We start from the raw sequence: 115,343 nt of genomic DNA, 5'->3' as shown, positions 1-115,343 counted from the left end.
GTAAACTATGGGTGGTAAGCCGGAGCCAATCGAGTATTTTCGTCGCAAATTCACTTTTCCATTCTTATCCACGATGAAAAGATTGTTGATTCTGCTTGTGCTGGTAGCCATGGTGGCCGGCGGCTACTTCTACTACCAAAGCCTGAAATCGGGCCCGAAATACTCGTTGATGCAGGCCGCTAATGCCGTACGGACCCATGATGTAGCGGACTTTGAGCGGTACGTGGATGTAAGCAGCGTGACGGGCAGCCTGGTAGATCAGGTAACGAACCAGGGCTCCGCATTGGGACTACTGAATCCGGGCGGCATGGTGTTCAAGGGGGCACTCCGGCTAATGAAGCCTCAACTGGCCCAGGCGGCACGCAAAGAGCTGCAGCACTACATCGAAACGGGCTCCGTGGAAGCAGCAACAGCCGCGCGGCCCGATAAGCTCGTGAACGTATCGATGCTGGGTCTGGCCGGCAAGGTGGTGAACCCTGACAGCCAGTTCAAGGATATCAAGTACGTGAATGAGCAGGGCGAGCAGGCACTGGTTGGGCTGGAATTCACGCAGCCCAAATACGACACCACCCTGGTAGTGGAGCTGAAGATGCTGAACCGGGGCGACCATTGGCAGGTCACGGAAATCACTAATTCGGGTGAGTTGCTCAAGCACGTGGCGCGCCTGGAAAAAAAGAAGATTTTCGGCGGCAAGTAGGCAAACCCATCAACAACAAAAAGCCCCGGCACGAATCCGTGCCGGGGCTTTTTGTTGGGTGCTACCGAAGACTATCTACGACCGGAAAACAGGAAGTAGATGATGGAGCCACCGAAGGGGAAAAACCAAATGATAAGCCCCCAGATGATCTTTTTGCCAATCGACCAGTCCTGCTTAATAAGGCTCAGGAAAGCCATAACTGCTACAATCAGGTAGATGACACCAAAAATGGTGATGCTACCGTTGCTGCTACGGCCTGAGCAGCTGCTCAGAATTATGGAAAACGTCAGGGCCAGGGAGAGCAGCGCAACCGGCAGGCGGCTGACCAGGGAAGTCAGTTTGTTCATGGGAGTAGAGAGTATTAGTGTGAGTGACGTTTACGGTGTACACTCAGGAATAGATATCAATATTCAAGTATTTACAGTATAACTATTTGATTTACAGTAAATTAAACAAATAATACTGTACTTGTTGCCAGAAATCAATGGCGGCAGACGGTACCAACAGCAACGAAAGCACCACGCCGTAGAGCGCGCCATAGAAGTGAGCATCGTGGTTGATGTTGTCGGCGTTGCGGCGGCTCATATAGTAGGAATAGCCCAGGTAGAGGAATCCGAAGATGAACGGCTGGATAGCAACAGGCAGCGGGAAAATGTAGATACCGCCGCCGCCGGGCGCCACCGGAAAGAAAAGCACGCTGGCAAATACCACCGACGACACCCCGCCCGAAGCCCCCAGGCTATGGTAGCCGGGGTCATGGCGGTGGCGGAAAAAAGTCGGGACTGAAGACAGAACAATTCCGCCCAGATAGAGCAGCAGGAAGAACCCAAGACCTGCTCCCGCCCCATAGTTGGCCATGTATTCGCGCAGCACGATGGGGCTGAACGAGTAGAAGGCAAACATATTAAACAGCAAATGCGTCAGGTCGGCGTGCAGGAAGCCGGAGGTGAGGAACCGGTACCATTGCTGCCGCTGCAGCATCAGGTAGGGGCTCATGATCCATCCATCAAGCAAGGCACGGTTCGACCACGCGTACATCGAAATACCAGCCGTGAGGGCTATCAGAATCAGAGTAGGATTGAGCAAGGACATAAACAGGCAGCGGGGCGCGAGAAAAGGTGTTTATAAGGCCTCCACACGCCTCAAAGCAGGTGAAACGCCGAAGGACATTCCTGAAACTATCTGCGAGGCGTAGAGGGGCTGAAATCGAATAGCAGCCGGTTGGTTTAGCTCTCGCGCTCCAGCAGCTGCAGAGCCAAGTGGCGCAGGGGCTCCTTGCGGGCGGCGGACACGCTCACACGGTCCAGGTGCTGCAGGGCATCCTCGAAGTAGTGGTTGATGCGGGCCTCGGTCTGGGGGCGGATATCAAGCTCGTCGTAGAGGGCGCGCACGGCTTGCACTTTGGCATCGGCATCGGGTACGGGCTGGCCGATATGGCGGGCCAGCTGGGCGCGCTGCGTGTCGTTGGCCTGGGCTTGGGCCGTGAGCAGCAGGAAGGTTTTCTTGTCGCTGAGGATGTCGCCGCCCACGCGCTTGCCGAAAGTGGCCGCGTCGCCGTACACGTCCAACAGGTCGTCACGGAGCTGGAATGCTACGCCGATGCCTTCCCCGAACAGACGCAGGTGCTCGGCATCCTCCTCGGAGCCGCCGCCCAGCCGGGCGCCCAGCTCCAGCGCAAAGCCCAGCAATACGGCCGTTTTCAGCCGGATCATATCGATGTACTGATCGATGCTGACTTCGGTTTCCGTCTCGAAGTTCATGTCCCACTGCTGGCCTTCGCACACCTCGGCGGCCGTCTGGGAGAAGCGGCGCAGCATGGGTGCCAGCAGGGCGGGCGGCATATCAAACAGCAGCTCGTAGGCCCGCACCAGCATCACGTCGCCTGATAGGATGGCCACGTTGGGGTTCCACTTTTCGTGCACCGTGGGCTGGCCGCGCCGTAACGGAGCCTGGTCCATGATGTCGTCGTGGAGCAACGTGAAGTTGTGGAACACCTCCACGGCCAATGCAGGCTTCAGGGCCACATCCAGCGCATCGGTGTAGAGCTGGGCACCCAGCAGCGTGAGCAGCGGCCGGATGCGCTTGCCACCCAGCGCCATGATATAGCGGATGGGCTCGTATAGGGCGGTAGGCTGGTCGCCATAATGCAGCTCAGCCAGAGCCGTGGTGAGTTTGTTGGAGAGGGCAGTGAGGTCCACAGAAACGGGTAAAGGTTCGGGAGGAAAGGTACGGCGCAACAGATTGTCATTGCGAGGAGGAACGACGAAGCAATCCTACCTCTCAATGCTGAAAACTACCCTTACAGACAAGCCCTCCGGCATTAGGTTACGAACCTACTGCCGGAGGGCTTTGCTATGAGGAAAGTGTCTGCCACGAGAGGAAGGATTGCTTCGCTCCGCTCGCAATGACAGCTACCGGCGGCGCTTGCCTTTATTGTCGCCACCACCGCCGGGGCGCCCGCCGCCGCTGCTACGCTCGGGGCGGTAGCCACGGGGCTTGCTGTTCTCGCGGCGCTCCTGTAGCTCGCGCTGCTTCACGGCGTCGGGGCGGTTGTCTACCAGTTCGAAGTCGATGGTGCGGTCGAGCAGATTGGCCGATTTGACAATCACCTGCAGTTCGTCGCCGAACTGGATGATGCGCTTGCTGCGCTGGCCCACGATGCGGTAGTTGTCGCGGTCCAGCTCGAAATGGTCGCCGGGAATCTCGCTCAGGCGCACCATGCCTTCGCACTTATTCTCTTCGATTTCCACGTACATGCCGCGCTCCGTGAGGCCCGACACCACGCCGGTGAACGTCTCGCCGATGACCTCGGACATGAATTCCACCTGCTTGTACTTGATGCTGGCGCGCTCAGCGGAAGCCGCCACTTTCTCGCGCTCCGAGGAGTGCTTGCACTCTTCTTCCACGGGCTCCACATCCACGTTCTTGCCACCTTCTAGGTAGTGCTCCAGCAGGCGGTGCGCCATCATGTCGGGGTAGCGGCGGATAGGCGAGGTGAAGTGCGAGTAGTGCTCGAAGGCCAGGCCGAAGTGGCCCAGCGGCTCGGTGGTATAGATGGCCTTGCTCATGGTGCGCACAGCTAAAGTCTGCAGCACGTTCTGCTCGGGCCGGCCCATTACTTCCATCGAAAGGTCGTTCAGCTCGGTGCTGATCTTCTTCGGGTTGGCCAGATCGAGGTTGTGGCCGAATTTCTTGGCGAACAGCGCGAAGGTCTGCAGGCGGTCCGGGTCGGGGGCTTCGTGCACGCGGTACACCATCGTGAAGCGCGGCTTGCGGGTTTTGAGCTTGAACACGAACTCGGCCACCTTGCGATTGGCCAGCAGCATGAACTCCTCAATCATCTTGTGCGCGTCCTTGCGCTCCTTCACATACACGCCCAGCGGCTTGCCGTTCTCGTCCAGCTTGAACTTCACCTCCTGCGTCTCGAAGCTGATGGCTCCCTGCTTGAAGCGGGTTGCGCACAGCTTCTTGGCAATGCTGTTCATAAGCTGGATTTCGGTGGTGTAGTCCGAGTCCAGCCCTTCGATGCGCTCCTGCGCTTCCTCATAGGCGAAGCGGCGGTCGGAGTGAATGATGGTTTTGCCGAACCACGACTCGTAGAGCTTGCCGTTTTCGTCGAGCTCAAACACGGCCGAGAAGGTCAGCTTGTCCTCGTTGGGACGCAGCGAGCAGAGGCCGTTAGAGAGGCGCTCTGGTAGCATCGGAATCACCCGGTCTACGAGGTAGACCGATGTAGCGCGGTGCTTGGCTTCCTGCTCCAGGGCCGTGCCGGGCCGCACGTAGTGCGTCACGTCGGCGATGTGCACCCCGATTTCCCAGTGGCCGTTTTCCAGCTTCTGAATGCTCAAAGCATCGTCGAAGTCCTTGGCATCGGCTGGGTCGATGGTGAAGGTGGTGATGTGGCGGAAGTCGCGGCGGCGCTCAATCTCAGCAGGCGGGATGACATCGGAAATAGCTTCCGACTCCTCCTCTACCTCAGCCGGAAATTCAAACGGCAGCCCGAACTCGGCCATGATGGCATTTATCTCGGCTTCGTTGCCGCCGGCCTGCCCGAAGCTGCGCACCACTTCACCTAAGGGCGAACGGCCGGCATCATCCTCCGGAAACTCCGTGACGCGCACCAACACTTTCTCGCCATCTACGGCGCCGTGCAGGTTCTCGAAAGGCACAAACACGTCGAAGTACATCTTGCGGTTGTCGGGCTTCACGAAGCCGATGCCGCCGCGCACCTGCAGGCGGCCTACCACCTCGGGGCGCACCCGCTTGAGTACTTCTACCACGTCGCCGACAGGGCGACCGTCGCGGGAGCCGCGCAGGCGCAGGCGCACGGTGTCGCCATGCATGGCAAATTTCAACCGGTCCGTGAACACGCGCACGTCACTTTCGCTTTCCTCCGAAATCACGAAGGCAAACTTGTCGGTAGCCAGCGCCACGGTCCCGACGATGGTTTCGGCGTGGGAGTCGCGGCGGCGGCGGGTTTCGGTGGTACCGTCGGCATCGGGAAAGTCGAAGCCGGCCTCGCGGCGGCGGTGCACCACAGGGTCCTGGCCAAAGTCGGCTTCGGGGGGCCGGATGCTGCGGCGGGCAGGCACCGGCGTGTTATCGGCGTTACGGGCCCGGCGGCTACTGGCAGGTACCGTAGCTTCGTGAGCAGCGGCAGAGTCCGTGAGGCGGTACTCGTCGTTTTGCAGCAGCGTGAGCATGCCGGCGTTTTTCAGCGCTTTCAGGTGGGCAAATATGTCTTCGCGCTGCTCCTTGGTTGTCACGCCGAGGCGGCGCGAAATCTGGCGGTAGGCGAAGACCTTGCCGGGGTTGTCGCGGAAAATGCGAAATATGATGTCTTTGGTAATTGGGGCAGCATCAGGGCTGCCAGCGGCTGCCTTCGCGCGGTCGGCGCGGGGGGCGGCGGAGTCGTCTTTTCTTTTCATTTAGAAAATGGGAGCCGCCAGTGGTTGTCTTTTTCGCAGGCGGCGGGGTTGATAGGAATAGCCGTTTTACGAGGCTTTCCGGGTGAAGTATACAGGCCCATAAAGGGCTTCGGGAAGATGATACGGAATATAGCAGGGAATAACTATTCCCGGCGGCAAATGGGCGGTTATTGTTAGGTTACGCAGCGTAAGGCTTAGGCCCGGCTGGCCACGGCCGCCCGGATATCGGCGGGCTCGTCTTTGGGAATGGCGGCCAGCAGCGTGCGGGTATACTCGTGCTGTGGGTTGGCATACACCTCGGCAGCCAGGCCGCTTTCCACTATCTGCCCCTGGCGCATTACCAGAATCCGGTCGGACATAAAGCGAGCCACGGACAAGTCGTGGGTGATGAATAAATACGTAATACCGAACTCACGTTTGAGGTCGTTGAGCAGGTTGAGCACTTGGGCCTGCACCGATACGTCGAGGGCCGAAACGGACTCGTCGCAGATGATGCATTTGGGCTGCAGCGCCAGGGCCCGCGCAATACAGATACGCTGGCGCTGGCCGCCGCTGAACTCGTGGGGATAGCGCAGGTAGTGGTCCTCTTTCAGGCCCACAGTGCGCAGCAGCTCCAGTACGCGGTTTTTTTGCTGCTGCCGGGTGCCACCTACCCCGTGCACCCGCATGGGCTCCAGAATGGCTTCGCCCACGGTCATCATTGGGTTCAGGGCAGCGTAAGGGTCCTGAAACACCATCTGAAACTCGCGGCGGCGGCGGCGGAGCTGCTCAGCCGGAAGCGTAGCCAGATCAACTCCTTCGAACAGGATACTGCCCGAAGTTGGTTCCACCAGCCGCAACAAGGTCCGGCCCAGCGTGGTCTTGCCGCAGCCCGACTCCCCTACCAGTCCTACTGTCTCGCCCGGATAAATATCAAAGCTCACGCCGTCCACGGCCCGCACATATTCCTTCTTCCGGTTGAAGAAACCCTTGCGAATCGGGAAGTGCACGTTCAGGTTCTCAACCCGGAGTAGGGGCGCCTGGAAATCCGGAAAGACACTCGCTTCCTGGGTAACACCTGGTGACGCAACGGGCAAAATGCTCGGCTCTGCCATGTTGAAATCTGATTCCGTCTGCATCGGAGCCAAGGGCTCGTTTCCTAGCAGCAACGGCTGGCCCGACTCCATGCCCGGTGCGGATTCCAGACCAAACGCGGGTTCTGCAGGTCGTGAAACAGAATGTTCCACGGGGAACGTTTTGGCGGTTTCAGGTATGCTTTGAGAGCCTAGTATGGCTACCTCACTAATTTCAGTAGCAGGCAGTTGCACGAAACCCGTTTCAGTAGCCGAAAAGGTGCCATCGGCGTTTTCCTGCATAAAATCGGCTACTACTGGAAGTTTTTTCCGGCCAACCGAAAGTTTTGGGCGGCACGCCAGCAAGCCTTTGGTGTAAGGATGCTGCGGGTTCGTGAAGATGTCGAGCACCGGGCCCTGTTCTACCACACGGCCCCGGTACATCACCAGAATCCGGTCGGCAATTTCGGCCACCACGCCCAAGTCGTGGGTAATAAAGATGACGGCCGTGTTGTGCTGGCGGCGCAGGTCATCTATCAGGCGAAGCATGCGGGCCTGCACCGTCACATCTAGGGCAGTGGTGGGCTCGTCGGCAATAAGGATGGCGGGGTTGCAGGCCATGGCCATGGCAATCATGACGCGCTGCTTCTGGCCGCCGCTGATTTCGTGCGGGTAGCTGCTGAAGATTTTCTCGGGGCGCGGCAGCTGGGCCATCGTGAACAGCTCCACGGTGCGGGCCTCGGCCTGCTTCTCTGTGAGTCTGGTGTGCAGGCGCAGGGCTTCCACTACTTGGCTGCCGCAGGTGTACACGGGGTTCAGGGACGTCATCGGCTCCTGAAAAATCATGCTGATATCGTTGCCGCGCACCTTCCGCAGCTGCTCGTCCGAGAGCTTCAGCAAGTCCACCTCCCCTAGCGCCTCACTCTGAAACCGCGCCTCGCCGGACGTAATCTGGCCGGGCGGCAGCGGAATCAGGCCCATCAGCGCCAATGACGTGACGGATTTTCCCGAGCCCGATTCGCCTACAATAGCCAGCGTTTCGCCCCGCCGCAGGTCGAAGGAAATATCGGCCACGGCCCGCGTGTTGCCGCGGTGGCTGTGGAAGTCGATGGTGAGGTTGCGAACGGAGAGAATGGGCTGAGACATAGCAGGCATATAGGCAAGTCGGTAAAGATAGGCGCTGCTGTAGAGACGCAATATTTTGCGTCTCGCCGTTGAACGGCCAGACCCGCCTGGTCAGAACATCATCGGCAAAGCCGAGACGCCAGGTAGGGCGTTCCTACAAACACAGCGGCCCGCCGGAACGATTCCAGCGGGCCATTGCAAACACACAATACAACCAGCAAATACTACCAAATGCTAAAGCGTAGTCCGAGAAATTATGGCAGCCGGCGCCATATAACCTAGCGGCTTCAAATCAACGCTCACAAGAGAATGGTAGCGCAATGCTAAATCTATGTGGTTATAATTTTAAATTTCTACCAAGACCATTATCTATAATTGCTTTTTACCATAATACATTGACCAAGAACCGCCTCCACTACCACCATAACCACTGTAATAAATCAAGCTGTCTGTCCCCAGTTTGAAGTATGCTTCATCTCTATTACTAGCTGATGTACCTCTAAAACCAAAGTATCGGAAATACAGATTGCCAGGATTTGCACTCGAAAACAATGCCGACGAGCTAAGTAACCTCATATCAGGCTCATTACTATCTATTTTTATATTCATATTATTCCTCGTGACTACAAGAACTATATCACACGGAGTAGTTTGAGTAGAAGAAGTATAAGGATAGAGAAGTGCATATTGATGATAGACTTTTTTCGTCATTCTGTAATTACCTGTCAGAGAAGTGGCTATTATGGACATTGTATCTGCTAATGCCAACGGTATAGATTTCGTAGTAGTGCCTATCCCGGTCGGACCGGTTACCTGCAATTCTACAGTACGAACACCGGATTTACGGAAGGTGTGTATCGGATTTCGTTCCGTTGAGGTGCTACCGTCACCAAATTTCCAGTTGTAAGTATCAGCTCCTACCGAGGTACTTGTGAAGGCGATGGGAGTCATATTCTGTAGCACACCTGAGTAGGTGAAATCAGCTGTCGGTGCCACCGCAGGAGTTGTTGGTGCTGGTGCTACTACGTTCGAAGACTCTTTCTTACAAGCCATAATGGACAATGCTATGCCTATTATTGGGACTAGGTTTTTGCTCATATTAAGTAACTTTTACGATGCGTTTTAGCATATTCCATGAGCGTCTAATATACTCTATACAGTTTTGATTTTAGCTTCTTTTCTGTTTTTCTTTAGTGTGAAACGAAGGACATTGTAGAAGTATGTGCCTGTAGAACATGCTGACGAAGGAAACCAAGCTCTAATTGTAAAATGAATGTAGCACGAAGTGCTTGCTTGATGTGTCGCAGCAGAAGTTGAGCACAACGCGCCAACCACATAGCGGGAACGTGAAACAAAGACTTCACGCTACAACAAAAACGGCCCGCCGGAACGATTCCAGCGGGCCGTTTTCAGGCAGAAACGCAACTGCTACACAACTTCCGAAGCTTCAGCGTCCTGGCGGGCCTGGGCGGCGGCGGGGTCGTCGGCAGCTACGGGGTGGGCTTTTTGATCTTCTTCCGTGCTGTAAAAACGGTTCTGGAACAGCAGAATCAGGACTACTCCAATAAAAATGCAGGAATCGGCAATGTTGAAGATGGGGAAATCCGGTATGATCTGCCCTCCTACCCACGGCCAGGAAGCCGGGAAAAACCCGTCGGGAAAGTCCACAAACAGCATATCAATCACCTGGCCGTGCAGCCAGGGCGTGGGGGCATTAAAAGGGGCATTGTCGTAGAGCACGCCGTAGAAAATGGAATCTACGAGGTTGCCGATGGCACCACCCAGAATCAGGGAAATGCAGAAAATGAGGCCGCTGGGTGCGTGCTGCTTCCAGAGCCGGTAGATGTAGCAGCTGATACCCGTGACGGCCAGCAGCCGAAACAGCGTGAGAATGACTTTGCCATACGGTGCCGGCAGCTCTACCCCGAAGGCCATACCCGGATTCAGCGTGTAATGCAGCTTGAACCAGTCGCCTAAAACAGGGACTTCGCCGGGCATTCCCATGGGCATATAGCGGTGCACCGCCCACTTCGACAGCTGATCAATGACGATGACCAACAGGGCCACCAGGTAGTATTTCCAGTACTTCATTCTATAGAGGTGAGAGGCTAGAAGTGAGAAGTGAGACGCTGGGCTGACGTCTTGTCAGAACTTGTCCCTCTCCCCTCTCGTGGCACAAAGTGACGAAGATTTTTAGACTTGGCTGCTGGGTGGCAGACCGCTGCTTCGGACCGGTGGTATATGTTTGGAAGGGCGGTTTGTGCCGTTTTGGGCGGAATAAAGATCCTTCGAAAACTCTTTGTGCGCCGGTGTGCCAACCGCCGTTTCTGAGGCGGCGGTTGGCTCCTGAGGCTTAGGCAGTTGCCACGTTCAATAACACGGGCACAGAAAACTCGTCAAATTCCAGTACCGAGCCGCCGCTGATTTCCGGCGCGAAATCCAGGGCCAGGGCCTGCACTTCCTCGCGGATATAGCTGCCGAAACTTTGCACGGCGGCTTCCAATTCAGGCTGCTGGCCCAGCGTCACCCGGATTTTGTCCTGCACTTCCAGGCCGCTGTCTTTGCGCAGGTTCTGGAGACGGTTCACCAGCTCGCGGGCCACGCCTTCCTGGCGCAGCTCGTCGGTCAGGGTCACGTCGAGGGCCACCGTGAGGGGGCCGTCGGTGGCGACCAGCCAGCCGGGCAGGTCCTGGGTACGGATTTCCACGTCGTCGGGGGCCAGGGTGTAGGCTTCGCCGTCGATTTCCACGGCCAGCTGACCGGTTTTTTCGAGGGTGCTGATTTCCTCGGCGCTCATCTGCTGGATGCGGGCCCCTACGGCTTTCAATTTGGCGCCGTATTGCTGGCCCAGGCGCTTAAAGTTGGGCTTCACCGACTTCACCAGCACGCCGCTGGCATCGTCGAGGAACTCCACGTGCTTCACGTTCACCTCGGCGCAGATCAGGTCTTCCACCAGCGCTACCTGAGCGCGGGTGGACTCGTTGAATACCGGCACCAGGATGCGCTGGAGCGGCTGGCGCACCTTCAGCACCGACTTTTTGCGGAGCGAGTGCGTGAGCGAAGAAATGCGCTGAGCCAGCTCCATACGCTCTTCCAAAGCCTTGTCAATGCGGGCCTCATCGGCTTCCACCAACAGTGTCAAATGCACCGATTCGGCAGCCAGCGGGGTGTTGCGCTCAATGGCTTCGGCGCGCATGCCGTTGGTCATGTTCTGGTAGAGCCACTCGGCGAAGAAGGGCGCAATCGGGGCCATCAGCTGCGACACTACCACCAGGCATTCCTGCAGGGTTTCGTAGGCGGCGCGCTTGTCGGCGGTCAGCTCGCCCTTCCAAAAGCGGCGGCGCGAGAGGCGCACGTGCCAGTTGGAGAGCTGGTCGGTCACGAAATCCTGGATGGCGCGGGCGGCCTTCGTGGGGTCGTAGCTGTCGTAGTGGCCGCGCACTTCCAGAATCAGCGACTGAAGCTTGCTCAGAATCCAGCGGTCCAGCTCGCTCAGCTCGGCGTGCGGCGTGCGGTCGAATTCGCGGGCCTGGAAGCCGTCGAGGTTGGCGTAGAGGGCGTAGAACGAGTAGGTGTTGAAGAGCGTGCCGAAGAAGCGGCGCTGCACCTCCGTGATGCCCGCCACGTCGAACTTGAGGTTGTCCCAGGGCTGGGCATTGGCAATCATGTACCAGCGCGTGGCGTCGGGGCCGAACTGCTGGATGGTGGCAAACGGGTCCACGGCGTTGCCGAGGCGCTTGCTCATCTTGTTGCCATTCTTGTCCAGCACCAACCCGTTGGCCATCACGTTTTTGTAGGCCACCGAGTCCTCCAACATCACGGCCAGCGCGTGCAGGGTGAAGAACCAGCCGCGGGTCTGGTCCACGCCTTCGGCAATGAAATCGGCGGGGAAGTTCTTCTGGAACTGCCCTTCGTTTTCAATCGGATAGTGCCACTGGGCGTAGGGCATAGCGCCGCTATCAAACCACACGTCGATGAGGTCGGTTTCGCGGTACATGGGCTGGCCCGAGGGCGACACCAGGAAGATGTCGTCCACGTAGGGCCGGTGCAGGTCGATTTTGGCGGTTTGGTCCGTCGAGCCGTTGGCCATCACCCAGTTACCATCTACCAGCTGGTAGGGGTTCTGGGTCATGACTTCAGCGGCCACGGCCTTCTCGATTTCGGCGTTCAGCTGCTCGATTGAGCCGATGCAGATTTCCTCCGAGCCGTCCTGGGTGCGCCAGATGGGCAGGGGTGTGCCCCAGTAGCGCGAGCGGCTCAGGTTCCAGTCGACCAGGTTTTCCAGCCAGTTGCCGAAGCGGCCGGTGCCGGTGCTGGCGGGCTGCCAGTTGATGGTTTTGTTGAGCTCGATGAGCCGGTCTTTCACCGCCGTGGTTTTGATAAACCAGGAGTCAAGCGGGTAGTAGAGCACGGGCTTGTCGGTGCGCCAGCAGTGCGGGTAGGTGTGCTCGTACTTCTCCACTTTGAAGGCCGTGCCGTCGCCTTTCATACGGATGGCAATGCTTTCGTCGAGGGTTTTGTAGTCGGCGCCCGACTCGTCGTGGCCGTCGTAGTTTTTCACCCAGCGGCCGCCGAATTCGCCCATCTGGGCCACGTAGCGGCCCGTCCGGTCCACGATGGGGCCGAGCTTGCCTTCTTCGTCGGCTACCAGCAAAGCGGGCACGCCGGCCAGCTGGGCAGCCCGGAAGTCGTCGGCGCCAAACGTGGGCGAGATGTGCACGATGCCGGTACCATCTTCAGTGGTTACGAAGTCACCGGGAATCACGCGGAAGGCGTTTTCCTCGTTTTCAAACGCCGGGAAGCCTTTTTCGTGACCGAAGAGACGTTCGTAGTTGATGCCCACGAGGTCGGCACCTTTGAAGGTGCTTTCGATGCGCCAAGGCAACACTTTGTCCCCAGCTTTAAAGTCTTCCAGCGAAGCATCTTTCCCTTTTTCCGAGAAGTACTTGCCTACCAGCGCTTCGGCCAATACCACTCGAATCGGCGTGTAGGTGTATGGGTTAAAAGTGCGCACCAATACGTAGCTGATATTCTTACCCACGGCCAAGCCTGTATTTGCGGGTAACGTCCAGGGCGTAGTCGTCCAGGCCAGAATGTACACGTCCGGCTCCAAGGCATTGTCGCCGTAGAGGGCCGCCAGGGGCACTTCATCAAGCTGCACGTTGCCGAACAACGGCTCCGACTTCTCGTCGCGCTTCACCTTGAACTGCGCCACCACGGTGGTGTCCTTCACGTCGCGGTAGGTGCCGGGCTGGTTCAGCTCGTGGGAGCTCAGGCCGGTACCGGCGGCCGGGGAGTACGGCTGGATGGTGTAGCCTTTGTAGAGCAGGCCCTTGTCGTAGAGCTTCTTGAGCAGGGCCCAGCAGCTCTCGATGTACTCGGGTTCGAAGGTGATGTAGGGGTCGTCGAGGTCCACCCAGTAGCCCATTTTCTCGGTGAGGTCGTCCCACTGGGCTTTGAAGCGCATGACAGTCTCCCGGCAGCGCTGGTTATACTCCTCGATGCTGATTTTCTTGCCGATATCCTCCTTCGTGATGCCAAGCTCCTTTTCTACCTGCAGCTCGATGGGCAGGCCGTGGGTATCCCAGCCGCCTTTGCGGTGCACCTGCTTGCCCAGCAGCGTCTGGTAGCGGCAGAAGATGTCCTTCACCGTCCGGGCCATCACGTGGTGAATACCGGGGGCGCCGTTGGCCGAGGGCGGGCCTTCGTAAAACACGAACGTGGGCTGCCCTTCGCGGGTGCTCACGCTTTTCTCAAAGATGCCGTTCTGCTTCCACCACGCCAGGATATCGGTGCCGACCTGGCCGTAGTTGAGCGGCTGCTTGAATTCGGGGTAGTTCATTTGTGGGGAGGGTCGTTGTATCAGAACGTCATGCTGAGCTGGCCGAAGCATCTCTACCTCAGACTAACTCAGTCGTGAGAACGAAGCGGTAGAGATGCTTCGGCAAGCTCAGCATGACGGTGGAATTGAGTGGTAAAGGCTTGTTAACCGTTCAGTTTTGGCTGCATCTGCATGCGGCTTAGGTTCAGCTCCAGGTCGTCGTCTTCCTCGTGGTAGTTGTCGTCATAATGCTTGATGCCCGACTGGTCGATGACGTCCTCGTCCTTACCGTGCTCGAAGGTAACCAGCAGGCAGGGCAGCAGAATCAGGTTGGAGAAGTTGGTAATGAGCAGGCTGGCCGACATGAGCAGCCCCAGCGCCTTGGTGCCACCAAACTCCGAGAAAGCAAACACCAGAAACCCCAAAAACAGCACAATGCTGGTGTAAATCATGCTGGTACCGGCCTCCGAAAGCGTAGTACTGATGGCGGCCTTCACCCGGCGGCCGTTGGCGGCCATTTCCTGCCGAAACTTCGCCAGCAAATGGATAGAGTTGTCGCCATCAATGCCCAGCGCGATACTGAAAATGAGGGCCGTACTGGGCTTGAGCGGAATATCAAAGTAGCCCATAATACCGCCTGTGAGCAGCAGCGTGAAGAAGTTGGGCAGCAGCGTGAAGAACACCGCCCGGATGCTGCGGAACAGAATCAGGACGACTGCCCCCACCAACAGAAACGCGTGCAGTAAGCTCGATTTGAGCGTGCCAATCAGAAACTCGTTGCCTTTAGTGAAAATGATGGTGGTGCCCGTCAGCTTCACATCGGTGCCCGTACCGTTGAAAATCTTGTTAATCTCGGGCCGGATGCGGTTGTTGATCAGCGTATCAAGGTTGTGCGAGCCGATATCAGCAATTTTGAGCGAGATGCGCGCCTTCTGCATGGTGCTGTCGGTGAAGGAGCGCAGCAGCTTGCTCGTCAGCTGCCCTTCGCTGCCTTCCGTGGACTGCGAGCGGGCCAGGTAGCTGAACACGTAGTTCTTCTCGTCGTTGTCGGGCAGGCGGTAGTACTGCGGGTCGCCGTTGTAGAACGCCTGCGTGGAAGCCTTTAGAAACGTCACGACGCTAACCGGTGACGTAAGCACGGGCTGGGTGCGCAGGTAGTTTTCCAGCCGGTCTATCCGCTCCAGATTCTTGAGTTTGAGCAGGCCTTTGGGCTTGCCCGTATCCACCACCAGCTCCAGCGGCATCACGCCGTTGAAGTGCTGCTCGAAGAATTTCAGGTCCGAGTTTACCGACGAATCTTTGGGCAAATCGTCCACCATGTAGCTCACTGAGCGCACTTTGCTTACTCCAACCGAAGCCAGCACGGCCAGCGCCAGCGCCGTGAGGTAGACGGTCCGGCGGCGCTCCAGCACCACGTAGTCGAAAAACTCAAGCAGCTTCATGAGCGGCTTGGCTTCCAGGTGCTCCAGCTGCTTGGGAGTGGGCGGCGGCAGAATGGTAAACACAATCGGCATCAGGATGAACGATACCGCAAAGGCCACGAAGATGTTGAGCGTAGCCACCGCCCCAAACTGGAACAGAATGGCAATGTTGGTGAAGCAGAATACCACGAAGCCGATGGCCGTGGTCGTGTTGTTCATGAGCGTTACGAGGCCGATTTTGCGCACTACCCGCGCCATAGCCAGTACCTGGTTGCCGGATTTGCGGTAGTCGTAGTGGTAGCGGCTGAGCAGGTAGGTGCAGTTCGGGATGCCGATAACGATGATAATACTCGGTATCAGGCCCGTAAGCAGGTTGATTTTGTAGCCCAGCAGCACCATGCTCCCGATGCACCACGTCACCACAATCAGCACAATCAGCAGCGGAAACACCACCGCCGACCACGTGCGGAAGAACATGAGCAGCGTGAGGGCCATCATCCCGATGGTCAGGCCCACGAACAGCTTCATTTCCGAAGCTACTTTGGTGGTCATGGTGGCCCGCACGTAGGGCAGGCCGGCGTAGTGCATTTTGATGCCGGTCTTCTTCTGAAACCGCTCGGCATGGCCCAGGATTTCCTGCATCACGCCTTCGCGCTTGCTGGAATTCAGGAACTTAGGGTCCATGGTAAGCGCCAGCAACGTGGCCCCGGTAGTAGGCGAAATCAGCTGGCCTTTGTAGAATTCCTGCGCATTCACTACCCGCATCAGCGAGTCGAGTTCGGGCTGCGTCTGCGGGAAGTTGCGGAAGATAGGCACCGCCCGGAACGTCTGGGTGGCTGTGTCCTTTTCCAGCTTGGGCAGCCGCGTAACGCCCAGAATGCCGCTCACGCCCTGCACTTTGCTGAGCGTATCGGTAAGAGCACGCAGCTCGTTGAAGTTGCCAAGCCGGTAGACAGAGCTGTCCTGCATGCCCAGCACCAGCACGTTGCCATCCTCGCCGAAGGTCTGCTTGAACTTCTGGAAGTACACCATGTCGGGGTCGTCGGGCGACACCACCTGGGCGAAGTCGTAGGTCATTTCGACTTTGCGGGCTTCCCAAGCCATGAACACGGTGATGGCCGCCAGCAGTCCAATCAGGAGTCGGCGGTTCTTGATGACAAACAGGGCGAGGTTTCTCCACATAGGCTGCTAAAATGCAGCAAAGGTACGCAACCCGCCGCAGGTAAGGCGCTGTGAGGCACAAACCTGCTACCTGCCCGGCAGAGCGCTAAGCCGCTATTTTTTGGAAAAGCGGAAATATTTAACAGAATATAGACAACTCACAATGCTAAAATCAGCGTAAACAGCCGAAATTCAAGCACTTGGCAAAATACAAAATTGTGTTTTAGTCCAGATATAGTAGAAATTTTTCTGGTTAATCTATGAATCTATTCCACACGCCCGAAGTGTCGCTGACGTACCATCCGACCTCCGAAATTCTGCAGCTGAGCTACAATGCTACCCAGCTTTCCGTTTCGTTCGGCATGGCGTACCAACAGGCGCTGGAACAGATGGTGGAACACAATGTGGGCAAGCTACTGCTGGATCTGAAGCGGAACGCCCCCCTACCGATGATGAGTTTGAGCAGTTGCTGCCACCGTTGGCCAGCGTGCTGCCAGCTTACGAGACGCGGCCTCTGTTTATTGCGGCTGTCGTGTCGGAGGGGCAGTATCAGTACCAGATTGGCAATTCACTGGCCGCCAGTGCCACTACGCTCCCACCGGCCCATGTGGAGTTCAACTATTTCACCTCGCGCCGTGAAGCGGCCGACTGGCTCGGCAACAGCTAGCTGCCGCATATGACAACAAAAAGCCCCTGAACAATGCGTTCAGGGGCTTTTTGTTGGATGGAAGAATCAGGAGAGCTAGCGGACTACTTCCACCCAGCCTTTCCAGGTTTCGCCGGTGCTGCTTTCCAGCAGGTAGTAGTACACGCCACCGGGCACGTTGCTTTTGCCCCAGCCATCGGTGTAGTTGCTCTGCTCGAATACCTTTTTGCCCCAGCGGTTGAAAATCTGAATGTTCACCGGCTGGAAGGTCAGGAATGGGCGGAAGGTGTCGTTTTTGCCGTCGCCGTTCGGCGTAATGACGTTGGGCTTCTGGATGCCCCGCACCAATACGGTCAGCGTCCGGACTTCCTCACAGCCGCCATCGGGGCCGTATTTGGCCGTCAGGCGCACTTGGTAAGTAGTCCCGTTTGGCTCGGCCGAGGTGTAGGAATGCGTGGCCGAAGCGCCGGTGCCGGTGGTACCGTCGCCGAAGTCCCAGGTGTAGCTGCTCACAGTGCCCCCCGTAGCGGAAGCCGTAAACGTGACGGGCGCACCTACCACTTCGTTAGGCGTGCTGGCAATAGCCGTTACCTGCGGGCGCGGAGACACGTTCACGATAACCGTATCGGTGCCGGTGCAGTTGTTGATGTTGCTGGCCGTTACGACGTAGAAGGTGGTGGCCGCAGGCGAGGCCACTACCGTCCGGCCGGTAGTGGTATTCAGGCCCAGTGGCGGGAACCAGGAGTACGTAACGCCCGGACCGGCATCGGGCACCGACAGCGTTACGGAACCGCCGCCGCAGATGGTTTTATCGGGGCCGGCCGCCGCGCGAGGCAGGCCATAGACCACAATGGTATCAGTGGCCGTGGCGCTCTGCACGCAGTTGGATGGGTCCGTAACCGTCAGGCGCACGATGTAGCGGCCGGGCGTGGTATAAACGGTGTTTACGATGGGTGTCGCGCTGCTGGAGGTCTGGCCATTGCCAAAGTTCCAGGTGGTGGAAGTCCCACTAACGGAAGGCCGGGTGAAGAACACCGTGAGCGGCGCACAACCCGTCCGGAGTCGTGAGCCACCGGGAATATTAGACGGCGTGAACGTGGCATCCAGCTGCAGCACGTCAATTTTGAAGGCGGCATTGTTCCAGCTGGAGCTGTTGGTGGCCGACCAGCCGTTGGGCGTTGTTGGCAGAGTAGTGGAGCCGCTTCCCACGCACATCGACTGGTAGATGATGCCCTTTTTATCAAAGCGCGAGGTGCCGCCGTCTACGTGGCAGCTGCCGTTGCCGAAATAGGTGCCGTACACAAGCCCGCCAGCATTGGCCGAGAGCTGCATGATATAGAAGTAGCCAAAGTCGCCCGACGAGCCCGTGGAGCTCGTTTGAATAGCGTTAGGCGTGATGGGCATGTTGGCAATGTTGCCGCCGAAGCCGGACAGCAGAATCTGACCGCAGTTATCAACCAGGAAAGCCGTGGGCGAAATATTGGAATTGCCCGTGCTGCCATTTCCTATTACCGTCGAAAACAGCGTAGAAGTAAGAGTCCGGTTGAGCTTGTGAATGAACTGCGGGCTGCCCGGGTTGGAATAGACCCCGGTAGTCACTGGGTACGTCCCGTCCGTCTGGCCAAACAGGTATACATCCCCCTGCCGGTCCAGCTGCAGGAAATAAGCCTGGTCGTAAGCCGTTGTGCCGATGTAGGAGGCCTGGAACAGGTCGTTGCCGGCGGAGGAAAGCCGGGCCACAAAGCCGTCGGCGCTGCCGCCCCGGTACTGCGGGTGCAGGCCGCCAATGGTGCCGGGGAAGTTGGTGCTGGTGGTGCCACCGCTCACAAACACGGTGCCCGTGCTGTCTACCTGCACCGAGTAGGCGGCGTCTTCGCCGGAACCACCCAGAAACGTGCTCCAGGTCAGGCCGGTCAGGCCGGAGTTGAATTTGGCAACTACGGCATCCGAAGCGCCGCTTTTCGTCGTCTGAAAGCCATTAACAGCCGGGAAGTTGGTAGAAGCCGTCAGGGTGGCCAGGTAGATGTTGCCCTGCGGATCGGTAGTCACGTCGCCGCGGTAGGTGTCGTTGTAGTTGTTGTCGAGCGAGCTGGTAACCTGCCCATCGACGCCGCTTCCGCCGAAGAAAGTGGAAGCCAGCAGCTGCGTACCCGTCGGGTTCAGCTTCGAAACCACGATATCGGCCCCGGAGTTGAAAGTCCTGTCGTAAGCCCCCGTGGTAGTAGGAAAGTCCGAGGAGCTCGTGGTGCCGAGAATAACAAGGTTGCCAGCCGGATCCACCACCATGCTGTGCGGGTGGTCGTCGGAGGCACCGCCTACGTAGGTGGCATACACGCGCGACGCAGCCCGGGTAGTAGCGGTGGGGTTAAACTTCATAATACCGTAGTCCTGGCTGCCGCCAAAGCTGACGTCATAGGCGCCGGTGGTGGTGGGGTAGCCCGTGCCAAACACCACGCCTCCCGCATACAGGTTGCCCTGCGCATCGTAGGTGGCCGTGTAGCCGTAGTTGCTGGCCGAAGAGCCCGAGTAGGAAGAGTACACCAGAATCGGGTCGATGATGAGCGGCTGGGTACGGTTGTAGCCTTTCGGGAAGGCGAAGGACAAGGTATTGTCCTTGCTCAGGGCATACTCACAGGGCACGCCTATTTTCTGCCCATTCACCAGCTGGTAGGCTATGGGGCTTTGCTCCACCACGTTTCCCACCGAAGTGGTAATCTGCAGCGCGCCTTTCACGATGCTCAGCTTCTGCTGGCCTTCGTAGCGCAGCTTTATCAGCTTGGCATCGGCTCCGGGGGCCAGCTCAAAATCGTACTCCAGGTGCTTGTCGTTGGTATAGAACCGCAGGTTGGTACCGGGATAGAGCCCTTGGTAGCGCACCTCCCCAAACGACGGCACATTCGTTGCCCACTTGCTCTGGTCCTTGCCCAGAAAGTAGTTGCTGATTTCGCCGGTTTCGGCCTCTCCCTGCACTGTGGCTTGCTGGTTGGCCCCCACAAACGTCACGGAATACGCGTGGGCCTTTATGCGGTGGTCCTTGCCATCGGGCTTGTGGTGGTGAAGCTCTTCCACGGCTTTTGTGTCGTAGAGCGCCTGCAGCAGACGGCCGCGCTCCAAGAACAGGCGGCCACCAGGCACGTCCGTCGCGAATAGCACGGGCTTGGCCCACTGGTTGCGGTTGGCCACAAACTGCAGCTGGCGGGTTTCGGTAGGCGCAGCCACTTTAGGAGCCACCGATTGGGCTGTAGCCGGCGCAGCGGCCAATAAGCTCAGGGCAGCCAGCACACGCGGCAAACTGAGCGGCCGGCGCTCAGAAGGGGTAGAGAAGGGCATAGAGAAACTATAAAGTGGAAGAAGAAAAAGTCAGACCGAAAAAATATGCGAACCGATAGGGCGCTGATACCGCACCAAAACGCAATAAAATTCTCCGGCCTCAGTAAGCAAGAATCTTACCGAAACCGGAGAATTATTATATCCGATACTAAAAAAATTATTCTACTTCTGCTCTATGCAGCGCGGCGGACTCTACAGGTTTTCGAAAATCCGCGAGAAGCTCACGGCCTCGCCAATGTAGCCGCGCAGCTCCGAAATGGGCATACGGGTCTGCTCGCGCGAGTCGCGGTGGCGCACGGTCACAGTATTGTCTTCCAAGGTCTGGCCGTCTACCACGATGCAGAACGGCGTGCCGATGAGGTCCTGGCGGGTGTAGCGCTTGCCTATGGCGTCGCGCTCCTCCATTATCACGCGGAAGTCGTGGCGCAGGCTGTTGAAGATTTCTTCGGCCTTTTCGGGCATGCCGTCCTTCTTCACCAGGGGGAAAATGGCCGCTTTAATGGGGGCCACGGCCGGGTGCAGCTTCAGGAAGGTGCGCGTTTTGGTCTGCTCCTTTTCGCCTTCGCCTTCCGTAATAGTTTCCTCAGTGTAGGCCTGGCATAGCGTAGCCAGAAATAGGCGGTCGGCGCCCACGGACGTTTCTACCACGAACGGTACGTAGTTGCCGTATGCCTTGCCGGTTTCGGGGTCAATATCGGCATCAAAGTACTGCTGCTTCTTTTTCGATAGGGCCTGATGCTGCATCAAGTCGAAATCGGAGCGGGAGTGGATGCCCTCAATTTCCTTGAAGCCAAACGGGAATTCATACTCGATATCCACGGCGGCCTTGGCGTAGTGGGCCAGCTTGTCGTGGTCGTGAAAGCGGAGCTTGTCGGCGGGCAGGCCCAGCGCCTCGTGCCAGCGGCGGCGCGTGGCTTTCCAGGTATCGTACCACTCGCCTTCGGTGCCGGGGCGCACGAAGAACTGCATTTCCATCTGCTCAAACTCCCGCATGCGGAAGATGAACTGCCGGGCCACAATCTCATTGCGGAAGGCCTTTCCGATCTGGGCAATGCCGAACGGCACCTTCATCCGCGCCGATTTCTGCACGTTCAGGAAGTTCACGAAGATGCCCTGGGCCGTTTCGGGCCGCAGGTAAATCTTGCTGGAGTCTTCGGCCACAGCTCCTACCTGCGTCGAGAACATGAGGTTGAACTGGCGCACATCGGTCCAGTTGCTGGTTTTGGAAACCGGACAGATGATTTTCTCATCAATGATGAGCTGTTTCACGCCAGCCAGGTCTTCGCTGGTGAGCAGGCGGCCCATTTCGGCCAGCAGGGTTTCGGCGCGGGCCAGCTCGTTGTTCTTCTCGTATTCGGCAGCCTTGTCTTCCAGCAGCACATCGGCGCGGTAGCGCTTCTTGCTGTCGAGGTTGTCAATCATGGGGTCCGAGAAGCCGTCGACGTGGCCGGATGCTTTCCAGGTGAGCGGGTGCATGAAGATGGCCGCATCAATGCCCACTACGTTCTGGTTGAGCTGCGTCATGGCCTTCCACCAGAGCTGCTTGAGATTGTTTTTCAGCTCCACGCCGTTGGGCCCGTAGTCATAGACGGCGGCCAGCCCATCGTATATTTCAGAGGAGGGAAATACAAATCCGTATTCCTTGGCGTGCGAAACGATAGTAGCCAGGGTGCCTTCGGTGGTGGCAGCGGGCGCTTTCTGGGGAGTGGTGCTCATGGAAGAATAAGGAATGTAGATGGGAAAACCGGAACACAGCCTCTGGAAGCCGCAACCGAAGCGCCGGACTTCTATGCGCTGCTCTCAGGCTCTCCGTTACTACGATGAAAGGCAAAAGTAGCGCATGCGCGGGCTTGTGCTGCCACTTAACTCAACTTGTTGAATATTCCTGCGTTTAGCGCCTCAATACCGGAGGCGGTGGGCGCTCCGTAACAATTTCATAATCTTGCCCCGCCTCTGGTAGCTCTACCTTTGGATGATGAAAACCGAATACTCACCAATTTCCTTTTTATGTTTGGCTTAGAGCCTCACGTGCTGCTGCTGCTAATTCTCTGTCTGGTAGCGGCCTGCGCGTTCGAATTTGTCAATGGCTTCCACGATACGGCCAACGCCGTAGCGACAGTCATCTACACCAACTCGCTGCGGCCCTGGGTGGCCGTGGTCTGGTCGGCGTTCTGGAACTTCATTGGCGTACTTACCGGTGGCATTGCCGTGGCCATGGGCATCGTGTATCTGCTGCCCGTCGAAAGCCTCGTCGATCAGAACGTGTATCATGGCATTGCCATGGTAGGCGCCCTGATTATTGCGGCCATCATTTGGAATGTGGGCACCTGGTACTACGGACTGCCCTCGTCTTCCTCGCATGCCCTGATTGGGTCTATCCTGGGTGTGGGCATTGCGTTTTCGCTGCTACCCGGTGGCCAGAACGCAGCCGTGAACTGGAGCAAAGCCGGTGAAACCGGTATTGCCCTGCTTGTAGGCCCATTGTTGGGCTTCTCGCTCACCATTGGGCTGATGTTTCTGCTCAAGCGCTTCGTGCGTTCCAAAGCTATTTTCAAGGAGCCGCACAAGCGCAAGCCGCCACCCATCTGGATTCGCCTGATTCTGATTTCTACCTGTACGCTGGTGAGCTTCTTTCACGGCTCCAACGACGGGCAGAAGGGCGTAGGCCTGATTATGCTCATCCTGATTGGTATTGTGCCGGTGCATTTTGCGCTTAACCACAACCTCAACCCGCTGGACATGCGCGACTCGCTGGGCCGGGTAGAGCAGGTGATGCAGAAGCTGAATACCACCGAACTGAGTGCCGCCGACCGGAAGCTGCTCACGGAAGTGCAGGCCCAAACGGCTACGCTGGACCAGATTTTTGCGGGCAAAACCAACGTAAAACAACTGCCGGAGCAGGCTCGGTTCGAAATCCGTAAAGCTATTTTGCTGCTGTATAACCGCGCCAAAAAACTGGTAGCAAGCGAAAGAATTCCTCTCAGCGCCGCCGACCGCAAGACGTACGAGGACAGTATTGCCCAGATGCGCACCTTCACGGACTATGCCCCCTGGCAGGTGTCGCTGATGGTAGCTATTTCGCTGGGCCTGGGCACCATGATAGGCTGGCAGCGCATCGTGAAGACGATAGGTGAGCGTATCGGCAAGGAGCACCTGACCTATGCACAGGGCGCTTCCTCGGAGCTCGTAGCCGCCGTCATGATTGGGGCTACTACCGGGTACGGCCTGCCCTCGTCTACCACGCACGTGCTGTCGTCGGCCATTGCCGGCTCCATGGTAGCCAACCGCGGCATCAAGAATCTGAACCCGCAGATGGTGCGCAACATTGCGCTTGCCTGGGTGCTGACACTGCCCGTCACCATGGCCCTGTCAGGTGGGTTGTTCCTCCTATTCCGAGCCTTCGTAGACTAGTTTAGTGCATCGAATCCTGAACGCAGTATCTTAGCTGAATACAAAAAGCCGCTCTTTTGCAAGAGCGGCTTTTTTTTATGGCTTTGTTTTCCTAGACGCAGAGAATGAGGATAACTCCTGCTCTTCTGTTGCCTTATGCAGCTAAATACGTACCAAATCAGACACTTATCCACTTATCCACAGTAATTTCTGCAGTTTTTGTGGATAACCGTGCGTTAGGCAGGCCACTGCACGTCCAGGTCCTCAGAGATGAAGACGCCGAAATTCACGAATTGCAGCTCATCCTCATCAAAGTAAAGGTCAATCATCTCCTTCTCGTAGGAGATGCGCATTTCGCCGGTATCCATCTTCTCTACTTCGCTGGACTCGTGGCCGTGGCGGCTCATCAGTTCCTGAATCTGCTCCGGTGATTTGCCGTGAATGTTCTCGCCGTAAAGGCGCATGCCGGGGTGGTCGGTTTCGATGCAGCTCAGGCGGAAGTCGTCTTCCCGGTCGAAGTACAGCGAGTAGCCTTCCTCGAGGTAGTTCCAGGCTTGGTGCTCGAACTCGTCATCGTCTTCAGACTCTTCAATTTCTTCAGGCTCCCCCATCAGGGCGCGCACTTGGTCCATGGTAGCTCCAAAGCGCAGGGGGCCCATGCCGGTACCCAGAATGATTTCGTTCTCGTCGGTGCTTGAAGGCGTCGGGGTAGTGGGGGTCATATCTCTGGGGAATGAGGTGATGCTTGGAGAGAGTAAAGGTAGCCAATGCGGGGTCACTTCCCGTAGCGGGCTTCAAATTCGGCACGTTGCCGCAGGTACTCCGGATGCTGCTTAGCCTCATCCCACTTGCGCTTAAAGATGGCTGCAGCCTCCGCTTTCTCGGGGTCTTCAGGAGTGCGAGGCAGCTCGGGGCGGCCGTGAGCTCCGCTCTGGCCTTTTTTATCCGCCGGCACAGGACCATCGTATTTTTTGCCGCCTTGGTGGTTGGCATAGCGCCGGGCCCGCGTGAAGCCCATCTGCAGAAACTTGCGGGCCATATCGGCACCCACAAAATCGTTTGCCTTCAGATAGGCCTCAAATAGCCCGTAAATTGTTTCGGAAGACTCCCGGGCCACAGCCGGGGTCCGGAAGCGCCAGTGGGGTAGAATCTCGCCTTTATAAGGCTGTACCAGTAGCACGCCCTGCTCACCTTTGCCCACGCGGTACAACTCGGGGTGCTGGCGCAAGTTGAGAGAACGGAAATCCTGGTTGTAGTTGAATGGCATACGAAGCGGGAGAGGCGCACGCTGTGTACGCCAAATTGGTCCGCAGGATGGCCGCACTGTTTCGCTAGCTTTTCCGGAGTACCTGCGGCGCTTTGCTTTTTGCGGCGCCTCTTTTTTTTTGAGGCCTGACTTGTCCACAGGGTTAATAACTTTTTAAAAGAAGAAATTTTAAGAAATCTTTTTAATCTCTGTCGTTAGGGCTGTTTATAAGTGGACAATCCGAAAGAGTAATCCACAGGGCTGATAACTTGTGTACAGCTCTTGGTTTATGCACCGTCTATCAACAGGGTATGTTGATAGTAAAGTAATGTATAAGAGATAGTTAAATAGGTTTTTCACAATCCACATAGCTTATCCACTAATCCACAATTCACAGCATAGGGGCTATGTGGATTGTGGTGAAAACGGGTGTGGATTGTCCACGTGTATCCACACGCTGTGGACAGAGAAAAGGGGGTGCGGCAGCCCGGAGAATCCCAAAAAAACTTATCCTATTTTTCTCCACGGGTTATCCCCAGGTTGTGGCAGTATTATCCACAGATTAAGCCCATTGGCCAACTAAGAGTGGAAAAACCTGTGGAATAGGTGTGGAAAGATGCCTAAAACCCTTCTCAGTAACCGGAAACCGCTCATCAGGAATGTGGAAAGCCGTGAAAACTGCGCCTGCGGCCTCTGTTCTCTGGTGTATGGCGTAGCCGGATAGGAATCCGTGGAACATGGTGTGCAGCTTAAAACAGCCGTTGCAGCCCGTATTCGTGGATTTTGGTTCGAGTAAGTAGCTTTCAAAAATGTTCCACGGCCCTGGACTCGTCCCTTTGAAGGCAGAAACCAAAACACAATCAGAGGAAGAAAGCATGAGTAGCTCTAGGCGGACACTCTACTAGAGGCCGCAGACTACAGCGCAGCAAAAAGCCCTGCGACCACCGAATACGGTAATGGCAGGGCTTCTTGCGAAGAACGTTTAGCTAAAATGCGAGGCGTAGATCTTCTACTTCCCAGTTGGCGCGCACTTGCACCGGCTGGGGCAGCAGATATACCGGCTCAGGAGGCAGCAACAACTTAGGATCGGCACCCCGCCAGCGGCCATCGGCATCGGCATCAATCAGGACCCGGATGGTGTAGGCGCCTGGGGCCATCCGGTCGAAGCGGAAGGTGGCGCGGGGGCTGTTTAGAGTGGCGACGATGGTACCCTGCGCATCAAGCAGCTGTACATCGTAGCGTTTGTACTTGGTTTGAATGGTACCTGCCAGACTGCCCGTTCCGGATTGTTCCGTGACACGCAGCCGCAACGGTTTTGCGGCCAGCCGCTGCCCCGATATGGTGGTGAGGTTGACTGTATCGAGGCGCAGCGTGAGGCTGGATTTGGCCTTGGTATTGAGCTGTACCGTCAGGCGCGACCGGTCGGGGTTCAGGGTGCCATCAGTACCGAGCACCAGCGGCCGGCGGGCCGTGGAGTCTTCCTGCAGAGTTGCGAAGGACTTGCCCGCAGCAATGCGGACAGGCTCCGTGAAGATGTAGCGGACTTCACCCTGCCGGTACACTTCGCGCGGATTGCCTTCTACCGAATAGATAGGTGGGCGGCGACTTGGGGCAGTTCCCTGAAACTTCACGTTGATAGTGTCGCGGCCGGTGTTGCCGGCGCTATCGGTGGCAGCCAGCAGGTAGCGGCCTTCCGTGAGAGCTGCAGTCCGGAAAAGCGCGACGGTGCGGCCTGCTTCTGCTAGCTGGATGGTTTCAGACAAGGCCGGCGTAGTTGCGCCGCCCAGGGGGGCCAGCACCGCGGTACGCAACCCTTCGTTGTAGCTGACACGGTATTGAGTAGGAGCTGCCTGCTGCCCGCTCACCAATGGCCGGCGGGCATCGGGGCGTACCAGTTCCAACTGAACCGTATCGGGGCGTGGACCGATGGTGACCGGCTGGGGCAGGTAGGCTATTTTCTCCCCTTCATCGTAGCGGGTGTTCTGGTTTTTATCGGCCAGAGCATAGAGACGGTAACGGCCGGCTTTCAGGTTGCGCAGTTTGTAAGCGCCAGCCTTGTCGGTGCGGGCCAGATAATAGGGTTTGCCCTTGCGCAAGGCTGCCGTATCAGCTTCCGGATAGAGGAGTACCGCGGCGGCATCAGCCGGTTTCTGGGTCAGCAGGTCGCGGACGGTGCCCTGTACCGCGCCCGAGTCCAGTACGGCCCCGGTACTGAAACTCACCGTGGCCTCGGCTGCGGGCAGGCTCTCCGTAATATCGGAAATAGAGGTGCCGAAGTTGAACGAGTACGTGGTGTTTTCCTCGAGCGGTTTCTCAAACAGCAGCGTTATGGCGTTGCGCTCCTCGCGTACCTTGTACTTGTTGTCTTCGGCAATGGTGGGCGCAATGATGAGGTTCTTCTGCAGATCCTTCACCTGCACAGGCTCCGAAAACACCAGTCGTATTTCCTGCGTGCGTGCGTTGCGGGCACCATTGGCCGGCGAAGAACTGACCAGCTTAGGCGGCGTCACGTCGCGCGGGCCACCCTGCGGCGAACTGATAGAGGCACAGCCCGCCACACCAGCCGCCACCGAAAACAGGAGAAAAAGATTAGCGCGAGCGGACATTGTAGAGCAGAAGCGTGGAAATAGTCAGCACCGCAATGGCCAGCGCCGTAAACAGCGCTGTTCTGCGGGTTGGCTTGTCCTCATCCACCACAGGGGTAGTGTCAGGAACAAGCGCAGGGCGTTGGGCCAGCGTATCGGGCGCGGCGGCGCGGCGGCTGGTATCTGGCAGCAAGTACGTAGCAACGCCGGAAATAACCGCAGGCGTATGTACGGTGCCATTTGCAGAAGTAGCCGGCATTACGCGCCAACTACTCCCCTCCTCCCCTGTCCCGGCCGTCGGCGCTGGAATCCGCAGCTCGGCGGCCAGCAGTATTCCCAGTATCCAGGTGGCCGGCGTAGGCATAGAATCAGCGTTTGGCCGCTACGTAAATCAGGCTCGAATACTGGCCCTCGTGCTGCGCGGCGTATTGGTTGGACTTGTACCCCGCCTTCAGCACCGACAGCATACCGCCGTTGCGCTCGGCCCGGTGCTTTTCGCTGAGCATGCTCACGTAATACGCATCCAGGGCCATGGGCAGCGTTTCCAGCACCGTGAGCTTGTGCTTTTTGAGCAGCTGCGTCATGGTTTTGGGGCTGAAATGGTAGAGGTGGCGCGGCACATCGTAGGCGGCCCAGTCCTGGCGGTAGTGCTGGGCATCGAGGCTTTCCACGTTCGGCACTGCAATCAGTAGCACGCCATCAGGCTTCAGCAGGCTGATAAGCTGCGTCAGGGTTTCGTTGAGGGTGTGCACATGCTCGAGCACGTGCCAGAGCGTAATGGCATCGAAGGAACCGGGCTGATACGACACCAGGCTTTCGGTACCTACGGGCTGCCCTACCCGCTCGGTGGCCTCTTCGCGGGCGCGGGCGTTGGGCTCCCAGCCCGCTACCTGCCAGCCGTTGCCTTTGGCTGCCGCCAGAAAATGACCGGTGCCGCAACCGTAGTCGAGCAGCTTGCCCTTGCGTGGCGACAAGCGGTTGAGCAGGCCCACCTTGCGGCGCATCGTGAAGAAGCGCGCCACCTTGTAGGCTTGGTTGATGAGCCCGCCCGCCCCACTGTTGTGCGACACATATTCGTCCGACTCGTAGTAGCGGCCGATATGCGCCGCGTCGGGGCGCGGGTTGGTGAACTGGAAAGAGCAGGCCACGCACTGCTGAATGGCGAAACTCTCCTTGCTGACGGACTTATCTTCTACGACCAGCTTGTTGCGAAACTCCGTTTTGCCACAGACCGGGCACTTCTCCAAACGCTCGTAAACCACAGACTCGGATTGATTATACTGATTGGGCCACGACAAGGTGCCGCCGCCCGGCGAAACACGAAGGTACGAAACCAAAGCGGCCACAGAATCACGAAGAAACTGTGGCCGCGGCCTGCATCACAGTAGGCGGTCTGCCTCAGTTCGCTCCGGGCTTCTTACCGCAGGGTTCGGCTGGTTGATAAGTGAGTCCAGGCCGTCAGCATCGAGTCGTATGAGAAGTGAGTCTACACGTTCTGCCTCTATTGCCCCTGGGCTGCCAGGAGGCGGCTCACCTATTGAGGTGCCGAGTCCGTTGAGCACCAGCACCGGGACCAGAGCAACAGCGCAAAGCCCCAAGCCGAGGGTAGCCCACAGCAGCCAGGCCAGGGCCGGGCCCCACCGCCGCTGGAGGAGCCTGCGAACCATAACTACAAGGGCAAGCAACCCTTGTGCTACCAGCAGCAGCCAGCAGCCCGTCAGCCAGAAGTGAGCCTCCGCATACTGGCGGTTAATGAATAGCTCGATAAGCAACCCACATACGACAAGCCCATTCAGCAGACCCGTCCAAAACAAGGAACGGGACCAATAACTGGCTACCGTCCCGGTTTTCACCGCCCCAGATACACCATCAGCACCGACACGTCGGCGGGGCTGACGCCACTGATGCGGCTGGCCTGGCCCAAGGTTTCGGGCTGGATTTTGAGCAGCTTTTCACGGGCTTCGTGCGAGAGGGCCGGCATGGCGGTGTAGTCGAGGCGGCCCTGAATCACGAAGTTTTCCAGCTCCTGCACGCGGGCGGCCTGCTGGTGCTCCTTCTCCAGGTAGGCCTCGTACTTCACCAGAATTTCGGCCTGTTCCAGCGCGTCAGAGCGGTACGGGGCCAGGGCCAGGGTGAGCTCGGGCAGCACGCGGGCTAGGGCCGGCAAATCAATGCCGGGGCGGCGCAGCAGATTCACGGCGCGGGTTTTCTCGCTGATGACGGCCGAGCCGATTTCCGTGAGCCAGGGGTTGATGTCCTGGGGCTCGATGCCGAAATTCTTCAGCAGCTTGGCTACTTCCTTGGTCTGCTGCTCCTTTTCGCGCACCAGCTGCATGCGCTCCTCCGAGGCCAGACCCAGTTCGTAGCCCAGCGGCGTGAGGCGCAGGTCGGCGTTGTCCTGGCGCAGCAGCAGGCGGTGCTCGGCGCGGCTCGTGAACATGCGGTAAGGCTCGTCGGTGCCCTTGTTCACAAGGTCGTCGATGAGCACGCCGATGTAGGCCTCGCTGCGCTTGAGCACGAAGGGTGCCTTGCCGTGCACCTTGTTGTGGGCGTTGATGCCGGCCATCAGGCCCTGGCAGGCGGCCTCCTCGTAGCCCGTGGTGCCGTTGATCTGGCCCGCGAAGTACAGGTTCTGGATCAGCTTGGTCTCCAGGGTGAGCTGGAGCTGGGTCGGCGGGAAGAAGTCGTACTCGATGGCGTAGCCGGGGCGGAACATTTTGGCGTTTTCGAAGCCGGCAATCTTGCGCAGGGCACGGTACTGCACGTCCTCCGGCAACGAAGAGCTAAAGCCGTTCACGTACACTTCCACCGTGCTCCAACCTTCGGGCTCCACAAAAATCTGGTGGCGGTCCTTGTCGGCGAAGCGGTTGATTTTGTCCTCCACCGACGGGCAGTAGCGCGGCCCTAAGCCCTTGATGCGGCCCTGGAACATCGGCGACTTCTCGAAGCCTTCCTTCAGGATTTCGTGAACTTCGGAGTTGGTGTAGGTGATGTAGCACGGGCGCTGGTTGCGCAGCGCGGGCGTGTCGAGGTACGAGAACTTGCTGGGTTCGGCGTCGCCGGCCTGCTCCTCCATCTTGCTGTAATCCAGGCTGCGGCCGTCCACGCGGGGCGGGGTGCCGGTTTTCATGCGGCCGGCCTCGAAGCCCAACTCAATCAGCTGCTCCGTGATGCCGGTGCTCCCCTTCTCGGCCGCCCGGCCGCCGCCAAACTGCTTCTCCCCGATGTGGATGAGGCCGTTCAGGAACGTGCCGTTGGTAAGCACCACCGACTTGCCCCGGAACTCGATGCCGAGCTGGGTTTTTACGCCTACGCACACGCCGTTTTCCACCACGAGGCCCGTAACGGCTTCCTGCCAGAAATCCACGTTGGGCGTCTGCTCCAGCGTCAGGCGCCACTCCTCGGCGAAGCGCATCCGGTCCGACTGCGCCCGAGGGCTCCACATGGCGGGGCCTTTCGAGCGGTTCAGCATCCGGAACTGGATCATGGTTTTGTCGGTGATGATGCCCGACTGGCCGCCCAGCGCGTCCACCTCGCGCACAATCTGGCCCTTGGCCACGCCGCCCATGGCCGGATTGCACGACATCTGCGCGATGGTGTTCATGTTCATCGTCACCAGCAGGACCTTGGAGCCCATGTTGGCAGCCGCGGCGGCAGCCTCGCAGCCGGCGTGCCCGGCTCCTACTACAATGACATCGTACTCTTCTTGCTGAAACATGAATTCGCGGATTTAAGCCAATAGGACGGTCTGAGCGGGAAACTGACGGCGGCTAGCCAATTCGGCTGACCGACGCTACGTTGCGCAGACCGTTTGCAGGAAACAGGTTGCACCGGCGGGAAAGTTCGTGTTACGGTTAAACAGAAAACGCCCGCAGGTGGCAGGCGCTTTGTCAGGGAAACCGTGGCCGAATGCCTCACGCAACACGCTCAAAACGTGCGTAAAGATACGCAGCGCGCCGCGTTTTTGCGCGGCCGGGGCTTACGCCTCGTCGATGGGCGCGAAGTCGTCCTCGTTCCAATCGGCCAGTAGTTCAGTTGCTTGCCGGTTCACTTCGGGCCAGGAAAACGGCAGCCACTGCCCGGTCAGGCAGTCGAACACTTCCGTGGCGGCCGGGCACGGGAACAGCTTGTAGTCGAACTTGGGGTAGTTGTGGACCACGTAGCCGGGATAGTAGTAGTGGTGGCCCAGGGCGCGGGCGTGCTCCAGCTTCAGCAGCATGAGTACTTTGCCGAGGCTGAATTTGCGGTATTCGGGGTGGTAGAAGTTCATGATGCCGGCCAGCGTGCGGGCTCCGTTATCGAAGATGCCGGCCGCTACCAGCCGCGCCCCGTCCCGGATTTCCAGTACCTCGGTGCTGAACACGTTGTGGGTGGAGCCGGCCAGCAGAAAAGCCTCCACGGTAGGTGGCGCATCAAAGGTGATGGAGGCCCGGTAGGCGGCGTACAGCTCCTCCAACTCGGCCGTGAGCCGGAACGGCCGCCGCCGCACCGTAAACCTCTCCGCTAAACGCAGCAGGCGGCGCTGCTCGGGGCCGTAGTGCACGCGGGCCAGTTCCAGCCGTAGCCAGTGTACCGTGTACAGCTCGTTTTCGATGGGTAGAAACCGGCAGGTAAACAGGTCCTGGTGCATCCGGTAGTAACCTTGCCCCAGGTAGTAATCCAGCGCCGGGCCGGGAATAATGCGGATAGGATGCGGGGTAGCGGACATAGTAGGAAGGAGCAATCAGGGCAGTCGGGGATAATGAACGTCATGCTGAGCTTGCCGAAGCATCTCTACCGCTTTGTCCGCATAATTGAGTTAGCCAGAGGTAGAGATGCTTCGGCAAGCTCAGCATGACGTCCTTTTATCAAACGGTAATAGTCCAGTCAACAAAAAACGCCCACCGGATGGCAGGCGTTTTAATGTATTAAAGAACAGCACAGGCTAAAACGTGCGCAGCGAAAGGCAGTCGTCTTCCTTTTTGCGCATGGCAGTCTGGCTGAGCAGGTCCTTATCGGCGTAGCCGAGCAGGTGCAGCACGCCGTGAATCATCACGCGGTGCAGCTCGTCGCGGAACGTGACGCCGTGAGTCACGGCGTTTTCGCGCACCCGGTCCACCGAAATGAAGATGTCGCCCTCGATGATGTCGGCGTCGTCGGCGTTGTCGAAGGTGATGACGTCGGTATAGGTATCGTGGTCGAGGTACTCCACGTTTACCTTGTGCAGGTACTCATCGGAGCAGAAGATGTAGGTGAGCTGCACGATTTCGTACTCGTGCACTTCAGCCACTCGCTCAATCCAAGACGTCAGCTCCTCGGCATCAGCGACTTTGAAGTCGACATCCTCCACCAGAAACTCGATGCCCGTGCCTTCGTCGCGGCCGAAATCATCGTCTTCCTGGTCGTCGTGCTCGGTAGACAGGTCGCTCATGCTGGCAAAGGCAGGCTAGTGAGAGTTGGTTTCAGCGCCATTGATGGCCGACTCGGACTCAGAAGGCGCAGGCAGCAGAAACGTGAGCTGCACGTTGCGGCCATCCTTGTGGAACTCCACTTCATCGGCCAGGTGGCGGATGAGGAAAATGCCGCGGCCACCTGGGTTCTCCAGGTTTTCGGGTGCCGTAGGATCAATCAGGTTGGTATAGTCGAAGCCCGAGCCTTCGTCTTCTATCTCAAACTTCACCTTGTCCTGCTCCACGAACAGCGACAAATAGACGTTTTTGTCTTTATCGAACTTGTTGCCGTGGCGGATAGCGTTGTTGACGGCCTCGGTGACGGCCACCATAATGTTGCCGTAGATGTCGTCCTCGATGTGGAAAGTGTCTTTCGAATTATCGATAAAACTTTCAACCACACGAATATTCTCAACAAGAGAAGGAATCTGAATTTTAACCTGCTTCATTAGGTAGTGGTGAGGGGCGGCGGGGCGCAAACTTAGCGAGTCGCTATTTCATTTTCTGAAAATATTCACTTACCTCCCGCTGATAGTAGGGCGTGAGGGCTGGCGGCACGGTACGGAGCAGCTCAGTCTGGCGGTCTTTCTGGCGTTTGTATTGGTCAAAGGCAGGCGGAAAAACAGGTGGGCGATTTTGAGCCGACTGTGCCTCACGTTTATCGTCCTGGTCCCGTTCCCGGGCCGATTTCTCGGCTTCGAGCAGGCGGGTCAGGATTTGGCGCTGGCGCATAATAGTCTGCTCCGTCAGCCGCTTGTTTACGAGGTCGGTTTCGGTTTGTTCCATTAATTTTTTCAGCTCGCCGGAGCCACCGCCACCCATTTCGCCCTGGCCATTTTTCTGCCCGGCTTTGGTGCCTTTCTGCTGTTTTTCCAGTTCCTGCAGGGCCTGGCGCAGCATTTGCTGCTGGGCCGCTAGCTTGGCCAAATCCTCGGAGAGGCCGCGGCCGGTTTTGCCGCTCTGCTGCAGCTGCTGAATCTGCTGGTTGAGCTGCTGCTGCATTTTGCCGAGCTGGCCTTCGCCGGCGGCGCTGCCTTTTTTCTTTTTCTTGCCGGGCTTGCCGCCACCTTGTTGTTGCTGGCTCTGGCTTTCGCGCTGCTCCTGCTGCATCTGTTGCAGCGCCGAGTTCAGCATCAGGGCCAGATTGTTCATGCTGGTCATGGCCTGCTGCTGGCTGGCGGTGGCACGGCTCACGTCGCGCTGCCGGATATGGTCGAGGCTTTCGTCCATGCGGCCGTTCATCTCGCCTACTTCCCGCGTCACAAAGCTCTGCAGTTGAAATACGCGCTTGGCTAGGGCATATAAGGAGTCCTGCACCACGCGGGCATCGTCCTTGAGCTTGCGCTGGGTTTGGCCGAGCTGCACGAAGCGCGGGTCAGACTGGTCGACGCGGCGGAAGTCTTTGGCCAGCCCTTCCTGATCGAAGCTGAGTTTGAGCAGATTTTCGAGGATGTCGCGCAGGTCGTCGATGTTTTCCTGCTGTTGGTCCTGTTCCTCGTCGCTCATCTGCTGCTTCATCTTCTGAGCCATCTGTTTCATGCTCTGAGAAGCTTTCTGCTGGCTCTGGCTGGCTTTCTGGTTCTGGTTTTTGCCTAGCTGCTGCTCACTGTCCTGCATCTGCTCGTCCACCTGCTGCTGCTCAGGCTTCATTTCGTCGGCGCCATTCTCGTTGCCGAGCTGGTCATCCATCTTCTTCAGGTCCTGCAGGTCTTTCTTCAGCTCCTCGAATTGCTGCTGCTTCTCCTGCTGCTGTTGTTTGAGCTGGTCCTGTTTCTGCTGCTGGCTTTGCTTACTGTCTTTGTTTTCGGGGTTGTCCTTGTCGTTTTTCTGGGTTTCCTCCGCTAGTTTCTCCTGCTCTTTCGCCAGTTGCTCCAGTTTCTCCAGAGCAGCTTCCTGCTTCTGCTCAAACTGCAGCTGCTTGAACATTTCGAGGGCGCGCTCTAGCTCTTTTTGGAGGGTGTTTTCTTTGTTTTCGAGCTGCTGCAAGAGTTTTTGCATCTCGGGCTGGTCCATGTCCTTCTGCTGTTCCAGCAGCTTCTGCAGCTCGTCGTAAAGTTTCTTGGTCTCAGGGTCGAGCAGGCTTTCCATCATCTTCTGCAGCTCCTTCGCCTTTTCGGCCAGCTCCTGGCTTTTGGGGTCCAGCTCGTCCTGCTTCTGGGTTAGCTCGTCGAACATCTTTTTCATGTCGGCCATCTGCTGGTCCATCTGCTGCTTCTGCTCCAGCATGTCCTGCAGCTGTTTGCGGTCCTGGAAGTTCAGTTCGCGCTTGGTCTTGAGCTTGTCCTGGCTTTTGGCCAGCTCACGCTCCAGCTTCTTGCTCTGCTCCGCCGATTTGCTCAACTGACTCTGCACCGACTCCGACTGCGAGTTCAGCTGCTCGCGCAGCTCGGTGCGGCTGGGCAGGCGGAACTCCGCGGCCCGCGTGCGGGTAGCTTTCGGACCGTGTACGCCGTCGTTGTCCCACACCTGCACGAAATATTCGAGCCGGTCGCCGGGCTGCATTTTCAAGGGGCGCAAATCCCACTGGTAGGCATACGACTGCACCGGCCCAGCCCCCAGCGGCAGCGCCCGCGCCTGAAATGCGGCGTTGGGGCGCGCCTTGCTGGTCACGCGGTAGTGCAGCTGCAAGCGCGAAAGGCCATAGTCGTCGCGCAGGTTGCCGCCCAGTGCGAGGTAGCGCAGTGAAGTGGTATCGGGGAACGATTCGAGGCTGATTTCCGGGCCTTGGTCGGGAATGGCCGTGAGCTGGTACTCGATTGGGTCGCGGTTGAGACTGGCCGGATTCTGTAGGCGCACGGCGTAGCTCTGGGTGCGGCTCACTACCCGCGAAGCCGTAAACTGCTCGTCTTCGGAGGTGGCCGTCAGGGTTTCGTCGGGGCTTTTGAAGATGAGCTGCAGTTGCTCGGTGGCTTGCGTGGCGAAGCGCCAGCGCACGGTACTGCCCTCCGGTACGGTGAGGTTGCCGGTGTTGCGGATAATTTCGCGGGGCTTGCCGAGGTAGGCCGGATACGTCACGTCCACCTGAAAGTCGCGCAGGTTAGGGCGTTGGCGCAGGCGCAGGTCGTAGTCAGCGGACGTCACGTCGGCAGCGGCCAGCTGGAACTCCACGTCCTTCTGCAGCTGCTGAAACTGGTAGCTGAAGTGGCCGGGCCGGTCCTGCACGAGGTGCCGTTCTTGTCCGCCGTACTGAATGGTTACATCGTTGGGCAAGGCCTCCCCTTCTACCGTCACTTGCAGCTTAAAATCTTCGCCCTGAAACGCAGTAAGATCTTTGTTTTCAACAATAAACTTAAACGGCGCGGGCGGCGCATACTTCTGGCGGTAGTTGAGAATGCGCGCGGTACCCTGCACGAAAAAGGCCGGATATATCAGCAGTACGGCCATGATGACGGCCGCCGGCACAGCCACATATTTCCACAGCGGCCGGGTTTGCTGCCGGATGTTGATGCCGTTTTCGAATTGCACGCCCGCCAGCTGGCCGGCGCGCTGCTCCAGGCTGGCCGCAATCAGGGCGTTGCCCTGGGCTTTATCCTGGAGTTGCAGCGCGTTCAGCAGCTTGTCCTGCACATCCGGAAACAGCTCCCCGATGCGCTGCGCCGCCTGCTCGTCGCTCAGCAGCCGGCGCAGATTGGTGAGGGCCGCCAGCGGCTGCCAGATCCAGCGCATGAAGGCGTAGGCAGCCAAGCCCAAGAACCCGAACAACAGCCCGCCACGCACCCAGGTGGGCAGGTACAGGAAGTATTCGAGCAGGTTGAGCACCAGGAACAGACTCAGCAGCAGCGCCCCGGCTACCAGTGCGCCACGTACCAGCAACGACAGGTAAAATTTGCGCTTGAAGGCCTCCAGGCGGGCCAGCACTTCGCGCAAAGCAGAAGATGTAGAAGACGTTTCTTGCGATACAGGCATATCCAACGGCCATAGTGGCCTCCGGGGAAAGATACGGATTAAGCGGTGCGGGCTGCACGCCCGCCGCCGATAGAACCGGCGCAGTTGCTGGGCGGTTCCGAACGAAATAACCAAGTGGTGCAAAAACCGTGCGGCAGCTAAGCTCCTAGGCGTTCAGGCGGTTTGCTCCAACTTCACTAAGCCAGAAAATTAACCTAGGTAGAAGGGCAGCAAAAAGCCCTGGCTGATAGACCAGGGCTTCTTCGTGATTCTTGTTTTGGATACTGGCTGTTCCTGACTGCTACTGTAAAGCAGGTAGAGCAACAGCAGCATCAGAGCAATATAGCCCGTGGTTTGGAGCAGGCGCCGGGTATGACCTGACGGAAGGGGACTCTCCTCGGTAAGGGTGTTCCAGTCGTTTGATGGAGGAGTAATCAGGGTCATATAAAGGAATTGAGGCCACAAAGGCACGCGTAAACCGTTTCGTATCCGCCATAAGTTCCCTCAGGCAGAAATAGGCTAAAAACCGATTAGCCCCTGACGACACCTTTGCCCGTTTCCAGGCCTAAGCCATTCTTACTCCACTAATAGTCGTTGGCTAGTGCCCGCGCTTCTAACCAGATAGAGGCCGGCCGGTAGCGTAAGCGGCAATGGGCCTTGGCTGGGCTGCGTGTGCGTTGACAAGTGTTGCCCCAGCGCCGTGAATACTTCCACCTGTTGGCCGGGCTCCGGGCCCAGCAGCCAGACGGTGCCGGTAGAGGGGTTGGGCCATAGTGTAAAGGAGGGCTTCGAGGAAGCAGAGTTAGAGGAAAGCGGGCTGGCAGTCAAACGGGCCAGAAACCCTGTTGGCAGCGACCCAGCGTTGTTGATGAGGCGTAGCGAGCCAAAATCGGCCGGGGCATCGGCAAAATTACCGGTCAGGTACAGCGTATTGCCGGGACCACTGGCCAGGTGCTGTACCTGGTCGGAGCCGGTGCCGCCGGCTGTTACTGCTCCTTGCCATGTTCCAGTAGTCGCACTTAGTCGGCCCACCAGCGCGTCGAAACTACCCGCCGAAGTTAGGCTGCTGCTACCCAGCGTGAGAGTGGCGCTATTGAAAGAAGCGCCTACGTACACGCTGCCCATACCGTCGAGGGCCATGCCATGTCCTATTTCGGTGCCGCCACCACCACCCGCCGTAGCCCAAACAAAGGCTCCTGTGTTGTCGAGCCGGGCTACTACCATATCTGTATTCGTGGCACCGTTGCTAATTAAGCGCGCCGAGCCAAAGGTGGCAGTACCGAAGAATTGACCTGCCACGAAGGAGTTGCCAGCGGCATCTACCGTGAGGTCGTAGCCGTTAACCCGGCCTGTGCCGCCGCTGCCAGTGGCCCATTGCCAATTACCAGACGTGCTAAGCCGAGCCACCAGCAGCCCCGAGTTCGGGCTGGTGCGCGCTAGGCCCACGGAGCCGAATACGGCGTTTAGGCTGTTGGTTGAGCCCGTGATATAGGCATTGCCGCTGCCATCCAGTACGATGCTTTCAGCGAAGTCGGCCCCACTGCCGCCACCACTCACGGCCCACTGCCAGCTACCAGCGTCATTCAGCTTGGCCACAAATATTTCTGCCGAGCCAGTAGGGCCAGTATTGGTAAGGGCTGTGTTGCCGAAGGTAGCGGAGGCCGAGCTGTATGTCCCGGTAATGTAGGCGTTGCCAGTTCCGTCCACGGCTAAGCTTTGGGCGTACTCTTCGCCGCCACTGCCGCCCCCGCCCTGCACTGCCCATAGCCAAGTGCCGCTGGGGCTGAGCTTGGCTACATATATATCAAATAGGCCGCCGTTGGAGGCCCGTAGCGTGGTAGAACCGAAGGTAGCGGTGGGCCCAGCAAAAATACCCGTGACGTACACGTTGCCGGCCGCATCTACCCCAATGCCCCGCCCATAGTCAGTGGTGGAGCCGCCCCCGTTCAGGGCCCATACCACGTTGCCGGCCGCATCCAACTTGGCCACAAAAGCATCGGAGCCGCCGTTGCTGTAGAGCGTGGTGGTGCCCAGGCGTAGCGTGCTCCCGAATGTGCCCACGATGTAGATATTGCCCTGCGCGTCCACCACGGTTTGGTCTACATCGGAGCCGCCCGGCGTGCTTAGGTTGCCGAAGGCCATAGCCCGGTCGAAGGTGGGAGCCTGGGCCGCCGCGCTGTAGAAAGCTAGGCTGCCCACTGCGGCAAGCATAAACCGGCGAAAACGGTAGAAAAGGAGCATCGGCAGAATAGAAAACGAGTAGGACTGAAGACAAACAAAGGTAGCCGGCGCACCGGTTGGTTGCCGCCCTTCGTTCGGACTTTTTAGCACCCAAAAAAGCCCGGCCTGAAAACCAGGCCGGGCTTTTTACCCAGTTTTATGCAAGAAAGCGCAACGGCTATTCGCCTTTGCCGGCGGTGCCGTCTTCGTTGGTTTTCTGCTTGCGCTTCTTCTTGCCTTCCTTGTCTTTCTTCACCATTTTCATTTTCTCAGCAGTGGCCGGAGCGACAGCCGGAGCCGAAGGAGCGGCTGCGGCCGGAGCCGTCAGGGTGGCTACTTTATTGCCGTTGAGGTCCAGCTCCACCACTTCGTAGCCCAGTTCCGAGAGGCCGGGGAAGGCCTTGGTCCGGTCGCCAACTACTACGATGTACATCTGGTCGATGGGCAGGTATTTCTGGGCGCTGGTCTGCAGGTCTTCGCGCTTCAGGTTTTTCAGGATTTCGCTCTGCTGGCTCACGTAGTTGGTGGGCAGGTCATACTCGAGCAGGCGGCCCAGGAAAGCGGCTTTCTGCTGGCCGGTTTCGTACTTCAGGGCGTCGCTCTGGCCCACGGAAGCCTGCAGAAACTGCAGCTCCTCGTCGGTAGCACCGTTGCGGTAATCCTTAATTTCCTTCACAAATTCTTTCACCGAAGCCGCCGTAGCATCGGCGCGCACGCCGGCCTGTGCCGTGTACGGACCAACGTAGCGCGTGCTCTGGAAGCCCGAGCGGGCGCCGTAGGTGTAGCCTTTGTCTTCGCGCAGGTTCAGGTTGATGCGCGAGTTGAAGGCGCCGCCCAGAATGTAGTTGGCCAGATACGCGCGGTAAAAGTCGCCGGTGGCATCATAGGTGAGCGGCGTGAGGTAGCCCACCCGGATTTCCGACTGCGCGGCCCCATCCTTGTTCACGAAGTAAATGCGCGTCTTGTCGGGCTGTGGGTTTGGGTCGCTGGCGGGCAGCGTCACGGCTTTGCGGCCCCAGGTTTTCAGAAAGCCCAGGCGCGGCAGCACATCCTTCTGGTCCACATCGCCTACCACGGTCAGGTAGCTCACGTTGGGGGCGTAATTCTGCTGATAGAACTGCTTCACATCGTCGAGCGTGAGGCCCTGCACCGATGTAGTCGAACCCGATGTCGGGATGCTCATCACGTCGCCGGGACCGTAGAGCAGGCGGGCGTACGTGTTGTTGGCAATAGCTACGGGCTGCGTGCTCTGGTTGGCAATGCCTTCCAGCGTCTGCTTCTTCAACCGGTCGAAGTCAGCCTGTGCAAAACGGGGGCGCATCAGCACCTCTTCCAGCAGTGCTAGCGTGGCGGGCAGGTTTTTGGTGAGGCTGCGCACCACAATCGTCGTGTTGTCGTCGCCGGCATTGGTCGAAATGTCGCTGCCCAGCTTCTCCAGCGCGGCAGCAAACTGCTCGCCGGTGTATTTCTGGGTGCCTTCTTCCAGCATGGCGGCCGTGAGCGAGGCTACGCCGGCTTTGTTGCGGTTCTGCTGCTCCAGGCGGTGGCCGCCCCGGATAGTGAGCAGCATGGTCACGGTTGGAATTTCCGTGTTGCGGTTGCCGATGATCTTCAGGCCATTATCAAACTCCTGACGCCATACGGCGGGCACCTGAATGACGGGGTTAGCGCCACCTTTCGGCTGCACACTCCTGTCGAAGCTGTCGGTGGCTTTGGCGTATTTCAGGCCGGCGTACTCGTCGGTAGCAGGGGCTTTGTAGCCGTCCTTGCTCACCGTGAAGTTGTCGGCTTTGGCCACCAGGGCCGTGCTGCCCTTAGGCACCACGCTCAGTACCACGGCTTTTTTGCCCTTGATATATTGATTGTACACGCGCTGCACATCGGCTTTGGTGAGGCTGCGGATGCGCTGCAGCTCCTGGGGCAGGCGGTTGGGGTTGCCGGCAAACGTCTGGTAGGCAGCCAGCTGGCTTACTTTGCCGCTCACACTGGCCAGGCCGTTCACCACGTCAGCCTCCCGCGTCGCCTTGAAACGGGCCACGTCGTCGTCGGTTACGCCGCGCTTCTCAAATTCGGCCATCGTGCGGCGCACGATAAGCTCAGTGCTGTCGAGGCCTTTGCCGGGCAGGCTCAGTGCCATGATGGTGAACTCGCCGCCCAGCTCCGACGTGGGGTGGTAGGCGCGGGTCTGCACCGACTTCTGCGTCTTGATCAGGTTTTTGTAGAGCAGCGAGTTTTTGCCGCCCCCGATAATTTCGGCCAGCGCATCAATGGCTACCTCGTCGGGATGGTACTGGGGCACCGTCGGGAACACCATCTGCAGCATCGGGAAGCGCACATTGTCTTCGTAGTGCACGTAGCGGTCCTGGGTGAGAGTGGGCGCGGGCAGCTTCATGTTCTGCACGGCCGGGCCCCGGTTGATGGAGCCAAAGTATTTCTCTACCAGCTTCACTACTTCGGCTGGCTTCACGTCGCCGCCTACCGTGACGGTAGCGTTGTTGGGGCCGTACCAGCGCAAGAAGAAGTTTTTCAGGTCGTCTACGTTCGACCGGTCCAGGTCTTCGAGGTAGCCGATGGTGAGCCAGCTATACGGGTGGCCATACGGATAAAGCGCCTTGGCTACGTTTTCGGAAGCCAGGCCGTAGGGGCGGTTGTCGTAGTTCTGGCCCCGCTCGTTTTTCACGGTGGAGCGCTGCACCTCAAACTTCTGCTGCGTCACGGCGTCCAGCAGGAAGCCCATGCGGTCCGACTCCAGCCACAGCGCCGTTTCGAGCTGGTTGCTGGGCACGGTTTCGAAGTAGTTGGTCCGGTCGCGGTTGGTGGTGCCGTTCAGCGTGCCGCCCGACGACGTCACGAGCTTGAAATGTTGCTCATCGGCCACGTGGTCGGAGCCCTGGAACATCATGTGCTCGAAGAAGTGCGCGAAACCCGACTTGCCGATCTGCTCCCGCGCCGAGCCGACGTGGTAGGTCACATCAACGTGCGCAATGGGGTCGGAATGGTCTTCGTGGATGAGCAGCGTGAGGCCGTTGGGCAGCACGTATTTTTCGTACGGAATCACCAGCTCGGTGCCCTTGCGGGTCACTTTCTCAACGAGTTTGGTGCCGGTAGCCGAAGTGGCGGCAGGTTTGGCGGCGGTGTTCTGCTGAGCGGCGGCCGGCTGCAGGGCCAGCGTCAGGCCCAGGCTGAGCAGCCAAAGCGGTTTAAAAGTCATAGAAATGGAAATGTGGGAAATGAAGTCGTGAATATAGGGTACAGACGTTCGCGCAACCGCGCAGGACGCATTGGTGGTTCCGCTACAGCCGCGCGTGGCAGAGTGGAAGCCGCTAGCGGGTCAGCAGAATCCGCTGCCGCGCCACACCATCAGCTGTGCGCAGCACCAGCACATAGAGGCCAGCCGGCAGCGTAGCGGCCCGTAGCGTCAGCTCATGGCGGCCAGCCGTGTGGGAGCCGGAAGCCAGCACGGCCACTTCGCGGCCCGTAAGGTCGAGCAGGCGCATTTCGGCCAGGCCAGCGGTGGGCAGCGTGAAGGCCAAGCGGGTTTCGGAATGGAAGGGGTTGGGAAACGCCGGTTCCAGCAAGGGAGCTGGCCGCACGGCCGCCGTGGTGGATAGTAGAATGGTCAGGGTAGCCGGGGCGCTTTCGTTGTGCAGGCGGTCTAGGGCCGTGAGGGCATAGCGGAACGGCGTGCCCGTGGCTGGCTCGCGGAAGAACGTGGTATCGGTAATGGCCCGGATGTTGGCGGGGTTGGCCAGGTCGGCGGCCGTAATGGGGCCAGTGCCGCCGGGCACGCGGTACACCACATACTGGCGGGCCAGCTGGCCGTCGGCAGCGGCGGGGCCGGGCTGCCAGCTCATTTCCACAAAACCGGTGTTGGGGTTGTTCCAGAGGCCCGCCTGCCCGGGCGCGGTGGGTGGCGTGTTGTCTTTCCAGGGCATAGTGGGCAGCAGGGCCGGGTAGCGGTAGAAATTCTGCCGCAGCGAGTCGGCGAAGCCCAGCGGGTTGGCACGCAGCTCGGTGGTTTTGTAGAACATGCTGCCCTGCACGTTGAGCTGCTGTCGGAGCAGCCGGATCTGGCTGGGCAGCTGGCTGGGTGAGCGGAAACCCGGCTCGGTGGCCGTGGCGCTGATCCGGTACACGCCCTGCCCGATGTAGACGTGGCGCACGGTGTCGGGATTTACCTGCTGGCTCCACCAGGGTACAATCAGCGAGTAGTTGGCCGCCGTCTGGCCGATGGCGAAATACACCTGCGGGGCCAGATAATCGACCCAGCCGCGGCGCAGCCACTTGCGCGAGTCGGCAAAGATGTCGGAGTAGCTCTGGAAAGCGGTGGTAGCGGTGCCACCCACGCTCGTGCCGTTGCGCCACACGCCGGGCGGCGAAATACCGAATTTCACCCACGGCTTCACGCTCCGAATGCTGTCCGACACCATTTTCACGAAGATATCCACGTTGTTGCGGCGCCAGTCGGCCCGGCCCGCCGTGGTAGCCGCGAAGCCGCGCGGGTCGGCGGCAAAGGCCGCGTCGTCGTTGAACACCACGCCGGTTTGCGGGGCTGGATAGAAGTAGTCGTCGAAATGAATGGCGTCCACGTCGTAGCGGCGTACCACGTCCATCACCACCAGCGTCAGGTACTGGCGCACGGCGGGCAGGCCGGGGTTCAGCACACGCAGCGTCCCGAACGGCACCACCCAATCGGGGTGCTGCACCGTGACGTGGGTGGGCGCGACGCTGGCCGTAGTGGCGTTGGTGAGGGCACGGTACGGGTTCAGCCAGGCATGAAACTCCAGCTCGCGGCGGTGTGTCTCGCGCACCATAAAGGCCAGCGGGTCGTAGGGCGGGTTGGGGGCCACGCCCTGCGTGCCGGTCAGCCACTCGCTCCAGGGTTCCAGCGTGCTGGGGTACAGGGCATCGGCGGCCGCCCGAATCTGCACCACTACGGCGTTCATGCCGTTCTGCCGGTGGCTGTCCAAAATGCTCACAAACTCCTGGCGTTGCTGCGCCGGGGTGCGGGTACGGGCGCTGGGCCAGTCGAGGTTGAATACGTGGGCTACCCAAGCCGCGCGTAACTCGCGTTTGGGTGGCGAAGTGGACTGTGCCTGGCTGGCTATGGCGTTCATAATCAGCAGCAGAACCATGCTCAGGCCGATTAGGGGCCGCTGGGGGTAGCGTTGAAGCATAAGTGAAAAGTATACGGGTGAGGATTATGAGTTGGAAGATAAAACTTCCCCCTCCTCTTTTCATTATTTGTTCATCGGCACGATGTATGTTGCGCAGCCGCCAGTGCCTACCTTTACGTTGCTTTCCACCCCCTGCTGATGCTCGTTGCCAACCTAGAATACCTGTTGCTTACGCACCGCGCCGATTTGGGGCAGTTGCTGCTGCGCTGGACCCGGCCGGCTACGTCGGAGGAGCACCGCACCGGTTATCAGGTAGCCCTGAGCCTGGCCGAGCGGGAGAAGATAAACCGCTGGCTCATTGATTTGCGCAGCCGTGGCCTGGCCGAGCCAGCCGACTTCCGCTGGGTAATGCAGAATTTCCGGGCGTCGCTGGCGGCAGCATTGCCCGGCACCCGGGCCCGCCTGGCCTACCTCGTCACACCCTACCATGCGGAAACGCTGAACAAGCGCCTGGCCGAAGAAATGGCCACCGACCAGTTGGACACGGTAGCGGTGCGCGTGTTTACGGAAGAGCAAACGGCACAGGAATGGCTACAGGCCACCCGCTAACCAGGCGCCATATATTCCAAAAAAGCCCTGCCTGATAGTTCAGACAGGGCTTTTTTGATGCTGACTCAGCGGGGCTATACGCGCGGGTTTGATTCGATGGTAGTATCGTAGGCCGGGGAGCTGGTGTGGATAGTAGCTTCTGCGGCCGGCAGCCGAACGTCGTCATCGTCGTTGACTCGCAGCGTGAGCAGGCCCGATATAATCATGGAGCAGCCGCCCAGCACCAGTGTCAGCACGGATTCGCCGTGAAAAACACTTTTTGTGAAGAAGCCCAGAATCAAGCCGGCCACTACCTGTGGAATCACAATGAAGAAGTTGAACACGCCCATGTAGTAGCCCATCTTGTTGGCAGGCAGTGCGCCGGCCAGCATGGCGTATGGCACGCTCAGAATCGATGCCCAGGCAATGCCCACTCCTACCATGGAAACCAACAGCATTTTGGGGTCGGAAATGAAGTAGATGGAAATCAGGCCAAGACCACCAGCAACCAGGCAAATCAGGTGGGTGAAGCGGCGGCTGGTAGCACGGGCAATAACGGGGAGCAAAAGGGCTGCTACGGCCGATACGCCATTGTACACAGCAAAGCACACGCCTACCCAGTCCGCGCCCTCGTTGTAGAGCTTAGACGTGGTATCGGTCGTGTGGTAGATGTGGCTGGTAACAGCCGGGGTAGTGTAGATCCACATCGAGAACAAGGCCAGCCAGGAGAAAAACTGAACAATAGCCAGTTGGGCCATCGTTTTGGGCATGTGGGTTATACCGGCAAACGACTCGCGGATACCGTTCCAGAAGCCCGCCGTCCGCCGCTTTTCGTCCTCAAAGGCATCCATATTCTCGGGCGGATATTCCTTGGTATTCAGTACCGTCCAGAGTACAGCAAGAAAAAACACTACCCCTCCTATATAGAAGGCATACTTCACGGAAGGTGGAATCTGCCCGGCCGGAGCCGTATTGGCAATACCGAACCAGTTGGTAAACATCCAGGGCAGCGACGAGGCCACTACTGCCCCAACCCCGATAAAAAAGGTTTGGGCGGCAAAGCCCGTGGTGCGCTGCTCAGAAGGCAGCAAGTCGCCGACCAAGGCCCGGAAAGGCTCCATGCTGATGTTGATGCTCGAATCCATAATCCAGAGCATGCCCACCGCCATCCATAGCGCCGACACGTTGGGCATGACCAAGAGCGCAAACGAAGCCAGCACCGCCCCTATCAGGAAAAACGGGCGTCGCCGTCCCCATTTCGGGCTCCAGGTCCGGTCCGACATGTAGCCGATGATCGGCTGCACGAGCATACCAGTAAGCGGAGCAGCCAGCCAGTAAAGCGCAATTTCGGTGCCACCGAGAGTCTCAAAAATGCGGCTGACATTGGCGTTCTGTAGCGCAAAGCCGAACTGAATGCCCAGAAAGCCGAAGCTCATGTTCCAGATCTGCCAGAAGCTCAGGCGGGGTTTTTCGCGGGTATCGTGGGGGGCGGCCGCTACGTTGGTTGCCATAAGGTAAGAGTGTGGGAATTAGGGGAATAGGAGGTCAAGAGAAGCAGCAGTGCGACAGGGATTTCATCCGCCGCCAGTGCGTCACTTCTTGGGGTTGATTTCGAACACGTAGGCGCTCAGCGGGGGCAGCGTGAGGTTGAGAAACTCAGTAGGCGGCGTGTTGTTGAGCAGGTCGGTGTAGGTGCAGAACGTGTTCGGGTCGAGGCCCATGCGCTGCCGCACCGGGGCCGGAATGCTGATGGTGGGGCGCAGCGTTTTGTCGCGGCTGAAGTTGACGACGATGAGCAGGCGCTGGGTATCGGTGTAGCGCAGGTAGCTGTACACCACCTTCTGGTCGTACTCCTTACCCAGGTTGTTGGCGTCCTGCAGCTCGTAGAACTTGCCTTTGCGGATGGCTTCGCTCTTGCTGGCCAGATTGAGCAGGCGGCTGTAGAAGTCGCGCAGTTGCTTCTGGCTATCGTCGAGCTTGCCGCCGTCGAACTTGCCGCCGTTCATCCATTTCTGGTGTTCCGGCACGCCCCAATAGTCGAAAATGGTGGTGCGCCCGTCCTCGCCCGAAAAGCCTTCTGACTTCAGGGCCGGCTCACCTACTTCCTGGCCCGAGTACAGCATCACGGGGCCAGAGGCCAGCGTGGCCGTCACGGTCATGGCCGGAATAGCGGTGCGCGGGTCGGTGGCGAAGTCTTTGGAGGCAATACGCTGCTCGTCGTGGTTTTCCAGGAAGCGCAGCATCTTGGACGAAAAGCCCCGGCTTTCCTTCTGCCACACCTGCGTAATTTCTTCGGTGTTGCCGCCGGTCGTCATCAGGCGGCGCAGGCCGTCGTAGAGACCTACTTTATCGTAGAGGAAATCAAACTTGCCTTCGTTGAGGTAGCGGCTGTAGACTTTGGGGTCGTAGGCTTCGGCAATGAAAATGATGTCAGGCTTTACCTTTTTCACCTCCGGAATCACCCAGGTCCAGAACTCCACGGGCACCATTTCGGCCATGTCGCAGCGGAAGCCGTCCACATCCTTTTTGGCCCAGAACACTAGAATGTCGCGCATCTTTTTCCACGTGTCGGGCACGGGCGAGAAGTACGGCTTGCGGCCGTTCTGGTAGTCGACGCCGTAGTTGAGCTTCACGGTTTCGTACCAGTCGTTTACGCTGGGCGAGGCCGAAAACACGTCGTTGCCGGTGGCTTTGGCGGGTATTTCCAGGAATTTGCCGTCTTCTTTCGGGCCCAGAGCTGCCGCCAGCGGGTTGCCGCCTTTGGGCACCACCAGGCTCTGGCCGGGCAGGTAGTAGAAGTTGTTGTTGGGCGCAAAGGCCTTGGTTTTATCGTCCTGGGTGCCCAGGTCTATCACGCCGGCCGGCTTGCCATCCGACTTGTAGCTGCGGGCCACGTGGTTCGGAATGAAGTCCATGAGCACCTTCAGGCCGTTTTTGTGCGTGCGCTGAATCAAGGATTCATACTCCTGCATGCGGGTTTTCACGTTCACGGCCAAGTCCGGCGCCACGTCGTAGTAGTCCTTGATGGCGTAGGGCGAGCCGGCGCGGCCTTTCACGACGTCGGCATCATCGGGCCCAGGGCCGCCCTGCTTGGTGAAATCCGTCATGGTGGCGTGCTCAATCACGCCGGTGTACCAAACGTGGCTGACACCCATCTTCTTGATTTCCTGGAGCGCCTTGTCGGTGATGTCGTTGAACTTGCCCACGCCGTTTTCCTGCGCTGTGCCATAGGGCTTGTTTACGGCCACCTTATTGCCAAACAGGCGGGTCATCAGCTGGTAAATAACCAGCTTATTGTCCTGCGGTACCTCGTCGGTGGTGTTAGGGTCGGCGGTAGCAGTAGTCTTAAAATCGGACACAGAAACGGGGGTGTGCGAGGTCAGAAGGAAAGAAGAGAGCGAAGCAAGCCCCAAAGAGAGGGCCACGGTGGGCAGTAGCAGGTTTCTCATATCAGGCAAGATAGTAATTAGGGGCCGGGGTGATGAAGTAATGATGTTCTTCTCATTTCACCCTATCACTGTTCACTCCATCACTGTTCACTCCATCACCTCATCCCCTGCTTACCATTCCTGCGTCAGCGGGTGCAGCATGAGCTCATCCACTACCACATGGGCTGGGGCTTCCAGCACGTAGCGGATGGCCTGCGCCACATCAGAGGGCTTTAGATGGGTTTTTTCGGCGTCGGGGCTGCCCGGCAACGAGTCGTTGAAATAGGTGTCGACGAGGCCCGGATAAATAGTGCTGACTTTGACGCCGTGTGGGCGCACTTCCTTCCGCAGACTGGCCAACACGGCATCTTGGGCAAACTTGCTGGCTCCGTAGGCGGTACCGTGCTCGAAGCTGCGCCGTGCTACATCAGAAGCCACTCCTACAATATGTCCGCTCCGCTGTGCCTTGAAGTGCGGTACTACGGCCTTGCACATCAGGAAAGTGCCTTTCACATTCACATCAAACATCCGGTCCCATTCGGTGGCCGAAAAGTGCTCCAGCAGATTAAACGAGCCTACGCCGGCGTTGCAGACCAGAATATCGAGCCGCCCAAAGTGGCGCAGGGCCTCATCAGCCACGTTCTGCGCATCATCAGGGTCCGATACGTCGGCTGGAATGGCAAGGCCCTGGGTTTTGTTCGCCACTTCTTCGAGTTCATCGGCGGAGCGGGCTACACATACCACTTTGGCGCCTTGCATGGCCAGCAGCAATGCTGTGGCGCGCCCAATGCCCCGGGACGCCCCCGTGACGATGGCAACTTGGTCGGTGAGGTCAGTCATGGCAATACACTTCAGAGGAAAGCTTATCTACAAGGTATAGCAAACGCAGGTTGTTCCTTTCCGCCCCCTGTTTTTACTTCTGCAGTTCCACTACCCACGCCGTGCGGCCCGGCAGCTTCACCGTTTTCAGGTCCGCAACGGCCGCACCCGTCGTGACTTCCGTGCCAGAGGAGAAGCCGTTGAGGCGCTCAGCAAACCGGGTCATGTCCACGGTTTTCTCGTCCTTGTTGGAGTTCATCATCACCATCACCGTGCCCGCATCGGAGTAGCGGAAGTACGTGTATACGCCGTCGTTGGGGATGAAGTGCTGGTATTTGCCGGCGTGCAGGGCCGGGTGGGTTTTGCGGTAGTTGGCCAGCTTGCTCACGTAGTTGAAGGCCTCGGCCTCCTGCCCCGTGCGGTTCGTGAACAGGTTTTTCTTGTCGCCGGCCCAGCCGCCGGGGAAGTCTTCGCGCACCTTGCCGTCGGGGTTGGTATAGTTCTTCATCAGCACCTCGGTGCCGTAATAAAGCTGCGGAATGCCGCGCGTGGTCAGCAGCCAGGCCAGCCCCATCTTGTACTTGGCAAAGTCCTCCCCTATCACCGAGTAAAACCGGCTCACGTCGTGGTTGTCGAGGAACACCACGTTGCGCATGGCGTCCTCGTAGAGCCAGTCGGCCTGTAGCGTGTAGTACATCTTGTTGATACCTTCGGTCCAGCCGGCGTCCTTGGTCAGGGCCTCGTTGATGGCGTACTGGCTCTGGAAGTCCAGCACTGAGGGCATGTTGCTCTTGAAGCCATCAATTTCGGGCAGCACGTTGCGGGCGAAGTAGGCCTGCTGCTGCGTGCCCTGCACCCAGGTTTCGGCAAACATGCCCAGCTTGGGATACTCATCCAGCACGGCCTTGCCCCAGTCCATCAGAAACTTACGGTCGGAGTAGGTATACGTGTCTACGCGGTACGCGTCGAGGCCAGTGTACTCCACCCACCAGATGAAGTTCTGGATCAGGTAGGTGCTCACCAGCGGGTTGCTCTGGTTGAGGTCGGCCATGGTGGTGTCAAACCAGCCTTCGCCGAACTGCTTCCGGTCGTAGCCGGACACGTACGGGTCGTTGAAGGCGGCGTCGCGGAAGTTGCTGCGCGTGAAGGCCGGCCACTGATGAAACCAGTCTTTGGCCGGCGCGTCCTGCACGAGGTAGCCCTGGGTGCCCATGTGGTTGAGTACCACGTCGTGCACCACTTTCAGCCCCTGCTGGTGTGCCTGCTGCACGAAGGCCACGTAGTCGGCGTTGGTGCCGTAGCGGCGGTCCACGGCGTAGAAATCGGTGAGGGCGTAGCCGTGGTAGCTGGCTTTGGGCTGGTCGTTTTCCACTACCGGCGTGGGCCAGATAGCCGTGACGCCCAGCTCCTTGAGGTACCCGAAGTGGTCGGCAATGCCTTTCAGGTCGCCGCCGTGGCGGCTGTACATCGAGTCGCGGGCCACGGCCGGCGCCTTCATGCCCTTGATGTTGTCGTTTTTCGGGTCGCCGTTGGCAAACCGGTCGGGCATAAGCAGGTAGATGAAGTCAGCCGTCGTGACGCCCTGCACTTTGGTGGGGTCCTGCGGGGTGGTGCGGGCGCGCAGCTCGTAGCTGTAGCGCACCGTTTTCTTGCCCTTAAACTCCAGCGCCAGCTGCCCCGGCTTGGCGGCGGGGCTGATGGTGAGGTTGACGAGCAGGTAGTTCGGGTTTTCGAGTGGCTGCACGCCGTCCAGCGTCACGCCGTCGTACTTCAGGCTCACTTTGCTACTCCCGATGCCGGCACCGTGCACCAGCAGCTGCAGCTTGGGGTTCTTCATGCCCACCCACCAGAACGTGGGGTCGATGCGCTGGATAGGCGCGGTTTTCTGGGCGTTGGCGGCCAGTAGGGCCCCGTTGGTAGCCAGGCGGGCGAGCGCCGGGTTGATCTGGGCCTGGGCAGCCGGCGTCAGCAGAGAATTAGCCAGCAGCGAGCCGGCCAGCAGCAGAATACGGGAAGATGTCATGAGCGCAGTGGGAATTCCGTCAGAAAGGCTGCCAAGTTACGCCCGGAAGCCACCGAGAAGATAATGCTGAACTGCGCGGAAATAGTGTTGTGTTGACCAATTTTACCACAATGTTTGCCTGTAACGCTACAATAGCAGCGTAGCAGCAGGAAAATCCGATATTTGAATCCGCCGGACCCCAGAGGCCGGCTTTCTTTCCTTCCCGACTTTTTCTTTATGGCTTTCGATTTCAAACCGTACACGCCGGCCCCCGAATTCACGACTCAGGCTGCGTATTTTTCCATGGAGTTTGCCCTGGACCAGGCCCTCAAAACCTATTCCGGCGGCCTGGGCTTCCTGGCTGGCTCGCACATGCGCTCCGCCTACGAGCTCAAGCAAAACCTCATTGGTATCGGCATCCTCTGGACGTTCGGCTACTACGACCAGGGCCGCAACGAGGACCAGACCATGCGTTGCGACTTTCGCCACAAGCACTATTCTTTCCTCGAAGACACCGGCCTGATTTTTCCCATCACCATTCACGGGGCCGAAGTGAAGGTGAAGGCCATGTACCTGGCCCCCGACACGTTCGGCACGGCCCCGATGTTCTTCCTGACCACTGACATCCCCGAAAACGACTACATCTCGCGCACCATCTCGCACCACCTCTACGACGCCGACACGGCGGCCCGCGTGGCGCAGAGCATTCTGCTGGGGGTAGGCGGCGGCAAGCTGCTGGATCTGCTGGGCGTGAAGATGGACGTGTATCACCTCAACGAAGGCCACGGTCTGCCACTGGCGTTCTACCTCTACGAAAAGCACGGCCGCAAGCTGGAAGAGGTGCAGAAGCGCCTGGTGTTCACGACGCACACGCCCGAGCTGGCCGGCAACGAGGAGCACCCCATGAAGCTGCTCACCGACATGACCTTCTTCGGCTCGGTGCCCGCCGACGAAATCCGCCGCGTGGCCGGCGTGGAGCACGATGTGCTCAACTACACACTCACGGCCCTGCGCTTCTCGCGCAAGGCCAACGCTGTGAGCAAGGTGCACGGCACCGTGGCCAACCAGATGTGGGGCGCCAACAAGGGCATCTGCCCCATCATTCCCATCACCAACTCGCAGAACGGCCGCTACTGGCGCGACCAGCAGTTGCACGAGGCCCTGGAAGCCAACGACGATAAGGCCCTGCTCGCGCGTAAGCGCAAGCTCAAGAAGCAGCTCTTCGACATCGTGGCCGACCAGACTGGCACCCTCCTCGACCCCGAGGTGCTGACCGTAGTGTGGGCCCGCCGCTTTGCCGGCTACAAGCGTGCCGACCTGATTCTGCGCCATTTCGAGCGGTTCCAGGAGCTGGTGAACCGCACCGACCGGCCGGTGCAGGTTATCTGGGCCGGCAAGCCCTATCCCAAGGACTACGGCGCCATCGGCCTGTTCAACGACATCATCCAGAAAACCAAGCACCTGAAAACCTGCGCCGTGCTCACCGGCTACGAGCTGGCCCTGTCCGGCTACCTCAAGCGCGGCTCCGATGTGTGGCTGAACACGCCCCGCTTCCCGCGCGAAGCCTCCGGCACCAGCGGCATGACGGCCGCCATGAACGGCAGCCTCAGCCTGAGTATTGCCGACGGCTGGATTCCGGAGTTTGCCCAGCACGGCCACAACGCTTTCCTGATTCCGCACACCGACATTCACCAGCCCGACCAGGTGAAGGACGACATCGAGGCTACCAGCCTGCTCGATGTGCTGGAAAACGAAATCGTGCCGCTGTACTACGGCCAGCCCGACAAGTTCCTGGCCGTGGCCAAAGCCGCCATGCGCGAAGTAGAGCCCGAGTTTGAGTCGGGCCGCATGGCTGCGGAGTACTACCAGAAGCTGTACAAGGCGTAATTTCTTAGTAAGCTGCCGCTAGGTGTTTGCATATAAAACGTCCTGCTGAACTCTCTTCGGCAGGACGTTTTTCTCTTCCAGCTACTGCTGCAGCACACCGTTCAACACCGCCCACACGTTTTCGGCCAGCAGCTTGTGGCCGGCGGCGTTGGGATGCACACCGTCGGCCAGGTTCAGCTCGCGGCGGCCCAGCACACCCTGCAGCAGAAACGGCACGAAGGGCAGGCTGTTCTTCTCGGCCAGCAGGCGGAACGAGGCTTTGAACTCGGCGGCATAGCGGCCGTATTGGTGGCCGCCCAGCGCACTCAGGTCGAAGGGGAACTCCAGGCCCACCAGCACAATGCGGGCCTCCGGGTATTTCAGCCGTACCTGGTCGATGATATTCTGCAGGTTCTGGGTGGTTGCGCGCACCGGAATGCCGCGCAGACCGTCGTTGGCACCTAGCTCCAGCACAAACACATCTACCGGCTGGCGGGCCAGCACGGAGGCCACGCGCTGCCGGCCACCGGCGCTAGTTTCGCCACTCACGCCGTAGTTGAAAGTTTTGTAGGGTAAGTTCAGCGAATCGAGGCGCTGCTGGAGCAGGCTCGGGAAGGCGGCACTGGCAGGCAGTTGATAGCCGGCCGTGAGGCTGTTGCCGAAGAAAATGATGTTTTGCATACGAGGCGGCGGCGCGGTAGTGGGCAGAGCGGCTGCGGAATCGGGAGTTCCGCAGGCGGCCAGCAGCAGGCACACGCAAATCAGGAGATACTGCATAAAACAGTCGCCCGGCAAAAGGCTAGGCACGCAGCGTATACTTGCCCGCCCCAGTTAAAAGTTGCCAGCCTCATCAGCAATTTGCGGCGGAGCAAACTTTTTTACCGGTTTCCGGCTTTACCTTTGCTGCAGATAAGAATCATTCTTATCTGAGTATCTCGCTGATTTTCACGAAAACCTGATCTAATGCCCGTTATCAAAGCCACGGACGCCGAATTTGCCGAATTGCTCGAACAGAACGAGAAAGTAGTAGTGAAGTACTACGCCGATTGGTGCGGCAACTGCCGCCTGTTTTCTCCGAAATACAAGCGTATGGCTATTGCCATGCAGGAGCAGGGTATCAAGTTTTTGGATGTGAATGCCGAAACCAACCCTGAAGCCCGTAAGCTGGCCAACGTTACGAACCTGCCTTTCTTCGCTGTTTTCCGCAACGGCGAGTTGCTGGAAACGGTAGCAGCCAGCAAGGAAGAAGCTGTTGCGGCCCTGATTTCGCGCCTCAACTAAGTCTGCCGTCCATGAAAATGCCCGTTATTAAGCGCTTAGTAGAAACTCAAACGCTGGAATCCCTAGTAGCCGCCGAAGAAGCCCTACTGGAAGAACAGGAACTAGCTTTTGAGGTAGAAGGGGAAGACGAAGGCGAGAAACTGACACACGTGTTTGCCGCCATCTTTATCCTCAACCACATGCAGGACCATGGCTCCCAGTTCAAGGATGCTCTTCGCGAGTACACCAAAAAAGTACGCGTCTCCATCAGCTAAGATGGCTGCCACGCGCCTCATGAAAAAGGCCGGCCCTATTAGAGGCCGGCCTTTTTCATTTTTGGAAAAACCAAGCGTCTAGTTTCCCCACATTTTACCAAAGTGTACTGCCGTCAGGCGCATTCCCTCCTCGGTGCAAAGGCCCCGGACGTAAGGAAAGAAAATGTTCCGATAGACATCGGCGAGGTTGGTGTGCTCAGGCGGGAAGTAGGTTTCGTTCAGTACCAGACTGAATTGCGCCACAATGATTCTGGCAATGAACGACGCGTCGAGGGCGGCACGAAGCTGACCCTCCTGAATGCCTTCCTGAATGAGCCGGGTAAGCAGCGGATAGGCATATTCGTGCATGTGTTCCTGCATGGCATCCCAAACCAGCGGAAGCTGCTCCCGCACAATATGGTATTCGTGGTGGGAATTGCGTAGCTCCTGCACACTGTGGTGCAGTAAGGCCAGCAGGCATTCTATAGGCGTCGCCAGATTGGAGAAAAGCTCCTGGTGCTCATGGCGTTGCCGGGCTAGGTTATGGCGCGTTACCTGCAGCATCAGTTCAGCTTTGGAGCCAAAAACGGTGCGAAACGTAGCGGGTGTCATGTCCAGAGCTACTGCCAGCTGTTCTTCATGCAGGAGGCGTATTCCCGCGTCGCGGAAGAGCTGGTTTGCCCGTTCAAGTAGTTGATGGAGTAGTACTTGCTCCATAAGGTGGAAGTAGAGAGTTGATCGGAGGAATGGAATTTATTCAAGAACGATGATAGGTATAACAAATAGTATTCCAAGACACCAATATTTCTAGCGAATCAGGCTTAATCCAAAAAAGAAAAGGAGCTGCAGCATGAACACGAACGGTGCCAACACATTACGCTTTTCGAAACTGGTGCGGTTGAAGAACACCTGTAGAATGAGCGACACAGCAAACCAACCCTTGAAGTTCTGCAGCGGAATAACATCGAAGCGCCACTGCCAGAAGTCGTAGCGCACGGCTACGGGCTCCAGGCACGCATCGAGGCCTACCATGAGCAGGGTGGCTACCACGGCTCGCAGGAAATCCGGGATGGGCAGATAGCGGGCCAGCACTCCGGTCGTGTATACCAGCATCAGCCAGTTGACGCCTATCATCAGGGGCACACCCAGCCACTTTGTGCCCAGCGTGGGGCCATACTGGTAGAACCCAAACAGCAGCCCGGTGCGAATACCGACAACCTCCACAAAGAAGCCTACGGCCATTGTTACGAGGCAGAACCACCAGAACGTCGAACTCCGCTCAGTCTGAAAGGCCAGCAGCAGGCCCACCGTCAGCAGCAGGTTCAGGGGCACAAACTGCAGATAGAACGACGGGTCTTCGGAAAAGCCCAGACCCAGGAAGCCCGTGACGTGAAACAGCAGTAGAATGCCCTGGGCCACGCGTAGCCGCCGGCGCTGGGTTACCGTCCGCTCAGCAGCGGCAGCTTCATGCGTTGGAGGTGCTTCAGTGGGAAGATGTTGGATGGATTCGGGCATTATTAACCAATTAACAGTATGGAATGAGAATCAGATGCTTATAGGCTGCCGGGCAGGCGTATAGCCACCGCCAGCTCTCTACGTACACCTGTTTATTCATTCTCAATCAACTCAGACACGATACGGGCCGAAAGCAGGCAAAGCGGAATGCCGCCGCCCGGATGCACCGAGCCGCCGCAAAAGTACAGCCCTTCCAGCTTCCGCGAGAAGTTGGGGTGGCGCAGGAAAGCCGCCAGCAGATTGTTGCTGGAACTGCCATATAGTGCCCCTCCAAACGACGAGGTACGCCTTTCAATTCCCGGCGGGTCCCAGACCTGCTCGGCCCGTATCAGCGGCGCAATATCGGTGCCCAGCGCTTGGCTCACGCGGGCCAACACAGCCGCGCGGGTACGGGCCACCAGCGCCGGCCAGTCCTGGCCCTGGTCGTGGGGCACGTTCATCATCACAAACCAGTTTTCGTGGCCGGGCGGCGCATCAGTGGGCGTGTGGCCGCTCGTGATATTGACGTACACCGTAGGGTCGTCGGCAATGGTTTTTTGCTGGAAAATGGCTTCAAACTCACGCTTATAATCAGCCGAGAAGAAGATGTTGTGCACGCCCAGTTCCGGAAAGCGCCGCGAAATGCCCCAGTAAAAAATCAGGGCCGAGGACGAGCGGGGCTGGGCCAGGGTGCTTTCCGGCGCGGGCTGGCTGGGCAGCAGTCGGCGGTAGGTAGGCACCACATCCATATTGCTGACCACCAAGCCAAAATCGTACACGTCCTGCGGCGTCCGCACGCCCGTGACGTGGCCGCCGGCCGTCAGAATTTCCTCCACCGGCTCGTGGTAGCGGAACTGCACGCCCAGCTCTTCGGCCAGGCGCACGAGGCTTTGGGCAATGGCATAGATGCCGCCTTCGGGGTAGAAAGCGCCCAGCCCGTGCTCCAGGTGCGGAATGAGGCTGAGCGTGGCGGGAGCCTGGTAGGGGTCGGAGCCGTTGTAGGTGGCAAACCGGTCGAAGAGCTGCACGAGGCGCGCATCCTGCGGGAAGGCTGCCGCGTGGCGCTGGTGCATGGTGCTGAGCAGGCCCAGCTGGGGCAGCGCCGCCAGCGCCTTCAGCACTTCGGGGCTGAGGTAGGTGCCGGCTTTGTGCAGCGACTTGTGCAGAAACGTGCCCGCCGTGCCTTCATAAGCCTGCCCGCTGCGGCGCAGAAACTGCAGTACCTGCGCCGCCGGCACGTTCAGCTTCTGCTCCACTTCGTGCGCAAACTTTTCCTCATCGGCCCAGGCCGTGAGGCGGGTACCATCGGCGAAGAAGTACTGCGTGATGGGGTCGAGGCGCTGGTAGCGGAAATAGTCCTGGGGGTTGCGGCCGGCCAGCCGGAACAGTTCATCTACCAGCTCGGGTAGCGTAAACAGCGAGGGGCCGCCGTCGAAGCGGTAGCCGCCGGGTAGTTCCAGCTGGTGCATCTTGCCTCCGAAACTCTCCTGCGCCTCAAACACCGTGACTTTGTGCCCGCGCACTGCCAACCGCACGGCGGCCGCAATACCACCAATACCGGCCCCCACAATGGCTACAGGACGGGAAGATGCAGAAACGAACGTCTTTTTTCGGGCCACAGGGCAATATAAAGGGTGTGCGCTAGCTACAACTCCAAAACCGGCCGGATGGCTTCAGGTTGAAGCTGAAAAAGTAGTGGGACCGGGCTGTGCGCACATCTGGCAGTGCTGGCAAGTGCCAGAAAGCCAGATGTACGCGTGAGAATGATCCGGTAATTCTTTTCCGAAGCAACACACGCAGCTCCCGGAAATATAGTCCACGGTTCCGACCTTTTCCGGCAGCCGGCGGGGCGCCATAGCATAGACGCAGATGTTGTGCCGGAAGGTGCAGATATTGACGCCAACATCAGTAGATTTGAATGCTCTATTATGGCTGCAAAACACGTTTCTTATCTGTGGTTGGGGGTCTGGCTGGTGTTCTACGCCGTGGTGCTGCCCTACGCCGTGCCCCTCTGCCTCGAGTGGCTCAGCAGCCCCTCCGACTGGTGGCTGATCTGCGGGCTGCTGGGCTTTCTGGTGCTGGCGGCAGGCGTGGCCTGGTCGTTGTATCAGGCGGGCCGGGCCATTCTGCGCTATTTCTCCCCTTCTTCTCCTACTCCGCCAACTACTCCCAATGGCCGAATTTCAACTAAACCCTAGCCGCAACTGGCTGAAGCCACTGGTATTTATCGGGTTGCTGCTGCTGGCCCTGATAGCGGGCTGCAGCCTGATAAAAGTGGAGCGCATTGATGCCGGCAACGTGGGTATCAAGGTGAATCTGGCCGGTTCCGGTCGGGGCGTCGACGATATTACCTACACCACCGGCTGGGTGTTTTACAGCCCGCTGAGTACGGCCGTGTATGAGTTTCCGGTGTACACGCAACATAAAGAATATGAGGAGTTTGAGGTGCAGAGCAAAGACGGCTCCGGTTTTGGCGTGGCACCCAGCCTCAACTACTTCATTCAGTCGGATAAGGTGGACGACATCTTCCGGCAGTACCGGCGTCCGCTGCCGGCTATTGAGGACGGCTTTCTGAAAACGGCCGTGTACGAGGCCTACCGCGTGGCTACCAACCGCTACACCGCCGACAGCCTTATCAGCAACCGAGGCAGCTACGAGGCGCAGGTGAAAGCCAACCTCATTGGGCAGTTGCAGGCCATGGGCTTCACCGTGCAGCAAATAACCACCAAGCTGGAGCCGCCGGCCAGCCTCAAAGCCGCCATCGACGCCAAAAACACCGCTGTGCAGACTGGCCTGCAAACCGAAAACCGCATCCGGCAGGCCGAAGCCCAGGCCCGCATCAACATTGCCGAAGCCGAGGGCCGGGCCAAAGCCATCCGCATTGCCGCCGATGCCCAGGCCTATGCCAACGAAAAGCAGCAGCAGTCGCTCACGCCGCTACTGGTACAGATGCGCTGGATTGAGGCCTGGGAGAAAGGCGGCAGCAATGTGCCCACTTATACTTCCGGTAGCGGAGGAAGCCAGTTTCTGATGCAAATGCCCACCCCGGGCGCTAAGTAGCTGCATAAACAGCTGTTATCTGAGCAACGCGAAGGACCTTATCACGCCGAAACGAACCGTTATTACGGTTGACGTTTCGGCGTGATAAGGTCCTTCGCGTTGCTCAGGATGACAGGCCAAGCAAGGTTGGCGGTTACTCTACGGCCAACACCAGTCCTTTCAGATACTCCCCCTCTGGGTGGAACAGGCTCACGGGATGGTCGGCGGGCTGGGTGAGGCGGTGCAGGATGCGGGCAGGGCGGCCGGCTTCGATGGCGGCTGCCAGCACCGCGCCCTCAAACAGCTCGGCCGAAACTACCTGTGAGCAACTGAATGTGAACAGCAGACCGCCGGGCGCAATCTGCCGGATGCCGGCCGCATTGAGGCGCTTGTAGCCCATCAGGGCGTTGTGGCGGGCCGAGAGGTGCTTGGCAAAAGCCGGTGGGTCCAGCACAATCAGGTCGTACTGCTCCTGGCTGTTTTTCATGAAGCTGAATACGTCCTCAGCATAAGCGGCGTGCTTGCTTTCGAGGCCGGTGAGGGCGGCGTTGCGCTCCGTCAACTCAATGGCTTTCTTGCTTGAATCGACGGAATGCACCAGTTCGGCGCCAGCCTGCAGGGCGTAGGAGCTGAAGCCGCCGGTGTAGCAGAAGGTGTTGAGCACGCGGCGGCCGGGCGCGTAGCGGGCCAGCAGACTGCGGTTGTCGCGCTGGTCGATGAAGAAGCCGGTTTTCTGGCCCGTTTCCCAGTCCACGGCAAACGGGTGGCCGTTTTCGTGCACCACGTGCTCCTGTCCGCTGCCTTCCCCAAACAGATAGCCATTCTGGGCGCCGGGAGCAGCTTTGGCGGGCACGGTTTCGGCACTCTTGTCGTAAATGGCACGCAGGTTTGGAATGACCGCCTGCAACGCCTCGGCAATGAGCGGGCGGGCTTTATACATGCCTGCACTGTGCGCCTGCACCACGGCTGTATCACCGTACACATCAATAATGAGACCGGGCAGGCCGTCGCCCTCGGCGTGGGTGAGGCGATACACGTCGGTGCTGCCGGTGCCGGTCAGGCCCAGGCCCTGGCGTAGCTGGTAGGCGTTGCGCAGGCGGTTTTCCCAGAACGTGGCGTCGGGCAGCTGCGCGTCGGGGCCGAAATCGAGCATCCGCACCGCAATGGAGCCCGGGGCGTAATGTCCCACGCCCAGCACCTCGCCGTTGGCGGCCTGTACGGTCACTACTTCTCCCTCTACTACTTCGCCCTGCATCCGGCCAATAGCGCCCGAAAACACCCACGGATGGCGGCGGCGCAGGGATTGGTCTTTTCCGGGTTTGAGCGTGACGATGGCAGCAGTCATAGAGGCAACGAAATGAATTGGACTACAAAGGTAGACCACGGATTTTTCGGATTAGCCGGATGTCTCGGATTTTGTGGCTGAACCGAACGGCCGGCGTATGCCAGACGAGCTACCAAGCCCGGCGCATAAGCTGGTTAGCCGAATGGGTCGAGGTAGGCAATAAGCACGGCCAGCGCTGCCAGGCCCGCCAGCACGGCCCACACCGGCCCGCCCCAGATCAGCAGGCCCAGCAGTGCAATGGGCAGCACCAACAGCCCCAATACACCCAATACCGTCGTGCCTAGTCCAACTTCCGACGGCCGCTGCGACGAAGATGCCTTGGTGGCTTCTCGCTGCCGGGTTGGCTTCGCCAGCAATTGCTTGTGCGGCGCCTTGGTTTGCTGAACAAGCTGTGCTACTGCTTGCTGCGGTTTCCGCTTTCCTTCTTGCCTGTGAAGGTGCAAGGAAGGTGTAGAAATTCTTGCTGCCGAAACGGGAGCCGGCGCAGCTGCTGCTACTGGAGCCGCCGCAGAATCGGTGGCGAAGACAGGCCGCTTGGCCGCTACGGTGGCTGCCGGCTGGAACTGGTAGGCCAAGCGGCTGCCACTGCAGCTGGCCACAACGCTCAGGATGAGCAAGGCATTCAGCAAACGGAAAACGGCCCGCAGGCTGTGAAACGGAGTAGGAATATGCATGGGCAGGGCCGGATTCGGGGCAATATACGCGGGTTGGCTGGGGCATATACGGCTACTATGGTTTCAGCGCTGCCTCAGGGAGTGCCCGGTTCCGAAATACGTGCGCCAGCGCCCGGCCGGCCGAAATAGCGCCGGTAGATGGGGCGTCGCCAGGCAAACTGCGCCCACATGGCCGGGTACAGCAGCGCGTCGAGCCACCGGAACGGGCTGCTGTACTCCAGGTCTTCCACGATGAATGTGCCGCCATCGGGGGCGGGCTGCAGCAGGTGGCGGTGCCGCCAGAAGCGCAACGGCTTTGGCAGCGTCTGGCCTTCATCCACAAAGAAATACGTGCCATCGGGCTGGGTGCCGTGGTCGGTGATGAGCGAGGTCCAGAGTTGACGGAGCGGCCCCGCGCCCAGCTCCAGATGCACCTCGTCGCCGCGGTGGCAGCCATCGAAACGAAGCAGATGAAACGGCGGAAACGGGGGTGCCAGATCCAGAAACAGCTCCCGGGTGAATCCAGCCCACACCTGCGCAGGTGTAGCCGCCACGTGGGTGCGAAGGAGAAGGTGCATAGTACAGGCAAACGCGCAACTGTCGGGTTTGTTCGGAAGCCAATTGCGCTTTCGAAGCAGATTATGCAGATTGAATGGTAGCCAGTTACGGCACCTGCCAGATGCCTTATTTCTCAGTTCTTCACATTCAGAAGCTCATATGGATCAAGTATGGGAAACCGACCAGTTGCCCGGGCGCTGGCTTCACCATGATGGCCGACGCTACCTCTACTGTAGCGGCACGGGCTACCTGGGTATAGCCCACAACCCGGATTTCGCGGCTCTGCTAGCCGAGGGGTTGGCTCGCTACGGCACTAACTATGGCAGTTCCCGCAACTCCAACCTGCGCCTGCGCATCTATGCCGAGGCGGAAGCCTATCTGACCCGCTGGACTGGTGCAGTGGCGGCCCTTACGGTGTCGTCGGGGTATTTGGCCGGGCAAATGGCGGTGAAGGCGCTGGCCCTCGCCGGCCGGTTTGAATATGCGCCCGGCACCCACCCCGCTGCGTGGCTCACCGACCTGCCCGGGCTGTCCTCCGCACTGCGCTTTGATGATTGGGCTGAAATGCTACTTGAAAAGCTGCACGCTAGCCCTCCAGAACCAGCCGTTATTGTCAGCAACTCACTGGATCCGCTCCGGGTGCAGCACTACGATTTCAGCTGGACCCGACATCTTCCTTCCGATAGGCCGCTCACGCTGCTCATCGACGACTCCCACGGGTTTGGGGTCACGGGGCCCAACGGAGCGGGCATATTTCCGCAGCTGCAGGTGCCCGATTCAGTGCGGGTAGTAGTGGTATCGTCGCTGGGGAAGGCATGCGGCATTCCGGGCGGGGTCGTGCTGTCATCAGATGCCGATTTTATCACTGGCCTGCAGCGTAGTGCGTATTTCGCTGCCAGCTCCCCCATTGTGCCCGCGTATCTGCACGCTTTCGTGCGGGCGGCTCCGGTTTATACGCAGGCTCGGCAGCAGCTGGCAACGAATGTCCGGCAGTTTAGTGAAGCGGTAGCAGCCTTAGATTTGTTTCAGATGGCCGAAGACTTTCCGGTGTTCTTTACGCCCAGCAACACGCTGTGCGGGTTCCTGCAAGCGCAACATATCCTGATTTCTAGCTTTGCTTACCCCACTCCCACCGATGCACGCATCACCCGCATCGTGCTGAGTGCTCTGCATACGTCCCAGGATGTAGCGCAGGTAGCAGAAGCGGTAAGGGCTTTCGCTGACCACATGGCGTAGGCTTAGCCCTGCGGCATGAACCAGTGGATATAGCCGCAGTTGTCGCACTCGTAGCAGACGGCAGTTGCATCGAGCCACTCCAGCTGCAAAAACCTGGACGAACCCGTGTGCAGTTGTGCATCGCGCCGCCAGAACCGGTTATGACGGCATATCACGCAATGCAGAATATTGCCTTTTATCTCTACGCCAACCGGCTTGGCCGCATCAAATAAGCCCATTGTGTATGCTACATAACACAGCCCGACTGCGGAGCATACTCTCCATAATCGGGCTGTCGGTATGTGTTCAAGAAGTAGCTGGTTATCAGCCCAGCAGTTCCTCTATGTCCTCTTTGGTCAGGCTCTTGATAATGGCTTCGTCAGTAGTAATCAAGTCCGTGACGAGCTGGATTTTCTTGTTTTGCAGGGCCAGGATTTTCTCTTCTACCGTGCTCTTGGTGATGAACTTGTAAGTAAATACCGTCTTCTGCTGCCCGATGCGGTGGGCCCGGTCAATGGCCTGCGCTTCCACGGCCGGGTTCCACCATGGGTCCAGAATGAACACATAGTCGGCGGCAGTAAGGTTGAGTCCCACGCCGCCCGCTTTCAGCGAAATCAGAAACACGCGCAGCTTCTCGTCTTCTTGGAAGCGGTTCACCACTTTGTGCCGCTCCCGCGTGTTGCCATCGAGATAAGCGTAGTCAATCTGGCGCTCATCGAGCGAAGCCCGCACGATGTCAAGGTGTTTCACAAACTGGCTGAATACCAATACTTTGTGGCCTTCCGAAACCACACTCTTAATCATTCGGATGACCTCACGCAGCTTGCCCGATTCGTGCTCATAAGTCTCATCGGCCATGCGCGGGTGGTTGGCAATCTGCCGCAGCTTGGTCAGGCCCTGCAGCAGCATAAACTGGGTGCTGGCGGTGCCATGCTCCTCAATGTTGCGCAGAATTTTGTTGCGGTAGTAGCTCTTGGTTTCCTCGTAGGCGTGGGTCTGCTCCTCGGTCATGGGGCAGTAACTGAGGTGCTCAATCTTGTCGGGCAACTCGCGGGCCACCTGGGCCTTGTGGCGGCGCAGAATGAAGGGCTTGATTAGCGCGTGCAGCTTGCGGGTGCGTCCTTCATCCTTGCCTTTCTCAATGGGCTTAAGAAATTCCTTGCGGAAAAACGTCTGGGTGCCCAGCAAGCCCGGATTAATAAACGACATCTGCGACCAGAGGTCCATCGTGCTGTTTTCGACGGGCGTGCCAGTCAGAATCAGGCGGTGGCGCGAGTGCAGCCCGCGCACGGCGTGCGAAGTGGTAGAGCCCGGATTCTTGATAGCCTGCGACTCGTCCAGAATCACGTAGTCGAACTTGTAGGTCTTCAGCAGTTCGGCATCCAGCCGCACGATGCCGTAGCTGGTCAGTACCACATCGTAGTCAGCAAACTGGGCCACATTTTTGTCGCGGTAGGTACCGGTGTAGGTCAGGATGCGCAGGTCGGGCGTGAACTTTTGCGCCTCGCTCAACCAGTTGTATACCAGTGAGGTAGGCATGGCCAGTAGGGAGGCTGCACCGCCGGCTTCGCCGCTTTCCTTGCGTTGCAGCAGCAGTGCCAGCGTCTGAATCGTTTTGCCCAGGCCCATATCATCGGCCAGGCAACCCCCGAAATGGTAGTCCTTTACGAAGTGCAGCCAGTTGTAGCCCGCCTTCTGGTAAGGCCGCAGCTCACCCCGGAACCCCACCGGCATCGGCTGGTCCTCCACCGACTCAAACCCGCGTAGCTTCTCCAGCTTGCGGCTGATGACGACGGTTGCCAGGTTGCCGTTCTGCAGGTCTGATACCAGCGCCAAATGGTGTTTGCGTAGCGTGAGGCTGTGCGGCTGCTCCTCAGCAAAAGCAAACAGCTCCAGATACTGCGTAAACCACTCATCCGGGATAATGGCAATCTGCCCATTGGGCAGCCGGAACTCGTGGCGGCGCTGCAGAATATAGGGCCGCAGCTTGATGAACGGAATTTCGAATTCGCCAAAACGCACCGTCCCGCGTACGTCAAACCAGTCGGTGGCCTCTGTAATGCCCACTTCCACGCTCACCGACCCAATGAAGTAGTCTTTGCCGGACGTGCTGCCCTGGTGTACCGTAAAGCCCATGCGGGCCAGCTCGTCGGCGTGGTGGTGCAGCCAGCGGAAGGCAGTAGCTTTTTCCAGCACCGCCCGGCCGTTGCGCACTTCCAGCGCCCGGTCGGCCAGCTCCCGGATAATCTCCTGCTCCCGGTCTAGGTTGCGCACGAGGCGGTGGAAGATGTAGTTATCCTCTTTCTTCTCCAGCTTCACGCACACCCGCTTGTCGTAGCCGTTGTGGACGGTATGGTCGCCGTAGCGGAAGCTGAGGTCGAAGTGGATGTGGTCGGAAATGGCGGCCGACGCCACGGCTACGCCACCCGAATCGGCGAGGGTCCGGCGGGTAGGGCGCACTTCCTCTACAATAGTGGCGGTAGGTGCGTCTGAGAACGTAAGCTGCGGCCGGGCAACGTAGCGCTCCGAACGAATATCGAAGCCGCGCGCGTGCACGTCAAACGACTCGACCAGCGGCGCGACGAAGCGCTGAAAGTAGCTTTCTTCTACCTGGCGCGGAATAACAATAAATTTCTTGTTGAGAAAAGGCTTGATTTTCCTGCCATCCACATCATTGCGGAAGTGGTAGAGTACGTTGTTCAGAAGCAGCCAGGCTGGCTGTTCGCATATGATAACGGCATTTTTATATTGGAAATCGAGCTTCTGGTTCTGGTACTGAATCGTGGGGAAATAGTGTGTGCTGTCTTCGTTGCGGCGGAAATGGAACAACACTGAAGCGGGCTCTGGCGCCAGTTCCATCTCGCGCCACGTTGGCTCGCCGTCTTTGCCCATAATGAAGACGTACTTGCCCTGCAGCCGGGCCAGAATCTGGCCCATTCGCTCCTGTACGTAGCGGCAGATGACGTCCTGGAGGGCTTTGTCGCCCTTATCCGGGTCGTATATTTTCAGGAAAAAGTCGGTTGGGGTAGTTTTTTTCGGCCAGAACTCTTTAATGACGGCATCCTGCTGGATCTGGTCGGTGAGAGCTACCAACTCAAAGTCCGTCTCATCCAGACCGTCCGCAAATTCCGGGGCATTTTTGGCCGAAACGGTTTGATGCTGCAAGGTGAGCTGGCCCTTAGGATTACGCTGAACTACATAAGACTCAAATAAATATCCTAAATACTCGTGCTCAAGCAACGAATAAACAATTTGAAAAGGTTGAGAAGTTGAAACCTTCATGAGGATAAAAATCGGCCAAAATGCAGTGTTGAAAGTAAGGACAAATGCTAAATACTATATTTTTTGCCAAAAAGTAAAATTTATTCTACAAATAGTAATATTTATAAGACGAATCATATATTCCAGTATGCCTGAAGTTGCTTTCAGGTAGATGGAATACTCGACAGTGCTGAAGAATGTTACAGGTTTTCGCGCACGTCGAGCTTGGCGGCGTTCAGCGCGGGCCGTATCGAAACGGCAATGGTGATGACGATAATCGCCAGACCGGTGAGCACAATATCCGTGAATTGCATCTTCACGGGGTAGGAGTCTACCACGCTCGTGGCCATGCCCATGCTCACGATGTGGAACGTCTGCTGGAGCCAGCAGATGGTGATACCCAACGCTAGGCCCGTAACGGCCCCTACCAACGCTACAATGGCACCTTCGAGCAGGAAAATGCGGCGGATGTCGCGCGGGGTAGCGCCCATAGCCAGCAGGATGGCCACATCCTTGCGCTTATCGATAACCAGCATCGACAGCGAAAAGAAGATATTGAGCGAGGCAATCAGCAGGATGAAGGCGAAGGTGATGAACACAAACATCTTCTCCACCTTAATGGCTTTGAGCAGGCTCACGTGTTGCTCATCGGAGTCGAGCACCTTGAACTTCGGCCCCAGGTGCTTCTTGATGACTGCCTTGACCTCCTGAATGTCGTGCTGGTCACCAACGTTTACTTCCAGCGCCGTACGGCGGTTTCCATAGTTAAGAAGCTCCTGCGCAAACTCAATCGGCACAAAAATGTAGCTGTCGTCGATATGCTGCTCAATCAGAAAGACGCCGCCGGCCGTGATGGTTTTCTCGGTGAAAGCGGTTTCCGGATTCAGCGAAAGGGTTTTTTTGCCGGTGTTGCGCGGGTAGAGCAGGTGTAGCGGCGCAAAACGGTTGTTGAGCGCAATGCTGAGCTCGTGCTGCACGCCGGCCCCAAGCAACGCATACGGCTCGCCGCCGCGGCGCAGGCGGTGGTCGCCTTCCACAATGGCCGAGTCGATATTGCTCTGGGTGTAGTAGTTCTCCGAAACACCCTTCATCTTCACCACCATCTGGCGGTCATGGTACTGCAGTAGGGCATTGTCCTCAATAACCTCGGTGAGCAGACCAACACCGCGGATTCGGCGAAGCTCTTCCAGCGTTTTTTCATCCACCGGAAACGACTTGCCCTGCACAGCTGTCACCAGCAAATCGGGGTCCGATTTGCCGTAGAGTGTGCGTACCAGATCCTCCAGCCCATTGAACACCGACAGCACAATAATCAGCGCCATCGTGCCCACCGCCACGCCAATCATGGAGATGTTGGAGATGATGCTGATGATGTTGCGCTTCTTCTTCGAGGAAAAGTAACGCCGGGCAATGAGCAACGGAACGTCCATGCGGGGCGTGCGAGGTGGAAAGCTTACGGGTGGATGGTTGGCTAAAGGTAGTTAACTGGCGCGGTGCAAGCACTGGCACCTACCGGGTAAGTATCTGCTCAGATTCGGATTGGCTGGCCATAAACTGAATAGACAGGAGGAGCCCCAAGATACGCCACTCGCCGAAAAAGGTAACGGCCGGTGGCGGGTTACTTCCAGGCTTTCACGATGAGGCCGGTGCCGGAATCATGCATCGTGCGGGCATCAAGCCAGTTGAGCAGCAGGCAAAACGGGAACGTAACGAGGTAGTAGAAGGGCAGCAGCACAAAAAACAGCTTCGACTGGCCCAGCATCAGAATAGGATATTTCATGCTCAGGCGCCATGAAATCTGGCCCGGCTCGCCGTAGCTGTAGCGGGCTTCGATTCGCTCGAAACCGGCGGTACGCAGCTTCTGCTGAATCTCATGGATGTTGTAGCCGTCGCGCACGTGCTCCTCAATGAACGAGGTTTCGCCGTCGGAGTGCACATCGGAGCCGCCCTGGTCGGAGGGCGTGGAAATGAGCAGCATGCCGCCATCCTTAAGCGACGCGTGGATATTACGGAACACTTCCACGTCTTCCAGAATGTGCTCCATCACGTCTACGGACAGGGCCAGATCGAACGTGTTGGGCTCCTGATACAGCACCAGGTCCTGCACGGCAAACTGCACGTTGGTGCGCCCAATCTCACGGAAAAATTTGTTGGAGTCGGCAATCTGCTCGTCCTTCACATCCACGGCCAGGATGTTCCACTTCGTACTCATCCCCGACAGCCAGTAGGTATACTGGCCGTAGCCGGAGCCGGCGTCCAGAATATTCAGCGCTTCACTGGTCCGGCCTTTGGCCCACTGCCGCAACTCGCGGTGTACGTGCCAAGTGCGGAGCAGCAGCAGATCGAGCAGATGATAGAACAGGCGGCGCAGCAGCGGCGTCCGGTTAAAAACTTCGCCCAGAGAGCGTTTAATAGGATCGTAATGCACTGAATAGATGAGCGAAGAAGTGAAGGAGGAAATGAGCCAGGTAGACGAGACGACGGAGGACAAACCCACTCAGTCATTCATCCATTCAGTTACTCATTTTCGTCGTCAGCGAAGAGCTTGGGGCGTTTGGGCGCGGCCTCGCCAGGCTGCTCATCGGCCTCAGACTCCGGGTCCGGAATGCTGAGCTGGCCGAATACCTGATCCATCTTGGCGGCGTAGGCGGCCGAGTCATCAAGGAAGAACACCAGGTCGGGCACGATGCGCAGCTGCTGCCGGATGCGTTTGGCCAGCGCCTGGCGCACCACTTTCTGGTTGTCGCGCACAAGGGCCAAGGTAGCTTCGCCGCTGCCTTCTTTTACCAATAGCTGGCTCAGGTACACGCGGGCCACGCCCAGGTCGGGCGAGACGCGTACGGTGCTGATGCCCGGCGCCAGGCCCGGAAACAGGTGCGGCAGGTCGCGCTGAAATACGGCGGCCAATTCCTGCTGCAGCAGGCTGGATACTTTTTGCTGTCGTTTACTTTCCATAGGAATTGGCAAAGATAAGCAGGTGATTACGTAATTGGGTGATAAGGGAAACCGGTGACGAAAGGATAGGGCTTGGCTAACCTGTAGTGGGGCTCGGCAAGCATAAAATCAGGCATTGAGGCAAGGCTGTACCTTTGCGTCTTCTCGTCTTCACTTGTTAGCTCCTCACTGGCTTGCTTCGATTTTTTAAAAGTCCTTTGCCCACGCGCCTGGTGGCGCTGCTGCTGCTGGTGCTGGCCGTGCGGCTGCCGCTGTTGTGGTGGGGTATTCCGCTCACGGCCATTGAGCTGCGGGCACTACTGGTAGGCGAGCGGCTGCACGAAGGGGCGCTGCCCTACCGCGACCTATATGAGGCCACCGCCCCGCTGGCAGCGGCACTTTTTGCCGGGCTGGATCTGGTTGCGTCGCGGCCGTTGTGGCTCTACCGCATTATCTCGCTGGCTCTGCTCCTGACGCAGGCCCTGCGCCTCAATTTCGTGCTCAACCGGGCCGATGTGCATCCGGAGCGCGGCTACCTGGCGGCTCTCACCTACCTGGTACTGGCCAGCGTCACCACGGACCTGGATATTCTGTCGCCGCTGCTGCTGGGGCACACGTTCATTATTCTGGGGCTGAGCGCGCTGCTGCCTACTTCCCGCGAAGGCTACGACAACCGGCGGCTGTTTCGGGCGGGGTTCCTGATTGGGGTGGCGGCGCTGTGCTACCTGCCGCTGGCGCTGTTTCTGCTCTTGGGGCTGTTTGCCGTTATCATCTTCGCGGCCAACTCGTTTCGGAGCTTTCTGCTGCTGCTCTGCGGCTTTGGCTTTCCGTATGCGGTGGCCGCCACGTTCTTTCTCTACAACGATGCGCTGCCCGACTTCCGGCAGTTCCATTTGGTGCCCACTCTGAGCGGCTTGGTGCTGGGGGCCGACGGGCTGCCGCTGCCGCTGCAGTGGCGGCTGCTGGTGCTGCCGGCCGCGGTACTACTGCTGGCACTGGCCCGCATGTTCACTACCTCGTTGGGGCTGGTCTTTCAGGTGAAATTTCAGCAGATGATGCTGGTGTGGCTGCTGGTAGCGGGCCTGATGGCCTGGGCCGGCCGCGGCGTGGCGCCCGGCTCATTGATACTGGTGCTGCCGCCCATCACGTATTTCAGCCTGTATCTGTGGCAGAAAGCGGCGCGCGGCTGGGTGGTGGAAGTGCTGTTTGTAGCAGTGCTGGCCAGTGTAGTAGGGCTGCGCTACCGCGAAATCCTGCATCTGGATACCGTGTTGCGCTTCCCGGCCGAAAGCCGCTACGCCGTGCAGCCCAACCCGCAGTATGCCGCCATCAAAGGCCAGCGCCTGCTGGTGCTGGGCCCCGATATGCGCCCGTATATTGATAACCGTCCCGCGTCGCCGTATCTCGACTGGCGCCTGGCACAGGCCGACTTTGGGTATCTGAGCCAATACGCAGCGGTGTATCGCCTCTCGCGCAACCTCGCTTCTGACCCGCCCACTATCCTCATCGACCAGACCAACCGCTTAGACGAGTTGCAGTATAAAGTGCCTGCCATTTTCGGGCGCTACCAAGCTACAGCCACTCCACGGGTGTACCAATTGAAGTGATGAGGTGAACAGTAGGGATGGGCCACGTAGACTGGATTTTACCTGTCACCTTTTACCATTCACCTCATCGCCTTAAATCAGCAATCAATCTTGTTGACGCGGTTCTGATGACGGCCGCCTTCAAAGGCCGTGTTGAGGAACTGACTGACAATAGCGCGGGCGTTTTCCTCGCTCACAAAGCGGGCCGGCACACAAATGATGTTGGCGTCGTTGTGCTGGCGGGCCAGCTCGGCCAACTCCGGCTCCCAGGCAATGGCCGCGCGGATACCCCGGTGCTTATTGGCCGTGATACACACGCCATTGGCCGAGCCACACACCAGAATGCCGCGCTCCAGCTCACCCGCCGTAATGGCCGTGGCCAGCGGATGCACAAAGTCCGGGTAGTCTACTGAGTCAGCGGAATAGGTGCCGAAGTCGCGGACTTCGTAGCCGTTGTCGCGGAGCCAGTTCAGTAGCATCTGCTTGTATTCGAAGCCGGCATGGTCGGAGCCGAGGGCAATGGTATTGTGGTCGGGCATGAGGAGAAGAAGGAGAAGGTGTAGACAGCAAATGGCCGGTGAGAAATGCGACTGGGTTTCAGATCAACATTTTCACCGGCCACTTTTCATTTGCAGGGAAGATTTCGGTTACGCGACGCCGTTGTTCTCGGCCAGCCGCTCGTTGAGCTGTTTGGTGCGGTTGCGGCCCACTACAGCCGCTATACTGATGCTGACCTCGTAAAGCAGCACAATCGGAATCGTGACGATGATCTGGGAGGTGATTTCGGGCGGTGTGATGATGGCGGCAATAATGAGCACCACCACAATAGCGTGCTTGCGGTACAGCCGCATAATTTCCGGCGTAATCAGGCCGGCTTTAGCCAAAAAGAACACAATCATCGGCAGCTCAAACACGAAGGCGCACGAAAGTGACATGGTGGTCAGCGTGCTGATGTAGCTCTGCAGGTCAATTTGGTTTTCGATGGTGGCATCCAGCTGATACGAGGCCAGGAAGTTGATGCTCAGCGGCGCGGCGATGTAGTAGCCGAACAGCAGCCCAATGATAAACAGCACCGACACGAAGAACACCGCCCCGCGCGAATTGGCCTGCTCGTGCGGGTACAGGCCCGGCTTCACGAAGCGCCAGATTTCCCAGAACGTGTACGGAAACGCCAACGCCAAGCCTACCACAAACGAGGTGCTGATGTGCATGGTCAGCTGCCCGCTCATCTGGCGGTTTTGCAGATCAAACGACGGCTTGTCCATGTGCAGGCCGGGCAGGCTGAGCCACTCGCCCACTTGGTTGAAGAGGCGGTAGGTCCAGAAATCAGCGCGGGAAGGCCCCAGAATCAGGTCGTGAAACAGGAAGTCCTTGGCCAGAAACGCCGCCGTGGTAAAGACCACAATAGCAATGGCCGCGCGGATGATGTGCCAGCGCAACGCCTCCAGATGGTCGATGAAGGACATTTCCTGGGGTTCGCCCAGCACAGGATGTTCGTTGTTCAAAGCAATGAGTGAATGAAAGAATGAGCGGATGAGAGAATGGTACTGGAGAGCCGGGATGCAAGACGAACGAAAACCAGCCCTTGTGGGATGTTGTTCGCCCGCTTTTCATTCACTCCGCTGCCCATTCCCCACTCACTCGTCTAGTAAGAAAAGAGCGGAAACTGCTGCATCCACTCGTTCACCTGGCCGCGTACGCGCAGCAGGTACGTGTCATCGTCGTGGTGCATGAGCACGTCGTCGATGAGGTCGACGATGCGGGCCATGTCGGTTTCCCGGAGGCCACGGGTCGTGACGGCCGCCGAGCCAATGCGCATGCCGCTGGTCACGAACGGCGACTTGTCATCGAAGGGCACCATGTTCTTGTTGATGGTGATATCGGCCTTGACGAGTGTGTTTTCCGCCAGCTTGCCGGTGAGGCCTTTCGAGCGAAGGTCGATGAGCATGAGGTGGTTGTCGGTACCGCCCGAGATAATCTGGTAGCCCCGGTCAGTAAAGCCTTTGGCCAGTGCCTGGGCATTTTTAATTACCTGGTGGGTATAGTTGGTGTAGGCGTCTGAGAGGCACTCGCCGAACGCGACGGCCTTGGCCCCGATAACGTGTTCCAGCGGGCCGCCCTGCGTGCCGGGAAACACGCCCGAGTCTAGCAGCGCCGACATCATGCGCAGCTCACCTTTCGGGGTTTTTAGGCCGAAGGGATTTTCGAAGTCCTTGCCCAGCATAATGAGGCCGCCGCGCGGGCCGCGCAACGTCTTGTGCGTGGTGGTCGTGACGATGTGGCAATGCTCGAACGGGCTGTTGAGCAGGCCCTTGGCAATGAGGCCGCTGGGGTGCGAAATATCAGCCAGCAGCAGCGCGCCTACCTCGTCGGCTGCTTCGCGCAGGGCCTGGTAGTCCCAGTCGCGGGAGTAGGCCGAGGCCCCGCAGATGATGAGCTTGGGCTGCTCGCGGCGGGCGGTTTCCTTTACTTTCTGGAAGTCGATGAGGCCGGTTTCGGGCTCTACGCCATAGAAGCTGGGCTGGTAGAGCTTGCCGGAGAAGTTGACGGGCGAGCCGTGGGTAAGGTGGCCGCCGTGTGAGAGGTCGAAGCCGAGGATTTTGTCGCCGGGGTTGAGGATGGCCAGCATGACGGCGGCGTTGGCCTGGGCGCCGGAGTGCGGCTGCACGTTCACCCACTCCACCCCGAACAGCTGCTTGGCGCGGTCGATGGCCAATTGCTCAATCTGGTCGACGATTTCGCAGCCGCCGTAGTAGCGCTTGCCGGGCAGGCCCTCGGCGTACTTGTTGGTGAGGATAGAACCCTGGGCCCGCATCACCTGCTCCGAAACGTAGTTTTCGGAGGCAATGAGCTCAATGCCGTGGGTTTGGCGCTCTTTCTCGCGCTGAATCAGGTCGAAAATGGCGGTGTCTTGCACGAGGGCGGGGGCTTGCGTTTCCATACCTTCAAAGGTACGCTACCGGCCGGAACTGCCAAGTACACAGAAAATGGCAGCAGGCAGGCAGTAGGAGCTATCTGGCAAGCGGTGGATGACGTCTGGCAGGCAGTGGATGATGGCTGGCAGGCGGTGGATGATGGCTGGCAGGCGGTGGATGATGGCTGGCAGGCGGTGGATGATGGCTGGCAGGTGGCAGGAGGATTTTTTTCAGGGGCGTGTGGAATTGGGGAAAGGGCGGCATCAAGGGAGTATCAACCCACCAAACCACTTCAGCGGCCTGCCTTATGAAACCCTATCTTCTTCCGCTGCTGGCCCTGGCCGGCACCTTTGCTTTCTGTACTGCTGCCGAAGCGCAGCGCAACCCGACAGAGCCCGTGCGGCCAGCAGCCCTGGCGGATACCATGAGCGTGCACGGGCGCGTGACGGACGCCAGCACCGGCCAGGGCCTGCCCGGCGTAACGGTGCTGGTGAAGGGCACGAGCACCGGCGTGTCCACGAACCACGACGGCAGCTACTCGCTGGCGCTGCCCGGCCAGCACCGGACGCTGGTCTTCAGCTTTATAGGCTATACAACGGTGGAAAAAACGGTGCCTGCCACGCGGGAGTTGAACGTGGCGCTGCGGGCTGACCAAAAGCAGCTGAGCGAAGTGGTGGTGACGGGCGGGGCGTTGCAGGGCAAAGTAGCCGGGGTACACATTGGGCGGAGTGAGCGGGTGAAGGGCGACGCGGCGAAGGCCCGGGTTATGATTCGGGGGGCGAACAGCCAGGCCAGCCAGCCCTACTACCCGGCCCCGCAGCCGGTACCGGGCGAAGGCGAATCGTATGCCAGCATCCAGGAAAACGGCTTTCATTCGACCCGGAAGGACCCGTTGAGTACGTTCAGCATTGACGTGGATGCGGCCAGCTACAGCAACGTGCGGCGCTTTCTGCAGCAGGGCCAGCTGCCCCCGCGCGACGCGGTGCGGGTGGAGGAGATGATCAACTATTTTCAGTACGACTTCCCGCAGCCTACCGGTGCCGACCCGTTTTCGGTGACGACGGAGCTGGCTGGCTGCCCCTGGAACCCGGCGCACCAGCTGGTGCAGGTGGCCCTGCAGGGCCGGCAGGTAGCTACCGATAAGCTCCCGCCCGCTAACCTAGTGTTTCTGGTGGACGTGTCGGGCTCGATGTACGGGGCCGACCGGCTGGGGCTGGTGCAGGCGGGGCTGCGGCTGCTGGTGAAGGAGTTGCGGCCCCAGGACCGGGTGGCGCTGGTGGTGTATGCCGGGGCTGCCGGGCTGGTGCTGCCCCCCACGCCGGGCAGCAAGCGGGGCGAGATTCTGCGGGCCATTGACAACCTGCAGGCCGGCGGCTCTACGGCCGGTGGGGCGGGCCTGCGCCTGGCCTACCAGGTGGCGCGCGACAATTTTCAGAAGGACGGCAACAACCGGGTGGTGCTGGCCACCGACGGCGACTTCAACGTGGGCGAGCAGAGCGACGACGCCATGGAGCGGCTGGTGGTGCAGGAGCGGGAGTCGGGCGTGTTTCTGACGGTGCTGGGCGTGGGCCAGGGCAACCTGCAGGACAAGAAAATGGAGCTGCTGGCCGACAAGGGCAACGGCAACTACGCCTACCTCGACAACCTGGACGAAGCGCGGCGGGTGCTGGTACGGCAGTTCGGGGGCACCTTGTTCACGCTGGCCAAAGACGTGAAGCTGCAGGTGGAATTCAACCCGGCGCGGGTGCGCGAGTACCGCCTCATCGGCTACGAAAACCGCGCCCTGGCTGCCGAGGACTTCAACAATGACCGCAAAGACGCCGGCGAGCTGGGCGCGGGCCACACCGTGACGGCGCTCTACGAGGTGGTGCCGGTAGGCGCGCCAGTCTTGGTAGACAAGCTGAAGTATCAGGCCGGCGCGGCCGAAAAGCCGGCCCCGGTTTCGGCGGATTTGCTGACTGTGAAAATGCGCTACAAAGAGCCGCAGGGCAGCAAAAGCCAGCTGCTGGAGCGCACGTTGCGCGGGCCGGCAATACCCGTGGAACGGGCCTCGGAAAACCTGCGTTTTGCGGCCAGCGTGGCCCAGTTCGGGATGCTGCTGCGCGAGTCGGACTACCGGGGCGAGGCGACCTTTGGAGCCACTGCGAAGCTGGCCGAAACGGCGCGTGGTACGGATGCGGAAGGGTATCGGGCAGAGTTTGTGCGGCTGGTGAAAGCAGCGGAAGGCCTGCGGCCCGGCGCGGAAAGCTACGGGGCGCGTTAGGCAGGAATTACAGGAATTGGGTCAGGTCGGGGGCTTCACTCACCCTCCCGGCGCAGGCACCGGCCGGTTGCAGCGGGTCGGGGCCGGCATGTGTCGTCGGGCCCGGCCTGGCCTTTGGGCTAGGGTATTGAGGTGATGTATACCGCGTTTTTCGGGGAAGTTGTGGAGGAGAGCCGGAAAACGCAAAAGGCCCCGCTGGTTAGCAGCGGGGCCTTTTTAGTGGTTGCACTAGCAGCTTAAAGGTGCTAGAACGAGTAGTTTACTGACGCTTTGATAACGCGGTTGTAGGCGTCGAAGCGGTTGCTCTTGTCGAGCGACGACAGGCCGTAGTCGTAGCCGGCACTCAGGCCAAGGCCGCTGTTGGACTGGTAGCCCAGGCCGCCCGTCACGCTGAAATCGACGGGGCGGAACTGGTCTTTGATGTCGAAATCCTGCTGGTAGGCATCGAAGCCGAGTACGCCGGCTTCCACACGTGCCTTGCCGCTTACCAGAAACGAAGCCTGCGGACCCGCAAACAGGTAGAAACCAGGCACGATATCGACTTTTGCCAGCACCGGCACATCCACGTACGCCATGCGGGAAGTGGCCGTCACGCGGGCATTCAGGAAATCAAACTGCTCAAACGGCAGCGTACCGGTCAGTTTGGTGCCTTTTTCGGAATACAGCACGCCGGGCTCGATGGAGAAGCCGGGTGCCAGCGGCAGCGTGGCGTAGAGGCCGGCATGGAAACCGGTTTTCATGGATTTCGTGACGGCGCCGTTGGTGTAGCCCGCCAGATCCATCACGCTCTGCACGGCGTCGCCGGACCAGTCCGACACGTTTACACCAGCCCGAATGCCGATTTGAGGGCCGCCGGTGCTCTTGGCAGAAGACTTATAGGATGTAACGGGGCGGGCCTGGGCCTTGCCGGTATAGGCCGGCACGCGGTGCGTCTGGACCTGTGCCTGGGCGGCGGTGCCGAAAACTGAAAGCAATAGCGTAGCCGCAGCCAGACGGCCGAAAATTCGTTTCGTATTCATGACGAGGGGTGTTGGAGGTTGGGAGCGGCCGGCCGGGGTGCGCAATTCCGGCGGCGGGCTTGTAATGGGGGTATTTACAAAACCGTGCCAGTTTTTTAGGAAGGGGGTGGTAACGGGTGTCTTCCTGAGCGGAGCGAAGGACCTTCGCTCCGCTGAGTGGTACCAAGGAAAAAATCGGGCGGGCGGGATAAGGTCCTTCGCTCCGCTCAGGATGACAGTGTTAGCCTGCACATCCTCACTTTTTAGCGCGCGGCCGGGTTACATCCGCTGGCCTTGCTGCATAAAGACACACAGGCGGCGCCGCTTGTCTATTCTCTTCACCGAAGGCCCGGCTCACAGAGCCGGCCGCGCTGACTCTGCTAGTTGCGTTGTTTCCGTCGCGAAGGAAACCGAACGGCAGAACTGCCCCACGTAAGGTCGCGAGTTGCGGCGGGCAGCATGTGCAGCGCACTTGTTCGGGTGAGGCTTTTTCATCCTTCACACTTCCTGTCCTGATGAAACTGAACCGCTTGCTGCCCCTGTGCGGGCTGCTGGCTGGCGTGTGGCTATTGCCCGCCTGCCACCAATACTCTACCGAAAACATGGCCGTAACAGAACAGGTGGAAACCGCCGCCGAACCGGCCGCCGCGCCCGATGCCGCCGCCAAAGCCGCCGATACTCCTGCGCCGGAAAGCCGCGAGAACTACGCCGTTATCCACGAAAACCCGTTTCTGGATGCCCGGCGCAACCCGCTAAGCACCTTCGCTATTGACGTGGATAAAGCCTCCTATGCCAATGTGCGCCGCTTTCTGACCCAGGACCGCCAGCTGCCTCCGCCCGATGCCGTGCGGCTGGAAGAGCTGGTGAATTATTTCCCCTACTCGTATCCGCAACCCACCTCCGGGCCGGCCTCGCTGAATGCCGAAGTAGCCGCCTGCCCCTGGAACCCGGCGCACCAGCTGGTATTGGTGGGTGTGCAGGGCAAGCAGGTCTCAACGGAAAACCTGCCGCCCGCCAACTTGGTGTTTCTGCTGGATGTGTCGGGCTCGATGGCCGACTCTGATAAGCTGCCGCTACTGAAAGAATCGTTGCGGGAGCTGGTGCAGAAGGCGCTGCGGCCCCAGGATTATGTGTCGATTGTGGTGTATGCCGGGGCGGCGGGGCTGGTGCTGCCCCCCACGCCGGGCTCCGATTCGGAGACTGTTCTGAAGGCGCTGGATGAGCTGGAAGCTGGCGGGTCCACGGCGGGCGGGCAGGGCCTGCGGCTGGCTTACCAGGTGGCCCGCCAGCATTTCCGGGCCGGCGGCAACAACCGCATCATCCTGGCCACCGATGGCGACTTCAACGTGGGCGAGCAGTCTGACGCCGACATGGAACGGCTCGTAACGCAGGAGCGCGAATCGGGCGTGTTTCTGTCGGTGCTGGGGTTTGGGAGCGGCAACCTGCAGGATAGCTGGATGGAGCTGCTGGCCGACCAAGGCAACGGTAACTATGCCTATATCGACAACTTAGGCGAAGCCCAACGCGTGTTGGTAAGCCAGTTCGGCGGTACGCTGTTCACGCTGGCCAAAGACGTGAAAGTACAGGTCGAGTTCAACCCGGCCCGGGTGCGCGAGTACCGGCTGCTGGGCTACGAAAACCGCCTCTTGGCCGCCGAGGACTTCAACGATGACCGCAAAGATGCCGGCGAGCTGGGCGCGGGCCAGCAGGTAACGGCCCTCTACGAAGTAGTGCCTATGGGTGCGCCGGCCGCTACCACCGCCACCATCGACCCGCTGAAATACCAGCAACCAACCACGGCTGGCCCCGCTACCGCCGGCAACGAACTGCTCACCGTGAAGCTGCGATACCAGGAGCCGCAGGGCAGCCCCAGCCGGCTGCTCACGCTGCCTGTACGCGGCACCCGCTTCGACGAGCCCATTGCGCAAGCCTCGGACAATCTGCGTTTTGCGGCGGCAGTGACCCAGTTTGGCCTGCTGCTGCGCCATTCCAGATACAGCGGCTCTGCCACTTGGCAAAACACCGCTGCGCTGGCCCGAAGCGTAACGGGTCCGGATGCTGACGGCTCTCGGGCTGAGTTTCGGGAGCTGGTGCAGCGCGCAACCGAGCTGAGCAGCGAGGTAGCGGTAGAGCGGTAACGATGTTGAAAGGCTGACTGCAGTTGTCGGGAGCCTGCTGCCTGGTTTTACGCCTGAGCAGCAAGCTCCCGACAGCTATCGGTTTCAGGGCTTCTTCGTCGGCTCGGCTTTTGGGCCAGATGAGCTGATGCCCAGACGTCGCTCCAGTTCGGAGGCCACGAAGTTGGCGTCGTATTTCAGTTCCGGAGTGTCGGCGAGGCGGGCGGCCGTGCGGGCTTCTTCCAGCGCTTTGGTGAGCTTCTTCAGCTCGGTGTAGCTATACGCCAGCTGAAAATGCGCCAGGGCATAATCGGGGCGGAGCTTGATGGCGCGCTGAAAAAGCGGTACGCTTTCGGCAATCCGGGCCTGACTCAGGCGGGCGTAGCCCAGCTTGTAGTAGGAGCTATAGTCGCCCAGGCCGTGCTGGTGCGCAACCGTGTAGTACCGGGCCATCAGCGCATACAGCGTGGCTGGCGACTTGTCGGCTTCGGCGCACTGGCACTGCTCTACCTGGTAGTAGTAGTCGGCCAGGGCCCGGTGAAGCTTGTAGTTGGCCGGATACTGTTTCAGCAGGTTTTTCAGCACCAGCTCCACCGCAAACGGGTACCGGATGGCCGCCCGCGTATACTTGGCCCGCAGCGAGTCGAGCCGCTCCAGCGGTTTCAGGTCCACGAAGCCGAAGCCTTCCAGCTCGCGGCTGCGCAGGTGGTAGTTCAGGGCCAACTCGGTTTGCTGGAGGGCCACAGCCGGCCGGCGGTGCTTGGGGTCGAAGCCGTTGAGCAGCTTCCAGGCCGACTCGTACTGGCGGTCCTGCATCAGCTGGGTGGCTTTGCCAAGCACCTCCTTTTCAGTGGCAGCAGTAGTTTTCGGGGCCTGGCCCTGGCTGGGGAAAACGGCCAGCAGCAGTGCAAAAAGAAAGTAGCAGTAGCGCATATCGGGTTGTATACGGTGCGCCGGGCAGAGGCAGTTGGCGGAAGCCCGGCAATAATTGTGGCAGGCCGGCTGCCCGAATAGTGGTCATCTGTTAAGTTCCACCGTACTTGCTGTCTATGCTCTTCTACACCGTCATGAAGCCCCTCGTGCAGGTTGCCCTGCGCGTGTTCTTCCGTCGCCTCGAAATCCGCCACCGGGACCGGCTCCAGACGCCGGGGCCACTGCTGATGGTGAGCAACCACCCCAACACGCTCATGGACCCGCTGGTAGTGGCCGCCAACCGGCGCCAAGCCATTGCGTTTTTGGCCAAAAGCACGTTTTTTAAGAACCCCGTGTCGAAGGCCGTGCTGACTTCCGGCAACTCTATTCCTATCTATCGGCGCCAGGATGTGGAAACCGGCGCCGAAGCCGTGACGCCCGAAGAGCTGGCGGCCCAGAACGAGGCCACTTTCGGCAAATGCTACGACTACCTGGGCGACGGCGGCACGGTTATGATCTTTCCGGAAGGCACCAGCGTGAGTGAGCGGCGCCTGCGGCCGCTCAAAACCGGAGCCGCCCGCATTGCGCTGGGCGCCGAAGCCCGCCACAATTTCAAGCTGGGGCTGCGGGTGCTGCCGGTGGGCATCAACTACTTCGATCCGCAGCGCTTCCGGTCGGATGTGCTGATCAACGTGGCCCCACCCATCCGGGTGGCTGACTATGCCGCCGCGTACTACCAGGACCCCACCGCCGCCGCCGACCAGCTTACCGAGGATATCCGACGGCACCTGGAGCAGCGCCTCATCATCACGCGCGACGCGGCCGAGGATGAGCTGGTGCAGCAGCTGGAAAGCACGTTTACTGGCCACCTCATCGAGGACGACCCCCGTACGCTCTACGACAATTTCCAGCTCAGCCGCAACCTGCTGCAGGCCGTGGCTTACTTCGAGAAGCACGACCCCGGACACCTGGGCGAAGTCCGGGAGAAGCTGGCGGCTTACCTGAAAAACTTAAAACGCCTGAAAATCAACGATGAAGCCCTGGAGCGCACTGGCCGGGCCGATACCCGGACTACGCGTGCCATCAAGGCCGGGCTACAACTGGCGCTGGGCCTGCCAGTGTATCTGTATGGCGCGCTGAACAACTATCTGCCCTACAAGCTGCCGTCCATGGTAGCCAAACGTGCTACCAAAGAAGTGGAGTTTGTGGCGCCTATCATGCTGGTAGTGGGTATGATAACGTTCAGCCTCGGATACGCGGCCCAGATTTCGCTTGTGCACCATTTCACTCAGGACTGGCGCTGGACGCTACTCTACGGCCTGAGCCTGGCCCCTACCGGCTTCTATGCGCTGTATTATGCCAACAAGCTGGCCAGCCGGCTGCGGCGGTTGCGTGCCCTGCGTCTGTTCCGGCACCAACGTCCCGTTATGGAAAACCTGCTGCGGCAGCGCTCCACCATTCTGAGGCTGCTGAACGAAGCCCGCCAAGCCTATCTGCAGGGCGTACAATAAGCCGCTGCTCTAGGCTCAGCTTAGCCTGCCCGGTTCTACCAAGCTACTTTAGTGCCGAACCCGAGAGTCATAATTTCGGTAAGGGCGGGCGCGTGCTTGTTGGTCGTGTGGCTTAGAAAGTAGAGGTCGTTGGTGCCTAGCTCGGCATAAGCCGCTACTTGCGGTGGCGCCGGCCGCTCAGGCGTGCGGATACCGGCATACGACACTCTCGGCGAAAAAAATACGCCCGTGCGGACTTTGGTAGAAAACCAGTAGTAGTGCTTAGGATACTTGCCGGACTGGTGGCTATCCAGCAGCGTAGCGCCACTGGTATAGTTCACATAGCCTCCAAACGCGGGGCTGGCCCGCCAGCGCTGGCCCAGGCTGGGGTTGATGGGCAGGTAGGTGGTTTTGAACGTGAAAATGGTGAGCGGCTGACCGCTGAAGCGGCGCGGTACGTGGCCTACCAGCACTTCGGGTTCCAGGCGCTGCCCGGCCAGGCGCACTCCCCCGCCAAAGGCTACCATTCCGGCCCCGCCCCCAATCTGCAGGCTCAGAAAAAACGGAACATTGCGGGCGGCCGGAAGGCTGGCTGGTGCGGCATCCTGGGCGGTGACCACCCCGGAGTGCAGCAGCAGCATACCCGCCACGCTCCGGCAAATAGTGGAAAGCTGCTTCATAGCTCAAAATCAGCGGCGTGAGGAAATAGCCTGCCGGGATGCGGTGCTAAAACTCCATCTTCACCCCCAGGCCCAGCGTCAGCAGGTCTAACGGGCTTAGAGATTTATAGTTGGCGTTTGGCACAATGCTGAACAGGTACAAGTCGTTGGTGCCCAGCTCGTAATACGCGGAAATGCGGCGGGAGTGTCCCTGGGGCGAAGGTTGCCGCAGGTAGCTGAGGCGCCCCCCCAACAGCGGCCCCACCCGCGTATCCGTCGAAAACCAGTAGTAGCCTTTGGTGTACTGCCCCATGGCCTCGTCGTTGATGAGGCCATGGGTATAGCTCACATAAACGCCCACCGTGAGAGGCCGGAGCTGCAGCTTTTCGCTGAGCGGAACCGTGAAAGGACTGTAAAGGAACTTGGCCGTGGCAATGGAAAGGGTAGAGCCGGCATACTTCTCGGGGACGTAGCCCAGCAGCAGGTCGGCTTCGGCCCGGTCGCGCCAGAAGCTGTAGCCGGCCCCCACCGCTACCATGCCCATGCCGCCCGCCGTCTGCGCAATCAGGTGGCGTGGCCGGTACCAGGGCAGCGGTTCAGCAGAAGCCGATGTGTTTTCCTGGGCCAGCGCGGTTATGGTGCTTGCCGACAGTAGGGCTGTAACTAGAAACCGCATCAGAACTGGACCTTTTTCAGCCGGAACTGCGGCTTGTCGTCGGCGTCGTTCCACAGCGTCAGAATCACGTACTGATTCTCCTCGAAGGCGTAGGAATTGATATAGGTTACACCGTCACCGAAAGGCTCCCCAATGCTGAAATCGTGGCGGTGCCCGTTCAACTCGAAGGCCAGCTTCGGGGCTTCAGCCAGCATGCGGGTATAGTCGGGCATGAGGTTCTGGTCGAAATCCAGGTCCTGCGGCGGCACATGCGACATGACCACCTGCCGCTTGGCCCCCTGCAGGTCGCTCACCTGCTGCTGCACCCAGGGCAGATCCGGAATGCGGCCGTTGAAGTTGTATTCGCGGCTGTTGGTATCCACCATGATAAACTTGGTGTCGCCGTAGACAAACGAGTAGTTCAAAGGCCCGAAAATGTGCTGGTAGGCGGCGCGGCCGTTGCCCACATGATCGTGGTTGCCGATGACGGTGAGGTAGGGAATGTTGAGCTTGCGCAGGCGCTTATCAACCCAGCGCATCTCGCGGGCCAGCCCAAAATCAGAAATGTCGCCGGCCACAACCATCAATGACAGGCCCGGCTGCTGGTTCACACTCTCCACCAGCGACTCGGCTTGGTCGTAGAAGCGCTGGGAGTCGCCGGTAAATACAAACCTGAGCGTATCGCCGGCAGGCAACGGGTGCTCGGCAAGGCGGTCTAGGTTTTTCTGGGTCAGATTCGTCTGGCTTTCGGGGCCGCGAAAATCACTGGGGCTGAATTCAAGCAGCTCACAGCCGCTGAACAGGAAAGCTGCCGCGGCCGCTACAGAGAGCCGGCGCAAAGGAAGCAAGGTAGAAGAAGGCATAGGGCAGAAACCACATTGGGTGGCACACGGGCCCGCCATACCCGGTAGGCCCACGGGTATATACTAGCCGAGGCAGCTGCTTGTTTTTCAAAAAGCCTGTTTCTACTCCTATACCGACCTTTTCAGCAGGAAACGTTTCCGTCAGGATGTGGCTGTTGATACGTTTGAGGCCAAAATCAATTCCGAAGGCAGGTTGATTTTTTTTTGCGTTTCCGGGGAGATGTAGCTGGCGTTATACCGTAAATCGGCCCGGAGCAACTCATAAGGCTGCCTCCGAGCCGATTTATGTCAATGCTATTGGTCTGTTTATTCGTCGAGATATTGATGGACGAATTTGATGGCCATCGACCCTTCGCCCACCGCCGATGCCACGCGGGCCATAGCGCCGGCCCGGCTGTCGCCGGCCGCGAAAACGCCGGGCACGCAGGTTTCGAGCAGAAACGGCTCCCGGCGGTGTTTCCAGCTGTCGGCGTAGCGCGGATCCGTTACCAGGTCGCGGCCCGTCAGCACGAAGCCTTTGCCGTCGCACAGCACCACGTCGCAGACCCACTCGGTGCTGGGCTTGGCCCCGATGAATACGAACAGCGCCCGCGCCGGCCGCTCAGTCAGTTGCCCGTGGCTTTTCAGCACTACTTTTTCCAGATGATCCTGCCCGCATACTTCCGCTATTTCCGTGAAAGGCAGAATTTCAATGTTGGACGTATTGCCAATCTGCTCAATCAGATACGCCGACATGGAGGCCGCCAGCGAAGCTCCTCGAATGACGATGAACACCTTGCGGGCGTACGTGGCCAGATACATAGCCGCCTGCCCCGCCGAGTTGCCGCCTCCCACAATATACACGTCCTGCTCTTCGCAGGAGCGGGCCTCGGTGCGTGCCGCGCCGTAATACACGCCCGCGCCGCTCAGCCGGTCGATGCCGGGCACTTCCAGCGTGCGGTAGCTCACGCCGGTAGTCAGGACCACGGCCCGGGTGCTCACTTTGCTGCCATCGGTAAGGGTCAGGACCTTATAGCCATCCTGCACGCATAGCTCCGTGACGGCCTGAGGTGCCAGAAACTCGGCGCCGAGGCGCACGGCCTGCGTCCAGGCGCGGTGGGCCAGCTCAGAGCCGCTCAGGCCCGTCGGGAAGCCCAGGTAGTTTTCGATGCGGGAGCTGGTGCCGGCCTGCCCGCCAGGGGTCTGCCGCTCGATAATGAGGGTTTTCAGCCCTTCCGATGCTCCGTATACTGCCGCCGCCAGCCCCGAAGGGCCGGCCCCAATCACCACCACATCATACAGGTCCTGCGAGGCCTGCACATTCAGCCCGATGCGGGTGGCAATATCGGTGGGAGAGGGGCGCGGCAGGGCGGTGCCATCTTCCAGCACCACCACCGGCAGGTCGGCCGCTGTCAGGCTTTTTGCGGCCAGCAGCGCCTGTGCCTCGGGGCTCGTCTCAAAGTCCAGCCACTGATACGCCACCATATAGCCGGCCAGAAAGTCCTTCAGGTCGTGGGACAGCGGCGACCATTGGAACCCCATCAGCCGCACCCCGCGGTACGGCGGGCGGTAGGCACGCTGCCAGGCCGCTAGCAGATCATGGAGCGTGGGATAGAGCAGCTGCTGCGGCGGGTCCCAGGGCTTCATCAGGTAGTGGTCGAGGCGGGCGTTGTTGATGGCCCGGATGGCGGCTTCCGTATCGGCGTAGGCCGTGAGCAACACGCGCTTGGCATCGGGGAAGATAGTGCGGGCTTCGGCCAGCAGCTCCACGCCTTCCATACCGGGCATGCGCTGGTCGGCCAGCACGAGGGCCAGGGTTTCTTCGCGGGCCCGCAGCTCGTGCAGCGTGGCCAGGGCTTCTTCGCCGGAGGCCGCCCGCACTACCCGGTAGTCTTTGCGAAACTCCTGGCGCAGGTCCCGGTCAATGGCATTCAGCACCTGCGGGTCATCATCAACACACAGCAGAATCGGTTTTTTATCGGTGGCCATACCCAGGGAGTGTGGAGTGGAAGACTGTACTGTTGACGGAAAAAGCGGCGTTATTCCCTGCTAGCTGCCGGCCGGCAGCCAAGCACAGAACTCGGTGTGGCCGGGGTCGGAGCGCACTTCCAGCTTGCCGCTGTGGGCTTCCAAGGTACGCAGGGCAATATCGAGGCCGAGGCCGCTGCCTTCGCCGGCAGGTTTGGTAGTGAAGAACGGTTCCAGCACCCGCGGCAGAATATCGGCCGGTATACCGGGACCATTATCGATGACGGACACGTGCACAAAATCCCCGTCGAGCCGAGTGCGGAGCGTGATTTCGCCGCCGGGCGGCAGCGCATCAATGGCGTTGTCGAGGAGATTGGTCCAGACCTGGTTGAGGCTGCTTACCTGCCCGCGCACCCGGGGCAGGTCGGGGGCATAGTCGCGCACGAGCCGGATGTTTTTGGTGCGGAGTTGGTAGCTGAGCATGTTCACGGTGCTGTCGAGGCCGGTGTGCACGTCCAGCGGCGCATACTCTCCGCCCCGGTCCATGTGGCTGTAGGTCTTCACGTTGCCCACCAGCGTGCTGATGCGACTACCGGCTTCCTGCACATCATGAATGAGGCGTAGCGTAGTGAGCTGGGCTTCCAGCCACGCCAGCGCGGCCGGCCGGGCCGGAGCGGGCAGCGGCGCGGCGGCCTGCTCCAGCTGGGCCACCGAGAGGCCCGCCGTCAGCAGCCCATCAGCCAGCTGGTAGGAGTCGGTGACCTGCTGCGCCTCCAGCCAGTCAATCAGCTCGTCTTCCTGGTCGGCACGGGCCAAGCCGGAAAGAGGCGTGCCAGTGGGTGGCGGGGTGTTGGCCAGAGCCATCAGGCCGTTGAGGTGTTCGGGTTCGGGGCAATATCGGAGCAGGCCGCAGAGCAGGTCGGGAGCCGTGTTGACGCGCTGGGCCAGGGCCTCCGCGGCGCGCACAATGGCGGCGGCAGGGTTGTTGAGCTCGTGGGCGAGGCCGGCCGAAAGCTTGCCCAGCGCCCGCAGCTTGTCGTCGCGCTCCTGGCTGCGGGCTTCCAGGCGGGCCCGGTCGCTCATCAGGCCCACAAGTCGCTGCACCAGCTCCGGGCTGACTTGCTCCAGCTCCGGAAACAGCTGGCGGTGCAGCAGAAACACCACCGTGTCGCCGATGGCTATGCCTTGTGCTTTTAGCGTTTGTAGGCGAGAGTAAGGTAGCACCCCGCTGATATGGCCCGCTTCCACCCGGAAAGCCGGCTCACGCTGCCCGTTGCGAATGGCAAAAAACTGCAGCCCGCCCGCCAGCACGGCCATCATGTACTCGGCGGCCGAACCGGGCTCCACTATTACCTCATTCGGGGCAAAAGCGCGCCGCTCACCATGGGCCAGCAGCCAGTCGGTCACCTCCGCAGGCAGGTCGGCGAAGGTGGGCACAATGGCCAGATCGGTGTATGTGAGGGTCGTAGGCATGGCGGTACAAATCAGGACGTAACTAAGGTACTATACAACCAGGGCAATCCTGCTGGCGCGAAGGGCTTTGCAGTCCGCAAGTTCACGGACTCAGTAGCGGGCAAAAAAGAAAGCGCCCCGATAGAGGCGCTTTCCAGTAAGACGAGCAGGAAGGGAAATTACTTTACCACTTTCAGCTGCTGGCTGCCAGCTGGCGTGAGCAGGCGGAGCGTGTAGACGCCGGCCGGCAGTGCGCCGGTGGCCAGCTTGTGCTGCTGGGGCACACCGGTGCGGAGCGTCAGCACCTCGCGGCTTACCTGGCGGCCCAGCGCATCAAGCAGAACCAAGGTGGCCGCGCCGCTGCTTGTAGGTGCCAGCTGCACGTGCAGTTCCTGGCTGAATGGTACCGGATAAGCCCCCACAAGGCCCAGATTGGCATTGCGAGCAGCGGCCGTACCCGTCACGACGGCTGTGCGCAGGCGTACATTGGTCAGATACACGTTGTTGCCATAGTCGTTGATGTTGGCGAAGCGCACCAGAATCCGGGACGGACCGCCGGCGGCCAGTAGGCTGGAGAGGTCCACGGTTTCCTGGCGCCAGTCGGCGGGGCTGCTCGGGGCCCACTGCGAGGTCTGGAAACCGGTGACAGTGGCCAGCGCCGTGCCGCGCTTCAGGTAGCCCGTAGGCTGGAACGTAGCGCCGCAGTCAGTGCTTACATCCACCCGGATACCGTCGAAATACGTGGCGCTATAGGCGGCGTAGGCTACCCAGAAGTTGAGCTGCAGACTGTTGGTGCCGGTTGGGCGGCCGCTCAGGTCCAGGGGAGGCGTAACGAGGTAGTCCTCAGCGCCGCGCACGTTGTCGGAGTAGTCTTCCACCATGGGCACAGGGCGCAACAGCGTATCCGGGCCCATAATGCTCTGGGCGCTCAGCTGCCAGGTGAAGTTGGAGCTGGGGTTCTGGACCTCCCAGCCGGCGGGCGGGAACGTGCTGGTCGTGAAGTTCTGGGCCAACGGCAGCGCCTGTCCGTTCGTGACGGTAATCAGGGCGCTTTGCGTGAGCGTAGTGGGGCCGTAGCTATTGCTGGCCAGCAGGGTTACGCTATAGGTACCGGGCGTGCTGAACTGCACCTGCGGGTTTTGCGAGGCGGCAGTGGTGCCTCCCACAAACGTTACGCCCGTGCTGGGCGTGATGCTCCAGGCCCAGGTAGTCGGCTGCGACTGGCTTCGGTCAGTGAGGGTAATGGGTATGCCGGGGCACACCAGCGTGCGGCTGGCCTGGAAGGCAATGAGTGGCGGGCCGGGGCAGTTGTTGAGCAGGGCCGGCTGGTTCAGGGCCCGCGTACGGCGGCCACGCAACCCATCCGACGCCCGAATAGGCTGGATGCTGTACCACTGCTCGGCACCGGCACCCACACCGGTCAGCACCACAGAAGTGCGCGTCACGGTCGTTACAGAATCCATGTACTCGGCGCCCAGCTTATATACCACATAGGCCGAGGCTGTTGTAAGAGTGTCCCATTGCAGCTTCACGGTATTCTGGCACACGTAGCCCAGGCGCAGGTTGCCGGGCAGCGGCGAAATAGTAAGCGGCACCACTGATTGGCTGCTGGCACTGCCGCGGGTCACGCGCACTTTCACGCGGCCTGAGGCCACACCAGCTGGCACGGTCCAGTCGAAATGACGGGCGGTGGCGGCCACAGCAGGCGCAATGGGCAGCCAGGTAGCTCCGTTGTCGGTGGTGTAGTCCAGCGCAAAAGTGCCAGTGCCAGTGGGAGCATCCCAGCGTAGTACTTCGGCTTCGCCGGGCACAAATCCTTCTCCACCCAGCGGGTAGGTCAGCTCCACGCCATCCTCGATGTAGCTGTATACCAGATAGTACGTCTGCGGACCTTGCGGTACGGCTGCGCCGCGCACGGTTACGGTATAGGTGCCGGCCGGAGTTTCATCCAGCGTCACCTGCTCCACGTTGTTGATGGAGTCGCGGGCCCGGATGGCGTTGGCATTAAGCTGGGCCACAGTGGGCCGGTGGTCGAGCACCCAGGGCAGGTAGCTGGTGCCATTGGGCGCGGCCACCTGCATGTTCAGGTCATTTACAAGGTTGGAAGTGGAATTGACAGCCGCCTCGTAATCGTGCCAGTACACCATCACCCGAAACTGCTTTTTGCCGGCAGGCACCGCAATAGTGTGGGTTTTGGTCTGGCCCGTGGTCAGGGAATCCTTCAGATAGGTGCGTTGCTCCAGCACCCGCACGGCGCGCAGCGCATTCACGCGGCCGTAGCCAAAGCGGAAGTCGGGGCCGGGGTTGCCGAGGTCTTCGGCAGTATTCATGAGGGCCGCTTTCAGCAGCGCCGTAGGAGCTTCCTGCTGGGTGTTGAGCGAACGGTACGCCTGCACCAACTGAGCCGTAACGCCCGCTACACCGGGGCAGGCCATGCTGGTGCCCGTAAATACGGCGTAGGTATTAGGGTCGACGGTAGAGGTGACGCTGGTACCCACGGCGCATACGTCGGGCTTGATGCGGCCGTCTTTGGCCGGCCCACGGCTGCTGCTGCCGGCCAGGGCATCAGTATACAGCACGTTGCCCACGGTCATGACGTTCTTGCCCATCTTGTGGCCGCCCGTGATGTTGCCCCAGCCCGCGCCTGCGCCGTAGCCGAAGTCAGACGTCCCCGAATTACCCGACGAAAACACGTGCAGCAGATAGGGCCGCTGACGTGTCTGCTGGTCCATGGTGCGCGTGAAGCTGGTGTAGCCCGCGTTGTTGCCGTCGCCGTAGCTGGAGTTGGTCACGCGCATGCGCCGGGCGCCGGCGTATGCCGTGGGCGTGTTGTTGAGGTTGCCAGGGTAGGAGTAGTATAGGTTGAAGGCCGCCGTAGCGTTGCCGCGCACCCGTGGGTCCATGTTGCCGGCCCCCATAATAATGCCGGCCACATGGTCGCCGTGGTTGCCTTGGCTGGCCCCGGCGGCACTTTGGTCGAAGCGGCCTTGGTAATCGATGTGCGGCCCGATGCGGCCGTCGTCGCCATGGCCTACGGTCACGCCGCGCCCGTCGTAGTGGCGGCCGGCGCCGTAGTCGGTGCTGATGGCGTTGGCGCGGTGGTCGGTACGGCCCCGGAAGTTTTCGGGCTCAGCGGGTGGCGTAGCAGGCTCCACGGCACTCACCCAGGGCAGCGCCGCAATGCGAGCAATATCGGCTGCGCGGCATAGTACCCGCAGCTGCTGGTCGAACATCGGCTTGCCGGCTTCCTGCCACTCCGTCTGGCGCAGGGCCTGGGCCGCTTGGCTGGGCGTGATGGTGGCATAATACTGCACGTTCACCTCCACTAAGCTGCCCCGCCGCATGTGGTCCGGAATAACGTTGCGGGCTAGGTCGCCGGCCAGCTTCCAGGTGGGCGCTACGGGTTGCACACTCCGTAGCCCGAGCCCTGCCAGCCGTTGGTGGCTGAGCGTAGCGGGCAGCGAAGCCGTCCAGGCGTTGCGGGGCAGGTAATCGAAAAGGCGCACGCCAGCGGCCGCCAAGGCAGCTTTTTGGGCGGCGGTAGGCAACTGCTCAAACTGCAACACCCGAAACACCTGGCCCTGCCACGCGTCAGAAGGAGCGGTGGCAGGCTGCTGGAGCCATTCGGTGCCGTTGGGAACTGGGGTTACCGGGCCCGAGGCCAACTGCAGGGCGTAGCGGCCGGCGGGCTGGGCCGGCTGGGCCGAAGCCAGCAGCGGAGCCAGTCCCAGCAGGGCCGCCAGCCCCAGGGAGTGAAGGTGTTTCATGCAGAAAGCAGGAGTAGAGGTTGGGTTCAGATGGAGATAGAATGAAGCGTGGCAGGAAGATACACAAGCGCGGGCAGGTTTGGCGCGGGATACGTCAGCATATCAGAATATTGTCGTGATAATGGTGGCGAAGCCCAACAAAAAAAGCGCCTCCATGCAGGAGGCGCTTTCTAATAGCTTGTAATAGCGGCAATTACTCGCGCACCAGCTTCACAACCTGTTGCTGGCCGGCCTGCTGCACACTCAGCAGGTAGAGGCCGGCGGGCAGCTCGGCGGCGCGGGAGAGGGGCTGCTCATTCCAGCCGGCCTGTACGGCTCGCGTTTCCTGCCACAGCACCCGGCCCGTGGCCTCATGCACCTTCAGCGTTACGAAGCCGGCCTCCAGTGCCTGCACGCGCAGCGTGAGCTTGCCAGCGTGGTGCGGGTTGGGGAAGGTTTCGGCCAGCAGCTTCGGAGTAGCGCCGGGCACCTGCACCGTCCGGACAGGCGAGAGGGTTTCGGTGCCATCCTGGTCGACCTGGCGGAGGCGGTAGTATACCGGGCTGGCCTGGTAGCGGGCTAGGTTAAGGTCCAGCAGGCGGTAGTCGTGGCGCTGGGAGGTGGTGCCGTGGCCCTGCACCTGCCCGATGCGGCGGAAGGTGCTACCGTCGGCGCTGGCCTCCACCTCAAACCGGTCATTGTTTTTCTCCGAGGCCGTAGCCCAGCGCAGCAGGCCGTCGTCGCCCTGGCGCTCTGCTGTGAACTCAATCAACTCCACTGGCAGCGGGTTGGCGGCGTTGCTCACCGTAAGCACGCCCAGCACGGCTGTGCTGAACGAGAAGGTGCGGTTAGTGGCCGTAGTGGCAGCTGCGGCCTGTGCGCCGGCTTTGGCCCAGGTGGTAGCGCTGGTAGCTCGCCACGCCTGCGCCTGGGCAAAGCTGCTCAGGTTGTGGTCGTTTTCGGGAAGCCAGCTTAGCACCACGGCTACTGCAGAGTTAGGGTTGTTGCTGCTCGTGATGCTCCAGATCCGGTCGATGCCTTGTAGCGCGGGCAGGGCGTTGTTCTGGCCGTAGCTCACGTTGGGCAGCAGCAGTCCGGCTGTGCGTTTCACGGTTACGGTACCGATGTTGTTGCCGGGGTTGAGCGTGGCGCCGTTACCGAAGTCGGTCGTGCTGTTGACGCCGGTGCGCGTCACCTGCAGGTTGCCTTGCACGTAGCGACCGGGCGCTTCGCCGGTTACGGTAGCGGTGCTGGGCAGGCTGATGGTAGCGGCCACAGCAGTCCGGACCATGCCGCTCGTGAGCGTGAGCTGCTGCGTGATGGGCAGGTCCGTGGGCACGCTCACCACGTTCTGGCCGGCCGCGCCGGTATTGGCCGCTTCCAGCTGCGCGAGGCTGGCCCCGCCGGGGCTCAGGGTTTGGTTGGTGGTGCCCACTAGGCGCACCAGCCCAGCTGAGGTAAGCGTGCCGGCGTTGGTTAGGTCGCCGCCTACCTGCGTGGTGCCGGCATTCGAGAATGTGCTGCCCGCCTTATTGTCGAGCGTGCCGGATACGTAGAGCGTTGCGCCGGCCTGCACCGCCACAATGCCGCCGTTGTTGGTCAGCCCCTGAGCGGCCAGCGGGCCGGCTGCTAGGCTTAGGATCAATGATGAGTAGAGTGGCTTCATAGAGATAAAGCCTTAATTCCGGGACGGATAGATGCCTTCCAGCGCAATGCAGAAATTAATGCATTGATAGGGGGGCATATTGTCGTGCGGCTGGCTGCCGCCGGCAGCGTTGGTTGAGCCGCCGGCCAGTGTAGCGTTAGAACTGACGCCGGTAGCGTACTGTGCGCCCCCGGCACCATCATTGGCCAGCAGGGCCCCGCTGGGGTTGTTGGTGTTGCCGGGACTGGTAGTAGCCGCGGCACCGCCCATAGTGTGGTTGTGGAGCGGCATCTGATTGATAGTCAGCGTCACATTCTCAACGCCGGCTCTTTCGCCCAGGTTGTGCGGGCTCAGCCCCGGGCCCTGGCCTGCGTGCATGGGAAACCGGCCGCGCAGGTCGGGTAGGGCAAAGGTGGTCTGGCCATTGCCGCCGTATGTCGTCCCCAGAAGAGAGAAGAGGGCGGTGTTTTGCGCAATTGCCAAAATCTGGCCATCACAGAAGGCGTAGCCCCTGGGCGGAAAATTGCCGGCAAACATGATGATTTCGCCAATGTAAACGTACTCGCCCTGCACCGAGGCCGTGCCACGGGTGCCGGCGGCGGCAGTACCCGCCAGCAGGCTGCCCCCAATGAGGGCGCCGAGGCGCTTGAGCCAGCCGCGGCGCTCGGGCTCGGCCTGGGGAGCATGGCTGGAAGCCGGTACGATGCCGGCGGGAGTAGCAATTAGTCTCATGTAAGTAGAGAGGAAAAGTCGGGAGGAGGAAAGATTAGTTGACGCGGAACCAGCCGTTGGTGCTGCCATTCACGATGTACACGAACTGCGCCGCGAAATTGGGCAACAGGTTGCCTGTGCCGCTCGTGCTGATCAAACTCACGGCCTGCGCATCGAGGTTGGTGACCAGCAGCGTCTGGCCGTTGGTGCCGGCGCCCAGCGTAATGGTGCCGTTGCTGACGTTGGTGTTGTCTGTCAGAATCACGACGCCCGTGGTAGGAGCCAGGGCTGCGTTGCCGGTGCTGGGAACGGCCAGGGTGCTGGTCGTCTGGATGTTGGTGGCTGTGGTGCTGGCCGCCGGAGTCTGCCACGTGGCCAGGCCGCTGCCGTCGGAGGTCAGAACTTTGCCCGCGCCGGGTGCGCCGCCCGTAATCTTCACCTGGCCGGCTACTTCCAGCTTCGCGCCGGGGTTGGTGGTGCCAAGGCCCAAGTTGCCGTTGTTCAGGAAACGCGCCCATTCGGTTACGGCATTCGCCTGCGTTGCGCTACCAAACCGGATGCCCGCGTTGGCTCCGCCCAGGCCCTGCTGGTTCAGCAGCCAGGTTTCGCCGTCGCCGTTGGTGCGGTTCCACTGCAGAAACGCGCCCTGCTTGCTGATGGCATTGAACGTGGCGGCCGAAATGCCCCCGTTTACTTCCAGTGCCTGCGCCGGGCTCGTGACGCCAATACCGACGTTGCCGTTGGGCAGCAGGCGCATTACGTCGCGGTAGTTCTGGGTGGGGTCGCCGTAGCTGCCCTGGCTACCGCTGCCTACGCGCAGGGCCAGTCCGTTTTCAGCGCCACCAGCATTCATAAAGGCTGTGCCTCCGTCGTGGGTGAAGTAGAGGTGGTCCCAGGCGGCCCCGTTGCGCATGCCCAGCGAACCAAGGGCGTCTAGGGTGAGGGCCGGCGTGGTGCCAATACCCAGGCGGCCTTCCTGGCTCAGGGTCATGAAGGTGGTGTTGCGGGCAGAGGTAGCATCATAGCTCACCCACTGAAACTGCTTGCCGCCTATGGCCGGTACCCCAAACGTGAGCGTGTTGGCTTCCATAAACACGCCCCAGCGGCCCAGGCCGTTGTAAGCCCCCGAGGTAAACTTGTCCCAGCCGCGCGTAATGAGCGGTGCATCGGCCTGGTTTAGCACAATGCCTTTGGCCGAGGTGGCGAACTGCGTGCCGTCGATGTCGAGGCGGAGCTTCTCCGTGTTGTTGGTGCGCAGCACAAGGTCCTGCGCGTTGGTCGTGCCCAGAAAGTCGGTGGCTGGATTGGTGCCGGCATTGCCGGCGCGCAGCCAGCTTTGGGCGCCCGTGCCCGAGCCAATGCCTAGCGGCAGCCATTGTCCACTCTGAAAGTACCAGAAGCCCGGCTGCGTGCCGTTGGTCTGGTACACGAGCATGCCCTGGCTGGTGGTAGTAAGGGCCGTGCGCTGGGCTTCCGTCAGGCGCGGTACCAGCAGACCCTTGTTGGCGCCCGTACCCGCCGAAATGTCGAGGGCGGCGTTAGCATCGGGGGTGGCGGTGCCTACGCCTACGGCCCCGGTCTGAGCCTGCGCCGTAAGAGCCAGTCCGCTGAGGCCAAACCCCAGCAACAGACGGTAAGAGTGTTTCATGTATACAGAATGAAAGGAAGAGGAATTAGCGAACAAATATACCGGGAATCTGAGATGCTACATATTTATATTGAAATTTTGCTATAAAACGCATCTGCCGCCAGATAAATGGGGCTGCGAGTTGTGCGCCGCCGCTCAGTTACTCACGCGGCCCGAGCCACTGTCCAACCCCCGCCCGCCGGCCTTTGGCCCCGCCACGACCCGATTAAAAAGCCGCGCCGAAACGGCTAAAAACCCCGTTCTTGCCAAACTTTTTAGCAGCCGGAAGCATTACCATCTTTTATCCCAACCTCTGAGAATGGCTAAGCTCAAAACTCTCTATTTCTGCCAGAACTGTGGCGCCCAAAGTGCCAAATGGATAGGACGCTGCCCCAGCTGTGGCGAGTGGAATACCTACGTGGAAGAAGTTATCCAGAAGGAAGACACCAAGGTGGCCGGCGCCTGGAAAGCATCTACCACGGTAGGCACCACCAAAGCCGCCAAGCCCCGGGTCATCAGCGAGATTCACTTTGAAGAGGAGTCGCGCTTTGATACCAACGACGGCGAACTGAACCGGGTGCTGGGTGGCGGGCTGGTGCCAGGCTCTTTGGTGCTCATCGGCGGCGAGCCGGGCATCGGTAAAAGCACGCTCATGCTCCAGATTGCCATGAGCCTCACCCAGATGAAGGTGCTCTACATTTCGGGCGAAGAGAGTGAGCAGCAGATAAAGATGCGGGCTGAGCGGCTGGGTGAGCAACACCCCAACTGCTACATCCTCACCGAAACCAACACCCAGAATATCTTCAAGCAGATTGACGCGCTGCAGCCCAATGTCGTTATCGTCGATTCTATCCAGACGCTGCATTCGGGCTTGGTAGAGGCCGGCGCCGGGTCGGTGAGCCAGGTGCGCGAGTGCACCACCGAGCTGCTCAAGTACGCCAAGGAAACCAGCGTGCCGGTGCTGCTCATCGGCCATATTACAAAGGATGGCTCCATTGCCGGCCCCAAAATTCTGGAGCACATGGTGGATACGGTGCTGCAGTTTGAGGGCGACCGGCACCTGAGCTACCGCATTCTGCGCACCATCAAGAACCGGTTTGGCTCTACCTCCGAGCTGGGCATCTACGAAATGCAGGGTACGGGCCTGCGGCAGGTGAGCAACCCCTCCGAAATTCTGCTCAGCCAGCGCTCCGAAAGCCTGAGCGGTATGGCCATCGGGGCCACGCTGGAAGGCAACCGGCCGCTGCTGGTGGAGGTGCAGGCCCTCGTGACGCCCGCCACCTATGGCACGCCCCAGCGCAGCTCTACTGGCTTCGATACCAAACGATTGCAGATGCTGCTGGCCGTGCTGGAAAAGCGCAGCGGCCTGCGCCTGGGCCAGCACGACGTATTCCTGAACATTGCCGGCGGCCTGCGCCTCGACGACCCTGCTTTGGACCTGGCCGTGTGCGCCGCTGTGGTCAGCTCCCTGAACGATGTCGCTATTCGCGGGGAGGTATGCTTGGCCGCAGAAGTGGGCCTGAGCGGCGAAATCAGGGCTGTGAGCCGCCTCGACCAGCGCCTGAGTGAAGCTGAGAAGCTTGGCTTTGCTGAAATGTACATCTCGCAGTTCAACGCCCGCGGCCTCGATCTGGCCCGTTACGGCATCCGGGTGCAGCCGGCGGGGAGGCTGGATGAAGTATTGGAGGGTTTGTTTGGATAATACCTGCAAAAGCTAGCCGGCGAGTGGCGGGTACGAAAAAAAGGGAGCAAATGGATTGGACTATCACAACCTAAAAGCCGTATCTTCGGTACAGGAATTGACTTTTACCGCGAATGATGTGAAGAGGTGCATATATCCTCCGGGCGTTTTCGCGGCAGTTTCTGACGCTATCTGCCTGAACTACTTGCTCCGATGTCGTACTCTATTCGTTTTCTTTCCGGGTGGCTTCTGGCCGCTGGCCTGACGGCCCTGTCTTCAGCAGCGTTGGCTCAGGGCACCGTAACCCTGACGGGCAAGGTAAGCGGCCGAACGAATGATACGGTGGCCGTATCGGTGCGCGAGAATCCGCTCGACCTCAAGGAGCAGATTACGTATGCCCGCCTCGACGACAAAGGCGAGTTCCGGATGGCGCTGAAGCTCGACGGTCCTGCCCGCGCCGACCTAGTATATGGGGACGACGTCGCCGACCTGTTTCTAGAGCCCGGCGACGCGCTTGAAATCCGCTTCCGAGGCAGCGACCTGCCCGGTTCGGTACGCTACAAAGGCCGAGGCGCGGAAGCCAATACCTACCTCTCGGATCTGGATGAGCAGTTTATCGAAAACGACGGCTTTCAGGTGCTGCCCGACAACATCATGCTGTATGAGGCTGGTTTTGTGTCGTTTCTGGAGTACCGCCGCAAGGAGGAGCAGAAGTTTCTGAAGAATGCCGTCGAGGATAACAAGTTCAGCGACGCTTTCCGCAAATACGCACAGGCCGAAATTGACTACAGCTACGCCAACGACAAGCTGACCTTTCAGGACCTGCGTGAGCAGGTAGTAGCCACCGAGGGCCGCCTGAAAATGTCGCCTTCGTACTACGAGTTTCTCAACGACAAGAGCATCGTCAATAACGAGGCGGCGATGCAGAGCGAGATGTACCAGGAGTTTTTGCTCAACTACATCCACCACCTGGCCACGGCGGCCGGCAAGCAGCGCTCCGACCCCGACTTCTACCGGGTGTGCTACGACATGGCCAAGAACCAGCTTAGTGGCGGTGTGCGGCCTATCATTATGGGTCGCGTACTGCAGGAGTCGTTCCGGTTCGGGCACGTGCGGCAGTCGGAGGCCATGCTGGCCGACTACAAAAACGTCGACAGTAAGAACCGCTACACGCCGGTACTGCGCCAGGATTTCGAAACGCACAAGGCCTTTGCTATCGGCTCGATGGCGCCCGATTTCAAGCTGACGACTGCTAAAGGGGACACCATCAGCCTCCAAAACTTCCGAGGCAAGCTGGTATACATCAACTTCTGGCGCACTACCAGCGGCCTGAGCCTGCGCGACCTGCCGTATGCCGCTGATTTGGCCAAGAAGTTTGAGGACAAAAACATCGTATTCCTCAACATTGCCCTTGATGAAAATGAAGGCGCCTGGAAACAACTGGTAGTAAGCAAGCGGCTGCCCGGCGTGCATGTACGCGCCGTAGGGGGCCTGCGCGCTCCGGTTGCCCGAGCGTATGCACTAGAAGATGTGCCAGCCTATTTTCTGCTGGCTGAGGACGGTACCTTTCTGAATACCAAGCCGAAGCGCCTGAGCAGCCGCGCGGCCGTCGATGAAATCAAGCAGTCTTTCGGCAAGGCCAGCACCTACACCAGCCTGCTGACTTCGGAAGCCACAGCCAAGTAAAAGCAGTTGCTGCAACCAGAATAATGAAAGCGCCTCCCGAAACATCGGGGGGCGTTTTTGTTTGAAGGTGCGCGCTACCGCTGCCGCCGTACCTTTACCCCCGCATGGCTTCTCTCCTTACCGACTCGCTCAACTTCTTATCTAAAGCAACGCCGCGCCGCGTCTGGAATACGGCGCAGGTGGTGGGCGGCTACGCGCTGAGCAAGCTAACGGGCAAGGCGCGGCACTGGGGCCTGCCCGTGGCTCTGAGCTTCGAGCCGACGACGAGCTGCAACCTGCGCTGCCCCGAGTGCCCCAGCGGCCTGCGCTCCTTTACGCGCCCTACCGGCATGCTCCCCGACGAGCTGTTCCGCAAAACGATTGATGAGGTAGCGTCGCGGCTGTGGTACCTGATTTTCTATTTCCAGGGCGAACCGTATCTGCACCCCAATTTCCTGGACCTGGTGAAGTACGCGGCTGACAAAGGCATCTATACCGCTACCAGCACCAACGCCCACTACCTCAACGACAATAATGCCCGCCGCACCGTGGAAAGCGGCCTCGACCGGCTCATCATTTCCCTGGACGGCACCACGCAGGACGTGTACCAGCAGTACCGCGTGGGGGGCAAGCTGGACAAAGTGCTGGAAGGCACCCGCAACCTGATAAAATGGCGGCGTGAGCTGAAAAGCCAGACGCCGCGGGTGGTGTTCCAGTTTCTGGTAGTGCGGCCCAATGAGCACCAGATGGAGGAGGCGAAGCAGCTGGCCGCCGAGCTGGGGGTAGATGATGTGTGGTTCAAGACAGCTCAGATCTACGACTACCAGCACGGCTCCCCCCTGATTCCGACCATCGACTACTACTCGCGCTACGAGAACAACCAGGACGGCACCTGGAGCATCAAAAACCGCCTGCTCAACCACTGCTGGAAGATGTGGCACAGCTGCGTCATCACCTGGGACGGGCTGGTAGTGCCGTGCTGCTTCGACAAGGATGCTGAGTACCGCCTCGGCGACCTGAAAACCCAGACTTTCCGCCAGCTCTGGCACGGTACCAAATACCGCCAGTTCCGGGCCTCGCTGCTCAAAGGCCGCGACCAGATAGACATGTGCCGCAACTGCACCGAGGGTACCAAGGTGTGGGGCTAAAACCGGCGGGGGAAGAAAAAGAATGAGCCATTCTGCCCCCTCAACAGGAAGCGGAATGGCTCATGGGCTTTGTGAGGTGGTACGCTCCTCTATTTGTGGCCTTTGTTGAGGTTTTTGCCGAGGTCTTCCACGGTTCTCAGGAACTCGTCCACATCAGAATCGGCGTAGGTACCGAAGGCCGTGGAAATAGTGCCTTTCACCCCGTCGTTGGTTTGGATGGCGTAAAGGATGGACATATCGTCGGGGTTGCTTTCGCCCTCAAAACGGTAGAAGTCTACGATAGTCACCTCGTTGGGCGAGTAGCCTTTGCTCCGGTCGTTGCCGATGGTGTGCAGGCGGCCGTCCATCACGCGAAAATCCTCGGTGAAGCCATCCTTGTTGAGCTTGTGCTCCACGTTAACGAGCGAGCGTTCTTCTTCTTTGTCTTGCATGGTTGTGTGGTATTCGGGGGAGGGAAATAGCGCAGTAGGGATGGGGGAATAGCAACGCCCCCATACCGGCTATACGAGGCCGATACGGGGGCGGGTTGTCTTAATTTCGGGAAGCCGGAACCGGGCTATTTCGCCTCGGAGCGGGCCGCAGCCAGCTCAATGGTACGCTGCAACCGGTCTACATCGATAGTGGAGCAGGCGCCGCCGCAGCCTTTGGCGCAGCCCGCCTGGGTTTTGTCGAAGAAAGCCCGCCAGAAAAGCCGGCCCACGTAGAACGCCGCGCCTGCAAACAGCAGCACAATGATGGAAGTTTGTAACCACATAACAGCCACAAAACTACGCAGGCCAAAGGAAAGTTTGCTACTTCCAGTATTCCCGGATGGTAGCCTGCATTTCTTGGTGTACGTGGCCGTTGCTGGCTACTACCTGACGGCCAAAGAGCGGGTCGCCATCCTGCAGAAACTCGGTGGTGCGGCCACCAGCCTCCGTTACGAGGAGCAGGCCAGCCGCTACATCATAGGAGTTGAGGTTGAACTCGAAGAATCCTTCGAAGCGGCCGGCAGCCACATAGGCAAGGTCCACGGCAGCGGAACCAAGACGCCGCACCCCATGCGACTTACGCATAAACGAGCCTAGCACCTGCAGGTAGTCGCCCATCAGCCCGAAATCGGTGTAGGGAAAGCCTGTGGCAATAAGAGCGTTATTTAGGTCGGGTACGTCGGATACGTGGATGGGCGTGTTGTTGCAGAACGCCCCAGCGCCTTTGGCGGCCCGGAAACATTCGTCGCGCACCACTTCGTACACCACGCCTGCCACCAGTTCCTGCCCCCGAATCAGGCCCACGCTTACGGAGTACACCGGTAGCCCGTGCACGAAGTTGGTGGTACCATCGAGCGGGTCAATAATCCAGTTGTATTCCTCGGCCCGGTGGGCTCCCTCGGTACCTTCTTCGGTGATGAAGCCGGCCTCCGGCAGCACCTCCCGCAGCCCGGCCACGAGCAGCTTTTCGGTTTCCTTGTCTACATACGACACCAGGTCGTGTACGCCTTTGCTTTCAATATGGCCGCGGTGAAACGTAGCCGATTCCTGGCGAATGAACTGGCCGGCGCGGCGACATACCTCGGCGAGTTCGAGGCTGAGTTGAGTGAATTCCATGAGGTCGATAAAGTCAGAAAAGCGGCTGCCGGCCTGCGCCTTTGCAGGATGACAGGCGGAATTAGATGGCAGGTTGTTTACGGCGCCGCAGGCCCTGCATTACCGTAAAGCCCAGCAGCACTACGGCCAGCATCTGCGTTGCAGGGCCAATCAGCTCCCCGTGGCGGACATAGAAGGTCAGCTCTTCGTTGAGATGCACGGTGTGGCGGCTGGCCGCCTGCACCCACCAGCCCGTGCGCGTCACGATTTCGCCTTTCTGATTGATGAACGCCGAAATGCCGGTGTTGGCGGAACGGGCCACGTCGCGGCGGGTTTCGATGGCGCGGAGCGTGGCGTACTGCAGGTGCTGCTCGTGGCCGGGCGAGTCGGACCACCAGCCGTCGTTGGTGATGATGCCGATGAGCGTGGCGCCGTTCTGCATGTATTCGGCCATGAAGTCGCCGTACACCGACTCGTAGCAAATGGAGGGGGCAAGGCGCAGGTTCGGGTCCGAGGTGCGAAACACGGTACGCTCCTCCTGGCTGCCATACGAGCCAACGAACCCGCCCAGGTCGATGTTGTTGACGAGCTTGGCCAGCGCCACCGGCACTTTCTCCACGCCCGGCACGAGCCGCGACTTGTGATAGAACATGGCAGCGCCGGTAGCACCCGGCAGATGCACGGCCGTGTTCGAGACATCATAAAAGCCCAGGTCGTCGCGGAAGCGAGCGGTGGGCGTTGCGGTTTCCTTGGTCGGGTAGGTCGTGACGCTGGTAATGCCCGTAATCAGTTCTAGGCCGGGGTGCGTGGACAGCCAGGAACGCAGCCGAAATACTTTCGGGTTCGAATCGAATGTCTGCTCAAAATACGATTCCTCCAGCGCTGTTTCGGGCCAGAGCACCAGTTTGGTCTGGGGCGTAAGCTGCTGCTCGGTAAGGCTGATCAGGCGCGTAATCTGCTCGTCGTAGGGAATGAAGTTGGGCGTGCTGCTGAATTTTTCCAGAAACGGGTCGACGTTGGGCTGCACCACAACTACCTCGGCCGTTTTGCCTTTCTCCTGGTATTGGCTGCCAATCAGGAAAGAGGCCAGCATGGGCAGTAGCGTGGCCAACGCCGGTGCCAGCCAGCGCCGGGCCGGGCTGCTGGCCGAGGAGCGGAACAGCGCCCCAAACACCAGAATATTCACCAGCCACATCCAGACCGAACCGCCTAGAAAGCCGGTGTACTCGTACCACTGCACCAGGTAGTTAGCCTGCGCGAAGCCGTTGCCGAGCGTAAGCCAGGGCCAGGTTAGGTCCCAGTGCAGGTGCAGCTGCTCGAAGGCAATCCAATAGACGGGTAAGGAAAAGTAACCCAGCGCCGGGCCGGCCAGCCGCTTGGTGTGGTAGAACGCCATGACGGGCGCACACATCATCAGCGCATTGCAGACCACGGCCGTAATGCCACCGCCTAAGGTGCTGTAGCTCACCCAATAAGTAGTGAAGGCGTTCCAGAGCACCAGGCAGAGGTAAGTGTAGCGGAATACCTTCCAGCCGCTGGCGCCGCGTTGCGTGAGCAGTTGCTCCAGGCGCAGGTAGGGCACCCAGGCCACCAGCAGCATCAGCGCCAGCCCGGCCGGGTGCACGGGCCAGCCCAGCCACAGCAGGCCGGCGCTCAGCAGGGCCAGCAGGCTAGGCAGCCAGTAGGCCAGGCCAGTAGGCGGTGAGGTCCGCGTTTCGGGAGAAGCCAGGGTGGAGTTATTCGTCACGGTCGTCGGTTGCGTAGCGGTCCTGCTTGATACGTTCTTCTTTCTCGCGACCCTGTACCACCAGTACAATTTCGCCTTTGATGGCCGCGCGGGCCGCAAAGTTGGCAGCCAGCTCGGCCAACGGGGCCGTTACGGTTTCCTCAAACAGCTTAGTCAGCTCGCGGCTCACGGAGGCCGGCCGGTCGGGGCCCAGCACTTCGGCCAGCTGCTCCAGCGTCTTCACAATCCGGTGCGGCGACTCGTAGAAAATCATGGTGCGGTGCTCCTGGGCCAGCTCCTTGAGGCGGGTCTGGCGGCCCTTCTTCACCGGCAGAAACCCCTCAAACGTGAATCGCTCGGCCCCGAACCCCGACTTGAGCAGCGCCGGCACGAAGGCCGTGGCGCCGGGCAGGCATTCTACTTTCAGGCCCCGGGCCAGGCACTCGCGCACCAACAGAAAGCCGGGGTCCGAAATTCCGGGCGTGCCGGCATCCGACACGAGGGCCATGGTTTCTCCTTTCTCCAGCCGGTCGAGCAGGCGCTGCACCTGCTGGTGCTCGTTGTGCAGGTGGTAGCTGAGCATGGGCTTTTTCAGGCCCAGATGCTGCAGCAGGCGGCCACTGGTGCGCGTGTCTTCGGCCAGCACGGTATCTACTTCGCCCAGTATCCGGATGGCCCGCAGGGTAATATCCTCCAGGTTGCCGATGGGCGTGGGCACGAGGTAGAGCAGCGTGGGCGTGGGTTCTGACATGGCAGCAAAGGTAGGGCCGTGCCGCCTAAGCTACAGACTCGGCCCCATGCCGGGTGGCCAACTCCTCAATGCGCTCTGCCAGCCGGTGGTCACGCTTGGTTACGGTGTTGCCGGCGTCGTGGGAGCGCAGCCGGAACTCCACGGTATTGTACTCATTGGCCCACCACGGGTGATGGTCCTGCGCCTCGGCGGCTTCGGCCACGTCGGTCATGAAGGCGAAGGCCGTTTTGAAGTCGGGGAAGCGGTAGCGGCAGGTAAGGGCGTTGTCGTGTTCGGTCCACATGGGCATTGGAGTTAAACAAGGATATTCCGGACTTCCATCAGAGCAAAGCCCAGCAGATTGAGGCCGTGCCATTCAGCCGGATTGGCAGCCTGCGGGTGGTTTTGCGCCAATCCGATGCCCCACACCGGGTCTACGGGGCTGGCCTCTACGAGGACGCGGGAACCCGTGCCGAGCAGAAACGCCCGCAACGCCGGATGCTGCTTGAACTTAGCCACGTTGCTTTGCACCACAATAGCAAAACGGGCGGCATTCAGTGGGCTTCCTCGAAGTTGCGGACGGTGCGGCCCAGCTTTTTTGCTTGGTCGGGATGGGTAGACGCCAGAATGGCCTGCCGGGCGGCTTCGTCCTGAAACAAGCGGGCTTTTTCAGCCATCATATAGTGCTCGGCGGTAGCGTAGGTGTCGCCGGCCACCTCAAATGGTGCCGGATACCATTGGCTGAACACTTCCTTACCGATGTGGCCGGCGCCGGTGTGGCCCCAGAAATACAGGTACTTGACGGCCGCCCCGGCTTCCAGGTGCTGCAGTAGGCTCTCAACGGAACGAATGGCGGGCAGAGGAGCATCAGACATGATAAACCAGGGAAAGGCAGGAATATTTTAGAGAACTGGCGATACCAAAGCTAAGCTCATACCGACGACTCACTCAAGAACGAGGACACCCGCGGCGGTTTCGGCAACCGGGAAGGCTACGGCACCAACAGCAGCGCCGGCATCTACTATCGTGCAGCCATGCTCTGAGTTACACAAGGCTTCTTTTCAGACATAGCCTAGTATAATGGCAAGATAAGAAGCCGCAATTCTATCACCTTGTGCACGGTTGGTTCAGCGGCTGATGCTGGCCAGTGCCTGTTTCAACTCCTTCTGCATGGCTTGCACTACCAGCAGCGCTTCTTCCTGGCTGGACTGGCGGTAGGCGCGGGCGGCATCGGTGGTTTGGTCATTCTCGTGCTTGCTCAGCTCCGCTAACGTGTCCATGCGGGTGAGCGAAAACTGAATCTGCTGCCGTACCCGCTGCCACAACTCACGGCTCAACGTCTGGTCGTTGGCGAAGCTGGCCTCCAGCAGCAGAATATCCGACGCTACCTGCCCCATATAGTCGAGCAATACCTGCTCGGTGAGGGAGAGCAGACGGGGTTTTCTGTCTATCACGCACAGTGTGCCAACGGCAGAGCCATCGGAGGAGCGGAGAGGCCGACCGGCATAAAAGCCTAGCTGCAGCCCCCGCACAGCATCCATATTGACCAGCTCGCACGGATGCTGCGCCAGGTCTTCGAACACCGTGATGCCTTCGTGCAGCACGGCTACCGAGCAGAGACTAGCGGAACGGGAGGTGCGCTCCACTGCCTGCAGCCCCGCGTTGCCGGCAAATACTACCTCCTCAGCTCCTACTAAGGACACCAGGGCAATAGGGACAGCGAAAAGCCTGGCCAGAATACTTACAAACTCATTGAATAATGGCTGATTGGGCTGAAAAAGCACCTCGTACTGGCTGAGCGCATCAAGACGTTGGCCTTCGTTATCCGGAATCAGCCCAGGAAAAGCATTTGGCATAGCTAAAGGTAAAGAACAAGGCCACGTATCGGCTACGCATACCGGCTCAAATTCAGATGTGGTGGGCAGTAGACACCCAAAAAACGGCGTGTTTGTGGCTTGGCAGGGTCGTTGGTCTGGCGCGAGCCGGCAACACCTAATACTACGCTGCGGGCAGATTCCTGTTCAGCAGTAGTAAGTAGGTAGATGAAATTGAGTGCCGCATGCAGCTGCGGGCATGTTTTACGGCTGCGGGCTGGATTTGGCTGGGCTACCGCGCATAGCCAGGGCCATAAACCTTTTGGCGTGGCACAACCTAAACCCAAAGCCGCGAACCACAGTACATACCTCCAGACAGTTCCCCACCTCAACACCTCTATTCCTATGGCAATTGACCCCAACGACCGTCCCGTACGCGTCATCAACGACGATACTACCGAGCAGGAAATGAAGGCCGGCCACATCACGCCCGGCGGCGACCCGCCCAAGAACGAGGACGCCCGCGGCGGCTTCGGCAACCGGGAAGGCAAGGAAGGCTACGGCACCGACAGCGGCGCGGGCATCTCGGCCGTGTCAGTCAACGAAAACGCCGACCGTGCCAGCTCGCCGCCCGACAACATCCGCAGCACCGACGAAGGCCGCCCCGACCGCCCCAACCAGGATATGCCCGCCGAAGACGATGTTGAGATGGAAGCCCGCCGCCCGGTAGACGAGCTGGACCGCGACGATGCCCGCCGGGGCCGCGACGAAATGTCGGACCCCGACTCACGTGTGGGAATGGGCCAGATGGACCGCCCAACCGGCACCAACGCCGACCTCACCGACCCCAACGCCACCGACACAGCCATCGACCAGTAATATTCCGTTCATTTAACGTGTACTGCCATGTCAGAGAAAAGCAATAAGAACGAACAGAGCCAGAATAGTCCGCGCAAGCCCGACACGGAAACCCAGGCCAAGGCCGATGCGCTGCCGGTAAATGACTTTGATGCGCAAACGGAAGAGCGGCTGGAGCAGGAGGCTATTGACGCCGGCCTGCGCCACCCCAACCGCAACCTCGACAAGCCCGATATCGACAAGCCGCCCTACAGCTAGGCTGTAAGTAGTATCAAAAGAGTACTTTCTGTGAAGAAGGTGCTCTTTTCTTCTTTACGGCTCTGCTTATTATCTTACGCTGCTCTATTATGGCCCGCTACGTTTCTACCGATCTGCACGGCTGCCTGCGCACCTTTCGGCACCTGCTGGAGCACGAGCTGCAGCTGCAGCCCACCGACGAACTGTACCTGCTGGGCGACTACGTGAACAAGGGCCCCGATAGCCGTGGGGTGCTCGACTACCTCATGGCCCTGTCGGCGCGGGGCTACCAGGTGCATTGCCTGCGCGGCAACCACGACCAGGAGCTGCTTGATGCGGCACTGGGCCATCGTCACCTCACGTGGGCATCTGCTGCCGACCGGGGCCTAACGCTGGAGAGCTTTGAGGTAAGTCGCGCCGAGGATATCCCGGACCATTATCTGCGGTGGCTGAGTGCCCTGCCCTATCAGCTCGATATTCCGGGCTTTACGCTGGTACATGCCGGGTTCAACTTTCAGCTCCCGCCCGACCGGATGCGCACCGACTGGCATACCATGCTTAACATCAAGCAATTCACGGTTGATGACTCTAGGTTGCAGGGGCGTCGGCTGGTACATGGCCACGTGCCCACTCCTACTGCCGAAGTGCAGCGCCGGGTGCGCGTACGCAGTAGTGCAATTGGCCTGGACACCGGCTGTGTATACCGCCACAACCCGGAGCTGGCTCATCTGGCCGCCCTCAACCTCGACACCTTCGCTCTGACGCTAGTACCCAACCGGGAGCAGCCCTATCCTATAGCTCGCCGCTGAACTCACTTCTGCACTGATGGACGTGAAAGCGCCCAGCCCCTGGCTTTTGCAAAACGCGAAGCAAAGAGGCTGGTCGCTTTCGTATTTGGGAGCAATGGTATTTATCCCGCATGCAGGGAATGGAAAATATAATTATATGATAAATTGTTTATAATGGATATCTAACTTATGTTGTTATAGTTATAATTGTGCTTCGATTGCAGGCGTCTGTTGTTAACAATAAAACAAGATTTGAGAAGCTAGTGAGTAGCTGTAAAAGTCAAAACAGGGAGAAGGTATTCTGGCATAGTAAAGTTAAAAAATGCTTTTAATGCTTTTTAAAGCAGTATAATAATTGAGTGCATAGGCGGCTTACTGCTGATAATGCAAAATTAAAGATGATGCCTATTGCATAGATTCAAATTGAATCTATATTTGAACGATCATATAAAATATGATTAAGCGAAAGAGCTGTAATTAAACTTTGCTAAGAAGCTTGCGGCTGTAGGTATGCACTATGCCTTGCGCTTATGCGGTACATCTGCTATGCAGCAGATGGGATACTTGGATTGTGAAGCCGGCCACTCTGTATGGAAATGGCTTGCTCTTTCGCTTGTTCAATCACGCTTGCCCATTTCTGGTACCATGAAAACACCATTACCTATTACCGCTACCTCTTCCCGGCCCCGCCAGTTGCGCGGGTGGTTGGCTGGTTCTTTATTTCTGCTGGCTTCCTCGTCGGCATGGGCCGCCCCGATTGTGAAAACAGTGGGTGCCGCCGGCACCTACGCCACTATTGCGCAGGCGCTCAGCTCTATTGCCGGTGTGGCAGCACAGCCAGTAGAAATTCAGCTGCTGGACGCCTCCTACACGGAGAACGTAGTAATCAACAAGGCAGGCACCGCTACTAATCCCATCACCATCCGGCCCGCTACCGGGGTATACACCGAAATCAACGGTACCCTGACCTTTGGGGCCGGCAGCAGCTACGTAGTAATAAGCGGGCACAATGGCGCCAATGCCCGTACGCTCACCCTCCGCCAGACGGATATTTCGCTGGCTACCGTGCTGTTTCAGGGAGATGCCTCGCACAACAGTCTCAGCCAGACGCGCGTACTGGGGAGCTGCCAGATGCCGGGCCTGGGCGTGATTACCATTGGCAACGCGGCCAGCGGCGGTGCCGGCAACGACCACAACACGCTCAGCGACAACCTGATTTCCAGCGCATCTGCCATCAGCCTGCCCAAAACGCTGGTGTATGCTTTCAACATTCAGCCCGGTACGCTGAACGATGCCACAACCGTCATCGACAACGACCTAGCCAACTTCACGAGCAGTGGCCTGCAGATACAGAGCGGCAACGGCCTGAACTGGAACGTGTCGAACAACGACTTCTTCTACGACGCGGCCACTATGCCCAACACTGCCCAAACGGCTATTGCGTTTGAGCCGGGCTCTTCCTCGACCAACAATGTCATCAGCGGCAATACCATTGGGGGGCGCGCTGCTGCTGCCAGCGGTGGTGCCTGGGTAAACACCAGCGCCGAGTTCCGGGGCATTGTGGTGAACTGCGGCGCGGGCACCAGCACCACCGTGAGCAACAACCTGATCAGCAACGTAAGCCTGACCAGCACCACGCAGCCCCTCACGGCGCTGCGCCTGGAAAACGGTTGGGCTTCGGTGTCCAATATCAGTGTCACGAACGTGACCAACAGCGGACAAGGCGGCGTTATCAGCCTCAACTCGCGCGCTGATACTGACCTGAGCAACTTCACGGTGGCCAGCGGCCAGATTGTGAATGTGGAAGTAGGCGGTGCCCTGACCGTAAGCGGCAACCTGCGCAATGACGGGGTGCTCAAAAATGCCGGCGACGTGCTGGTAAGAGGCAACTTCCTAAACAGCGCCTCCGGTACGTACAACCAAACCCAGGGCACGCTCGAAATCAAGGGCGACATGAACAACCAGGGCGGCACCTTCACCAGCGTTGGGGGCTTGGTGAAGCTTACCGGCAACGGGCCGCAGCTGGTGAGCGGTGGCGTGTATTTCAATCTGGAAATCAACGGCTCCGGCAACAAAACCATCACCAACGATGCCGACATCATCAGCCAATTGACGCTGACCAACGGCATTCTGGTAACCGGCACTCACACAATTGAGCTGCTGGAGCAGGCCAACATCACGGAGTCGGATAACAGCTATGTACTGGGCAAGCTGATGGCGACCCGCACCGTGCGCGCCAACAACACGGAGTTGTTCGGAGGCCTTGGCCTGGAGCTGACCCCAGCCAGCGGCTCGGTGCTGCCCGGCTCTACAGATGTGCTACGCGTAACCGGTACGGCCGCCGCCAGCGCCAACGGCAACCAGGGCATCAAGCGCTACTTCGATGTGGTGGCTACCACACCCAATGGGCTGAACCTGAGTATGGTGATGCGCTACTTGGCTCATGAGCTCAACGGTATTACGCCAGCCAATCTGCGCTTCTTTAAATCGACGGATGCCGGCGTGAACTGGCAGATGCGCGGCGTGAGCAGCAGTGGTGCCGGCTACGCTACGCTGAACAGTGTCGATGGTTTCTCACGCTGGACTCTCGGCGACGTGCTTCGTCCGCTGCCAGTTGGGCTTAGCGCATTTCAGGCGGTGCGCCAAGGCCGCCAGGCTCTCATTACCTGGAGCACTGCTACCGAAGTCAACAACCGTGGCTTTGGGGTAGAAGTAAGCACCGATGGCCGCCAGTTCCGGCAGCTTGGCTTCGTGGCGGCTCGTGAGGGTGGCTCTGCAGCTAAGCGCAACTATCAGTTTGTTGATCAGGAAGAAGGCAAGCAGGGTATCCGCTACTACCGCCTGCGGCAGGAAGACCAGGATGGCAAGCTCACCTACTACGGTCCGGCCACGGTTTCCTTCCAGGAAGGGCTGCCCACGCAGCTGGCGGCGTACCCCACGGTCTTCGGTCAGCAGCTGACCGTGGAAATGACCATGCCTACGGCGACTCCCGTCGTTTTCACCCTCACGGATGCCGTAGGCCGCGTAGTGTGGGAGCAAACGGCCCCACTGGCGGCCGGCCTCACCCAGACGCAACTTGCTCCGCAGTGCCCCGCCGGCCCCTACGTGCTGACGGCCCGCCTGAATGGTACGGTGCTGCGCCAGCGCGTCGTACGCCAGTAGCCTGCCAGCCAGTATAGAGCATGTTTGGGAATTGTCATGCTGAGCTTGTCGAAGCATCTCTACCGCTTCGTCCGGCTCAGCATGACGGAAACGACATTTTTATAAATTCTCAAACACGCTCTATAGAGCACCGAAAGAGCCGTTCCAGGTGGAGCGGCTCTTTTTTTGATCGTAGTGGCAGCTTTACATTGTTAGGCTTTCTGAGTATCTCAGCAGGCGTTTATACGAAAAGAGCCAGCCAATTCGTGTAGCTTTAAAAGCATCGTATTATCCTTCTCCTCCGCCGCTGTTATGTCTGATATCCCAGCTTCTGCTCCTGCTGGCGCTCCGGCGCTGCCCCAGCCCCACCTACACCATACGGCTCTTGCGCCGGCCCGGCGCCGGAAGCGGGCCTGGGTGAAGGAGCGGGCATTTCTGGTCCAGAATATCGTGCGCGGAAACCTGATCCATAATACCGGTGGTGCTTTGCACGTGATGCGCCTGCTCACGCTGCACAAGATGCCAGCGGGGCTGCTGGAGCCGAGCCACCCGTGGGTGAGTGGCCAAATGCCGGATGGCCAGGGGGCAGTGTGGCCCCGTAACGTGGTGTTTCGGACGGCGGTAGCCACCGAGTGGGCCGAAGCTGGGTATGCGCCGGAGTCTGATGAGGTACTGGTGAGCAAAGTGGGCAAGTTTCTGGCAACGATGGTAGGTAAATCGGTGCCGACGCCGGAAATACCGCACGGCACGCGCCGCCGGATGCCGCACGCCATCAACTACCTACACGGGGCCGTGCACTACAACGGCCTGACAGTACTCTTCAACAACTTCGCCGAAGCCCTGGAGTATCTGGCCGATACCCGTTTCCGCAAAGAGCTGCGCCGCATGATAAAAACGGAGCGTCGCGAAGTGACGCTGGTGTTCCGGGAGCGAAACTACGACCCGGTGGAGTACGCCTATTTTTCGGCCTTCGTGATGTCGCATCTGCCGTGGTTTGCCAACGTAAACGGGGCCCAGCGCCGCGTAATGTGGGGCAATCCGTCGCCGTATCCGGCCGTAAACATCATCAATGGCAACTGGGTGGCCGATACGGAGCGCCTGCGCCACGGCGACACTACCAGCATCGTGCGTTCACCGGTAGGGCCGGGGCTGTATTTCCAAGGCCAGTATGGTGTTGCTACCCGTGGCGTTAACAAGCTGGAAAAGACCCACGCCTTTCTGATTAACAACTGGGTGCGCCGGCGCGGCTTCCGTGGAGGGCTCTACTTCGTAGACCGCCGCAAGGTGGAGGCGGAGAAATTCCAGCAATACAAAGCCACCGGTGGCCAGAACTTCATCGGTAACGAGTTAATCCAGAATCCGCTACGCCGCCAAACAAAGTAGCGAAAAGCCTCGCCCTGCATGCTGCATGGAGCGTGTCTACACCTTGTCCTGCCGGATGAGGCGGCGGTAAGCATCTACCATACGCTGCTGCGGCATGCCCAGCCGGTACATAGCCGTGATGAGGTAGTAGATGCCCTGTAGCCGCACCACCCCGTTTTCGCGGTACTTACGGGCCGATGTGACGATGTATCCCGGCAGCACCCGAAAAGGAGCCAGTTGCTTAAGCCGCCGAGTAATTTCCTGATCTTCAAAGACAATCATATCTTCCCGGTAGCCTCCTGACTGCGCAAACACAGTGCGCCGCACGAACAGGCTCTGGTCGCCGAAGCGGAATACCTCGGCACCGAAACGCGTGAACCACGCATTAGCCTTCAGAAACCAGCTGGGGTGGTCGAACTGCAGCCGGTAGCAGCCACTGCCTGCTCCTTGCGCTACTGCCGCCCTGATATCCTGCACAAAACCCGCGGGCGGATACGTATCGGCGTGGAGGAAATAGAGAATGTCGCCGGTGGCCTGGCTGGCCCCGAAGTTGAGCTGCGCGGCGCGGCCTTTGCGCGGGCAGTGCACCACACGGGCGCCGGCCTGCTGCGCCTCGGCGGCCGTAGCATCGGGGCTCTGCGCATCGGCTACCAGAATTTCCAGCGCCGCATCGGCGTCCACAACCGCCCGCAAATGCCGCAGCAGCAGCCCGATGTGGCCGGCCTCTTTATAGGTGGGAATGATGATGCTGATAGAAGCCAGCACAGCAGCCGATTGGGCAGGCGCAGAAGTCATACTTATCCAGACGAAGAAGCTACGGCTCCGGTTACTACGGCTTCGTCGAGTTCTTCTTCATTAGCCATCAGCTTAGTCACGCGGAAATACGGCCTTGTCTTGCAGCACTTTCCGGGCCTCTGCCTGATAAGGATTCTGGGCATCGTCGGCCACTGTCTGCAGGGTTGCTTTGGCCTGAGGAAGCAAGCCCGTGCGCCATTGAGCCATCCCCAGATGATAGAGCGCCTTGCCGGCCAGGGCCGAGCCGGGCTGCCGGCTGGCGCGCAACAGGTAGGTGCGGGCCGCCGTGGCGTCGTCCTGGCGCAGGAGCACTACGCCCATATAATAATAGAGCGAATCGGGGCTCAGGCTGGCTTCGGAAATCCGGCGCATCGACTGCAGCGCTTCCGGATACTGGCCGTTGTGGTACTGGCGCATGGCTTCCGTAAGCAGCAGGTTGCCGGTTCGTTGGGTAGTGGTTTCGCTCAGGCCGGGGTCGGGGGAGTAGTAGCGCGCCCAGGCTTCGTCGGGGCTCAGGGTGTGCGGGCGCAGCCACAGCCACAGTGCTAGGCCTGCCAGCACCAGCAGCACCCCCGATGCTACACCCCAGCGGATCTGGGTGCGGCGGCGGCGGCGCTGAATGCGGGCCAGCGCATCCTGGCGCTGGTCGAGGCGCTTGTCGAGCCCTTTGAGACGGTGGCGCAGGGTTTCGTGGCCGGCCACCCAGCGCAGGTCGGCCGTAAACCGCTCGTAGGCTTCGTAGGCCGCGCTTAGCTGCTCGTCCTGCTCCATCCGCAACTCAAAAGCAGCCTGCTCACTCTCCGACATCTGCCCATCGGCAAAGCGTTCCAGCTCATCGAGGTAGGGGCGCAGGTCGATGGGTGGTGTCATAAGCGAGAGGAGGCGAGAGAAGGATAAGCAGAGAGAAGGATACAGCGGCGAAGCTACGCAGAAGCCCGCCAGAACCAGCAGACAATTTAAGCGTCGCCGGAAGCCGGGTCAGCCGCCAGTTGTGCACGCAGATGCAGGTCGTAGAGGCGGCGCAGGCAGCCCGACTTCTGGAGGCGGGCCACGGTGGCGTTGGCGAAGCCCATCTTGCCCGCTACTTTCTCGAAATTATAGCCCCGGAAGTAGAAAAACATGAGCACCTGCTGGCAATCGGCGGTGAGTTGCGTGAACAGCCCGAGCAGTCGCCGGCGCCGCCCCGATTCAGCGGCCGGCAGTACATCGGATTCGTCGGTAGTGGTTTGCAGGTTCTGGGCCGCCATGCCGTAAACGTGCGCTCTGAGGTCGGGGGGCAGCTTGGTAAGCCGTCCGTCCGCCACCTGGTCGTAGAATTCTACCAGCACCGTGCGCAGCAGCTCGTGCGCTACCGCCGGCTGCAGCTGGTGCTGCCGCCGGGCCCAGCGGGCAAACAGGTCGCGGTTTTCCTGGTAAAATTTGATCAGAAACGTCTGATTGCCAACGCGCAGGTGGGTCAGGGTTTCGGCTAAGGGCTGAGTCACGGCACCAGAAATAACAAGTCGAAAACAGGCCCCATCAGCTACTGCTGGTTGGGGGCGGAACAAGATAACGCAGAAAGTTGGGTTCAAGGACGGCGCACACCACCGGACCCGGTAAAGTAGGCCAGTTTCAGTCTCAGGTGGGCAGCTGCTTCGCGCGCGGGAGTTCTGCGGCGGCCTTGCCGGCATGCGGCTCGTCGCGGTAGGCCTGGGCCCGGTAGGCTACCGGCGACAGGCCCGTATGCTTGCGGAAAAAGCGGGTGAAGTAGCCTGAATCGGCAAACTGCAGGGTGTAGGCAATTTCGGAAATCGAGGAGGACGTGTACACCAGGTGGTTGTGCGCCCGCCGGATGGTGTTGGCATTCACGATTTCCAGCGCCGACTTGCCTTTTACTGCCTGGCAGATGCGGTTCAGGTGTACCGGCGTGATGTTCAGCTCCCGCGCATAGTCCGAAATCTTTTTCTCAAACGGCGCCGCCCGGGCCACGCTTTTCTGGAATTCGTGGAAGTAATGCAGGTTGCGGTTGGAGCTGCCGGCGGCTTTGCGCTCCTGGTGCTTCAGGAGCCGGAACAGCTTCACAAACAGTAGCTTAAAATAGCCATTCAGGGCCAGTTGCCGCTCCGGTAGCTGGGAGTGCATTTCGGCATGAATGTGCCGCTCCAGGTTCAGCAGCTCCGCAAAGCTCTCCTCCTCCGTGAAGTCGCTGAGTACATACAGGCTGTTAAGCTCAATCAGGATAGAAGGACTCACCTGCAGGATCGTGTCCAGCAATGCCTCGGCTACTGTGAGGGAACGGCCTTTCACCTGTGGGCTGAAGGTGAAGCCGTGAACCGTGCCGGCCGGGATAAGCACCACGCACGGCGTCACCAGCTCCATAGGCTCCGCCACGGCATCGAGGGTTGCCTGCCCGGCCTCCAAAAAAAAGAGCTGGTAGAGGTTGCCGTGCAGATGCGGTTTCAGGCCCCAGTTGGTGGTGCGGTTGCGCGGCGCAATCAGTTGGCTGTAGATGTAGGTGTGCGAGACCTGCGCCTTGTCGTCGCCGTAAAGACCGTTGTAGTGAGCTATTTGCTTGGACATGGTAAGGGGAGTAGAGGGCCTGTTAGCTGACGTGGAGTCAAGATGCCGGCCCACTACCAGGCAAAATGTTCTTTTTGTCCTGATAATATGCCGAAACATCTCATTTGATTCCTGCGCCAGCCAGTAGCTTTGTCATACAATTTATGCCGTTTTGTTGAAGTAGTTGCTCTACTGCCTTTCCGGTCTGCACTCCCTGGTCCTCGCCCCACATGTTTTGTTTGTCCGCCCATTACATAGGGTGGGCCGGAAGCGGTTTTTTAGGACAACACGGCTACTGTCTGGTCGCCTGCGGCTTCCGGCTATAGCCTTCCCACTCAAATTCCCACTTTACCCCTACTCCTATGACTACGCTTGACGCCCGCCTGGCTCCGCTGGGCATCACGCAGGCCGCCCAGGTGCACCTGAACCTGACGCCTGAGCAGCTCACGCAGGAAGCCCTGCGCCGCCACGAAGGCGTGCTCACCGACACCGGTGCCCTGATGGCCGACACCGGCCAGTTCACCGGCCGCTCCCCCAAAGACCGTTTCGTGGTGAAAGACGCCGGCACCGCCGACAGCGTGTGGTGGGGCGACATCAATATTCCGTTCGCCGAAGACAAGTTCGAACAGCTACACCAGAAAATGGTGCAGTACCTGGCCGACAAGGAAATCTACGTGCGCGACGCTTACGCCGGCGCCAACCCCGACTATCAGCTGAAGCTGCGCGTGGTCAACGAGCTGGCCTGGCACAACCTGTTCTGCTACAACATGTTCCTGCGCCCCGCTGAAGGCGCCGACACCAGCTGGACGCCCGACTTCAGCATTATCTGCGCCCCCGGCTTTGAGGCCGACCCGGCCGTGGACGGCACGCGCCAGAAGAACTTCGCCATCCTCAACTTCTCCAAGAAGATGATTCTGATTGGTGGCACGGGCTACGCCGG

Annotated in this window: 89 protein-coding genes and 1 pseudogene; 24 read left to right on the top strand and 66 right to left on the bottom strand. The window is 59.6% G+C overall.

Features of this window, described 5'->3' with window-relative positions:
• The first annotated feature begins 73 nt into the window (after nucleotides 1-73).
• Entirely contained in the window at nucleotides 74-697 is a 624-nt protein-coding gene (locus tag IC231_RS00450; RefSeq protein WP_190782672.1) for a DUF2939 domain-containing protein, read from the top strand.
• Between the two features lie 71 nt (nucleotides 698-768).
• On the opposite strand, the gene IC231_RS00445 is transcribed toward IC231_RS00450, so the two are convergent.
• From IC231_RS00445 to IC231_RS00405, 9 genes are all read right to left on the bottom strand, one after another.
• Nucleotides 769-1,044, bottom strand: coding sequence for a PLD nuclease N-terminal domain-containing protein (locus tag IC231_RS00445; RefSeq protein WP_190782671.1), 276 nt, complete (start codon nucleotides 1,042-1,044; stop codon nucleotides 769-771).
• Nucleotides 1,045-1,135: 91 nt separating this feature from the next.
• Nucleotides 1,136-1,789, bottom strand: coding sequence for a rhomboid family intramembrane serine protease (locus IC231_RS00440; protein WP_190782670.1), 654 nt, complete (start codon nucleotides 1,787-1,789; stop codon nucleotides 1,136-1,138).
• A gap of 134 nt (nucleotides 1,790-1,923) precedes the next feature.
• On the bottom strand, nucleotides 1,924-2,895 hold the full coding sequence (locus IC231_RS00435) for a polyprenyl synthetase family protein (RefSeq protein ID WP_190782669.1): 972 nt from the start codon (nucleotides 2,893-2,895) through the stop codon (nucleotides 1,924-1,926).
• Nucleotides 2,896-3,108: 213 nt separating this feature from the next.
• On the bottom strand, nucleotides 3,109-5,625 hold the full coding sequence (gene rnr / locus IC231_RS00430) for a ribonuclease R (RefSeq protein WP_190782668.1): 2,517 nt from the start codon (nucleotides 5,623-5,625) through the stop codon (nucleotides 3,109-3,111).
• Between the two features lie 194 nt (nucleotides 5,626-5,819).
• Nucleotides 5,820-7,823: an ABC transporter ATP-binding protein gene (locus IC231_RS00425; RefSeq protein ID WP_190782667.1), complete on the bottom strand. Its 2,004-nt coding sequence runs from the start codon at nucleotides 7,821-7,823 to the stop codon at nucleotides 5,820-5,822.
• Between the two features lie 348 nt (nucleotides 7,824-8,171).
• Nucleotides 8,172-8,900: a PKD domain-containing protein gene (locus IC231_RS00420; RefSeq protein WP_190782666.1), complete on the bottom strand. Its 729-nt coding sequence runs from the start codon at nucleotides 8,898-8,900 to the stop codon at nucleotides 8,172-8,174.
• 330 nt (nucleotides 8,901-9,230) lie between these two features.
• Nucleotides 9,231-9,893 carry a lipoprotein signal peptidase gene (locus IC231_RS00415; protein WP_190782665.1) on the bottom strand — a complete coding sequence of 221 codons (663 nt, stop codon included), beginning with the start codon at nucleotides 9,891-9,893 and terminating at the stop codon, nucleotides 9,231-9,233.
• Nucleotides 9,894-10,155: 262 nt separating this feature from the next.
• Nucleotides 10,156-13,644, bottom strand: a complete 3,489-nt coding sequence (gene ileS / locus IC231_RS00410) for an isoleucine--tRNA ligase (RefSeq protein ID WP_190782664.1) — start codon at nucleotides 13,642-13,644, stop codon at nucleotides 10,156-10,158.
• A 143-nt stretch (nucleotides 13,645-13,787) separates the two neighbouring features.
• On the bottom strand, nucleotides 13,788-16,226 hold the full coding sequence (locus IC231_RS00405; protein ID WP_190782663.1) for an efflux RND transporter permease subunit: 2,439 nt from the start codon (nucleotides 16,224-16,226) through the stop codon (nucleotides 13,788-13,790).
• Between the two features lie 466 nt (nucleotides 16,227-16,692).
• Between IC231_RS00405 and IC231_RS00400 the strand changes: the two genes are divergently transcribed.
• Nucleotides 16,693-16,872: a hypothetical protein gene (locus IC231_RS00400; protein WP_190782662.1), complete on the top strand. Its 180-nt coding sequence runs from the start codon at nucleotides 16,693-16,695 to the stop codon at nucleotides 16,870-16,872.
• A 75-nt stretch (nucleotides 16,873-16,947) separates the two neighbouring features.
• Here IC231_RS00400 and IC231_RS00395 read toward each other — a convergent pair whose 3' ends face one another.
• The gene (locus tag IC231_RS00395; RefSeq protein ID WP_190782661.1) at nucleotides 16,948-20,181 is read right to left on the bottom strand and encodes a DUF7948 domain-containing protein; all 3,234 of its coding nucleotides are present in this window, start codon (nucleotides 20,179-20,181) and stop codon (nucleotides 16,948-16,950) included.
• A 192-nt stretch (nucleotides 20,182-20,373) separates the two neighbouring features.
• Nucleotides 20,374-21,897, bottom strand: a complete 1,524-nt coding sequence (locus tag IC231_RS00390) for a glycine--tRNA ligase (RefSeq protein WP_190782660.1) — start codon at nucleotides 21,895-21,897, stop codon at nucleotides 20,374-20,376.
• A 291-nt stretch (nucleotides 21,898-22,188) separates the two neighbouring features.
• Here IC231_RS00390 and IC231_RS00385 point away from each other — a divergent pair, with 291 nt between their 5' ends.
• Entirely contained in the window at nucleotides 22,189-23,592 is a 1,404-nt protein-coding gene (locus tag IC231_RS00385) for an inorganic phosphate transporter (protein WP_190782659.1), read from the top strand.
• A gap of 215 nt (nucleotides 23,593-23,807) precedes the next feature.
• Here IC231_RS00385 and IC231_RS00380 read toward each other — a convergent pair whose 3' ends face one another.
• The 14 genes from IC231_RS00380 to IC231_RS00315 all read right to left on the bottom strand — a co-directional run bounded on the left by IC231_RS00380 (nucleotide 23,808) and on the right by IC231_RS00315 (nucleotide 44,113).
• The gene (locus tag IC231_RS00380) at nucleotides 23,808-24,293 is read right to left on the bottom strand and encodes a hypothetical protein (RefSeq protein ID WP_185888202.1); all 486 of its coding nucleotides are present in this window, start codon (nucleotides 24,291-24,293) and stop codon (nucleotides 23,808-23,810) included.
• Nucleotides 24,294-24,346: 53 nt separating this feature from the next.
• Nucleotides 24,347-24,838, bottom strand: a complete 492-nt coding sequence (locus IC231_RS00375) for a DUF4385 domain-containing protein (protein ID WP_190782658.1) — start codon at nucleotides 24,836-24,838, stop codon at nucleotides 24,347-24,349.
• 965 nt (nucleotides 24,839-25,803) lie between these two features.
• A complete protein-coding gene (locus tag IC231_RS00370) occupies nucleotides 25,804-27,423 on the bottom strand; it encodes an Ig-like domain-containing domain (RefSeq protein ID WP_190782657.1) in 1,620 nt (539 codons plus the stop codon).
• Complete coding sequence (locus tag IC231_RS00365; protein ID WP_190782656.1) at nucleotides 27,407-27,766, bottom strand: hypothetical protein; 360 nt, start codon at nucleotides 27,764-27,766, stop codon at nucleotides 27,407-27,409. Before IC231_RS00365 ends, IC231_RS00370 begins: the two co-directional genes overlap by 17 nt.
• Nucleotides 27,767-27,770: 4 nt before the next feature.
• Entirely contained in the window at nucleotides 27,771-28,739 is a 969-nt protein-coding gene (locus tag IC231_RS00360; protein ID WP_211538793.1) for a class I SAM-dependent methyltransferase, read from the bottom strand.
• 512 nt (nucleotides 28,740-29,251) lie between these two features.
• A complete protein-coding gene (gene mnmG, locus IC231_RS00355) occupies nucleotides 29,252-31,120 on the bottom strand; it encodes a tRNA uridine-5-carboxymethylaminomethyl(34) synthesis enzyme MnmG (protein WP_190782655.1) in 1,869 nt (622 codons plus the stop codon).
• A 261-nt stretch (nucleotides 31,121-31,381) separates the two neighbouring features.
• Nucleotides 31,382-32,110 (bottom strand): GNAT family N-acetyltransferase, encoded by a 729-nt coding sequence (locus IC231_RS00350; protein ID WP_190782654.1) that lies wholly within the window; start codon nucleotides 32,108-32,110, stop codon nucleotides 31,382-31,384.
• Between the two features lie 216 nt (nucleotides 32,111-32,326).
• Nucleotides 32,327-32,812 carry an rRNA maturation RNase YbeY gene (ybeY, locus tag IC231_RS00345; protein ID WP_190782653.1) on the bottom strand — a complete coding sequence of 162 codons (486 nt, stop codon included), beginning with the start codon at nucleotides 32,810-32,812 and terminating at the stop codon, nucleotides 32,327-32,329.
• Nucleotides 32,813-32,827: 15 nt separating this feature from the next.
• On the bottom strand, nucleotides 32,828-33,280 hold the full coding sequence (locus IC231_RS00340) for an ATP-binding protein (protein WP_190782652.1): 453 nt from the start codon (nucleotides 33,278-33,280) through the stop codon (nucleotides 32,828-32,830).
• A gap of 43 nt (nucleotides 33,281-33,323) precedes the next feature.
• Nucleotides 33,324-36,737 (bottom strand): DUF4175 family protein, encoded by a 3,414-nt coding sequence (locus IC231_RS00335; protein ID WP_190782651.1) that lies wholly within the window; start codon nucleotides 36,735-36,737, stop codon nucleotides 33,324-33,326.
• A 189-nt stretch (nucleotides 36,738-36,926) separates the two neighbouring features.
• Nucleotides 36,927-37,160, bottom strand: a complete 234-nt coding sequence (locus tag IC231_RS00330; RefSeq protein WP_190782650.1) for a hypothetical protein — start codon at nucleotides 37,158-37,160, stop codon at nucleotides 36,927-36,929.
• Between the two features lie 132 nt (nucleotides 37,161-37,292).
• A complete protein-coding gene (locus tag IC231_RS00325; RefSeq protein WP_190782649.1) occupies nucleotides 37,293-38,957 on the bottom strand; it encodes an SBBP repeat-containing protein in 1,665 nt (554 codons plus the stop codon).
• 157 nt (nucleotides 38,958-39,114) lie between these two features.
• Nucleotides 39,115-42,147, bottom strand: coding sequence for a M16 family metallopeptidase (locus tag IC231_RS00320; RefSeq protein WP_190782648.1), 3,033 nt, complete (start codon nucleotides 42,145-42,147; stop codon nucleotides 39,115-39,117).
• 112 nt (nucleotides 42,148-42,259) lie between these two features.
• Nucleotides 42,260-44,113: a family 10 glycosylhydrolase gene (locus IC231_RS00315; RefSeq protein ID WP_190782647.1), complete on the bottom strand. Its 1,854-nt coding sequence runs from the start codon at nucleotides 44,111-44,113 to the stop codon at nucleotides 42,260-42,262.
• A 138-nt stretch (nucleotides 44,114-44,251) separates the two neighbouring features.
• Here IC231_RS00315 and IC231_RS00310 point away from each other — a divergent pair, with 138 nt between their 5' ends.
• Nucleotides 44,252-44,662: a hypothetical protein gene (locus IC231_RS00310; RefSeq protein ID WP_185888213.1), complete on the top strand. Its 411-nt coding sequence runs from the start codon at nucleotides 44,252-44,254 to the stop codon at nucleotides 44,660-44,662.
• A 74-nt stretch (nucleotides 44,663-44,736) separates the two neighbouring features.
• Here IC231_RS00310 and IC231_RS00305 read toward each other — a convergent pair whose 3' ends face one another.
• The 4 genes from IC231_RS00305 to IC231_RS00290 form a co-directional block, all read right to left on the bottom strand.
• On the bottom strand, nucleotides 44,737-46,152 hold the full coding sequence (locus tag IC231_RS00305; protein ID WP_211538792.1) for an MFS transporter: 1,416 nt from the start codon (nucleotides 46,150-46,152) through the stop codon (nucleotides 44,737-44,739).
• A gap of 81 nt (nucleotides 46,153-46,233) precedes the next feature.
• The gene (locus IC231_RS00300) at nucleotides 46,234-48,090 is read right to left on the bottom strand and encodes an alpha-amylase family glycosyl hydrolase (protein WP_190782646.1); all 1,857 of its coding nucleotides are present in this window, start codon (nucleotides 48,088-48,090) and stop codon (nucleotides 46,234-46,236) included.
• Between the two features lie 111 nt (nucleotides 48,091-48,201).
• The gene (locus IC231_RS00295; RefSeq protein ID WP_185888215.1) at nucleotides 48,202-48,909 is read right to left on the bottom strand and encodes an SDR family oxidoreductase; all 708 of its coding nucleotides are present in this window, start codon (nucleotides 48,907-48,909) and stop codon (nucleotides 48,202-48,204) included.
• 73 nt (nucleotides 48,910-48,982) lie between these two features.
• A complete protein-coding gene (locus tag IC231_RS00290; protein ID WP_190782645.1) occupies nucleotides 48,983-50,911 on the bottom strand; it encodes a glycoside hydrolase family 13 protein in 1,929 nt (642 codons plus the stop codon).
• A 216-nt stretch (nucleotides 50,912-51,127) separates the two neighbouring features.
• Here IC231_RS00290 and glgP point away from each other — a divergent pair, with 216 nt between their 5' ends.
• A complete protein-coding gene (gene glgP, locus IC231_RS00285; RefSeq protein WP_190782644.1) occupies nucleotides 51,128-52,777 on the top strand; it encodes an alpha-glucan family phosphorylase in 1,650 nt (549 codons plus the stop codon).
• Between the two features lie 81 nt (nucleotides 52,778-52,858).
• Here glgP and IC231_RS00280 read toward each other — a convergent pair whose 3' ends face one another.
• On the bottom strand, nucleotides 52,859-53,533 hold the full coding sequence (locus IC231_RS00280) for an arylesterase (RefSeq protein ID WP_190782643.1): 675 nt from the start codon (nucleotides 53,531-53,533) through the stop codon (nucleotides 52,859-52,861).
• A gap of 186 nt (nucleotides 53,534-53,719) precedes the next feature.
• Here IC231_RS00280 and IC231_RS00275 point away from each other — a divergent pair, with 186 nt between their 5' ends.
• Both IC231_RS00275 and IC231_RS00270 read left to right on the top strand, forming a co-directional pair.
• Nucleotides 53,720-54,037 (top strand): thioredoxin family protein, encoded by a 318-nt coding sequence (locus IC231_RS00275; RefSeq protein ID WP_190782642.1) that lies wholly within the window; start codon nucleotides 53,720-53,722, stop codon nucleotides 54,035-54,037.
• 17 nt (nucleotides 54,038-54,054) lie between these two features.
• A complete protein-coding gene (locus IC231_RS00270) occupies nucleotides 54,055-54,291 on the top strand; it encodes a DUF6952 family protein (RefSeq protein ID WP_211538791.1) in 237 nt (78 codons plus the stop codon).
• 78 nt (nucleotides 54,292-54,369) lie between these two features.
• On the opposite strand, the gene IC231_RS00265 is transcribed toward IC231_RS00270, so the two are convergent.
• The 3 genes from IC231_RS00265 to crtD form a co-directional block, all read right to left on the bottom strand.
• The gene (locus IC231_RS00265; protein WP_190782641.1) at nucleotides 54,370-54,987 is read right to left on the bottom strand and encodes a TetR/AcrR family transcriptional regulator; all 618 of its coding nucleotides are present in this window, start codon (nucleotides 54,985-54,987) and stop codon (nucleotides 54,370-54,372) included.
• A gap of 90 nt (nucleotides 54,988-55,077) precedes the next feature.
• Nucleotides 55,078-55,785 carry a carotenoid biosynthesis protein gene (locus IC231_RS00260; RefSeq protein WP_190782640.1) on the bottom strand — a complete coding sequence of 236 codons (708 nt, stop codon included), beginning with the start codon at nucleotides 55,783-55,785 and terminating at the stop codon, nucleotides 55,078-55,080.
• A gap of 92 nt (nucleotides 55,786-55,877) precedes the next feature.
• Entirely contained in the window at nucleotides 55,878-57,383 is a 1,506-nt protein-coding gene (gene crtD, locus IC231_RS00255; protein ID WP_190782639.1) for a 1-hydroxycarotenoid 3,4-desaturase CrtD, read from the bottom strand.
• A 309-nt stretch (nucleotides 57,384-57,692) separates the two neighbouring features.
• Here crtD and IC231_RS00250 point away from each other — a divergent pair, with 309 nt between their 5' ends.
• Both IC231_RS00250 and IC231_RS00245 read left to right on the top strand, forming a co-directional pair.
• Entirely contained in the window at nucleotides 57,693-57,962 is a 270-nt protein-coding gene (locus IC231_RS00250) for a hypothetical protein (protein WP_190782638.1), read from the top strand.
• Nucleotides 57,937-58,824 (top strand): prohibitin family protein, encoded by an 888-nt coding sequence (locus IC231_RS00245; RefSeq protein WP_190782637.1) that lies wholly within the window; start codon nucleotides 57,937-57,939, stop codon nucleotides 58,822-58,824. The genes IC231_RS00250 and IC231_RS00245 overlap by 26 nt, the downstream gene beginning before the upstream one ends.
• A gap of 133 nt (nucleotides 58,825-58,957) precedes the next feature.
• Here the strand turns inward: IC231_RS00245 and IC231_RS00240 are convergent, their stop codons facing one another.
• From IC231_RS00240 to IC231_RS00230, 3 genes are all read right to left on the bottom strand, one after another.
• Complete coding sequence (locus IC231_RS00240) at nucleotides 58,958-60,148, bottom strand: class I SAM-dependent rRNA methyltransferase (RefSeq protein ID WP_190782636.1); 1,191 nt, start codon at nucleotides 60,146-60,148, stop codon at nucleotides 58,958-58,960.
• 134 nt (nucleotides 60,149-60,282) lie between these two features.
• Nucleotides 60,283-60,822: a hypothetical protein gene (locus IC231_RS00235; protein WP_190782635.1), complete on the bottom strand. Its 540-nt coding sequence runs from the start codon at nucleotides 60,820-60,822 to the stop codon at nucleotides 60,283-60,285.
• A gap of 74 nt (nucleotides 60,823-60,896) precedes the next feature.
• Nucleotides 60,897-61,379, bottom strand: coding sequence for an SRPBCC family protein (locus IC231_RS00230; RefSeq protein WP_190782634.1), 483 nt, complete (start codon nucleotides 61,377-61,379; stop codon nucleotides 60,897-60,899).
• Between the two features lie 139 nt (nucleotides 61,380-61,518).
• Here IC231_RS00230 and IC231_RS00225 point away from each other — a divergent pair, with 139 nt between their 5' ends.
• The gene (locus tag IC231_RS00225) at nucleotides 61,519-62,595 is read left to right on the top strand and encodes an aminotransferase class I/II-fold pyridoxal phosphate-dependent enzyme (protein WP_190782633.1); all 1,077 of its coding nucleotides are present in this window, start codon (nucleotides 61,519-61,521) and stop codon (nucleotides 62,593-62,595) included.
• A 303-nt stretch (nucleotides 62,596-62,898) separates the two neighbouring features.
• Here the strand turns inward: IC231_RS00225 and IC231_RS00220 are convergent, their stop codons facing one another.
• From IC231_RS00220 to rbfA, 4 genes are all read right to left on the bottom strand, one after another.
• On the bottom strand, nucleotides 62,899-65,739 hold the full coding sequence (locus tag IC231_RS00220) for a DEAD/DEAH box helicase (RefSeq protein ID WP_211538790.1): 2,841 nt from the start codon (nucleotides 65,737-65,739) through the stop codon (nucleotides 62,899-62,901).
• 296 nt (nucleotides 65,740-66,035) lie between these two features.
• Complete coding sequence (locus IC231_RS00215) at nucleotides 66,036-67,265, bottom strand: ABC transporter permease (protein ID WP_190782631.1); 1,230 nt, start codon at nucleotides 67,263-67,265, stop codon at nucleotides 66,036-66,038.
• 188 nt (nucleotides 67,266-67,453) lie between these two features.
• Nucleotides 67,454-68,326, bottom strand: a complete 873-nt coding sequence (locus IC231_RS00210; protein ID WP_211538789.1) for a class I SAM-dependent methyltransferase — start codon at nucleotides 68,324-68,326, stop codon at nucleotides 67,454-67,456.
• A gap of 26 nt (nucleotides 68,327-68,352) precedes the next feature.
• Nucleotides 68,353-68,790, bottom strand: a complete 438-nt coding sequence (gene rbfA, locus IC231_RS00205) for a 30S ribosome-binding factor RbfA (protein WP_190782630.1) — start codon at nucleotides 68,788-68,790, stop codon at nucleotides 68,353-68,355.
• A 197-nt stretch (nucleotides 68,791-68,987) separates the two neighbouring features.
• Between rbfA and IC231_RS00200 the strand changes: the two genes are divergently transcribed.
• Nucleotides 68,988-70,376 (top strand): hypothetical protein, encoded by a 1,389-nt coding sequence (locus IC231_RS00200; protein WP_190782629.1) that lies wholly within the window; start codon nucleotides 68,988-68,990, stop codon nucleotides 70,374-70,376.
• 77 nt (nucleotides 70,377-70,453) lie between these two features.
• Here the strand turns inward: IC231_RS00200 and rpiB are convergent, their stop codons facing one another.
• The 3 genes from rpiB to IC231_RS00185 all read right to left on the bottom strand — a co-directional run bounded on the left by rpiB (nucleotide 70,454) and on the right by IC231_RS00185 (nucleotide 73,296).
• Nucleotides 70,454-70,894, bottom strand: a complete 441-nt coding sequence (gene rpiB / locus IC231_RS00195; RefSeq protein WP_185888232.1) for a ribose 5-phosphate isomerase B — start codon at nucleotides 70,892-70,894, stop codon at nucleotides 70,454-70,456.
• A 108-nt stretch (nucleotides 70,895-71,002) separates the two neighbouring features.
• The gene (gene tatC, locus IC231_RS00190; RefSeq protein WP_211538787.1) at nucleotides 71,003-71,860 is read right to left on the bottom strand and encodes a twin-arginine translocase subunit TatC; all 858 of its coding nucleotides are present in this window, start codon (nucleotides 71,858-71,860) and stop codon (nucleotides 71,003-71,005) included.
• Nucleotides 71,861-72,000: 140 nt separating this feature from the next.
• A complete protein-coding gene (locus IC231_RS00185; RefSeq protein WP_190782628.1) occupies nucleotides 72,001-73,296 on the bottom strand; it encodes a serine hydroxymethyltransferase in 1,296 nt (431 codons plus the stop codon).
• Between IC231_RS00185 and IC231_RS00180 the strand changes: the two genes are divergently transcribed.
• Nucleotides 73,285-73,581, top strand: coding sequence for a hypothetical protein (locus IC231_RS00180; RefSeq protein ID WP_190782627.1), 297 nt, complete (start codon nucleotides 73,285-73,287; stop codon nucleotides 73,579-73,581). The genes IC231_RS00185 and IC231_RS00180 overlap by 12 nt on opposite strands.
• The gene (locus IC231_RS00175; RefSeq protein ID WP_190782626.1) at nucleotides 73,578-75,533 is read left to right on the top strand and encodes a vWA domain-containing protein; all 1,956 of its coding nucleotides are present in this window, start codon (nucleotides 73,578-73,580) and stop codon (nucleotides 75,531-75,533) included. The genes IC231_RS00180 and IC231_RS00175 overlap by 4 nt, the downstream gene beginning before the upstream one ends.
• Nucleotides 75,534-75,778: 245 nt before the next feature.
• Here IC231_RS00175 and IC231_RS00170 read toward each other — a convergent pair whose 3' ends face one another.
• Entirely contained in the window at nucleotides 75,779-76,552 is a 774-nt protein-coding gene (locus IC231_RS00170) for a porin family protein (protein ID WP_190782625.1), read from the bottom strand.
• Between the two features lie 494 nt (nucleotides 76,553-77,046).
• Here IC231_RS00170 and IC231_RS00165 point away from each other — a divergent pair, with 494 nt between their 5' ends.
• A complete protein-coding gene (locus IC231_RS00165; protein WP_190782624.1) occupies nucleotides 77,047-78,669 on the top strand; it encodes a vWA domain-containing protein in 1,623 nt (540 codons plus the stop codon).
• Between the two features lie 84 nt (nucleotides 78,670-78,753).
• On the opposite strand, the gene IC231_RS00160 is transcribed toward IC231_RS00165, so the two are convergent.
• On the bottom strand, nucleotides 78,754-79,581 hold the full coding sequence (locus tag IC231_RS00160; RefSeq protein WP_190782623.1) for a tetratricopeptide repeat protein: 828 nt from the start codon (nucleotides 79,579-79,581) through the stop codon (nucleotides 78,754-78,756).
• A 116-nt stretch (nucleotides 79,582-79,697) separates the two neighbouring features.
• Here IC231_RS00160 and IC231_RS00155 point away from each other — a divergent pair, with 116 nt between their 5' ends.
• Nucleotides 79,698-81,071 (top strand): lysophospholipid acyltransferase family protein, encoded by a 1,374-nt coding sequence (locus IC231_RS00155; protein WP_190782622.1) that lies wholly within the window; start codon nucleotides 79,698-79,700, stop codon nucleotides 81,069-81,071.
• 35 nt (nucleotides 81,072-81,106) lie between these two features.
• On the opposite strand, the gene IC231_RS00150 is transcribed toward IC231_RS00155, so the two are convergent.
• The 9 genes from IC231_RS00150 to IC231_RS00110 form a co-directional block, all read right to left on the bottom strand.
• A complete protein-coding gene (locus IC231_RS00150) occupies nucleotides 81,107-81,730 on the bottom strand; it encodes a hypothetical protein (RefSeq protein WP_190782621.1) in 624 nt (207 codons plus the stop codon).
• A gap of 46 nt (nucleotides 81,731-81,776) precedes the next feature.
• Complete coding sequence (locus IC231_RS00145; RefSeq protein WP_190782620.1) at nucleotides 81,777-82,385, bottom strand: hypothetical protein; 609 nt, start codon at nucleotides 82,383-82,385, stop codon at nucleotides 81,777-81,779.
• On the bottom strand, nucleotides 82,385-83,203 hold the full coding sequence (locus tag IC231_RS00140) for a metallophosphoesterase family protein (RefSeq protein WP_211538785.1): 819 nt from the start codon (nucleotides 83,201-83,203) through the stop codon (nucleotides 82,385-82,387). The genes IC231_RS00145 and IC231_RS00140 overlap by 1 nt, the downstream gene beginning before the upstream one ends.
• Nucleotides 83,204-83,533: 330 nt before the next feature.
• Nucleotides 83,534-85,195, bottom strand: coding sequence for an FAD-dependent oxidoreductase (locus tag IC231_RS00135; protein ID WP_190782618.1), 1,662 nt, complete (start codon nucleotides 85,193-85,195; stop codon nucleotides 83,534-83,536).
• A gap of 60 nt (nucleotides 85,196-85,255) precedes the next feature.
• Nucleotides 85,256-86,647 (bottom strand): sensor histidine kinase, encoded by a 1,392-nt coding sequence (locus IC231_RS00130; protein ID WP_190782617.1) that lies wholly within the window; start codon nucleotides 86,645-86,647, stop codon nucleotides 85,256-85,258.
• 158 nt (nucleotides 86,648-86,805) lie between these two features.
• Nucleotides 86,806-90,393, bottom strand: a complete 3,588-nt coding sequence (locus IC231_RS00125; protein ID WP_190782616.1) for a S8 family serine peptidase — start codon at nucleotides 90,391-90,393, stop codon at nucleotides 86,806-86,808.
• Between the two features lie 193 nt (nucleotides 90,394-90,586).
• Nucleotides 90,587-92,038: a T9SS type A sorting domain-containing protein gene (locus IC231_RS00120; RefSeq protein WP_190782615.1), complete on the bottom strand. Its 1,452-nt coding sequence runs from the start codon at nucleotides 92,036-92,038 to the stop codon at nucleotides 90,587-90,589.
• 12 nt (nucleotides 92,039-92,050) lie between these two features.
• Nucleotides 92,051-92,749 (bottom strand): phage tail protein, encoded by a 699-nt coding sequence (locus IC231_RS00115; protein WP_317173241.1) that lies wholly within the window; start codon nucleotides 92,747-92,749, stop codon nucleotides 92,051-92,053.
• A gap of 34 nt (nucleotides 92,750-92,783) precedes the next feature.
• Nucleotides 92,784-94,376 (bottom strand): hypothetical protein, encoded by a 1,593-nt coding sequence (locus IC231_RS00110; protein WP_190782614.1) that lies wholly within the window; start codon nucleotides 94,374-94,376, stop codon nucleotides 92,784-92,786.
• 298 nt (nucleotides 94,377-94,674) lie between these two features.
• Between IC231_RS00110 and radA the strand changes: the two genes are divergently transcribed.
• The 3 genes from radA (at nucleotide 94,675) to IC231_RS00095 (ending at nucleotide 98,849) form a co-directional block, all read left to right on the top strand.
• Nucleotides 94,675-96,057, top strand: a complete 1,383-nt coding sequence (gene radA, locus IC231_RS00105; RefSeq protein WP_190782613.1) for a DNA repair protein RadA — start codon at nucleotides 94,675-94,677, stop codon at nucleotides 96,055-96,057.
• Between the two features lie 192 nt (nucleotides 96,058-96,249).
• Nucleotides 96,250-97,722, top strand: coding sequence for a TlpA family protein disulfide reductase (locus IC231_RS00100; protein WP_190782612.1), 1,473 nt, complete (start codon nucleotides 96,250-96,252; stop codon nucleotides 97,720-97,722).
• 104 nt (nucleotides 97,723-97,826) lie between these two features.
• Nucleotides 97,827-98,849: an SPASM domain-containing protein gene (locus IC231_RS00095; RefSeq protein ID WP_190782611.1), complete on the top strand. Its 1,023-nt coding sequence runs from the start codon at nucleotides 97,827-97,829 to the stop codon at nucleotides 98,847-98,849.
• Nucleotides 98,850-98,938: 89 nt separating this feature from the next.
• Here the strand turns inward: IC231_RS00095 and IC231_RS00090 are convergent, their stop codons facing one another.
• The 8 genes and pseudogenes from IC231_RS00090 to IC231_RS00055 all read right to left on the bottom strand — a co-directional run bounded on the left by IC231_RS00090 (nucleotide 98,939) and on the right by IC231_RS00055 (nucleotide 104,726).
• On the bottom strand, nucleotides 98,939-99,280 hold the full coding sequence (locus IC231_RS00090; RefSeq protein WP_190782610.1) for a hypothetical protein: 342 nt from the start codon (nucleotides 99,278-99,280) through the stop codon (nucleotides 98,939-98,941).
• Between the two features lie 125 nt (nucleotides 99,281-99,405).
• Entirely contained in the window at nucleotides 99,406-99,603 is a 198-nt protein-coding gene (locus IC231_RS00085; protein ID WP_190782609.1) for a FeoB-associated Cys-rich membrane protein, read from the bottom strand.
• Nucleotides 99,604-99,640: 37 nt separating this feature from the next.
• Nucleotides 99,641-100,435 carry an inositol monophosphatase family protein gene (locus IC231_RS00080; protein ID WP_190782608.1) on the bottom strand — a complete coding sequence of 265 codons (795 nt, stop codon included), beginning with the start codon at nucleotides 100,433-100,435 and terminating at the stop codon, nucleotides 99,641-99,643.
• A gap of 61 nt (nucleotides 100,436-100,496) precedes the next feature.
• Complete coding sequence (lnt, locus tag IC231_RS00075; RefSeq protein WP_211538782.1) at nucleotides 100,497-102,161, bottom strand: apolipoprotein N-acyltransferase; 1,665 nt, start codon at nucleotides 102,159-102,161, stop codon at nucleotides 100,497-100,499.
• Nucleotides 102,151-102,891: a 16S rRNA (cytidine(1402)-2'-O)-methyltransferase gene (gene rsmI, locus IC231_RS00070; RefSeq protein WP_190782607.1), complete on the bottom strand. Its 741-nt coding sequence runs from the start codon at nucleotides 102,889-102,891 to the stop codon at nucleotides 102,151-102,153. Before rsmI ends, lnt begins: the two co-directional genes overlap by 11 nt.
• Nucleotides 102,892-102,916: 25 nt before the next feature.
• The gene (locus IC231_RS00065) at nucleotides 102,917-103,174 is read right to left on the bottom strand and encodes a 4a-hydroxytetrahydrobiopterin dehydratase (protein WP_190782606.1); all 258 of its coding nucleotides are present in this window, start codon (nucleotides 103,172-103,174) and stop codon (nucleotides 102,917-102,919) included.
• 11 nt (nucleotides 103,175-103,185) lie between these two features.
• A pseudogene (locus IC231_RS00060) lies at nucleotides 103,186-103,745 on the bottom strand (NADAR family protein).
• A 252-nt stretch (nucleotides 103,746-103,997) separates the two neighbouring features.
• On the bottom strand, nucleotides 103,998-104,726 hold the full coding sequence (locus IC231_RS00055; protein WP_190782605.1) for a GAF domain-containing protein: 729 nt from the start codon (nucleotides 104,724-104,726) through the stop codon (nucleotides 103,998-104,000).
• A 363-nt stretch (nucleotides 104,727-105,089) separates the two neighbouring features.
• Here IC231_RS00055 and IC231_RS00050 point away from each other — a divergent pair, with 363 nt between their 5' ends.
• The 5 genes from IC231_RS00050 to IC231_RS00030 all read left to right on the top strand — a co-directional run bounded on the left by IC231_RS00050 (nucleotide 105,090) and on the right by IC231_RS00030 (nucleotide 111,091).
• On the top strand, nucleotides 105,090-105,563 hold the full coding sequence (locus tag IC231_RS00050) for a hypothetical protein (protein ID WP_190782604.1): 474 nt from the start codon (nucleotides 105,090-105,092) through the stop codon (nucleotides 105,561-105,563).
• 27 nt (nucleotides 105,564-105,590) lie between these two features.
• Nucleotides 105,591-105,800, top strand: a complete 210-nt coding sequence (locus IC231_RS00045; RefSeq protein ID WP_190782603.1) for a hypothetical protein — start codon at nucleotides 105,591-105,593, stop codon at nucleotides 105,798-105,800.
• Between the two features lie 89 nt (nucleotides 105,801-105,889).
• Entirely contained in the window at nucleotides 105,890-106,588 is a 699-nt protein-coding gene (locus IC231_RS00040) for a metallophosphoesterase family protein (protein ID WP_190782602.1), read from the top strand.
• A gap of 624 nt (nucleotides 106,589-107,212) precedes the next feature.
• Nucleotides 107,213-109,729, top strand: a complete 2,517-nt coding sequence (locus IC231_RS00035; protein WP_190782601.1) for an autotransporter outer membrane beta-barrel domain-containing protein — start codon at nucleotides 107,213-107,215, stop codon at nucleotides 109,727-109,729.
• 291 nt (nucleotides 109,730-110,020) lie between these two features.
• Nucleotides 110,021-111,091: a hypothetical protein gene (locus IC231_RS00030; RefSeq protein ID WP_190782600.1), complete on the top strand. Its 1,071-nt coding sequence runs from the start codon at nucleotides 110,021-110,023 to the stop codon at nucleotides 111,089-111,091.
• Nucleotides 111,092-111,127: 36 nt separating this feature from the next.
• Here the strand turns inward: IC231_RS00030 and IC231_RS00025 are convergent, their stop codons facing one another.
• The 4 genes from IC231_RS00025 to IC231_RS00010 all read right to left on the bottom strand — a co-directional run bounded on the left by IC231_RS00025 (nucleotide 111,128) and on the right by IC231_RS00010 (nucleotide 114,424).
• On the bottom strand, nucleotides 111,128-111,865 hold the full coding sequence (locus tag IC231_RS00025; RefSeq protein WP_190782599.1) for a TIGR04283 family arsenosugar biosynthesis glycosyltransferase: 738 nt from the start codon (nucleotides 111,863-111,865) through the stop codon (nucleotides 111,128-111,130).
• Nucleotides 111,866-111,937: 72 nt separating this feature from the next.
• Nucleotides 111,938-112,735, bottom strand: a complete 798-nt coding sequence (locus IC231_RS00020) for a tetratricopeptide repeat protein (RefSeq protein WP_190782598.1) — start codon at nucleotides 112,733-112,735, stop codon at nucleotides 111,938-111,940.
• Nucleotides 112,736-112,821: 86 nt separating this feature from the next.
• A complete protein-coding gene (locus IC231_RS00015) occupies nucleotides 112,822-113,349 on the bottom strand; it encodes a helix-turn-helix domain-containing protein (RefSeq protein WP_190782597.1) in 528 nt (175 codons plus the stop codon).
• A gap of 133 nt (nucleotides 113,350-113,482) precedes the next feature.
• Entirely contained in the window at nucleotides 113,483-114,424 is a 942-nt protein-coding gene (locus IC231_RS00010) for an AraC family transcriptional regulator (RefSeq protein WP_190782596.1), read from the bottom strand.
• A gap of 341 nt (nucleotides 114,425-114,765) precedes the next feature.
• On the opposite strand from IC231_RS00010, the gene IC231_RS00005 reads away from it, so the two are divergent.
• Nucleotides 114,766-115,343: phosphoenolpyruvate carboxykinase (ATP) (locus tag IC231_RS00005; protein WP_190782595.1), on the top strand; the 578-nt coding region annotated here is incomplete at its 3' end.

Origin of the sequence: Hymenobacter duratus (assembly GCF_014698995.1) — a bacterium.
In the GTDB taxonomy this organism is placed as follows: Bacteria; Bacteroidota; Bacteroidia; order Cytophagales; family Hymenobacteraceae; genus Hymenobacter; species Hymenobacter duratus.
This window is presented reverse-complemented; position numbering and strand designations above follow the sequence as displayed.

Excerpts from the sequence above, each read along its gene's own strand:
- IC231_RS00365 (WP_190782656.1), bottom strand. The coding sequence starts at position 27,766 with ATGCCTACGCCGGCCACCTGGATACTGGGAATACTGCTGGCCGCCGAG.
- IC231_RS00380 (WP_185888202.1), bottom strand. The coding sequence starts at position 24,293 with ATGACCCCCACTACCCCGACGCCTTCAAGCACCGACGAGAACGAAATC.
- IC231_RS00065 (WP_190782606.1), bottom strand. The coding sequence starts at position 103,174 with ATGTGGACCGAACACGACAACGCCCTTACCTGCCGCTACCGCTTCCCC.
- IC231_RS00325 (WP_190782649.1), bottom strand. The coding sequence starts at position 38,957 with ATGCTCCTTTTCTACCGTTTTCGCCGGTTTATGCTTGCCGCAGTGGGC.
- IC231_RS00155 (WP_190782622.1), top strand. The coding sequence starts at position 79,698 with ATGCTCTTCTACACCGTCATGAAGCCCCTCGTGCAGGTTGCCCTGCGC.
- IC231_RS00340 (WP_190782652.1), bottom strand. The coding sequence starts at position 33,280 with ATGAAGCAGGTTAAAATTCAGATTCCTTCTCTTGTTGAGAATATTCGT.
- IC231_RS00390 (WP_190782660.1), bottom strand. The coding sequence starts at position 21,897 with ATGAGCACCACTCCCCAGAAAGCGCCCGCTGCCACCACCGAAGGCACC.
- IC231_RS00175 (WP_190782626.1), top strand. The coding sequence starts at position 73,578 with ATGAAACCCTATCTTCTTCCGCTGCTGGCCCTGGCCGGCACCTTTGCT.
- IC231_RS00090 (WP_190782610.1), bottom strand. The coding sequence starts at position 99,280 with ATGCAAGACAAAGAAGAAGAACGCTCGCTCGTTAACGTGGAGCACAAG.
- IC231_RS00115 (WP_317173241.1), bottom strand. The coding sequence starts at position 92,749 with ATGAGACTAATTGCTACTCCCGCCGGCATCGTACCGGCTTCCAGCCAT.
- IC231_RS00235 (WP_190782635.1), bottom strand. The coding sequence starts at position 60,822 with ATGCATATTCCTACTCCGTTTCACAGCCTGCGGGCCGTTTTCCGTTTG.
- IC231_RS00395 (WP_190782661.1), bottom strand. The coding sequence starts at position 20,181 with ATGCCCTTCTCTACCCCTTCTGAGCGCCGGCCGCTCAGTTTGCCGCGT.
- IC231_RS00280 (WP_190782643.1), bottom strand. The coding sequence starts at position 53,533 with ATGCAGTATCTCCTGATTTGCGTGTGCCTGCTGCTGGCCGCCTGCGGA.
- IC231_RS00415 (WP_190782665.1), bottom strand. The coding sequence starts at position 9,893 with ATGAAGTACTGGAAATACTACCTGGTGGCCCTGTTGGTCATCGTCATT.
- IC231_RS00245 (WP_190782637.1), top strand. The coding sequence starts at position 57,937 with ATGGCCGAATTTCAACTAAACCCTAGCCGCAACTGGCTGAAGCCACTG.
- rsmI (WP_190782607.1), bottom strand. The coding sequence starts at position 102,891 with ATGTCAGAACCCACGCCCACGCTGCTCTACCTCGTGCCCACGCCCATC.
- IC231_RS00310 (WP_185888213.1), top strand. The coding sequence starts at position 44,252 with ATGCTCGTTGCCAACCTAGAATACCTGTTGCTTACGCACCGCGCCGAT.
- IC231_RS00290 (WP_190782645.1), bottom strand. The coding sequence starts at position 50,911 with ATGACATCTTCCCGTATTCTGCTGCTGGCCGGCTCGCTGCTGGCTAAT.
- IC231_RS00170 (WP_190782625.1), bottom strand. The coding sequence starts at position 76,552 with ATGAATACGAAACGAATTTTCGGCCGTCTGGCTGCGGCTACGCTATTG.
- IC231_RS00240 (WP_190782636.1), bottom strand. The coding sequence starts at position 60,148 with ATGACTGCTGCCATCGTCACGCTCAAACCCGGAAAAGACCAATCCCTG.
- IC231_RS00295 (WP_185888215.1), bottom strand. The coding sequence starts at position 48,909 with ATGACTGACCTCACCGACCAAGTTGCCATCGTCACGGGGGCGTCCCGG.
- rpiB (WP_185888232.1), bottom strand. The coding sequence starts at position 70,894 with ATGCCCGACCACAATACCATTGCCCTCGGCTCCGACCATGCCGGCTTC.
- IC231_RS00130 (WP_190782617.1), bottom strand. The coding sequence starts at position 86,647 with ATGCCTACGACCCTCACATACACCGATCTGGCCATTGTGCCCACCTTC.
- IC231_RS00370 (WP_190782657.1), bottom strand. The coding sequence starts at position 27,423 with ATGTCCGCTCGCGCTAATCTTTTTCTCCTGTTTTCGGTGGCGGCTGGT.
- IC231_RS00045 (WP_190782603.1), top strand. The coding sequence starts at position 105,591 with ATGTCAGAGAAAAGCAATAAGAACGAACAGAGCCAGAATAGTCCGCGC.
- rbfA (WP_190782630.1), bottom strand. The coding sequence starts at position 68,790 with ATGGAAAGTAAACGACAGCAAAAAGTATCCAGCCTGCTGCAGCAGGAA.
- IC231_RS00110 (WP_190782614.1), bottom strand. The coding sequence starts at position 94,376 with ATGAAACACTCTTACCGTCTGTTGCTGGGGTTTGGCCTCAGCGGACTG.
- mnmG (WP_190782655.1), bottom strand. The coding sequence starts at position 31,120 with ATGTTTCAGCAAGAAGAGTACGATGTCATTGTAGTAGGAGCCGGGCAC.
- IC231_RS00270 (WP_211538791.1), top strand. The coding sequence starts at position 54,055 with ATGCCCGTTATTAAGCGCTTAGTAGAAACTCAAACGCTGGAATCCCTA.
- IC231_RS00250 (WP_190782638.1), top strand. The coding sequence starts at position 57,693 with ATGGCTGCAAAACACGTTTCTTATCTGTGGTTGGGGGTCTGGCTGGTG.
- IC231_RS00150 (WP_190782621.1), bottom strand. The coding sequence starts at position 81,730 with ATGAAGCAGCTTTCCACTATTTGCCGGAGCGTGGCGGGTATGCTGCTG.
- IC231_RS00320 (WP_190782648.1), bottom strand. The coding sequence starts at position 42,147 with ATGACTTTTAAACCGCTTTGGCTGCTCAGCCTGGGCCTGACGCTGGCC.
- IC231_RS00440 (WP_190782670.1), bottom strand. The coding sequence starts at position 1,789 with ATGTCCTTGCTCAATCCTACTCTGATTCTGATAGCCCTCACGGCTGGT.
- IC231_RS00040 (WP_190782602.1), top strand. The coding sequence starts at position 105,890 with ATGGCCCGCTACGTTTCTACCGATCTGCACGGCTGCCTGCGCACCTTT.
- IC231_RS00055 (WP_190782605.1), bottom strand. The coding sequence starts at position 104,726 with ATGCCAAATGCTTTTCCTGGGCTGATTCCGGATAACGAAGGCCAACGT.
- IC231_RS00315 (WP_190782647.1), bottom strand. The coding sequence starts at position 44,113 with ATGCTTCAACGCTACCCCCAGCGGCCCCTAATCGGCCTGAGCATGGTT.
- IC231_RS00425 (WP_190782667.1), bottom strand. The coding sequence starts at position 7,823 with ATGTCTCAGCCCATTCTCTCCGTTCGCAACCTCACCATCGACTTCCAC.
- IC231_RS00050 (WP_190782604.1), top strand. The coding sequence starts at position 105,090 with ATGGCAATTGACCCCAACGACCGTCCCGTACGCGTCATCAACGACGAT.
- rnr (WP_190782668.1), bottom strand. The coding sequence starts at position 5,625 with ATGAAAAGAAAAGACGACTCCGCCGCCCCCCGCGCCGACCGCGCGAAG.
- IC231_RS00385 (WP_190782659.1), top strand. The coding sequence starts at position 22,189 with ATGTTTGGCTTAGAGCCTCACGTGCTGCTGCTGCTAATTCTCTGTCTG.
- ybeY (WP_190782653.1), bottom strand. The coding sequence starts at position 32,812 with ATGAGCGACCTGTCTACCGAGCACGACGACCAGGAAGACGATGATTTC.
- IC231_RS00080 (WP_190782608.1), bottom strand. The coding sequence starts at position 100,435 with ATGGAATTCACTCAACTCAGCCTCGAACTCGCCGAGGTATGTCGCCGC.
- IC231_RS00135 (WP_190782618.1), bottom strand. The coding sequence starts at position 85,195 with ATGGCCACCGATAAAAAACCGATTCTGCTGTGTGTTGATGATGACCCG.
- IC231_RS00300 (WP_190782646.1), bottom strand. The coding sequence starts at position 48,090 with ATGAGAAACCTGCTACTGCCCACCGTGGCCCTCTCTTTGGGGCTTGCT.
- IC231_RS00030 (WP_190782600.1), top strand. The coding sequence starts at position 110,021 with ATGTCTGATATCCCAGCTTCTGCTCCTGCTGGCGCTCCGGCGCTGCCC.
- IC231_RS00225 (WP_190782633.1), top strand. The coding sequence starts at position 61,519 with ATGGATCAAGTATGGGAAACCGACCAGTTGCCCGGGCGCTGGCTTCAC.
- IC231_RS00405 (WP_190782663.1), bottom strand. The coding sequence starts at position 16,226 with ATGTGGAGAAACCTCGCCCTGTTTGTCATCAAGAACCGCCGACTCCTG.
- IC231_RS00375 (WP_190782658.1), bottom strand. The coding sequence starts at position 24,838 with ATGCCATTCAACTACAACCAGGATTTCCGTTCTCTCAACTTGCGCCAG.
- IC231_RS00160 (WP_190782623.1), bottom strand. The coding sequence starts at position 79,581 with ATGCGCTACTGCTACTTTCTTTTTGCACTGCTGCTGGCCGTTTTCCCC.
- IC231_RS00450 (WP_190782672.1), top strand. The coding sequence starts at position 74 with ATGAAAAGATTGTTGATTCTGCTTGTGCTGGTAGCCATGGTGGCCGGC.
- IC231_RS00445 (WP_190782671.1), bottom strand. The coding sequence starts at position 1,044 with ATGAACAAACTGACTTCCCTGGTCAGCCGCCTGCCGGTTGCGCTGCTC.
- IC231_RS00100 (WP_190782612.1), top strand. The coding sequence starts at position 96,250 with ATGTCGTACTCTATTCGTTTTCTTTCCGGGTGGCTTCTGGCCGCTGGC.
- IC231_RS00350 (WP_190782654.1), bottom strand. The coding sequence starts at position 32,110 with ATGTCCGCTACCCCGCATCCTATCCGCATTATTCCCGGCCCGGCGCTG.
- IC231_RS00275 (WP_190782642.1), top strand. The coding sequence starts at position 53,720 with ATGCCCGTTATCAAAGCCACGGACGCCGAATTTGCCGAATTGCTCGAA.
- IC231_RS00215 (WP_190782631.1), bottom strand. The coding sequence starts at position 67,265 with ATGGACGTTCCGTTGCTCATTGCCCGGCGTTACTTTTCCTCGAAGAAG.
- IC231_RS00120 (WP_190782615.1), bottom strand. The coding sequence starts at position 92,038 with ATGAAGCCACTCTACTCATCATTGATCCTAAGCCTAGCAGCCGGCCCG.
- ileS (WP_190782664.1), bottom strand. The coding sequence starts at position 13,644 with ATGAACTACCCCGAATTCAAGCAGCCGCTCAACTACGGCCAGGTCGGC.
- IC231_RS00025 (WP_190782599.1), bottom strand. The coding sequence starts at position 111,865 with ATGACTTCTGCGCCTGCCCAATCGGCTGCTGTGCTGGCTTCTATCAGC.
- IC231_RS00305 (WP_211538792.1), bottom strand. The coding sequence starts at position 46,152 with ATGGCAACCAACGTAGCGGCCGCCCCCCACGATACCCGCGAAAAACCC.
- IC231_RS00010 (WP_190782596.1), bottom strand. The coding sequence starts at position 114,424 with ATGTCCAAGCAAATAGCTCACTACAACGGTCTTTACGGCGACGACAAG.
- IC231_RS00085 (WP_190782609.1), bottom strand. The coding sequence starts at position 99,603 with ATGTGGTTACAAACTTCCATCATTGTGCTGCTGTTTGCAGGCGCGGCG.
- IC231_RS00145 (WP_190782620.1), bottom strand. The coding sequence starts at position 82,385 with ATGCGGTTTCTAGTTACAGCCCTACTGTCGGCAAGCACCATAACCGCG.
- IC231_RS00230 (WP_190782634.1), bottom strand. The coding sequence starts at position 61,379 with ATGCACCTTCTCCTTCGCACCCACGTGGCGGCTACACCTGCGCAGGTG.
- IC231_RS00035 (WP_190782601.1), top strand. The coding sequence starts at position 107,213 with ATGAAAACACCATTACCTATTACCGCTACCTCTTCCCGGCCCCGCCAG.
- IC231_RS00420 (WP_190782666.1), bottom strand. The coding sequence starts at position 8,900 with ATGAGCAAAAACCTAGTCCCAATAATAGGCATAGCATTGTCCATTATG.
- radA (WP_190782613.1), top strand. The coding sequence starts at position 94,675 with ATGGCTAAGCTCAAAACTCTCTATTTCTGCCAGAACTGTGGCGCCCAA.
- glgP (WP_190782644.1), top strand. The coding sequence starts at position 51,128 with ATGGCTTTCGATTTCAAACCGTACACGCCGGCCCCCGAATTCACGACT.
- IC231_RS00335 (WP_190782651.1), bottom strand. The coding sequence starts at position 36,737 with ATGCCTGTATCGCAAGAAACGTCTTCTACATCTTCTGCTTTGCGCGAA.
- IC231_RS00330 (WP_190782650.1), bottom strand. The coding sequence starts at position 37,160 with ATGACCCTGATTACTCCTCCATCAAACGACTGGAACACCCTTACCGAG.
- IC231_RS00260 (WP_190782640.1), bottom strand. The coding sequence starts at position 55,785 with ATGCCCGAATCCATCCAACATCTTCCCACTGAAGCACCTCCAACGCAT.
- IC231_RS00165 (WP_190782624.1), top strand. The coding sequence starts at position 77,047 with ATGAAACTGAACCGCTTGCTGCCCCTGTGCGGGCTGCTGGCTGGCGTG.
- IC231_RS00125 (WP_190782616.1), bottom strand. The coding sequence starts at position 90,393 with ATGAAACACCTTCACTCCCTGGGGCTGGCGGCCCTGCTGGGACTGGCT.
- IC231_RS00265 (WP_190782641.1), bottom strand. The coding sequence starts at position 54,987 with ATGGAGCAAGTACTACTCCATCAACTACTTGAACGGGCAAACCAGCTC.
- IC231_RS00185 (WP_190782628.1), bottom strand. The coding sequence starts at position 73,296 with ATGGAAACGCAAGCCCCCGCCCTCGTGCAAGACACCGCCATTTTCGAC.
- IC231_RS00095 (WP_190782611.1), top strand. The coding sequence starts at position 97,827 with ATGGCTTCTCTCCTTACCGACTCGCTCAACTTCTTATCTAAAGCAACG.
- IC231_RS00020 (WP_190782598.1), bottom strand. The coding sequence starts at position 112,735 with ATGACACCACCCATCGACCTGCGCCCCTACCTCGATGAGCTGGAACGC.